Source organism: Trichormus sp. NMC-1, from assembly GCF_001858025.1.
Taxonomy (GTDB): Bacteria; Cyanobacteriota; Cyanobacteriia; order Cyanobacteriales; family Nostocaceae; genus Anabaena.
Map to the genome: position 1 here is coordinate 1383151 of NZ_LZQD01000001.1, position 115343 is coordinate 1498493.

At 38.8% G+C, this 115343-nt stretch carries 86 protein-coding genes, 1 tRNA gene and 2 pseudogenes (1 of these 89 running past the window's edge); 45 read left to right on the top strand and 44 right to left on the bottom strand.

Annotation, left to right across the window (positions count from 1 at the left end; translation table 11 throughout):
- Window positions 1-57: 57 nt before the first annotated feature.
- On the top strand, window positions 58-1659 hold the full coding sequence (locus A9Y75_RS06160) for an alkaline phosphatase D family protein (protein WP_071188630.1): 1602 nt from the start codon (window positions 58-60) through the stop codon (window positions 1657-1659).
- Between the two features lie 378 nt (window positions 1660-2037).
- Here the strand turns inward: A9Y75_RS06160 and A9Y75_RS06165 are convergent, their stop codons facing one another.
- Window positions 2038-3570, bottom strand: a complete 1533-nt coding sequence (locus A9Y75_RS06165; protein ID WP_071188631.1) for a SagB/ThcOx family dehydrogenase — start codon at window positions 3568-3570, stop codon at window positions 2038-2040.
- 165 nt (window positions 3571-3735) lie between these two features.
- Here A9Y75_RS06165 and A9Y75_RS06170 point away from each other — a divergent pair, with 165 nt between their 5' ends.
- From A9Y75_RS06170 to A9Y75_RS06180, 3 genes are all read left to right on the top strand, one after another.
- Window positions 3736-4572: an alpha/beta hydrolase gene (locus tag A9Y75_RS06170; RefSeq protein ID WP_071188632.1), complete on the top strand. Its 837-nt coding sequence runs from the start codon at window positions 3736-3738 to the stop codon at window positions 4570-4572.
- 65 nt (window positions 4573-4637) lie between these two features.
- Window positions 4638-6347, top strand: coding sequence for a serine/threonine-protein kinase (locus tag A9Y75_RS06175; RefSeq protein WP_071188633.1), 1710 nt, complete (start codon window positions 4638-4640; stop codon window positions 6345-6347).
- A 381-nt stretch (window positions 6348-6728) separates the two neighbouring features.
- Window positions 6729-6986 (top strand): hypothetical protein, encoded by a 258-nt coding sequence (locus A9Y75_RS06180; RefSeq protein ID WP_071188634.1) that lies wholly within the window; start codon window positions 6729-6731, stop codon window positions 6984-6986.
- A gap of 19 nt (window positions 6987-7005) precedes the next feature.
- On the opposite strand, the gene A9Y75_RS06185 is transcribed toward A9Y75_RS06180, so the two are convergent.
- Entirely contained in the window at window positions 7006-7794 is a 789-nt protein-coding gene (locus A9Y75_RS06185) for an ABC-2 family transporter protein (protein WP_071188843.1), read from the bottom strand.
- 715 nt (window positions 7795-8509) lie between these two features.
- Between A9Y75_RS06185 and A9Y75_RS06190 the strand changes: the two genes are divergently transcribed.
- From A9Y75_RS06190 to A9Y75_RS06215, 6 genes are all read left to right on the top strand, one after another.
- A complete protein-coding gene (locus A9Y75_RS06190) occupies window positions 8510-9010 on the top strand; it encodes a DUF2231 domain-containing protein (RefSeq protein ID WP_071188635.1) in 501 nt (166 codons plus the stop codon).
- On the top strand, window positions 9007-9615 hold the full coding sequence (locus A9Y75_RS06195) for a DUF2231 domain-containing protein (RefSeq protein WP_071188636.1): 609 nt from the start codon (window positions 9007-9009) through the stop codon (window positions 9613-9615). Before A9Y75_RS06190 ends, A9Y75_RS06195 begins: the two co-directional genes overlap by 4 nt.
- A 144-nt stretch (window positions 9616-9759) precedes the next feature.
- Complete coding sequence (locus A9Y75_RS06200) at window positions 9760-10686, top strand: cytochrome c oxidase subunit II (RefSeq protein ID WP_071188637.1); 927 nt, start codon at window positions 9760-9762, stop codon at window positions 10684-10686.
- 191 nt (window positions 10687-10877) lie between these two features.
- Window positions 10878-12554 carry a cytochrome c oxidase subunit I gene (gene ctaD, locus A9Y75_RS06205; RefSeq protein ID WP_071188638.1) on the top strand — a complete coding sequence of 559 codons (1677 nt, stop codon included), beginning with the start codon at window positions 10878-10880 and terminating at the stop codon, window positions 12552-12554.
- Between the two features lie 213 nt (window positions 12555-12767).
- Window positions 12768-13370 (top strand): heme-copper oxidase subunit III, encoded by a 603-nt coding sequence (locus A9Y75_RS06210; RefSeq protein ID WP_071188639.1) that lies wholly within the window; start codon window positions 12768-12770, stop codon window positions 13368-13370.
- A gap of 141 nt (window positions 13371-13511) precedes the next feature.
- Window positions 13512-14696, top strand: a complete 1185-nt coding sequence (locus A9Y75_RS06215; protein WP_071188640.1) for a DNA cytosine methyltransferase — start codon at window positions 13512-13514, stop codon at window positions 14694-14696.
- Between the two features lie 3 nt (window positions 14697-14699).
- Here A9Y75_RS06215 and A9Y75_RS29395 read toward each other — a convergent pair whose 3' ends face one another.
- The 5 genes from A9Y75_RS29395 to A9Y75_RS06240 form a co-directional block, all read right to left on the bottom strand.
- On the bottom strand, window positions 14700-15083 hold the full coding sequence (locus A9Y75_RS29395) for a hypothetical protein (protein ID WP_236721338.1): 384 nt from the start codon (window positions 15081-15083) through the stop codon (window positions 14700-14702).
- Between the two features lie 389 nt (window positions 15084-15472).
- A complete protein-coding gene (locus A9Y75_RS06225) occupies window positions 15473-16438 on the bottom strand; it encodes a transposase (RefSeq protein WP_083389514.1) in 966 nt (321 codons plus the stop codon).
- 273 nt (window positions 16439-16711) lie between these two features.
- Entirely contained in the window at window positions 16712-16933 is a 222-nt protein-coding gene (locus A9Y75_RS06230; RefSeq protein WP_071188641.1) for a hypothetical protein, read from the bottom strand.
- A gap of 344 nt (window positions 16934-17277) precedes the next feature.
- Window positions 17278-17670: an MAPEG family protein gene (locus A9Y75_RS27335; protein WP_071188642.1), complete on the bottom strand. Its 393-nt coding sequence runs from the start codon at window positions 17668-17670 to the stop codon at window positions 17278-17280.
- A 185-nt stretch (window positions 17671-17855) separates the two neighbouring features.
- Window positions 17856-17927: transfer RNA gene (locus tag A9Y75_RS06240), tRNA-Gly, on the bottom strand.
- A 375-nt stretch (window positions 17928-18302) separates the two neighbouring features.
- On the opposite strand from A9Y75_RS06240, the gene A9Y75_RS06245 reads away from it, so the two are divergent.
- The 4 genes from A9Y75_RS06245 to A9Y75_RS06255 all read left to right on the top strand — a co-directional run bounded on the left by A9Y75_RS06245 (window position 18303) and on the right by A9Y75_RS06255 (window position 23871).
- The gene (locus tag A9Y75_RS06245; protein WP_071188643.1) at window positions 18303-19178 is read left to right on the top strand and encodes an Npun_R2479 family HD domain-containing metalloprotein; all 876 of its coding nucleotides are present in this window, start codon (window positions 18303-18305) and stop codon (window positions 19176-19178) included.
- Entirely contained in the window at window positions 19159-19302 is a 144-nt protein-coding gene (locus tag A9Y75_RS28310) for a hypothetical protein (protein WP_177176120.1), read from the top strand. The genes A9Y75_RS06245 and A9Y75_RS28310 overlap by 20 nt, the downstream gene beginning before the upstream one ends.
- A 276-nt stretch (window positions 19303-19578) precedes the next feature.
- A complete protein-coding gene (locus tag A9Y75_RS06250; protein ID WP_071188644.1) occupies window positions 19579-20694 on the top strand; it encodes an ABC transporter permease in 1116 nt (371 codons plus the stop codon).
- Window positions 20695-20865: 171 nt separating this feature from the next.
- A complete protein-coding gene (locus A9Y75_RS06255) occupies window positions 20866-23871 on the top strand; it encodes a type ISP restriction/modification enzyme (protein WP_071188645.1) in 3006 nt (1001 codons plus the stop codon).
- A gap of 482 nt (window positions 23872-24353) precedes the next feature.
- Here the strand turns inward: A9Y75_RS06255 and A9Y75_RS06260 are convergent, their stop codons facing one another.
- From A9Y75_RS06260 to A9Y75_RS06280, 5 genes are all read right to left on the bottom strand, one after another.
- Window positions 24354-25379 carry an ABC transporter permease gene (locus tag A9Y75_RS06260; RefSeq protein ID WP_071188646.1) on the bottom strand — a complete coding sequence of 342 codons (1026 nt, stop codon included), beginning with the start codon at window positions 25377-25379 and terminating at the stop codon, window positions 24354-24356.
- Between the two features lie 1145 nt (window positions 25380-26524).
- A complete protein-coding gene (locus tag A9Y75_RS06265; RefSeq protein WP_236721339.1) occupies window positions 26525-28138 on the bottom strand; it encodes an ABC transporter substrate-binding protein in 1614 nt (537 codons plus the stop codon).
- A 132-nt stretch (window positions 28139-28270) separates the two neighbouring features.
- On the bottom strand, window positions 28271-28840 hold the full coding sequence (locus A9Y75_RS06270) for a Uma2 family endonuclease (RefSeq protein WP_071188648.1): 570 nt from the start codon (window positions 28838-28840) through the stop codon (window positions 28271-28273).
- A gap of 55 nt (window positions 28841-28895) precedes the next feature.
- Window positions 28896-29150 (bottom strand): type II toxin-antitoxin system Phd/YefM family antitoxin, encoded by a 255-nt coding sequence (locus tag A9Y75_RS06275; RefSeq protein ID WP_071188649.1) that lies wholly within the window; start codon window positions 29148-29150, stop codon window positions 28896-28898.
- A gap of 137 nt (window positions 29151-29287) precedes the next feature.
- Window positions 29288-30130 carry a hypothetical protein gene (locus A9Y75_RS06280; protein ID WP_071188650.1) on the bottom strand — a complete coding sequence of 281 codons (843 nt, stop codon included), beginning with the start codon at window positions 30128-30130 and terminating at the stop codon, window positions 29288-29290.
- 747 nt (window positions 30131-30877) lie between these two features.
- Between A9Y75_RS06280 and psbB the strand changes: the two genes are divergently transcribed.
- From psbB to A9Y75_RS06295, 4 genes are all read left to right on the top strand, one after another.
- The gene (psbB, locus tag A9Y75_RS06285) at window positions 30878-32407 is read left to right on the top strand and encodes a photosystem II chlorophyll-binding protein CP47 (protein WP_071188651.1); all 1530 of its coding nucleotides are present in this window, start codon (window positions 30878-30880) and stop codon (window positions 32405-32407) included.
- Window positions 32408-32509: 102 nt separating this feature from the next.
- The gene (locus A9Y75_RS26235) at window positions 32510-32614 is read left to right on the top strand and encodes a photosystem II reaction center protein T (protein ID WP_083389497.1); all 105 of its coding nucleotides are present in this window, start codon (window positions 32510-32512) and stop codon (window positions 32612-32614) included.
- A 398-nt stretch (window positions 32615-33012) separates the two neighbouring features.
- Window positions 33013-34059 (top strand): 30S ribosomal protein S1, encoded by a 1047-nt coding sequence (locus A9Y75_RS06290; RefSeq protein ID WP_071188652.1) that lies wholly within the window; start codon window positions 33013-33015, stop codon window positions 34057-34059.
- 183 nt (window positions 34060-34242) lie between these two features.
- Window positions 34243-34977 carry an HAD family hydrolase gene (locus A9Y75_RS06295; RefSeq protein ID WP_071188653.1) on the top strand — a complete coding sequence of 245 codons (735 nt, stop codon included), beginning with the start codon at window positions 34243-34245 and terminating at the stop codon, window positions 34975-34977.
- A gap of 250 nt (window positions 34978-35227) precedes the next feature.
- Here the strand turns inward: A9Y75_RS06295 and A9Y75_RS06300 are convergent, their stop codons facing one another.
- Both A9Y75_RS06300 and A9Y75_RS06305 read right to left on the bottom strand, forming a co-directional pair.
- Window positions 35228-37246 (bottom strand): WD40 repeat domain-containing protein, encoded by a 2019-nt coding sequence (locus A9Y75_RS06300; protein ID WP_236721340.1) that lies wholly within the window; start codon window positions 37244-37246, stop codon window positions 35228-35230.
- A gap of 218 nt (window positions 37247-37464) precedes the next feature.
- The gene (locus tag A9Y75_RS06305) at window positions 37465-38481 is read right to left on the bottom strand and encodes a TOBE-like domain-containing protein (protein ID WP_071188845.1); all 1017 of its coding nucleotides are present in this window, start codon (window positions 38479-38481) and stop codon (window positions 37465-37467) included.
- A gap of 366 nt (window positions 38482-38847) precedes the next feature.
- Here A9Y75_RS06305 and chlP point away from each other — a divergent pair, with 366 nt between their 5' ends.
- Window positions 38848-40068: a geranylgeranyl reductase gene (gene chlP / locus A9Y75_RS06310; protein ID WP_343232362.1), complete on the top strand. Its 1221-nt coding sequence runs from the start codon at window positions 38848-38850 to the stop codon at window positions 40066-40068.
- A 124-nt stretch (window positions 40069-40192) separates the two neighbouring features.
- On the opposite strand, the gene A9Y75_RS06315 is transcribed toward chlP, so the two are convergent.
- Window positions 40193-40936 (bottom strand): response regulator transcription factor, encoded by a 744-nt coding sequence (locus tag A9Y75_RS06315; RefSeq protein ID WP_071188655.1) that lies wholly within the window; start codon window positions 40934-40936, stop codon window positions 40193-40195.
- A 154-nt stretch (window positions 40937-41090) separates the two neighbouring features.
- On the opposite strand from A9Y75_RS06315, the gene A9Y75_RS06320 reads away from it, so the two are divergent.
- Together A9Y75_RS06320 and hetI are read left to right on the top strand one after the other, a co-directional pair.
- The gene (locus A9Y75_RS06320; RefSeq protein ID WP_177176121.1) at window positions 41091-42176 is read left to right on the top strand and encodes an alpha/beta fold hydrolase; all 1086 of its coding nucleotides are present in this window, start codon (window positions 41091-41093) and stop codon (window positions 42174-42176) included.
- Window positions 42177-42388: 212 nt separating this feature from the next.
- Window positions 42389-43111, top strand: a complete 723-nt coding sequence (hetI, locus tag A9Y75_RS06325; protein ID WP_071188657.1) for a 4'-phosphopantetheinyl transferase HetI — start codon at window positions 42389-42391, stop codon at window positions 43109-43111.
- A 270-nt stretch (window positions 43112-43381) separates the two neighbouring features.
- Here hetI and A9Y75_RS06330 read toward each other — a convergent pair whose 3' ends face one another.
- From A9Y75_RS06330 to A9Y75_RS06360, 7 genes are all read right to left on the bottom strand, one after another.
- Window positions 43382-44173, bottom strand: coding sequence for an SDR family oxidoreductase (locus A9Y75_RS06330; RefSeq protein WP_071188658.1), 792 nt, complete (start codon window positions 44171-44173; stop codon window positions 43382-43384).
- Window positions 44174-44251: 78 nt separating this feature from the next.
- Window positions 44252-45769 carry a thioester reductase domain-containing protein gene (locus A9Y75_RS06335; RefSeq protein ID WP_071188659.1) on the bottom strand — a complete coding sequence of 506 codons (1518 nt, stop codon included), beginning with the start codon at window positions 45767-45769 and terminating at the stop codon, window positions 44252-44254.
- A 2-nt stretch (window positions 45770-45771) separates the two neighbouring features.
- Window positions 45772-47442: a PfaD family polyunsaturated fatty acid/polyketide biosynthesis protein gene (locus A9Y75_RS06340; RefSeq protein ID WP_071188660.1), complete on the bottom strand. Its 1671-nt coding sequence runs from the start codon at window positions 47440-47442 to the stop codon at window positions 45772-45774.
- A 122-nt stretch (window positions 47443-47564) separates the two neighbouring features.
- Window positions 47565-50909, bottom strand: a complete 3345-nt coding sequence (locus A9Y75_RS06345) for a type I polyketide synthase (protein ID WP_071188661.1) — start codon at window positions 50907-50909, stop codon at window positions 47565-47567.
- Window positions 50909-52267 carry a polyketide synthase gene (locus tag A9Y75_RS06350; protein ID WP_071188662.1) on the bottom strand — a complete coding sequence of 453 codons (1359 nt, stop codon included), beginning with the start codon at window positions 52265-52267 and terminating at the stop codon, window positions 50909-50911. Before A9Y75_RS06350 ends, A9Y75_RS06345 begins: the two co-directional genes overlap by 1 nt.
- A 318-nt stretch (window positions 52268-52585) precedes the next feature.
- On the bottom strand, window positions 52586-54316 hold the full coding sequence (locus A9Y75_RS06355) for an SDR family NAD(P)-dependent oxidoreductase (RefSeq protein ID WP_071188663.1): 1731 nt from the start codon (window positions 54314-54316) through the stop codon (window positions 52586-52588).
- 121 nt (window positions 54317-54437) lie between these two features.
- Entirely contained in the window at window positions 54438-59792 is a 5355-nt protein-coding gene (locus A9Y75_RS06360) for a type I polyketide synthase (protein WP_236721341.1), read from the bottom strand.
- Window positions 59793-61812: 2020 nt separating this feature from the next.
- Here A9Y75_RS06360 and A9Y75_RS06370 point away from each other — a divergent pair.
- The 6 genes from A9Y75_RS06370 to A9Y75_RS06395 all read left to right on the top strand — a co-directional run bounded on the left by A9Y75_RS06370 (window position 61813) and on the right by A9Y75_RS06395 (window position 68932).
- Window positions 61813-63021, top strand: a complete 1209-nt coding sequence (locus tag A9Y75_RS06370; RefSeq protein ID WP_071188664.1) for an ABC exporter membrane fusion protein — start codon at window positions 61813-61815, stop codon at window positions 63019-63021.
- 58 nt (window positions 63022-63079) lie between these two features.
- Window positions 63080-64258 (top strand): ABC transporter permease DevC, encoded by a 1179-nt coding sequence (gene devC / locus A9Y75_RS06375; protein ID WP_071188665.1) that lies wholly within the window; start codon window positions 63080-63082, stop codon window positions 64256-64258.
- Between the two features lie 253 nt (window positions 64259-64511).
- Window positions 64512-65516 (top strand): NAD-dependent epimerase/dehydratase family protein, encoded by a 1005-nt coding sequence (locus A9Y75_RS06380; RefSeq protein ID WP_071188666.1) that lies wholly within the window; start codon window positions 64512-64514, stop codon window positions 65514-65516.
- Between the two features lie 265 nt (window positions 65517-65781).
- Window positions 65782-66249 carry a DUF2141 domain-containing protein gene (locus A9Y75_RS06385; protein ID WP_071188667.1) on the top strand — a complete coding sequence of 156 codons (468 nt, stop codon included), beginning with the start codon at window positions 65782-65784 and terminating at the stop codon, window positions 66247-66249.
- Window positions 66250-66334: 85 nt separating this feature from the next.
- On the top strand, window positions 66335-67594 hold the full coding sequence (locus A9Y75_RS06390; protein ID WP_071188668.1) for a glycosyltransferase family 2 protein: 1260 nt from the start codon (window positions 66335-66337) through the stop codon (window positions 67592-67594).
- A gap of 69 nt (window positions 67595-67663) precedes the next feature.
- Entirely contained in the window at window positions 67664-68932 is a 1269-nt protein-coding gene (locus tag A9Y75_RS06395; RefSeq protein WP_071188847.1) for a glycosyltransferase, read from the top strand.
- An 838-nt stretch (window positions 68933-69770) separates the two neighbouring features.
- On the opposite strand, the gene A9Y75_RS06400 is transcribed toward A9Y75_RS06395, so the two are convergent.
- From A9Y75_RS06400 to A9Y75_RS06410, 3 genes are all read right to left on the bottom strand, one after another.
- Complete coding sequence (locus tag A9Y75_RS06400) at window positions 69771-71312, bottom strand: GMC family oxidoreductase (RefSeq protein ID WP_071188669.1); 1542 nt, start codon at window positions 71310-71312, stop codon at window positions 69771-69773.
- Between the two features lie 275 nt (window positions 71313-71587).
- A complete protein-coding gene (locus tag A9Y75_RS06405) occupies window positions 71588-72421 on the bottom strand; it encodes an SDR family NAD(P)-dependent oxidoreductase (protein ID WP_071188670.1) in 834 nt (277 codons plus the stop codon).
- Between the two features lie 437 nt (window positions 72422-72858).
- Entirely contained in the window at window positions 72859-74082 is a 1224-nt protein-coding gene (locus A9Y75_RS06410; protein WP_083389499.1) for a tetratricopeptide repeat protein, read from the bottom strand.
- Between the two features lie 513 nt (window positions 74083-74595).
- Here A9Y75_RS06410 and A9Y75_RS06415 point away from each other — a divergent pair.
- Window positions 74596-75375, top strand: a complete 780-nt coding sequence (locus A9Y75_RS06415; protein ID WP_071188672.1) for a phosphate ABC transporter ATP-binding protein — start codon at window positions 74596-74598, stop codon at window positions 75373-75375.
- Between the two features lie 342 nt (window positions 75376-75717).
- On the opposite strand, the gene A9Y75_RS06420 is transcribed toward A9Y75_RS06415, so the two are convergent.
- Window positions 75718-76443, bottom strand: coding sequence for a cytochrome b/b6 domain-containing protein (locus tag A9Y75_RS06420; RefSeq protein WP_071188673.1), 726 nt, complete (start codon window positions 76441-76443; stop codon window positions 75718-75720).
- A 526-nt stretch (window positions 76444-76969) separates the two neighbouring features.
- Here A9Y75_RS06420 and A9Y75_RS06425 point away from each other — a divergent pair.
- Window positions 76970-77806, top strand: coding sequence for a sulfite exporter TauE/SafE family protein (locus A9Y75_RS06425; RefSeq protein ID WP_071188674.1), 837 nt, complete (start codon window positions 76970-76972; stop codon window positions 77804-77806).
- A 2-nt stretch (window positions 77807-77808) separates the two neighbouring features.
- Window positions 77809-78366, top strand: coding sequence for a DUF1634 domain-containing protein (locus A9Y75_RS06430; RefSeq protein WP_071188675.1), 558 nt, complete (start codon window positions 77809-77811; stop codon window positions 78364-78366).
- A 257-nt stretch (window positions 78367-78623) separates the two neighbouring features.
- Here the strand turns inward: A9Y75_RS06430 and A9Y75_RS06435 are convergent, their stop codons facing one another.
- On the bottom strand, window positions 78624-79172 hold the full coding sequence (locus tag A9Y75_RS06435) for an NUDIX hydrolase (protein ID WP_071188676.1): 549 nt from the start codon (window positions 79170-79172) through the stop codon (window positions 78624-78626).
- A gap of 74 nt (window positions 79173-79246) precedes the next feature.
- Complete coding sequence (gene folK / locus A9Y75_RS06440) at window positions 79247-79732, bottom strand: 2-amino-4-hydroxy-6-hydroxymethyldihydropteridine diphosphokinase (protein ID WP_269086275.1); 486 nt, start codon at window positions 79730-79732, stop codon at window positions 79247-79249.
- Window positions 79733-80144: 412 nt separating this feature from the next.
- Between folK and A9Y75_RS06450 the strand changes: the two genes are divergently transcribed.
- Entirely contained in the window at window positions 80145-82448 is a 2304-nt protein-coding gene (locus A9Y75_RS06450) for a penicillin-binding protein 1A (RefSeq protein WP_071188679.1), read from the top strand.
- A gap of 231 nt (window positions 82449-82679) precedes the next feature.
- Here the strand turns inward: A9Y75_RS06450 and A9Y75_RS06455 are convergent, their stop codons facing one another.
- A complete protein-coding gene (locus tag A9Y75_RS06455; RefSeq protein ID WP_071188848.1) occupies window positions 82680-84812 on the bottom strand; it encodes a cation:proton antiporter in 2133 nt (710 codons plus the stop codon).
- Between the two features lie 180 nt (window positions 84813-84992).
- A pseudogene (locus A9Y75_RS29400) lies at window positions 84993-85247 on the bottom strand (RNA-guided endonuclease TnpB family protein); the annotation flags it as partial.
- 227 nt (window positions 85248-85474) lie between these two features.
- Here A9Y75_RS29400 and A9Y75_RS06460 point away from each other — a divergent pair.
- On the top strand, window positions 85475-85669 hold the full coding sequence (locus A9Y75_RS06460) for a hypothetical protein (protein WP_071188680.1): 195 nt from the start codon (window positions 85475-85477) through the stop codon (window positions 85667-85669).
- 121 nt (window positions 85670-85790) lie between these two features.
- On the opposite strand, the gene A9Y75_RS06465 is transcribed toward A9Y75_RS06460, so the two are convergent.
- The 6 genes and pseudogenes from A9Y75_RS06465 to A9Y75_RS06490 all read right to left on the bottom strand — a co-directional run bounded on the left by A9Y75_RS06465 (window position 85791) and on the right by A9Y75_RS06490 (window position 93565).
- Entirely contained in the window at window positions 85791-86213 is a 423-nt protein-coding gene (locus A9Y75_RS06465; RefSeq protein WP_071188681.1) for a TerB family tellurite resistance protein, read from the bottom strand.
- Between the two features lie 57 nt (window positions 86214-86270).
- A complete protein-coding gene (locus A9Y75_RS06470; RefSeq protein ID WP_071188682.1) occupies window positions 86271-87620 on the bottom strand; it encodes a 16S rRNA (cytosine(967)-C(5))-methyltransferase in 1350 nt (449 codons plus the stop codon).
- A gap of 1358 nt (window positions 87621-88978) precedes the next feature.
- On the bottom strand, window positions 88979-89704 hold the full coding sequence (locus tag A9Y75_RS30050) for a DnaJ domain-containing protein (protein ID WP_343232371.1): 726 nt from the start codon (window positions 89702-89704) through the stop codon (window positions 88979-88981).
- Window positions 89693-89743 (bottom strand): annotated as a pseudogene (locus A9Y75_RS30365) (hypothetical protein); the annotation flags it as partial. The pseudogene A9Y75_RS30365 and the gene A9Y75_RS30050, both read right to left, overlap by 12 nt.
- Window positions 89744-89976: 233 nt before the next feature.
- Window positions 89977-91422 (bottom strand): glycoside hydrolase 100 family protein, encoded by a 1446-nt coding sequence (locus tag A9Y75_RS06485; RefSeq protein WP_071188684.1) that lies wholly within the window; start codon window positions 91420-91422, stop codon window positions 89977-89979.
- A gap of 427 nt (window positions 91423-91849) precedes the next feature.
- Window positions 91850-93565: a DnaJ domain-containing protein gene (locus tag A9Y75_RS06490; protein ID WP_071188685.1), complete on the bottom strand. Its 1716-nt coding sequence runs from the start codon at window positions 93563-93565 to the stop codon at window positions 91850-91852.
- 256 nt (window positions 93566-93821) lie between these two features.
- Here A9Y75_RS06490 and A9Y75_RS29005 point away from each other — a divergent pair, with 256 nt between their 5' ends.
- Window positions 93822-94229 (top strand): type II toxin-antitoxin system VapC family toxin, encoded by a 408-nt coding sequence (locus tag A9Y75_RS29005; RefSeq protein ID WP_201788386.1) that lies wholly within the window; start codon window positions 93822-93824, stop codon window positions 94227-94229.
- A 203-nt stretch (window positions 94230-94432) separates the two neighbouring features.
- Here A9Y75_RS29005 and A9Y75_RS06500 read toward each other — a convergent pair whose 3' ends face one another.
- The gene (locus A9Y75_RS06500; protein ID WP_071188686.1) at window positions 94433-94849 is read right to left on the bottom strand and encodes a hypothetical protein; all 417 of its coding nucleotides are present in this window, start codon (window positions 94847-94849) and stop codon (window positions 94433-94435) included.
- Window positions 94850-95113: 264 nt separating this feature from the next.
- Here A9Y75_RS06500 and A9Y75_RS06505 point away from each other — a divergent pair, with 264 nt between their 5' ends.
- A complete protein-coding gene (locus tag A9Y75_RS06505; RefSeq protein ID WP_071188687.1) occupies window positions 95114-96307 on the top strand; it encodes a Coenzyme F420 hydrogenase/dehydrogenase, beta subunit C-terminal domain in 1194 nt (397 codons plus the stop codon).
- Between the two features lie 54 nt (window positions 96308-96361).
- On the opposite strand, the gene A9Y75_RS06510 is transcribed toward A9Y75_RS06505, so the two are convergent.
- Entirely contained in the window at window positions 96362-96739 is a 378-nt protein-coding gene (locus A9Y75_RS06510) for a GxxExxY protein (protein WP_071188688.1), read from the bottom strand.
- 37 nt (window positions 96740-96776) lie between these two features.
- Window positions 96777-98009: a methionine gamma-lyase family protein gene (locus tag A9Y75_RS06515; protein ID WP_071188689.1), complete on the bottom strand. Its 1233-nt coding sequence runs from the start codon at window positions 98007-98009 to the stop codon at window positions 96777-96779.
- 88 nt (window positions 98010-98097) lie between these two features.
- Here A9Y75_RS06515 and A9Y75_RS06520 point away from each other — a divergent pair, with 88 nt between their 5' ends.
- The 3 genes from A9Y75_RS06520 to A9Y75_RS06530 all read left to right on the top strand — a co-directional run bounded on the left by A9Y75_RS06520 (window position 98098) and on the right by A9Y75_RS06530 (window position 101544).
- Window positions 98098-98913: an acyl-CoA desaturase gene (locus A9Y75_RS06520; RefSeq protein WP_071188690.1), complete on the top strand. Its 816-nt coding sequence runs from the start codon at window positions 98098-98100 to the stop codon at window positions 98911-98913.
- Between the two features lie 272 nt (window positions 98914-99185).
- Window positions 99186-100241: a fatty acid desaturase gene (locus tag A9Y75_RS06525; protein ID WP_071188691.1), complete on the top strand. Its 1056-nt coding sequence runs from the start codon at window positions 99186-99188 to the stop codon at window positions 100239-100241.
- Between the two features lie 235 nt (window positions 100242-100476).
- Window positions 100477-101544, top strand: a complete 1068-nt coding sequence (locus A9Y75_RS06530; RefSeq protein ID WP_071188692.1) for a fatty acid desaturase — start codon at window positions 100477-100479, stop codon at window positions 101542-101544.
- Between the two features lie 234 nt (window positions 101545-101778).
- On the opposite strand, the gene A9Y75_RS06535 is transcribed toward A9Y75_RS06530, so the two are convergent.
- The 3 genes from A9Y75_RS06535 to A9Y75_RS06545 form a co-directional block, all read right to left on the bottom strand.
- Entirely contained in the window at window positions 101779-102909 is a 1131-nt protein-coding gene (locus tag A9Y75_RS06535; RefSeq protein WP_071188693.1) for a CO2 hydration protein, read from the bottom strand.
- Window positions 102910-103010: 101 nt separating this feature from the next.
- Window positions 103011-104510 (bottom strand): NADH-quinone oxidoreductase subunit M, encoded by a 1500-nt coding sequence (locus A9Y75_RS06540; protein WP_071188694.1) that lies wholly within the window; start codon window positions 104508-104510, stop codon window positions 103011-103013.
- 102 nt (window positions 104511-104612) lie between these two features.
- Complete coding sequence (locus A9Y75_RS06545; protein WP_071188695.1) at window positions 104613-106469, bottom strand: NAD(P)H-quinone oxidoreductase subunit F; 1857 nt, start codon at window positions 106467-106469, stop codon at window positions 104613-104615.
- 658 nt (window positions 106470-107127) lie between these two features.
- Between A9Y75_RS06545 and A9Y75_RS06550 the strand changes: the two genes are divergently transcribed.
- The 8 genes from A9Y75_RS06550 to A9Y75_RS06585 all read left to right on the top strand — a co-directional run bounded on the left by A9Y75_RS06550 (window position 107128) and on the right by A9Y75_RS06585 (window position 114799).
- A complete protein-coding gene (locus A9Y75_RS06550; RefSeq protein WP_015209255.1) occupies window positions 107128-107436 on the top strand; it encodes a carbon dioxide-concentrating mechanism protein CcmK in 309 nt (102 codons plus the stop codon).
- 114 nt (window positions 107437-107550) lie between these two features.
- The gene (locus tag A9Y75_RS06555) at window positions 107551-107895 is read left to right on the top strand and encodes a carbon dioxide-concentrating mechanism protein CcmK (protein ID WP_016950894.1); all 345 of its coding nucleotides are present in this window, start codon (window positions 107551-107553) and stop codon (window positions 107893-107895) included.
- A 6-nt stretch (window positions 107896-107901) separates the two neighbouring features.
- Entirely contained in the window at window positions 107902-108204 is a 303-nt protein-coding gene (locus A9Y75_RS06560; RefSeq protein ID WP_071188696.1) for a EutN/CcmL family microcompartment protein, read from the top strand.
- Between the two features lie 125 nt (window positions 108205-108329).
- Window positions 108330-109991 carry a ribulose bisphosphate carboxylase small subunit gene (locus tag A9Y75_RS06565; RefSeq protein ID WP_071188697.1) on the top strand — a complete coding sequence of 554 codons (1662 nt, stop codon included), beginning with the start codon at window positions 108330-108332 and terminating at the stop codon, window positions 109989-109991.
- A 251-nt stretch (window positions 109992-110242) separates the two neighbouring features.
- Window positions 110243-111007, top strand: a complete 765-nt coding sequence (locus A9Y75_RS06570; protein ID WP_071188698.1) for a transferase — start codon at window positions 110243-110245, stop codon at window positions 111005-111007.
- Window positions 111008-111059: 52 nt separating this feature from the next.
- The gene (locus A9Y75_RS06575; RefSeq protein WP_071188699.1) at window positions 111060-111854 is read left to right on the top strand and encodes a BMC domain-containing protein; all 795 of its coding nucleotides are present in this window, start codon (window positions 111060-111062) and stop codon (window positions 111852-111854) included.
- 245 nt (window positions 111855-112099) lie between these two features.
- Window positions 112100-113023, top strand: a complete 924-nt coding sequence (locus tag A9Y75_RS06580) for a LysR family transcriptional regulator (protein WP_071188700.1) — start codon at window positions 112100-112102, stop codon at window positions 113021-113023.
- A 147-nt stretch (window positions 113024-113170) separates the two neighbouring features.
- Entirely contained in the window at window positions 113171-114799 is a 1629-nt protein-coding gene (locus A9Y75_RS06585; RefSeq protein ID WP_071188701.1) for a mucoidy inhibitor MuiA family protein, read from the top strand.
- 110 nt (window positions 114800-114909) lie between these two features.
- Here the strand turns inward: A9Y75_RS06585 and A9Y75_RS06590 are convergent, their stop codons facing one another.
- Both A9Y75_RS06590 and A9Y75_RS06595 read right to left on the bottom strand, forming a co-directional pair.
- Complete coding sequence (locus tag A9Y75_RS06590; protein ID WP_071188702.1) at window positions 114910-115179, bottom strand: DUF3226 domain-containing protein; 270 nt, start codon at window positions 115177-115179, stop codon at window positions 114910-114912.
- Window positions 115172-115343, bottom strand: partial view of an AAA family ATPase gene (locus tag A9Y75_RS06595; protein WP_071188703.1) — the end only. 917 nt of this gene lie beyond the right edge of the window; the window shows 172 of its 1089 coding nt (coding positions 918-1089); its start codon lies off the right edge, out of view; its stop codon occupies window positions 115172-115174. Before A9Y75_RS06595 ends, A9Y75_RS06590 begins: the two co-directional genes overlap by 8 nt.

Here is a 115343-nt window from a genome sequence, read left to right on the forward strand (position 1 = left end):
AAGCGTTCATAAATAAATCATTTAGGATTGCTATATCAATAACTAAGGAGTCAATTTATGAAATTAGATATGTCATCAAAACTGAAACGCAGACACTTTTTAATACAAGCTGCCATGAGTAGCGGTAGCATCATCGGGGCAAATCTGTGGTCACAATCAGGTTTAGCGCAGACACCTGCATTTATCACATTAGATAAAAATCGCCCAGCTATTCCCTACGGTGTGGCTAGTGGCGATATTAACAGCAATAGCGGGGTGATTTGGAGTCGGAGCGATAGACCTGCACGAATGATTGTAGAATATGCTACTGATGATAATTTTCGCAATCCTCGCCGAATCATTGGACAAGTCGCTGCGGCAAATACTGATTTTACCGCACGGACATATCTAAATAATTTACCATCAGGTCAAGATATATTTTACCGTGTCACGTTCCAAGATGTAGGGGATGAAAACATCTACAGCGCTCCTGTTATCGGACATTTAAAAACTGCGCCCCAAGGACGAGGACAGGATATCTATTTTGCTTGGTCTGGAGATACCGCAGGTCAAGGTTGGGGAATTAATCCAGAATGGGGTGGTATGAAAATTTACGAATCGATTCGTCAGCTAAACCCTGACTTTTTTATTCATTCTGGGGACACTATTTATGCGGATAATCCTATTCAAGCCGAGGTAAAACTAGATGATGGTAGTATCTGGAAAAACATCACTACAGAAGAAAAGTCAAAAGTAGCAGAAACCCTCAAAGAATTTCGAGGTAATTTTACTTACAATTTACTAGATGAAAACATCCTTCGTTTCAATTCTCAAGTTCCTCAATTGGTGCAATGGGATGATCATGAAGTCAGAAATAATTGGTATCCTGGACAGATATTAGATGATAGTCGCTACACAGTTAAGGATGTTTCTCTATTAGCATCACGGGCAAAACAAGCATTTTTAGAATATAATCCTATCCGCTTTGATGCTAAAGACCCGGAACGCATTTATCGTGCTTTCAATTATGGGCAATTGCTAGAAATTTTTATGCTGGATAAACGCAGCTATCGGGGAAAAAATTCTCCAAATAACCAAACAGTAATGAGTACAGAAACAGCATTTCTTGGTAGTTCTCAATTACGTTGGTTAAAGAGCAAATTAAAGAACTCAAAATCCACTTGGAAAGTAATTGCTAGTGATATGCCGATTGGGTTAGTAGTACGCGATGGTCAAACCAACTTTGAAAATGCTGCTAATGGTGATGGAAAAGCATTGGGAAGAGAATTAGAATTAGCAGATTTATTCCGCTTTATTAAAGACAACAATATCCAAAATGTTGTTTGGTTAACTGCTGATGTGCATTATGCTGCATCCCACTATTATGATCCTAATAAAGCCCAATTTACAGACTTTAAACCTTTCTGGGAATTTGTCGCCGGACCACTCAATTCTGGAACATTTGGCCCGGCTCAACTTGATAATACCTTTGGTCCACAAGTAAAGTTTCAAAGTATCCCAGCAGATATGAAACAAAATCAACCACCAAGTGCAGGTTTGCAATTTTTTGGGACTGTAAAAATTGACGGAAAAACTGAAGTTTTAACTGTGACGTTGCATAATTTGGCAGGTGAAAAGCTCTATAGTGTAGATTTACAGCCAGAGGTTTATACAAATTAAATGTGAGCTAACTTCTGGAAAGGAACGGGTTTATAGAGGTTCTCGGTTGAGTGAGGTACAAAAACCCCACCCCCAACCCCCTCCCCGCAAGCGATGAGGGGGCTATGATGTGCCTTATATAATTGGAAACCTCCCCTACCTCTCCCTACCCCTCTCCTGAAAGGAGAGGGAACACCATTCCTCTCCCGCCAGTTGCTACAACGGGGGGAACTTGGGGGGTGGAGAGGGAAAAGGAATAACTCTTAATACTGGAGAGGCTTTGACTCCCCCTTCCCTAGTAGGGAAGGGGGTTGGGGGGTTAGGTTTATATTATATTTTTTAACGCCCACTTACTGACACAGAAAATATCTGTATTTTCCTGATCTGGAGCGGTTTGTTTTATCTTGGTCTACCCAAAGTTGTGATATAGAGAACAGCTTCATCAGCAGGAATACCCAAAACATCATTGACTTGATCATCAAAGAAGCCACCAATACCGCTAACACCTAAATTCAAGCGAATCGCAGCTAAATTGATCTTTTGTCCGAGATGTCCAGCATCCATGTGTAAATAACGATAAACACGATCGCCATATTGAGCGATCGCAGATTTCAGGTCAGCAGTATGAAATATTACTACTGCGGCATCCCGTCCTAAGTCCTGACCTAAACACAGAAAATGTAGCTCACGTCGGAAATTTTTAAAGCGAATTTGTCTTAATTCTTGGGCTTTAGGTGCATAATAGTAACAACCTGAATCTAGTCCGTTGACACCAGAAACGGCAATAAATGTTTCAATTAAATTCAGGTCAAAGTAATCTGGATAAGTATCTAAACTTTGGTCAATGTAATTTTGTGGTTGGTAAGTAAAATCGAGTAAAGCTTTGAGTTCATTTAAATTTAAATCATCACCACTATAAGCGCGGGTAGAACGTCGATTATAGATAGTATTCTCTAATTCTGAAAGATTTTTACCCCAATAAATGGAAGTAGTAACAGTGGAAACTTTGTCACAAAAAGGAAAATTATATTTATCCTCTAAAGAGCTTTCTTGTTGTACCGTTGGCAAATTTTGCTTACCAGTTGTACCAGCTTGAATTTGGGTATGTAAATGAAAATATTTCAGCAGTTCTCCATCGGGAATTGAGGGATAATTGGTTTCAGTTGTAGAAGGTAACGCAGTTTGTCCCAAAGGTAAATTTTGTTGAATATCTAACAAATCTGCCAACGCTAATACAGCAGTAGCACCTTCTTGTTGAGGATCAATATATAATAAATCATTGACTGCCTCATCTATAAAGCCACCGATTAAATGGGGGCGATAATCAGTAATAGCAGCAGCTAACTCGATGTTACCTAAAAGATGTCCTGTATCTAGAAAAATTCGCCGATAAGCTCTATCTTCATAACGCCATGCTGAACGATAAAAAACAGAAGTAGTAATCAGTGCAAGTTGGGTATTTTCTAAAGTAGGATGCCAAAAACAAGCTGCTTGTAAAGCTTGCCAAACATCATTTTCCCAATAATGCTTGAGAGAATGAGTCCGACATTGATAGTTATAAAGTCCCGGTGGCAGTAAAGGCGTACCACGGGAAACTACATATAGTTCAGCCGGATACAAACCGCCTGCACTAGGTGCAGATCGCAAATATACAGCACTACCCATAGAAGGCATTTTTGCCGTTAGTCCGTAGCTGCGAAACAGTAGTTGTGAAAGTCTCTGCCACCATTGAGAATCTGGATCATTGGCAAATGTATCTGGTTTTTCTTGTAGATAGGGTTTAAGGTCAATATCAGAGCCAATTTTGTACTCTTTGAAGGGTACTGGCTGTTTAGCCCAGTCTAACCTCTGACCTTTAGAGGCTAGAGTCTCCGGGTTGTATTTAGTACGTTCGTGGTAATGTTGGGCAATGGATTGGTGTATTTCTGGCATAGTATTTTTAATATTCTCGGTTAGTCCTATTATTGATCTTGACATTCATTAGCTCTATTATTTCGTGTTAATGAGTACAATCATCAAAATTAAAAATTAAAACCTAAAAATTAACTTTTTTGATCCGCTTTCCAGTTACCTGTCCGGGAGAAGATTGTCCAAATGATGCCTGTACGTCAAACTCTATCAACGTCTGATATTCAACTTTCTTACCTAGAGTGGAATCAAGGCCAAGAACCATTACTGTTGTTACATGGTATGGCTGATAATGCTTTGGTTTGGTCTAGTTTGGGTGATTATTTGGCAGCAGATTACCATATAGTTGCCCCAGATATGCGGGGTCATGGTGAGAGTAGTAAGCCAGAGAGGGATTATACTTTTGAGAGTGCGATCGCAGATTTGGAAGCATTAATGGATAAACTGGGATGGTCTGCTGCTCATATCGTCAGTCATTCTTGGACAGGTAAATTAGCTGCTATTTGGGCTAGACAAAACCCAGCACGCTTACGGAGTATCACTCTAGTAGACCCTATTTTTATCTGGAAAATGCCCAGTTTCCTAAAAATCACATTTCCTCTCTTGTACCGCGTCTTACCTTTCCTCAAAAGCATGGGGCCATTTGCTAGTTACGAAGAAGCCGAACAACAAATCAGACAACTCAGTCAATATCAAAATTGGAGTTCTTTGCAACAGCAAGTTTTTCAAGCCGGAATTGAACAAAAACCCGATAGTAGTTGGGGTAGCAAATTTACAATTGCAGCCCGTGATGGGATTTTTGACGCAGTAATGGACGTACCAGGATTTATTAATCCAATTGAAACTCCTGCTCTCTTTATACAACCAGAAAAAGGTGTAAACCGCCAAGATTGGCAAATTCAACCTTACAAAACTAACTTAAAAAAGTTACAACTCTGTCAAGTTCCTGGAAATCATTGGCCATTTTTAAGTAACCCAGAAGAATTTAATCAGACAGTCGCCACTTTTTTAGCGGCACAAACATGAGATATTGTACTAATCATCAGTTCCCAATCTTTTTTCAATTTTTAATTCTTAATTTTTAATTGTTTATGAGTCTTTGCATTAATCCAGTTTGTTCTCAACCCAACCACCCAGATAATGACGAAAACCGCTTTTGTCAAAGTTGTGGTTCTCAATTAGAATTGTTAGGACGTTATCGAGTATTGCGGTTATTGAGTGACAAAACTGGATTTAGTAAAGTCTATGAAGCTTATCAACAAGACACACCAAAAATCCTTAAAGTCCTCAAACAAGAATTAGCTAAAGATACCAAAGCCGTTTCACTATTTCAACAAGAAGTCAATGTCCTAGAGCAATTAAATCATCCTGGTATTCCCACAGCCGAGGGTTACTTTCCATATCAAACCAGAAATGCTGTGGTGTTGCATTGTATGGTGATGGAAAAAATTGAAGGACCAAACTTAGAACAGTGGTTAAAGCAACAACAAAACCGTCCCATTTCCGAAGCCCAAGCTATAGTTTGGTTAAAACAATTATTAGAAATATTAGCTTTAGTTCATAATAAACAATATCTACATAGAGATATTAAACCATCAAATATCATGATTCGCCCCGACGGGCAATTAGTATTAATTGACTTTGGTACAGCCAGAGAAATTACGAGAACTTATTTGGCTAATGGTGGGGGAATGACAGCAATTACATCATCAGGTTATAGCCCTCCAGAACAAATGCAAGGACAAGCCATACCCCAATCAGATTTTTTTGCTTTAGGACGGACTTTCGTATTTTTATTAACGGGATGTCAACCTGTACAATTATATAATCCCCACCTGGATGTTTTAGAATGGCGAAATCATGCAACTCATGTTTCACAACTGCTATTAGATTTTATTGATTGGTTGATGTTAACAGCAGTAAATCAACGTCCTAGCAATGCTGAAAAAATTTTACAAAGACTAGGAGAAATTGAATTTTTACTTGCAGATAATACCTCGGCAACTATTAATATTGGCGGTGGTTTAAAAACTGCAATAGTTAATAAAACAACTACTAATCACACCGTTGTTCCACCACAAAAGCAGCCAGAAAAATTACCATTATTAGCATGGTTAGCCGCTTTAATAGTTTCCTTATTATTACTTTGGTCTGTAGCATTAGCCAACCGCAATCATAAATTCACCGTTCTTCCTCCTGATTATGGACAAGCACCCGTCAAAAAAGGCAAAGTTGATTATTTCCCCTACGAAGAAGGCAAAGATAGTCAAGGGAGAGTAGCAGAATTTAATATTGCAGTTTTATCAGTAGAATATAAATGGCAATTAGGTAGCACCTACCAAATTAAATATAACGATCAAATTATTACCCTTGACTCGTTAAAATCTAACTTGGAACAAGAAGGTATTCAGCGAATCATGGAAAATCCCAGCGAGATTATTTCTGTGGGAACAGCTTCTTGTGAAGGGGATATTGCAGCGGAACAAAGTCGGGCTTTAGAACGTTCTAAGCAAATCCAACTCTTAGTAAAAAAGATATTTAGCAATATACCCACAGTTACAGGTTATCGCTTATTAAATCTGGGACAATTCCAAAGAAAAGATTGTCAAGCTAGTCAAGATTCAACAGCTTATCAACGCAGTATTATTATAATTGGTGTGAAAAAACAAGCTGAAGGTGTAATCTTAGATGAAGCTTTACGAGATAGATTAGAGAAAAAGCCTTTTGCTGATTTTAAATTAGAAGATTATTCTTTAGGTTCGGTAGAAAAATTTAAAACTATACCCAGTAATTTGTCATAGAGATTCTCCCAAAAACAATGTAGAGCCGAGAATTCCTACCCAGGTCACGTCTCTACAAGGTTACTAGATAACGTATATTTAATTTTTGGAGATTTGTAATAGTTAAGTTCCCAATGCCATGTATTATTTAAAATTTTTATTTATCAATATATCAATTTGCTGTACTCAACAAGTTACAATTATGATGTCAGCCAGAAATTCCCAAACGAATACAGGCTTATGCCACATTAGCAGAGGAAAAATATCATCTCCTCATAATGGTATAAATCTCGAAAATTGCCGATTTAGAGCAGTTAAAGACAATTTAAAGGAGAATTTATGCGGAGAACATCAACTTATCTAAGTTTCTAAGTTAGATAAATTATCAGGTGGAGGATAATAGTGTTAGAAAAATCTTTCTTTTATCAAGAAATTCTGCATAAGGGCAGAGAAGAAGGACGGTTGCAAGAACGGCTTTCAAGTATTGAATTAGCTTTAGATGTAAAATTTGGTATGGAAGGCTTGAAACTAATGGACGCAATATCACCAATTTCTGATTTAGAACGATTAAGGACTATTCAGAAGTATGTCTTAACTGTAAATAATCTCGCTCAACTACGGGAATTTATACAGAATATTCACGCTTCTGAACTACATTAAACATTAAATTATAAATTATTCAAGCTCCCATTCCTGAATACCGCTTTAAGCCTGCACGCCATAACAAACGATTTGCACCCAAAAATACCAGTAACCAACCCACAATTGATAAAAATCCTCTTGTTAAATCCACAGGTAGCCCTACCAAAATACTTGCAGGAAAATTAATCAAATAGGGAAAAGGTGTAAACATGACCACGTTACGCACCGCTTCTGGAAAAACATCTAAAGGTGCAATCATACCGGATAAAAACAGAAAAAAGAAAAACCAAACATTTTCTATAGCTGTCGCTCTTTCTGTCCAAAAAGCGAACATTGCAAAGGTGTATTGAATTAAAAATCGTAAGCTGAAAGCTAAAATCGCAGCCAATACAAAAAGCAATAAATTAGCCAAACTGGGCATCCAAAAAGCTTGGGGATATAATAAAAAGAATAATCCTATTAATATAAATACAAAAGGCATTCTGGCAAATCTTTCAGCAACATGAGTAAACAGGTGATGAAATCCTGGATCTAATGGTTGCAATAATCGCGGTGAAAGTTTACCTTCCACTACTTCTTTTTCAAAATCATAAATAACCCAAACGACTGTAATTTGTCTGATTAGAAAAACTGCGAAAAAATAACGAGCAAATTCTACAGCAGTGAAACCAAATTTTCCTCCTTGGGCTGCTTGTATCCATACACCCATGAGAATAATTGGTAAAGAACCAGACAGAACCCATAATATTAGTTCTGAGCGATACTCTAGCATATAAGCATAGTAAACGGAAAGTAAAGTTAGGGCTTTTTTAATCGTCTGTTTCAGAATAGATAGTTGGTAAGAACTCATCACTATAATCTCAGAGTAAACTCATCTCATTTGGTATAACATATATTTGACAGAACAGGTAAAATAAGCATAGACAAATGGGTATAAAAATAAATTATCTCAGGATAGATATTATATTGAATTAAGCCTACTTACTTAGGTGCTGAATATTCCTAGGAAGAAAAAATAACTATTCCCACGATATCCAATTTACAATAATTATTAACTAAACCAAATCACCCAAATAGACAGTTTTTATCTGTAACAATAATAATCTAAATTTCTGTCATTTCCATCACAAAGTAATAATTCTTATATGTACACCACTAGACATCAAAATTTATGCCTTTTATTTCATAATATTTAAAGAAAGCAAAGGTAGCTAGATTAGCATATTTCCTTTTTTGCTCTCTACTAATTCTAAAAGTTAAACTTTTAGGTTTTTGACAATTTACAAAAATTTACCTAACCTAAAAAATAGGTTTAGTAAATAAAAGCCCTAACAGCGATTTAGTTTAGCTACATCGAAAATTGCTGTTGCAGACTGTTGTTATGAGCAAATAAATTGATCGCAAATCCTCAATATTCAGCCGTCAAATTATTTATGCCTAATGGCAGGGTCATTTAAAAGCTTTCATCAATTGCCATGAGCAGAGATTTAGCAACTATTGAAGTTTGGTACAGGAGTAGTACATAAGTCTAGGAGAATTTCATGTTAGAGTCTTTAACGTCGTTGAACGACCATAATTTACCTTATCCAGATACACTTCATCCCATCGTCGTTCACTTCGTAATTGCGATGGTGCTATTTTCTTTTTTCTGTGATTTAATTGGATATTTAGCTGGAAAACCTCGCTTATTTGAAGTGAGTTGGTGGAATATGTGTGTAGCGACAATTGCTATTTTTGTCGCCATTATTTTTGGTCAATTTGAAGCTGGTTTAGCCAAACCTTACAACCTAGTTAAATCAGTATTAAATTACCACACCCTCATCGGTTGGTCACTTTCGGGAATTATCGCCTCAATTACAGCTTGGCGCTATGTACTCCGCACCCGGAACCCGCAAAAACTACCAATTCACTATCTAGCTGCTGGGCTACTTTTAACCATCATCGTTGGAGTACAAGTATATCTCGGTGATCAACTTGTGTGGGTTTATGGACTACACACCGTACCAGTTTTGGAAGCGGTAAAGGATGGAATATTACCATGAACTCAGAATTAATTGATCAAATCAGCGCTCAAATGGGTGCAAATGGATTGCCTTATAGCATTCCCATTCACCCCAACTTAGTACATCTCACACTAGGTTTATTCATCATTGCTATTATCTTCGATATCGTTGGTGTACTCTTCCCATTAGATCAATGGGCTTTCAAATATTTGGCAATTTCTGTAGAACGCGCTCAATTATTTGAAGTTGGTTGGTACAACATGGTAGCTTCTGCTGTCATCACCTTTTTCACAGTAGCTGCGGGTTTTTATGAAATGTTCTTAGCAACCCCATCTGCTGATATTAAAAGTGCTTGGGGTATGCAAGCAATGGCAACCATGATGTGGCATGGTGTGGGCGGTGTTGCACTACTAGCTTTGATTATTGGCATGACATTTTGGAGAGGATGGCAACGCTACATTTCCTGCAAAGACTCAGATATACAAGTGCGCTGGAGTTATCTGTTAGTAGGAATTTCCATCATGTTTGTGATGTATTTACACGGTACTTTAGGAGCGCAATTAGCCGCTGATTTTGGCGTTCACAACACCGCAGACAACTTGTTGAGAATGGGACAAGACATTAACAAGGTACTGGGAAATTAATTCGTAATAATGCCTACGGCAGGCTACGCCAACGTAATTCGTAATTCGTAATTAATAGATTTCTGTTGCCAATTACCAATTACCAATTACCAATGACCAATGACCAATGACCAATGACTAATGACTAATGACTAATGAGTAACCATGAAAATTCGGCACATTTTAAATATATTAACCTTGATGTCTGGGATAGTTGCCGTCACTTTGATCAGTATCGGTGTTGGCAAACAGGCTTATTCTTGGCTTCCCCCTCAAGCTTCGGCTGAATCTCATCTTATTGATGATTTGTTTAGCTTTTTGGTGACATTGGGTGCTTTCATCTTTTTAGGTGTTACAAGCACTGTTTTGTATTCAATTACCTTCCACCGTGCTAAACAACACGATTTGAGCGATGGTCCACATATTGAAGGTAACGTCACATTAGAAGTTGTGTGGACAGCAATCCCGATCATGTTAGTGCTGTGGATTGCAAGTTACAGCTACCAAGTTTACGAACAAATGGCGATTCAAGGGCCAGCCCAACTGGTACACCTACATAATCCCATTAGTATGCAATCAGCTTTTGCAGCAGATCAAGAAACACCAGAAGAAGTGGTGGGTGAATCTGTAGAAAAAATTGACGTACTAGCCAAACAATGGGCGTGGGTGTTCCATTATCCTGAGAAGAATGTTACCAGTACAGAATTGCATTTACCAAGCGATCGCAGAATCCGTTTAGCATTGCAATCAGAAGACGTGCTACATGGCTTCTACATACCCGCTTTTCGCCTCAAACAAGACATCGTTCCTGGTCATACAATCGACTTTGAATTTACACCAATTCGCCCTGGTAAATATAGCCTCAACGATTCCCAATACAGCGGTACATACTTTGCAACCATGCAAGCCAACGTGATTATTGAATCTCCAGAAAAGTATCACGAATGGTTAACAAAAGCTGCAAGCCACATCCCCACCCCAGCAAAAAATCAAGCTGCCAGCGAATACGCCCAAACCAGCAGCCAAAGCATAAAAACTGGTTGGGAAACCGTCAAACCTGCTGCACCTCCAGTAGTCAACTTTTCTGGCTAACTAACTTTTATCAGCATCATGATTTACAGGATTTAAGGATTTACAGAATTTAATTTAATTTAATTTAATTTAATTTAATTATTTTCTGTGGATTTTTTAAATCTTGTTAATCCTTTAATCCTGAGCAAAAAGTGATTCTGACTGACATTTAATCCACAATCCAAAATCCAAAATTCACAATCTGAAATCGAATGACAAACATTCCTATTCACATCGCAGGTGAATCACATCACCACGAACCACCAAACAACTGGAAAACATACTTCACCTTTAGCACAGACCACAAAGTCATAGGTATTCAATACCTCGTCACCTCATTTTTCTTCTTCCTCATTGGCGGTATTTTCGCCATGATCTTGCGGGGAGAACTAGTCACCCCCGAATCTGATTTAATCGATCGCACCGTTTATAACGGAATGTTCACCATGCATGGAACCGTCATGCTGTTCCTGTGGACATTTCCCTCCCTTGTTGGTTTAGCTAACTACCTCGTACCCTTGATGATTGGGGCGCGAGATATGGCATTTCCCCGCCTGAACGCCGTCGCCTTTTGGATGGTTCCAGTCGTGGGCATTCTCCTCATGTCCAGCTTCTTCGTTCCCGGTGGCCCCGCCCAATCTGGTTGGTGGGCATATCCCCCCGTCAGTACCCAAAACCCCACAGGTAACTTGATTAATGGTCAAGTTCTGTGGTTATTAGCGGTAGCTATTTCCGGTGTTTCCTCCATCATGGGCGCGGTAAACTTTGTCACCACCATTGTCAAAATGCGCGCCCCTGGTATGGGTTTCTTCAGAATGCCCTTATTTGTGTGGGCAGTATTTAGCGCCCAAATCATCCAATTATTTGGACTTCCTGCCTTAACTGCTGGTGCGGTAATGTTGCTGTTTGACTTAACAGTTGGTACTGCCTTTTTTGACCCCAGCAAAGGTGGAAACCCAGTCATGTTTCAGCACTATTTCTGGTTTTACTCCCACCCAGCAGTTTATGTAATCATTTTGCCCATCTTCGGCATTTTCTCAGAAATCTTCCCCGTTTATTCTCGCAAGCCATTATTTGGCTACAAAGTCGTCGCTATTTCCTCCATGTTAATCGCCGTAGTTAGCGGTATCGTCTGGGTACACCATATGTACGTCAGCGGTACACCTGGGTGGATGCGGTTGATTTTCATGTTGACAACCATGTTTGTATCCATTCCTACAGGGATTAAAGTATTTGCTTGGGTAGCAACAATTTGGGGTGGAAAAATCCGATTAACTACACCAATGCTATTCGCTTTAGGTGGTTTGCTGATGTTTGTTTTTGCTGGTATTACAGGAATCATGCTTTCTTCTGTACCAGTAGACGTTCACGTTAACAACACTTACTTTGTCGTTGGTCACTTCCATTATGTTCTTTACGGAACAGTGACGATGGGTTTGTATGCAGCCATTTATCACTGGTTCCCCAAAATGACCGGTCGAATGTATTCCGAAGGTTGGGGACAAATTCACTTTTGGTTAACATTCATCGGTACTAACCTCAACTTTTTACCCATGCACCCATTAGGTTTGCAAGGGATGGTACGCCGAGTTGCTTCCTATGCACCAGAGTATCAATTCTGGAATATTATCGCTAGTCTAGGTGCATTCTTATTAGGAATGTCAACCTTACCCTTCATTTTCAATATGTTGATTTCTTGGATGCAAGGTGAAAAAGCACCTAATAATCCTTGGAGGGCAATTGGTTTAGAATGGATGATTTCTTCACCTCCTCCTGTAGAAAACTTTGAAGAAATTCCCATCATTATTAGCGCACCTTATGGCTACGGAAAATCCGAACCATTAACAGCTAACCTGGAACACCACACCACATTAATCAACCCAGAATAATGCAGAGAAAAAGAAGGACGTAGAAAACCTCTGCGTCCCCTCTGCGTAGAAGGTGACAGGGAACAGGTGACAGGTGACAGTGCTAAAAGCCTTTTATTATCTAAGTTTCAGCAATGGCTTACGCCGTGTGTTAGCACTACAGTTGATGTCCTAACGCCTTATCTGTTGCTTGCTATACCTCTGCATTGACAACTCAAAAGGAGAATTTACCCAATGGATAGTTCTATCAATCCCGAAGAATTGCATCATGTCAGCCATGAACATGAACATGACGAAGAAGGCAATAAAATGTTTGGTTTTATTGTATTTCTGTTATCAGAAAGTGTCATCTTTTTAAGTTTCTTCGCTGGCTATATTATCTACAAAAGCACAACAGTTAACTGGCTTCCTCCTGGTGTTTCAGGACTGGAAATTAAAGAACCTGCCATTAACACAGTAATTCTTGTTGCTAGTAGCTTTGTGATTTATCTAGCAGAAAGAGAATTACAACGCCAAAATTTACAAGGTTTTCGCCTGTTTCTATTTGCAACAATGCTCATGGGTAGCTACTTTTTATATGGGCAAGCTGTGGAATGGAGTCAATTGAAATTTGGCTTTACTTCCGGTACTTTTGGCGGGATGTTTTACCTGTTAACTGGATTTCACGGTTTGCACGTTTTCACCGGGATTTTGTTGCAGTTGATGATTTTGATTCGTTCTTTCATTCCCGGTAATTACGATACTGGACACTTTGGTGTTAATTCAACTTCGTTGTTTTGGCACTTTGTTGATGTTATCTGGATTGTTTTGTTTCTACTTATCTACGTTTGGCAGTAGGGAAAGAATAGTTAGTAGGGTGGGCAATGCCCACCTAATTATTTTAAATAATTGTAATAAATTATATTTATCATTTGCTAAAAATAGAATTTTTAATGTATCATAACATATGGAAATTTTGAACAAAGTTCAATAAAAATAATGATAAATAATCAACTTATTTCTATTTCTCTTTTCACCGGTGCTTTTGGCTTAGACTTAGGTTTAGAACAAGCTGGATTTCATACAGTAAGTGTAGTAGAGAAAGACCGAGATGCCACAAAAACAATTGCTCTCAATAGACCTGAACTCCAAGAAAGTGCTATTCCCAGAGAATTAGAAAAAGTCAGTTCCCAAGAGTTACTTGAGGAAGGAGGAAGAGTTTTAAATTTAGGTCGCGCTTTACGCGTTGGTGAGGTAGATTTAGTAACTGGTGGTCCCCCTTGTCAACCATTTAGCACCGCAGGAAAACGCGGTTCAGTTCTAGACCCTCGAGGTAGTTTATTTATGGACTTTATCCGCATTGTTAAAGAAATACAACCCCGCTTTTTCTTGATGGAAAATGTCAGAGGTTTACTTTCTGCTTCTCTTCGTCATAGGCCAATTAATCAAAGAGGAAAAGATTATCCACCTTTAGAACTTGATGAAATGAATGGTGCTGCTTTGAAGGTAGTTTTAGCAGAAATGAAGGATTTAGGCTATAACGTAGTTTACAACCTTTTAGAAGCAGCAGATTATGGTGTTCCCCAAAATAGATTGCGCGTAGTTTTTATTGGTTCTAGAGATGGTGAAACTGCTACATTTCCTCTAGCTAAATATAGCAAAGATGGTATATATAATAAAAATCTACCGAAGTGGAGGACTTTAAAAGATGCGTTAACAGATTTTGTTGATATAAAACCAGAATTTATTGCTTACTCCGAAAATCGTCTGAAGTTTTTAAGATTATTACAAGCAGGACAAAATTGGAGAAATTTACCAGAAGAATTGCAAAGAGAAGCAATGGGAGGTGCTTATAATTCTGGTGGGGGAAAAGTTGGTTTTTACAGAAGATTATCTTGGGATAAACCTTCACCGACTATCACAACCTGTCCCCATCAAAAAGCTACAGATATGTGTCATCCTGTCGAACTGCGTCCTTTAACTGTGCGCGAGTCTGCAAAAATTCAAACTTTTCCTGATGATTGGATTTTTTATGGCTCGGTAACTTCTAAATACAAACAAATTGGTAATGCAGTACCAGTTTTACTTGCTAAAGAACTTGGTGATTATCTGTTTAATTTAATGCAGGAAAATCAACCAAAAGGAAAAGCAGTAGCTGAACAACTCTCTTTATTTTCTCTATAGAATTTACTTTGCTGCTAACTCTGCAAAAGCTTGATCAATTCTCTGTAACATATTTTTCACATGGTTCTCAATTAGCTCATATTCAAGATGAATCATATCCCAAAACTCCTTACCAGCTATGCGAGGAATTTTATAATCGTTAAATGTCCATCCACCTAAATTAAAAGCGGCTATAAATAAGGGATAATCATGAATTCCTAATTCTTTTTTAGCTCTATTTGTCTGTGAACCTGTCAAAGTACCTTTTAAAGTTTTTAACTGTGCAAATTTAATTTTTTCATCTGTTAGTATAACAATATCTATTCCCTTGATTTTAATTCCAAACTCAAATTCAGGTACAATTACATAAGGGCTAATATCAGCTATTTCTTCCCAAAGTTGCCCCATTTTTGTGCTAAGGCTTCTTGTAACTGAGTTACTAGTTACTAGCAATTTTGCTCCACAGAGTTCAAAGAGATTTTGGGGGTTAGGATGATGCTAAAGTATTGCACTTTTCTTTTCAAAATCTGCTTTTAACCAGGTAATAAATTCATCTGCAAATTTATCTGTTTTATTGCTGATTAACTTGGATTGATTCTCTAATTCTAGAATCGAGTAATTATCATTGTCTTTTTGAATTTGATAATCAAAATATCCTGATGCTATTGAGTAAATAATTTTTCCGTATTTGTATGCTATGTGCAAATCTTCATCGGTTATATGAGTAACATCAATTAATGACGCATGATGTAAGATTATAGGACTTACGCATTGACAAAAAATATCATCTATGTAGTCTAGATAATGGCATCCTTGCGAAGGTTGGCAAAAATATGCTCACGGACAACAGAAGTAAACAGATTCCTTTGTACTTCATACCAATTGCTAATTATATTTTCAGAGCGCATAAACTCCAATTTCACAAAAGCTTGAAGTGAACAAAATATATGAGTTTTGATTGCACAGGTATCTCTAACCATGAACCGACAAATTCCACATACTTGTTTTATGGCTCGATGAAATGTTTCAATACCCCAATGGGTATCATGAATTGTGATAAAGGTACTTCTGGTTATGTCTTTGATTTTCTCCTCATCTAGTAGATATAAAATATAATGTCTAGAGTCTTCCTTTTTAAAGTCTTTCCTAAACAATTTTATAAATCCAAATTCTTTCAGATGAGTCCTTAATCCTTCTTGGGGAATAGCCAGAGTGCTTACTTGACAATACTTGTGTGGCTCATTTGAAACAGTTCTATTTTTTTCAATTCCGAATAGGAAACCCAATTTCTGGTTTTTTAGAAATTTCAAGTTTTCTACTCCAGAATACCAACTATCTCCTGTTACCATTCTGGGTTTGACTCCCCAGCTTATTATTTCAATTACCATTTCTCTAAAATAATCGTTTTTTGTTTTTCCCTCCTTTTTATCATATATTCTATAATTTATTGGTACTGAATTACCATTAATATCACTGTAATATAGACTAATTAAATTTAAGCCAATAATAGTTTTATGGGCTTTCCCTGACCAAAAATAACTGATTAATTCCGCATTTTTAGGGTCGCTGTAAATCTTTTCTATGACTGTATCGTCTACACTTAATATCCCTCCTTCCAGATTGATAATTTTCTCTATTATGCTGAATAAATCTTTGGGTTCGTATCTCTCTCTCAATAAAAAGCGGTTTACACTATCATGTGAAACATCTCCCAATATCTCCGCTAACCTACTGCACCCTCCATACTTTGGCTCTGACAGCAAAAATAAGGTGTAGATGTCTAGATTGCATTGTGCTGTCGAGGGTTTAGTAATTTCTCTCATTCTCTCATACCCATTACTCGACGACTCTTATTTATCAATGCACTATTTTGTTATTCTGTCAATGCGTAAGTCCTAGATTAGTTCTTTCCGTTCTTGTATAGAAAGTGGTATGAGAGTTTTAGCCTCTAACTTGGTAGACATAAAAAAATTATAATAACCTGTTCGAGGCGCATTTAGCAAATATTTTGTTTATGCGACATTTATTGTCTATGACTACACATTAGGCTTAACATCACGAGGTGGTATTTCATCTGCTGTTAAAGTCACCACTTTACCATCTCGCAAAATACTAATTGATTCTCCTAACCTGCGATGTCTTTCTATTGCATTGGCTATTGCAAATTTCACACCAGCATCTATTTTTTGATGTAACTCTGTAGCGGGAACTTGAGATTTATTATCTTGCTGTAATTTGATTCCAGATTCCGTATTCATAAATTATCATTTCCTTATTTACACCCGATTCAGCAACTAATTGAGGTTCATTCCCAGAATTATTATATATTATCCAAGTATCACACAAAGGTAAATAAAGGTCAGTTAGGTTTCTACGTCCACGTTCATAGCGTCTGCGGATGATATCTTCTGGAATATTATGACCTCCACTTGCTACCCGTCTGCTTACCCTAGATATTGCTAATTCTGGAGTTTCTAACCAAAAGTATATTAAGTTGATTATATAACCTTGATTTTTATATTCTCTAAATATATGCTTGATGCTTTGGCTTTTGGATTTTAATAAGAAGTGTGATCATTTAAAAAAGATCACACTCCCTAAATTACGCCTTCATCAAAGATAAAATAATCCCAACTAATGAACCTAAAATTAGTCCTATACTGCTTAAAGAACTGATAGCAAAACCTATCACGCGCTTTTCTGCTGCTTGATAATATCCCCAAGCATAAGCAATACGTCCTATTATCCAAGTTGTACCGAGAACAGAACCCCAAATAGGACTAACGTAAACAGAAAACAACCATAAAGCAGGTAAAAATAAAACAAGTTGTTCTAAGGTATTTTGCTGAACCCTTAGCACTCTTTCAAAATCAAGATTTCCTGTGGTTTGTGGTACGGGAACTTGATATTTTGCTCTAGCTCTACCAACGTTAATTGTGACAACAAAGTAAAGTATGAGCGCGGATACGGTAACTAAACTAGGAAAAGGAGACATACATCAAAATTCGAGTACATAGGCTGATAATGACACATTTAACTTCATTATTTACTTGCCATTACCAGAAATTTTGTCATAACTTAGAGTTGGAGATGGTTTGTAATTGCTGATCAAAAGTGCTTCTCTATCGCAATCACCAGACTGGAAAATACTTAAAATCTGATTCAGATACAAACCTTGAAAGCGGGCGATGGGACTCGAACCCACGACATTCTGCATGGGAAGCAGACATTCTACCACTGAATTACACCCGCAGATGAGAATTACATTAATAAACTCTAAAGAATATCATATCATAATTGAGCAATATATGAAGAAGCAGTTTAATTTATTTATATATTCATCCTGCCAAAGGATAGATGAGGAAAAATTGATAAGTATAATGTACACTTAATCCAATGGGAGTCTAAAGCACCAACGTCTCTAACTATACTCACTTCTTGATTCCATGCTCTTCATCAACTGTCAAAGCTTTGCCCTGCTGATGAAGCGATCGCTTATTTTAGCGATAACACCCCGGTTTGGCTGGCACCAGCACCTTTATCCATAGCAAAATCGAGGACTTTCGATTGACCGAAATTTCCGCAGGTGAACTCGATTATACAAAATATATACCCTGAGTATCAAGTATGTTCAATACAACTGAAATTATCATTAATGCTTTTGTAAATCAAATTCGAGAGGGCTATCAACGCACCTACGGTAACTTAAAAACTGATTATCAAGACATCATTGCTTGGGCTGGTAACATGGCTTTGGAAAACATTGCCAACAGCGATGCCCTATATCATAATGTTGAACACTCAGTTCTCGTTACCCTTGTCGGACAAGAAATGTTGCGTGGTAAACACATTCGAGAAGGTGGTGTTTCCAGCGAAGACTGGTTACACTTTATTATCTCCTTATTGTGTCACGATATCGGCTATGTCAAAGGAGTTTGCCGCGAAGACAGAGAATCAGAATCCCTATATGCTACAGGGCAAAATGGTAACATGATTGCCCTACCTCACGGCGCTTCTGATGCTAGTCTCACACCATATCATGTAGATCGAGCCAAACTATTTATTGGTGAACGATTTGGTGGACACACTTTAATAGACGCTGAAGTCATTAAGGTAAATATTGAATTAACTCGGTTCCCTGTACCGACAGCAGAAGATCATCAAGATACCAACCACTTTGCCGGTTTAGTACGTGCTGCTGATTTAATCGGGCAATTAAGTGATCCGCGTTACTTGAGAAAAATCACTAGTTTATTCTACGAATTTGAAGAAACTGGGATGAATAAAATTTTAGGTTATCAAAATCCTGGGGATTTACGCAAAAATTATGCCAAATTTTACTGGAATGGTGTCTATCCATATATCAAAGATGGACTGCGATATCTATCTCTAACACAGCAGGGAAAACAAATCATCGCAAATCTTTATTCCAATGTATTTGTAGTTGAACATGAAAAGCAAAATGAAGATTTACTGTATTTAGTTGAGAAATTACACGCTTAAATACAGCAGAATTCAGGAGTCAGGAGTCAGGAGTCAGGAGGAGGCAGTGCGGTGGACGGGTTCCCCGACTTGTAGCAACTGCCGTCAACTGCCGTTCAGGAGTAAAACTGGCGAATGTGTCTAGGTTTCAATTTTGATTCTGTACCTCATTGATCTGCAATCTGCTGTATAACAGTTTGCATTTGATTCTCAGAGGATGTTTGAAAAGTATTTTTGGTAACATCAAAAACCCAGAAAACTAACCCTCCATCTCTAGGATAAAATTGGAGTTTCAAAGCCTCTTTCCTTGCAGGAGAGAGGTAAATGTGTATTTCCTACAAACGAGAACCGCCATAAAAAAATGTTAAATTAATTTTGCACAGATCCTTAATACATCACCCTTAATTTGTGAAGAAAAACTATGAATTGGTGGCAGAGACTGAAAAAAAATCCCTTGGCGCGATTTGGGGCAATCTTACTGTTATTTTTCTATTTATCAGTAATCACAGCTGATTTCATCGCACCGTACAACCCTTATAATTCTCAGCCAAATGGTTCACTACTACCACCAACTCGCATTTATTGGGTTTCTCAGTCAGGTAAATTTATTGGACCCCATATATATCCGACAACTCAAGGAGATACAAATTTAGAAACAGGGGAAAGAAAACTAATTGTTGATTTCAAAAAGCCTTCTCCTCTAAGTTTATTTGTTGCCGGATCCGAATATCGATTATTCCAGATGAGTTTGCCCCTACCACCCAAGTGGGATGAAGTCACTATTATCCCCGGTATACGCCTAAATCTACATTTGTTTGGCTCAACTGGTGAAGCAAAATGGAATATTTTGGGTACTGATGAACAAGGACGAGATCAATTTAGCCGTCTGCTATATGGTGGTCGTATTAGTTTATTTATCGGGATTTTTGGCATTATTATTACCTATCCCCTTGGTTTGCTAATAGGTGGTATTTCCGGCTATTTTGGTGGTGTGATTGATAGTGTGATTATGCGCTTGGCAGAAGTGTTGATGACTTTCCCTAGCATTTATTTATTAGTAGCATTATCAGGAGTTTTAAGCCCACAATTAACTAGTACACAGCGCTTTTTACTAATAGTTGTAATTACTTCTGTTATTAGTTGGGCAGGTTTAGCCAGGGTAATTCGCGGGCAGGTACTCTCAATCAAAGAAAGAGAATTTGTACAAGCGGCACAAGCTATGGGTGGTAAACCAATTTATATTATTCTCCGCCATGTTTTGCCGCAAACTGCTAGTTATGTAGTTATATCTGCAACGCTGTCAATTCCTAGTTTTATTGGTGCAGAAGCAGTATTGAGTTTAATTGGTTTAGGAATTCAACAACCAGATCCTTCTTGGGGAAATATGCTTTCTCTTGCTAGTAATGCTTCTATTTTAGTATTACAACCTTGGCTAATTTTACCACCTGCAATCCTGATTATTCTTACTGTTTTGGCATTTAACTTATTAGGTGATGGGTTGAGAGATGCCCTTGATCCTCGCAGTTTACAAAGGTAATTAAATATGTAATTATCAAAATGTCTGAATCACTTATGAACAACAAGATCCCCGACTTCTTGAAGAAGTCGGGGATCTGAACTCTAACAATATTCACAACAATTTAAAATGTAGGTTGGGTTAAGGGACAGCACAACCAAACAAAAGGTTTTTACAATAAATTTTTTAATTATGTCGAGACTCCTTGTTACCCAATATCAAGCGGAAGTAGAAAAAATTATTCAATATGGTGGTTCAAGGAAAGAAACATCTATCCGTGTCGCTTTTCAAAACCTGTTAAATGAATATTGCAAACCCAGAGATTTTTTACTAATTCCTGAATTAGATTATAAGTTACCAAATGGTAAACTTGTTTATCCAGATGGCACAATTAAAGATGCTTTACGATTAGATTGGGGTTACTGGGAAAGTAAAGATCAATATGATAAATTAGACGAAGAAATAGAAAAGAAATTAAATAAAGGTTATCCCGATAGTAATATTTTATTTGAAGATTCCCAAACTGCGGTTTTAATTCAATCTGGACAAGAAACCCAGCGGGTATCTATGCGCGACGCTGACGCAGTAGATGGAATTATTACCAGTTTTATTAATTATGTTCGTCCTGAAGTTAGAGATTTTCGGGAAGCGATAGAAATCTTTAAACAAGATTTACCTACTATTTTAAATTCTCTCAGAGATTTGATTGATAGTCAAGGAGTAAATAACAAATCTTTTCAAATTGCGCGAGATAAGTTTTGGGGAATTTGCAAAGAATCAATTAACCCAGAAATCAGTTTATTTGATATTCGGGAAATGATGATTCAGCACATTTTAACAGAGGATATTTTTATCAATATTTTTAGTGAATCACAATTTCATCAAGAAAATAATGTAGCGAGAGAATTACAAGAAATAATTTCTACCTTTTTTACTGGAAGTGTCAAGCGCAATACTCTAGGAAGTATTGAAAGATATTATGCAGTTATTAGACGGACTGCGGCAAATATTTATAATCATCAAGAAAAACAGAAGTTTCTCAAAGCGTTGTATGAGAATTTCTACAAAGCATATAATCCTAAAGCTGCGGATAGATTAGGAATTGTTTATACTCCTAATGAAATTGTCCGGTTTATGATTGAAAGTGTGGATTTTTTAGTACATAAACATTTTGGTAAATTGTTAGCAGATAAAGATGTCGAAATTTTAGATCCTGCGACGGGAACAGGGACTTTTATTACTGAATTAATTGATTATTTACCGCAACATAGTTTGGAACATAAATATAAACATGAAATTCATTGTAATGAAGTGGCAATTTTGCCTTATTACATTGCAAATTTGAATATTGAATTTACCTATAAGCAGAAAATGGGTGTATATGAGGAGTTTGAAAATATTTGTTTTGTGGATACTTTAGATAATACATCTTTTGCGGGTAAGCAAATGGATTTGTTTGCTATGAGTGTGGAGAATACCGCAAGAATCAAAAGACAGAATGATAGAACTATTTCTGTGATTATTGGTAATCCTCCTTATAATGCAAAACAGGAAAACTTCAATGATAATAATGCTAATCGTTATTACACAGCCATAGATAAGTTAATTAAGGAAAGTTATATTAAATATAGTAAAGCACAGAATAATATTGTTGTTTATGATATGTATACTCGGTTTATTAGATGGGCTTCTGATAGACTAGGTAAAAATGGGATTATTGCATTTATCACTAATTCATCGTTTATTGATGGTAGAACTTTTGACGGTTTTAGAAAAGCTGTAAGTGATGACTTTAGTTATATTTACATTATAGATTTACATGGTGATGTTAGGAAGAATCCCAAACTTTCAGGAACAACACATAATGTTTTTGGTATTCAAACTGGTGTCGCTATTATGTTTTTAGTTAAGAAACAGAATAGTGATTTTAATAATTGTCAAATATTCCATATTCGTCGTCCAGATTTTGATACAGCAAGTGAGAAATTAAGGTTTTTATCTCAAACTAAATTTAATCACATTCCTTTTGAACATATTACACCAGATGAAAAACACAATTGGATAAATCAATCTGATAATGATTTTGAAACTCTTTTACCTGTGGTTGATAAAGATGTGAAAGCAGGTAAAGGAGAAGAAGCAATATTTAAGTTATTCACAAATGGTTTAGAAACGGGAAAAGATGAATGGCTTTATGATTTCTCAAAACGAAATTTAATAGAGAAAATTAGATTTTTTATCTTCAAATATAATGAGAGTGTAGAAAAAAATAATCAAAGCATAGAAATTAAGTGGAATAGAGATTTAAAAAATTTATTTGAACGTAAAATTAGAATTCAGTTTTTAGAAGAAAATATCCTTTTCTCTCATTTTAGACCTTTTACGAATAAATTTTATTATGCTGACAGTGATTTAAACTATCTTTTAACTAGAAATCATTATGAGTTGTTTGGAAATAATCTACACAATAACAATTATGTAATAGCACTTTCAGGAACTTCATTTAATCAACCTTTTCACTGTTTAGCAATTAAAAATTTGACTGAAAGACATTTTGTGGAAAAATCTCAATGTCTCCCCTTTTACCGTTACGACAAAGAAGGAAAACGCATTGATAACATAACCGACTGGGGATTAAAACAAATTCAAACCCATTACCAAGATACAACAATTACCAAAATAGACATCTTTCATTATACCTACGCAGTCTTACATAATCCAGCTTATCGCACCAAATACGAACTCAACCTCAAACGCGAATTTCCTCGTTTACCATATTATGAGAACTTCCAAAAATGGGTTAACTGGGGTAAACAACTCATGGAATTACATATTAATTATGAAACAATAACACCCTATAAATTAACCCGTCTTGATATTCCTTTAAAAGATCATCAAAAAACACCAAAACCCAAACTTAAAGCCGATAAAACCAAAAATAGTATTATCTTAGATGATGTCACCACATTAGAAAATATTCCTAACATAGCTTGGGAATATATGCTAGGTAATCGTTGCGCGTTAGAATGGATATTAGATCAATATAAAGAAAAGAAACCAAAAGATCCAACCATTGCAGAAAAATTCAATACATATCGTTTTGCAGATTATAAAGAACAGGTAATAGATTTATTAATGAGAGTCTGTACCGTGAGTGTAGAAACAATGAATATTATTAGAGAAATGATAATAACGTAGGTTGGGTTAAGCGACAGCGCAACCCAACACCCAACAAAATATTTACAGCGGATTTGTTTGTTATCAGGTACATCATAGCCCCCTCATTGCTTGCGGGGAGGGGGTTGGGGGTGGGGTTCTTGTACCTCATAACACCGGGAAGTGCTGCAATAATATAATGAATATTATTAGAGAAATGATAATAACGTAGGTTGGGTTAAGCGACAGCGCAACCCAACACCCAACAAAATATTTACAGCGGATTTGTTTGTTATCAGGTACATCATAGCCCCCTCATTGCTTGCGGGGAGGGGGTTGGGGGTGGGGTTCTTGTACCTCATAACACCGGGAAGTGCTGCAATAATATAATGAATATTATTAGCGAAATGGCTGTCTGAATCAAAAAATTTTATCTCTTAATCCTGTAAATCCTTAAATCCTCCAAATCCTGATTCTGACAAAAAATAATGTTGGGTTTCCTTGCGTCAACCCAATTTACGTAACTAATATCTAATTCTTGGATCTACATAAGCATTGAGAATATCAATCAAAATACTTGCACTCACAACAATTCCTCCAAAAAATACTAACACTCCCTGAACTGTGGGATAATCTCGGTCAGAAATCGCTTGATATAATCTATTTGCTAACCCCGGCCAAGAAAATGTCACTTCTGTTAAAATCGCTCCACCTAATAAGGATGCAAATGTTAATCCTAATACCGTAATTACAGGAATTAAGGCATTTTTCAAGGCATGGGAGACTAAAATCTTATTTTCAGAAATTCCTCGCGCCCTAGCCGCTTCTACATAATCAGCTTTTAAAGTTTGTTTTAAGTTGACTCTAACAATGCGTTCAAAAATTCCACTCAGCAAAATTCCTAAAGTCAAACTTGGTAAAGCTAGATGATGTAAAGATATGAAAAATTGACTGAAATTACCACTCAATAAACTATCAATTGTATATAAACCCGTGATAGTTGCAGGTGCGGGAAGATTGGGGGGAAAACGGTTAGAATTGGGAAACCAACCCAGTTGAACTGAGAAAACTAACTGTAACAACATTCCCGCCCAAAACATTGGTAAAGCATAAGTGATGATACCAAACAAACGCCCACCAATATCAAAATAAGTCCCCGGACGAGAAGCGGAAATAGTACCTACTAAAACGCCAACAATTAGCGCTACAGCCATACTAGCAAAAGCTAACTCTACAGTTGCTGGAAAATATTGTCCAATTATTTCGCCAACATTCTGTCCTCGACTGGTTAAAGAAGTTCCTAAATCAAAACGGAGTAAATTGCCTAAATAATTGAGATATTGTAACCAAATAGGTAAATCTAAACCGAGTTGTTTTCTTAATTCTTCTTTAGCACTTTCTGGCGCACGTCCACCCAAAATTGCATCTGCTGGATCTCCTGGGGTTGCTCTTAGTAAAAGAAAAACAATGGTGATAATGGTTAATAGTTGCAGTGGCGCAAATAGCAACCGGGAAACAATGTAATACTGTAATGCTTTAGAACGAGACATATTTATTTTTATTAATTCAAAATTAAAACATCAACTCGTTCCTTGTCTCTGACAAGGAATGCAGCTTTGAGGCTCTGCCTCATAAATTTAACCTCGTTTTTTGTCTCTGACAAGGAATGTAGTCTTGAGGTTCTGCTTGATAAATTAGCATGAGGCAGAGCCTCTAAATGGCATTCCCAGCCGGAGTCTGGGAACGAGAAAAACGAGAAATGGAAAAAAAACTCGTTCCTTGTCTCTGACAAGGAATGCAGCTTTGAGGCTCTGCCTCATAAATTTAACCTCGTTTTTTGTCTCTGACAAGGAATGTAGTCTTGAGGTTCTGCTTGATAAATTAGCATGAGGCAGAGCCTCTAAATGGCATTCCCAGCCGGAGTCTGGGAACGAGAAAAACGAGAAATGGAAAAAAAACTCGTTCCTTGTCTCTGACAAGGAATGCAGCTTTGAGGCTCTGCCTCATAAATTTAACCTCGTTTTTTGTCTCTGACAAGGAATGTAGTCTTGAGGTTCTGCTTGATAAATTAGCATGAGGCAGAGCCTCTAAATGGCATTCCCAGCCGGAGTCTGGGAACGAGAAAAACGAGAAATGGAAAAAAAACTCGTTCCTTGTCTCTGACAAGGAATGCAGCTTTGAGGCTCTGCCTCATAAATTTAACCTCGTTTTTTGTCTCTGACAAGGAATGTAGTCTTGAGGTTCTGCTTGATAAATTAGCATGAGGCAGAGCCTCTAAATGGCATTCCCAGCCGGAGTCTGGGAACGAGAAAAACGAGAAATGGAAAAAAAACTCGTTCCTTGTCTCTGACAAGGAATGCAGCTTTGAGGCTCTGCCTCATAAATTTAACCTCGTTTTTTGTCTCTGACAAGGAATGTAGTCTTGAGGTTCTGCTTGATAAATTAGCATGAGGCAGAGCCTCTAAATGGCATTCCCAGCCGGAGTCTGGGAACGAGAAAAACGAGAAATGGAAAAAAAACTCGTTCCTTGTCTCTGACAAGGAATGCAGCTTTGAGGCTCTGCCTCATAAATTTAACCTCGTTTTTTGTCTCTGACAAGGAATGTAGTCTTGAGGTTCTGCTTGATAAATTAACATGAGGCAGAGCCTCTAAATGGCATTCCCAGACGGAGTCTGGGAACGAGAATGACTAATGACTACTTTTTAATTGTTTTATAAATTAGGTTTTGGGTAGGATCAATTTTGACATTAGTTACAGCTTTTTGGGCAAATACATAATCTTTGTTTTGCCATAAAGGAATGTAAGGAACATCAGTAAGTACTTGTGTTTGAATGTCAGCAAATATTTTCTGACGCGCTTCTGGATTTTGTTCTTTACGTTGTTGATCAATTAGTTTATTGACAGCTTCGTTATAGTAAAAAGAACCTTGGGTTTGACTGCCTCCATTTTCGCATCCTTTGGCATCTGAACCTTTCTCACAAGCCAAAAATGGCTGCACGTAATTATCTGGATCTAAAAAATCTGGATACCAATCAAGTAAAGCTGCTGGATATAAACCTTTGCTAATTTCTTTAAAAAAGGTAGCACCTTCTACGGTTTTAACTTCTAGTTGTAATATCCCATCCATTTTAGTATCAGCCAAAGATTTTAGTGTCTGCGCTGCTAAACTGCGAGTAGGTGAACTTGCTGGATACCAAACTTGCACTTTAGCGGGATTTTCTTTAGAAAAACCAGCAGCAGTTAAGGTTTTTTTGGCTAGTTCAAAGTTAGCATCACCATATTTATCTTTAAATAATGGTTGGGAAACATTGAATGTGGTGGGAATCATGCTGTAAAGTGGTTCAGCTTGACTAAATAATACTCGCTCATTTAATAATGGACGATCAATTAATGATGCGATCGCACTTCTTACCTCTACTTTATCCAAAGGTTTCTGATTGCGATTCAACACCATATAACTAACTACACTACCTTGAGCGGTAATAGCTTGCCAATCTCCTTTTTTTGCACCTTCCTCTAAACTGCGAATTTGGTCTGGTTGCAAAGATAAGTAAGCTACATCTACAGCACCAGTTCGGAAAGCATTAAACAAATTAACTGGACTAGTCTGAATTTGAACATTAATACCCTTATTGGCTGGTTTTTCACCCCAATATTGCTCAAATACATCAAATCGCAGCGAATCAGTACCATACTGAGCTAACTTATAAGCACCAGTGCCAACAAAGATATTCGGCTTAAATTTCCCAGTCCCGATTTCATAAGCTTTGGGGGAAACTGCACACACCCCAGAAAAGGCTAATAGAGAGGGAAACGCCGCAAAGGGCTTTTTGAGCTTAATTGTTAATTCATAGTCCCCTGTGGCTTTCACAGCAGCGACTGTATCGGAAAGCAAGAAAGATGGTTTACCTTTATTTTCGATAAAACGCTGGATACTAAATTCCATTGCTTTAGCGTTGAAAGGAGTCTGATCATGAAACACCACTCCTTGACGGATAGGTATGGTGTAAGTTAAACCATCTGCACTAACTTTAGGTAATGCTGTGGCTAGTTGGGGCTTAATTTCTGTGCTACCTGGTTCATAGGTGTACAAGCGATCGCTCATATTGAATACTAAACCCAATGATGCCAATTCATACGCATCAGCCGGATCAAGAGTTCTAGGCTTTGACGTTGTACCTATGGTAATCCGTCCATCACCAGCAGGAGTATTGACAACACCAGTTGTTGTGGTAGTTGTCTGTGTGCGAGGGGTGCAACTAACAGCCAACAATAAACATAGAGAGAACAAAGACAGGAATTTTGCCATCCTACCCCACTGTCTCATAGACAACGAGAACCAAGTTATTACCATTAATTTTTTTAAATCAGCAGTTAATTATTCTAGGATATATGTTTAGCTAATTACATCTTGTCAGATTGTCTTCACAAGAATAGCATCTTATCTTTGTAAAACTTGAGCAGCCGTCAACTTGAGATCAGGAAAGAGCGGAGAAACGATTAAGCTATCATTTTCATATACCTGCTGTTCATAAAAACCCTCCACCCATTCCAATACTGTCACCTTTTGGTCAATGGGATCAACAATCCAATATTCGGCAATACCCCGCGCCGCATACTCAGATCTCTTGTAGCGATAATCACGACTAGCCTGATTAGGACTCACCACTTCAACTACCAGTAAGGGTGGTGGCATATCCATATATACCAGTGAACGAGTAGCTCCTGCCATAGCGATCGCTAACTCTTCAGAAAAGACTACCAGATCAGGTACACGCACACCCACTCTTCTACTATTCACAGCCACCTCGGCCTTCATCCGCAATCTAGAGGAAGGAATTCCACAGCTTAAAAAATAGGCAACCAAAAACATTGCGATCCTTTGATTTATATCACTTTCTGAAGGCATGGGAATTAATTCTCCATTTTCCAATTCATATAAACTATCCGTACCATCGTCATAGTTGAGAAATTCCTCAAAGGTCATCTTTTTAGCAATTACTACTGTCATTGCCTTTTCTCCCGTGGGTTAGCTTACCTTAATTATCGCTTAGTTTTTTGATCTCTCATTCTTCAATTAAGACTCTTTCAATAACTTTACCGTCTTTTGCTGATTGAATTGAGGTAAGAAGATGCTCTGTATTAACTGGATTTGAAAGTAAATATAATGTTTCTTGCCATGATAAAAATTCGTCTAGAGAAATCAAAATAGCTTTGTTGCCTTTGTTATTACAAATAATAGTCGGTTGTACATCTGCAATAATACGATCTATCAAAGCATCTAAATCATGACTTGCCTGTTGAGTATTCATTGCATCCATTTCATCCTCCTTTATGTGTTAAATAATTAGTTAAATTCTAGCCTAGAAATTTTAGGATTAAAGTAAAAGTAAGGAAGAGATAATGTTAGGGTTTGTATCTTTTCCTTACCTACAAAATAGGCGATCTCACTAAATCTTCACCCCTCTACACTTGGAAAGCCTTCCGTAGGTTGCCAGAGTAGTTTTTTTATTTGCTCCTTTTTAAGGTGTGCATTAAATGCTTTAATAGTCAGAGCTGCCAAAAAAGTCATTTTTGCTGGTCTAAAAATATGTTCCTCTTCACAAATCAACTTATGTAAAACAAAGGTTGGGCTTTGTGGTTCAGGACTACATTCATTTTTCCAGATACTTTCAAGCTCACCAAAGAATTCCTCTCCATCATCCATAGCTGTATCTAAAATTAAAAGTGCGGCGAAACCTATCGCTGCACTTTTTCTACCTAATTTTTGAGCGGCTTCAAATGCTGGTAATATAACAGATACATATTTTTCACCATGTAAGGCTATATTTCTTTCTGTATATTTTCTTGTGGCAAGCGTGAATTTATGCCTATTTTCTTCTTCTGTTTCTATCCATGCTTTATGTTGTTTAGCTATCGCTGCAAATAATGGAGCTTTTGGAAGTCCTTTAAGACTCATTAAATCGGTTACACTTCTAGGCTTACCAATATCAATTGTTCCAAAAGCAGAATCATCTTCAATTCCCTGTATAACAATAGTTTTAAAAGACTTACCACTATTTACACATGCAGTCAAACGATGCTGTCCATCTAGTAAACGCCCAGTTTCTGAAAATGCAATACTTTCCCCATTTAACATCCATTCACCACGTTTAATGCTATCGGTTAACATTTTTATGTGATCTTTTTTTAGTGGGCGATTACCGTCATTATTATTGTTAAGAATAGTTTCTGCTAATTCTGGCGTTATTTCAGCAACTCCAGCAACAATATTGCACTCAATAAATTCAATTCTGTCCATTTAAACCTGCCATAAAAAGTAAAAAAGGTTAATAATATCCAGACAATATCAAGAAAAATTTTGCATATCGTCAATATCGAGTATTATACAGAATTTTCGGGATATACACTTAGCTTTGTAACCAATTACAGGCTTTTTTGTCTATATACTCCCAAATAGCCAGAACTTCCATGCGTAAACTTAGTCTAAAATAAAACCTGTAATTTATCTACAAGCGATCGCGAAGCGCTGCTGCAAGCAGTTCGCCGAGTAAAACCCCAATTTGGTTTTATGCTGGGTATTGTGGGCTTAAAAAACTTCAGCTTTCCAGATAGATATGCTGATAATCAGCAGTAGCTTGGGGTTTGGTAGCCATATTTGAGCCACAAGTTAGGTAATCGCATCTATTTACACGCTTGCAAAGCGTTCCATCAAAAGTTACAATTTTTTAAACATTCTCATTTTTGCTTGGCAATTGCGTAAACGCTCAAACAGAAACTTCCTGAAAGTTCACAAGCCCCACCCAAAAGTCCCATAAGCTTTTGGCTGCTGAAAAAACCTCAGCAGTTATACGGGCGTTTTGCCACTCTCAAGGATAAAGCTTTTGTAGCTGAAAAGCATTGCTAAACCACAGGCTAATCTGTGGTAAAACTCAAGACTGGCAATAACAAAAAACTCAGAGAGTTCCCCAAGAAACAACCATCGTTTCTGAGAACCTCAGTAAGAAAATTGCTTTGTAAACTAACTAATCTAGGAGGATTGTAGTCGATGGGACTACCCTGGTACCGAGTACATACAGTTGTTCTGAACGATCCAGGTCGGCTGATTTCTGTACACTTAATGCACACAGCCCTAGTCGCTGGCTGGGCTGGCTCAATGGCGCTGTACGAACTGGCTACTTACAACCCCAGTGATCCAGTTCTCAACCCCATGTGGCGGCAAGGGATGTTCGTTCTCCCCTTCATGTCACGGTTAGGTGTCACCCAATCTTGGGGCGGTTGGAGCGTTACCGGCGCTCAAGCAACTGACCCTGGTTTCTGGTCATTTGAAGGCGTGGCAGCGGCTCACATCGTTCTTTCCGGTTTATTATTCCTAGCAGCCGTTTGGCACTGGGTTTACTGGGACTTGGAACTCTTTAGAGATCCTCGCACCGGCGAACCTGCACTAGACTTGCCAAAAATGTTTGGCATTCACCTGTTCTTATCTGGTTTACTTTGTTTTGGTTTTGGTGCTTTCCACCTCACTGGACTATTTGGCCCCGGTATGTGGGTTTCTGATGCCTTTGGTGTAACTGGTAGCATCCAAGCCGTAGCACCAGAATGGGGTCCAGCCGGGTTTAACCCCTATAACCCCGGTGGCGTTGTGGCTCACCACATTGCAGCTGGTGTTGTTGGCATTATTGCTGGTTTATTCCACCTCACAGTTAGACCCCCTGAAAGGCTCTACAAAGCCCTACGGATGGGGAACATTGAAACAGTACTTTCCAGCAGTATCGCAGCGGTTTTCTTTGCCGCTTTCGTAGTAGCTGGTACTATGTGGTACGGTAACGCTACCACCCCTATCGAACTGTTTGGCCCTACCCGCTACCAGTGGGATCAAGGCTACTTCCGTCAAGAAATTGAGCGCCGTGTACAAACTAGTGTTGGACAAGGTGCAAGCCTTACAGAAGCTTGGGCGCAAATCCCCGAAAAACTGGCTTTCTACGATTACGTAGGTAATAGCCCCGCCAAAGGTGGACTGTTCCGTACAGGGCCAATGGTTAAGGGTGATGGCATTGCTCAATCTTGGCAAGGTCACGCGGTATTCAAAGATTCTGAAGGTCGGGAACTGACAGTACGTCGTCTACCTAACTTCTTTGAAACCTTCCCAGTAATTCTGACTGATGCTGATGGTGTTATCCGCGCTGATATCCCCTTCCGTCGGGCAGAATCCAAGTACAGCTTTGAGCAAACAGGTGTTACTGTTAGCTTCTACGGTGGCGATCTTAATGGCAAAACCTTTACAGATCCGGCTGATGTGAAGAAGTATGCCCGTAAGGCTCAAGGTGGCGAAATATTTGAATTTGACCGGGAAACCTTGAACTCAGATGGCGTATTCCGCACATCTCCCAGAGGTTGGTTTACCTTTGGTCACGCTGTATTTGCGCTGCTGTTCTTCTTTGGACACCTGTGGCACGGTTCTCGGACAATCTACCGAGACGTATTCGCTGGTGTGGAAGCAGATCTAGAAGAGCAAGTAGAATGGGGTCTGTTCCAGAAAGTGGGTGACAAATCAACCCGCCGGAAAGAAGCTCTCTAATTTTGGGGAACTGGGAATTGGGAACTGGGCGATATTACCCAACACCTAATCCCAGTCCTTGGTACACTAATATTACTGGCTGGATAAACAGGAACTCGTAATATGGAAAGTGTTGCATACATCTTGGTTTTGACTTTGGCAATAGGCGTTCTCTTTTTTGCGATCGCATTCCGCGAACCCCCCCGGTTTGAGAGAAAAGATAAGTAGATTCCTATTTTCAGGCTTGTAAAGCAATCTCAAGATTATCCGTTGCCGCCGATTTAGGTAGCAACGGATAATTTTGCGAGTATCTTTTGCTAAACTTATGAGGCAACAATCGCCAACTACTGAAAAACTTTTTGATATGTGATATAATTTCCTATCTGGGAGTTGATATGTGTGAACCTAGCTCTTCTGCGCTAGGATAAACAAAGGTGTAAGTGTAAACTTCTTTAAAAAAAGCCCTTACCCGTTGTGGGACAGACAATGGATGCTTGTGGAGGGTAAAGTCATTAGACTCCCCGTGAAGCAAGAATCTGCCTTTCTTGATTAAAAGCAGACTGTCGAATACACATTGTTAATTGTGGCAAAAACTTGACGGAGAACAGAACCAGGAACAAATCAGCATGGTCAATCAGAACTTAACCGCTACAGAAATTGGATTCACTCACGAAGATTTCGCTGCTCTACTCGATAAGTACGATTATCACTTTAGCCCTGGTGATGTTGTGCCAGGTACAGTTTTCAGTATAGAGCCGCGCGGCGCTCTGATTGACATCGGTGCTAAAACAGCAGCATACATACCTATACAGGAAATGTCTATTAACCGGGTGGATAGCCCGGAAGAAGTCTTACAATCAAACGAAACACGGGAATTTTTCATCCTCACTGATGAAAACGAAGATGGTCAGTTAACCCTTTCCATTCGTCGTATTGAATACATGAGGGCATGGGAAAGAGTACGGCAGTTACAAGCAGAAGATGCTACTGTCCGTTCTGGTGTGTTTGCCACTAACCGTGGGGGAGCATTGGTACGAATTGAGGGACTGCGCGGCTTTATCCCCGGCTCCCACATTAGTACCCGCAAACCTAAAGAAGAATTGGTAGGCGAAGAACTACCGTTGAAATTCCTAGAAGTAGACGAAGAACGTAATCGCTTAGTTCTATCCCATCGTCGGGCGCTAGTTGAGCGCAAGATGAACCGCCTGGAAGTTGGTGAAGTAGTAATTGGTACTGTTCGCGGTATTAAGCCCTACGGTGCATTCATCGACATTGGTGGTGTTAGCGGACTACTCCACATTTCTGAAATTTCCCACGAGCATATTGACACACCTCACAGCGTCTTCAATGTCAATGATGAAGTGAAAGTGATGATCATTGACTTGGATGCAGAAAGAGGACGGATTTCTCTGTCTACCAAACAGTTGGAACCTGAACCCGGTGACATGATTAAGAACCGTGATTTGGTCTATGATAAGGCCGAAGAAATGGCAGCTAAGTATCGGGAACAGATGTTAGCTAAACAGCAAGGTATCACTACTGCACCAGTGGAAGCAGTGGAAGCTGTAGAAGCTGTGGAAGCTGTAGAAGCTGTAGAAGCTGTGGAAGCTGAAGTAGAAATCCCACCAGCAACTGAAGCTGTTGAAGAGATCCCAGCAGCTATTCAAGAGTAATACATTGTTAGTTGCAATTACTTGTAACTAAGACTATGACAGCATTTAAAGAGGGATTTTCCCTCTTTTTTTGTGCTAATAATAAGTTGCCAGGTACTTAATGACATAAACTGGTAAAACCTAGACACAAATAGACTTTCAATCCTGTTAAAAGTTAAAAATTCCCTGCTATAACTGACTAATATGGTTACTATCAAATGTAGAGAAATCACGTTTTCTGATATTCAGGCAATTTTATTTGATAAAAATGGTACTTTAGAAGACTCAGAAGCTTATTTGCGATCGCTCGGACAAAAAGGCGCACGCATGATAGACGCGCAAATTCCCGGAATTGGGGAACCTTTATTAATGGCTTTTGGTATTAATAGCGATAAATTAGATCCCGCTGGTTTAATAGCAGTAGCCAGTCGCCGAGAAACCGAAGTCGCCGCCGCTGCATATATTGCCGAAACTGGTCGAGGATGGTTTGAGTCTTTAAAAATCGCCCGTCAAGCTTTGGAAGAAGCTGAACAATATATTGATAGAACTCCTTCACCGCTGTTTGTGGGTAGCTTGGAGGTGCTGAAGTCTCTATCAGCAGCAGGTTTAAAACTTGGCATCCTCTCAGCCGCCACAACTCAAGATGTGTCGAAATTTGTCACCCATCACCAATTAGGCAATTATCTTCAACTCGAAATGGGAGTTGATGAAGGACCAAGTAAACCAGATCCAGTACTATTTTTGCAAGCTTGCCAAGTTTTGGGAGTAGACCCAGGTAAAACACTGATGGTAGGTGATTCCGTCGGTGATATGCAAATGGCACGGAATGCTCAAGCCGCAGGTTGTATTGGTATTACCTGGATTGATAATTCAAGTAACGTTAAAGGCGCGGATGTAGTAATTAACCAGCTTGATGAAATTCAGGTTATGCAATTTTGATTTGGCGGAATCTGCTCGTTACACATAGGCTCCAAATCAAAATTCCAACTTAATTACAGCAGAATTCAGGAATCAGTAGAGACGTTTCGCCGAAACGTCTGTACTTTGTGTCTAGGTTTCAATTGTCAATTTCCCACAGGAGTTGACAATATCAGGACTTACGCAAAACCGAACGGAAGTAGCGGTAATTCATGAATTACCACTACGCAATAATCAGGTTTTCAGTCACATTTTGCGTAAGTCCTAAATATTAATCATGTTTCCAAATTTTAATAGTGTGATCAGCACTACCACTAATTATCGTTTTTCCATCAGGACTGAACGCTACACAATAAACAGTTAATGAATGTTCTGAAAGAGTATTGATCAATTCTTTTGTCTCTAGATGCCAAAGCTTAATTGTTTTATCATTACTGCAACTGGCTAAAGTCTTACCATCAGGACTAAAAGCAACACTATTTACACAATTGGTATGGCCATAAAATGTGTGAATGAGTTCTCCTGTCGCTAGATCCCAAAGTTTGATTGTATTATGATCACTACCAGTGGCAAAAATTTTACCATCAGGGCTAATCGCTATAGTATTAATAGACTCTGAATTATCAGTAATGCTAATATCTACAACGCCTGTTTTGACATTCCAGATCTTGATACTTTGATCACAACCACAGCTAATGAGATTTTCGCCATCAATACTGAAGACAATCGAGTTAATAGAATTTTTATGTGCCGTGAGAGTATAAATTAACTTTTCATCGCTTAAGTCCCATATCTTAACTGTTGTATCTAAACTTGCAGTGGCATAAGTTTTACCATCAGGACTAAAAGCAATTGCAGTTACACTACCTGAATGCTCAATGAATGTTTTACCTTTCAGAGAATGCCATAGTTTAAATGTTTTGTCATAGCTACCACTCGCCATAGTCTTTCCATCACTAGAAAAATTAACTGAGCGAACATAGTTTGAATGCCCAGTTAAGGTATGAATTATTTCACCAGTTTCTAGATTCCAAACCTTAATTTTGTGATCAGCACTGCCACTAGCAAAAGTTTTACCATCAGGGTTGATAGCAACAGAAAAAATTTGATCTGAATGCCCATCAAGTGTATTAACACAGCGCCAAAATTTTGGTCTTTCTTTTTGAGAATTGGCTGATACTTTCAATTCATTATTATAAATATTCCTATATGTTTGCCTAATTAATTTTAGCTTTTCTATCATTTTATCAGTCCATATTGAAGGAAAATCAGAACTTAAGTTAAATAACTGAGGTTCATAATTAGGGTTGATATTTAGGTAGTACCAATCTGCTAAAAATGCGGCTAATAGCTTGTGCAGAATCACAATAGTCTGCCTAATTGCTCGCCAACTCTTAGTTTCATCATTTCCTGCTTCTTCGAGTTCTCTTTTGAGTTCTTCCCAGTTCAACGGTTCAAAAGATAAAGATACTGGTTCTTGAAGTCCCCAAAATCTGACATTAAAATAAATTTCATGGTCTGTAATATCAGTGTAAATAATTGCTGTTGGTACAGCCGATAAAATCGTTTCCAACTGCTTGACTTCAGCATCGAAAACTGAACGCTCAAAATATTTACCATAAAATTCTACAGGGCAGAAATCACTACCAAGGGGATAATACTTCTCTAAAAATAGTTTTAATTGATTGCGGATTTCTTTTTTGAGACTATCACGGAATGATATGGGAAAGTCATCGCTAATATCTGGTGGAGGCACTAACATTAATAAGCGTGGTTTCTTTTGTTCATCTACAAATATTCTTTGCGCTTCATCACGACTTAATACACCTGGCCACTTCTGCTGGTCGAAAATTCCCTGAATTTCTTGTTGTTTAAGTGCGATTTCACTCGCAGTTGTCTTTCGGCTCAAGTCTAGATATAAGATGCTTAACTTACTTCTATCTTCTATTTCTTCTTGCTTAATTTGCTGCAATCTTTCGTTTTTTCCATCTTGATATACTGTAATTTGTAAATCTGTCTCAATAGGTTTTTGTTGAATTTGCAAGAATTCTTTTTTTCTGGCTTCTCGACGATTGTAATAATCTATTTCGGCCTGAAGCACGCGTTGATCTTGTCTAACTTCCTGAATTTTGGCAGGTAAATTAATGATATTTGCCTGAACAAACGTTTGGTTAATAAATGCTGAGATAATGCGGTTCGTGGTATGAGTAACAAAATCGACAGCAGCACCCACAGTATCAAATGCCATAGAATCTTTAAGCTGACTATTTACTATTTTTGTCAACTTCATTATGTCAACTTTATTGGTTTATGTTATCAGTGTATAGATTATGGCATTGGTATTAAATCTGTTTAATTACCCAAGAGCAAATATTCTACCCCAACAAATAAGCTCTTAAGGTGATAGTTTATTTCTTGGAGTAGATAGGGAGAATAGAGCAGATAGGGAAAACATTTCTCGCCAATGTCACCTCAAACCTGCTCCTACAAAGGTTTTTGAAGTTTTTTTTAAATCGAATAATAAAGCGGGAAAGATTTAGCATCTTTAGGTTTAACGTACACACGCTCTTGTGGTTCTAACTTTAATTCATCAAAGCGATCACGTGTTAAATGTGCTGTCACCATTTGTCCATCATCTAACGCTAATTCTATTTGAATTTCCCAACCCAAATGAATCACACGGTTAACTTTAGCAGGTGCAGTTGTACCGTTAGCCACCCTTTCCACAATCACATCTTGCGGACGTAAAAATACTTCTGGGTTGACCGAATCGAAACCGCTGCTTTGGAAAATCTTGGAAGAACTCGGTAATACGTTTACAGGACCGATAAAACTCATCACAAACGCTGATGCAGGATGGTCGTAAATTTGGGCTGGAGTCCCTACCTGTTCAACTTTTCCTTTGTTCATCACCACAATTTCATCTGCCACTTCCATTGCTTCTTCTTGGTCGTGGGTAACAAAAACTGTGGTAACATGAACCTCATCATGGAGACGACGTAACCAAGCGCGTAAATCTTTACGAACTTTGGCATCTAATGCGCCAAATGGTTCATCTAGTAACAATACGTTAGGTTCTACAGCCAATGCTCTGGCTAAGGCTACCCTTTGTCTTTGACCACCAGAAAGTTGAGAGGGATAGCGATCGCCTAATCCACTCAATTGTACCAATTCTAATAACTGCTCTACTCTTCCCTTAATCTTCTTTGGCGGTGCTTTGCGAATTTCTAAGCCAAAAGCGATATTTTGTCGCACAGTCAAATGCTTAAATAGAGCATAGTGCTGAAATACAAAGCCAATATTTCGTTCTTGCACACTTTGATATGTTGCATCCTTCCCAGTCAGTAATATTTTGCCACTATCAGGCATTTCTAACCCGGATATTAATCGCAGCAGGGTAGATTTACCAGACCCAGATGGACCTAGTAACGCAACCAGTGAACCACTATTAATTTCCAGACTCACCTGATCAACCGCTTGGAAACTGCCAAATTGCTTAGAGACATTCTCAACTACTATGCCCACTGGTTCCACACCTCTGTAATTAATCTACGGCTTGCAGCTAGGATTACCGTGTTTTTATTTATATCATAAAACATTGGCTTTTGGATTAATTGAATGACATAAAATTACCAACTACAACCACCACAATCGAGAAAACTACAATCAGCACCGCTACAATGTTTTTCCATCTGACTGACTTAGAAGTTCTATAGTTACCATTGACTAATATCTACCAATAAAGCTACATCACCTGTTTAAAATCGCAGTTTTCATGTCGAAATATTAAGGAATATTGCATTTTTCTCAAAACCTGAAGGGAAAGCGGCAAATCAACCAAAAGACCGTGATACGATGCTTTCGGTAAATGTGAAGATTGGGAGAAAACCTTTGACACTACGGGTTGCAGTTGTTGGTTCAGGCCCAGCTGGTTCATCTGCCGCTGAGACATTGGCAAAAGCTGGAATTGAAACTTACCTAATTGAGCGCAAGCTCGATAACGCCAAGCCATGTGGGGGAGCTATTCCCCTATGTATGGTGAGTGAATTTGACCTACCACCAGAGATCATCGACCGTCGAGTGCGGAAGATGAAAATGATATCACCATCGAATCGTGAAGTTGATATCAATCTGATAAATGAAGATGAATATATAGGAATGTGCCGTCGGGAAGTGATGGATGGGTTCCTGCGCGACCGGGCAGCCAAATTAGGCGCAATTTTAATTAATGCCACAGTTCATAAACTTGATATACCCACAAATAACACTGACCCCTATACCATTCATTATGTTGATCATACAGAAGGTGGAGCGCAGGGGATTGCCAAAACTTTAAAAGTGGATTTAGTGATCGGGGCTGATGGCGCGAATTCCCGCATTGCTAAAGAAATGGATGCTGGGGATTACAATTATGCGATCGCTTTCCAAGAACGCATTCGTCTACCCCAAGACAAAATGGACTACTACAACGACCTCGCCGAAATGTATGTTGGCGATGACGTTTCTACCGACTTCTACGCTTGGGTATTCCCCAAATATGACCACGTAGCAGTAGGTACTGGCACAATGCACGTCAACAAAGCCAGTATCAAAAACCTGCAAGCTGGTATCCGCGCCCGTGCTTCTGAGAAATTAGCCGGCGGTAAAATCATCAAAGTAGAAGCGCATCCCATCCCCGAACATCCCCGTCCTCGTCGCGTTGTTGGACGCATAGCTTTGGTAGGAGATGCGGCTGGTTATGTTACCAAATCCTCTGGTGAAGGTATCTATTTTGCCGCTAAATCTGGGCGGATGTGTGCTGAAACCATCGTCGAAGCTTCCAACGGTGGTGCGCGGATTCCTACAGAACGAGACCTCAAGATTTACCTGAAGCGTTGGGATCAGAAATACGGACTCACCTACAAAGTTCTGGACATTCTCCAAAGTGTGTTCTATCGTTCCGACGCTACTCGTGAAGCATTTGTAGAAATGTGTGGTGACATGGATGTACAGAAACTAACATTCGATAGTTATTTGTATAAAACCGTGGTTCCAGCTAACCCCATTACTCAACTGAAAATTACTGCCAAAACTATTGGTAGCTTAATTCGGGGTAATGCTCTAGCTCCCTAACCGTCACTCCACGAATGAATTTAATTTTGTTCAACTACTTACTACTGTAATTAAATTGGCACTCCCTGAATTACTTCAGAATGGAGTGCCAATTTATTAGATCACAGCACTATGTAGCGTTAGTTTACTCAACCACTGCTGCGGCAGCCCCCTCAACCGAGGGAGGTACACTGGGTAACTCTAAACAGTATCCCGCGCCATATACTGTCTTGATATAGCGGGGATGACGAGGATCTGGTTCGAGCTTAGTCCTTAAGTGGCGAATATGCACCCGAATTGTTTCGATGTCATCATCAGGATCGTAACCCCAAACTTCTCGCAGGATTTCACTGGGAGAAACTGTCTGACCATGACGCTGAAGCAAGCAGTGAAGTAGCTCAAATTCCAAGTGCGTCAGTTTCACAGTTTCATTGAACCAGATCGCCTCAAACCTTTCTGGAACTAAAGTAAGAAGTCCGTAACTAAGAATCTCACTGTGCTTTGCCGCTTGGGGAATGCGGTCAGTACGCCGCAACAAAGCTCGTACTCGTGCCAGCATTTCTTCAACTTCAAAAGGCTTAGTCAAGTAGTCATCTGCACCTGCATTGAAACCTTCAACCTTATATTGAGTTTGGCTCAAAGCCGTCAGCATTAAGACTGGAATCTCAGCAGTGCGGTCATCCCGACGTAGGCGTTGGCAAATGGTAAATCCATCTACTCTGGGTAACATGAGATCAAGCATGATCAAGTCTGGTTGTAGCTGGAGGGCCAGCGCCTGACCTTTAATGCCGTCTTCAGCTTGACTAACATCGTAGCCAGCCATTTCCAAGTTGACAGCAACGAGTTCTGAAATCGCTGGGTCATCGTCTATGACAAGAATCCTCGGCATTCTTAAAAAATTATGACTACTTATTTAAGGATAAATAAGAACCTTTGAGATATTCAAAGATTGTTATTACGATTATCAAAAAGATTTAAAATCTAACATAAATATTAAGATTAAAAGGCTTTGAGATCAAGATCAATTTACACGAAATTTTGAGATGATGTGTTACTCTACCTACAATCCGCCTTATTTTCTACAAAATGGTGTGGCAATGACTGCTTACACTGCTTTGTGGGGAGGCCGTCATTGGGAAAGTACAACTGTACATCCAGAGCCACTTTATCAGAAAGTCATCTTTTCAGGTGGGCAAGGTGTGCCAATTTTTGGTTGGGTCGCTATCCCCCCCAATGCCCACAGCACAATTATTGGTACTTATGGGATTACCGGAGAGTTAAATCAACAATGGTTTTTGCGGCTATTAGGGCGTAAGGCATACGCGCAAGGATACGCTGTGGTGTTATTTGATTGGCGAGCGCATGGTAAAACCGCAGAATTATCCCCGACTTTAACTTCCGATGGTTTGTATGAGGGTGAAGATTTTGTTCACATTGCGGCGGCCGCTGCGGCTATGGGCTGCCCAAAAAAGTTTTGGTTTACGGGGTATTCTTTAGGGGGACAATTGGCGCTGTGGGCGCTGAAAGCGGCTGTAGATTTGACGAGAGCAGAGGATTTAGGAATTAAAGAGAGTGACATTGCTGGAGGGGCGGTGATTTGTCCAAGTTTGGATTCATTGCGATCGCTCACGTATTTAGTTACTACTCCCTTTGGAAAATACGTAGAACCACGCATTGCCAGGGAATTAAAAAAACTGGCATGGAAAATACACGCTGCTCACCCTGGTAGTTTGGAAGCAGAAGCAATTGAACGAGCTAACAGCATTTGGGGATTTGACGAAGAACTAGTAATTGAACGTTTGGGTTTTGCGTCTGTAGAAGACTATTATGAAGCCAGCAGTGCTTTATATCTATTACCTCAGTTATCAAAACCAACCTTGATTCTTTATGCTGCTGATGACCCATTATTTCATCCCGACATTATTCCCGATTTAAAAGCTGCTAGTTCCAAAAATTCAGCTATAGATTTGTTACTCACCTCTTACGGAGGTCATGTTGGTTATATGAGTAGCAAAAAATGCCAGCGCCAAGCACAAGATCCTGACCCCTGGTGGGCTTGGAATCGCATTTTACAGTGGATAGAAGCAAAGCGTAATGATGAAGTTGATAAAGTGGCTATGGTGAGATAGATTAATTTTTGCAACTTCTCTATTTTTTGCTATAGGAATAATATTTGATTTTGGAAATATTATGTTTGCTGGGCAATGCCCTACGAGACTTAATATTTTTCAAATATCATTTATGATTTCAATATTTCACTACAAAAAGAGGGATTTAGAGACTTTGCAGCAAACATCTCTAAATTGATAAAAGAGAGATTTGAGCTTTTCTTTAATTACTTGTGACTGTGTTTAATAATAACTGGCTACCTGCACCAACAAATTTAACTTTGTCATCGGATCATGTACATATCTGGAAAATAAATCTAAATCAGTCAGAATCACAACTGCAATCTTCCAGAAAAACCCTATCAAGTGATGAAATTGCTCGTGCTGAAAGGTTTTATTTCCCAGAACATCGCCAGCGTTTCATTGCTGGACGGAGTAGTTTACGCTTTATTTTAGGGCGTTATTTGGGTGTTGAGCCTTCACAAGTAGAATTTGAATATCAAACACGGGGAAAACCTTTATTAGCGGCTAAATTTGCCGATAGCAACCTGTTTTTTAACTTGTCTCACTCTCAAGATTTAGCTCTGTGTGGGGTAAGTTGCACGCGGACAATAGGCGTGGATTTGGAATATATTCGCCCGATGTCGGATTTAGAAAATCTTGCTAAACGCTTCTTTTTACCCAGAGAATATGAGGTAGTCAAATCCCTTGCTTTAGATCAACAGCAACAGGTATTTTTCCGTTACTGGACTTGCAAAGAAGCTTATTTAAAAGCAACCGGTGATGGTTTAGTTCAGTTAGAGCAAATTGAGATATTTTTAACATCAACCGAACCTGCAAAATTGCTTGTATCTGGAAATTGGAGTTTGAGAGAATTAGCACTAGCAAATAATTTCGCTGCTGCTGTTGTGGTTGCAGGTACTATTGGGGATTTGTATAGTTGGGAGATGATTTAGTTCACATCTTACACCTTCCCAATCAGGGTTGGTGGGCATTGCCCTTTAACACGAAATAATCAAGTTTTTAGACTTTAATTAACATATAGCAATAACATATAGCAATTCCCATTCAAGTGAGGTACAAGCAGTAAAAATTAAACGCAGATAATTTTGTACTTCATTAGACTAGGAAACGCTATAAAACTGAGCAAAAAAATAAGTCCGTGTGGACGAACTGTAGGGATTTAGAAACTTTAGTAATTTAGAAACCATTGATAATTACCAAAACTATTTATCTTCTTGCATAGTTCTCACCATTTGCGTCACCAACTTTCTCGGAAAAAATCTGACACTTTTAGCCAGTATTTTATTTAAAAGTCCGGGAATGACTATCGTCTTACCTCGCATTAAAGCATCATAACCAAGCTGGGCAACAGTTTGAGCATCCATCATTTTCTGACCCTTAACCAGCTTAGAATCTGCCATTCCTGTTCTTTCATGAAATGCAGATACTGTTGAACCTGGACAAAGAACTGTCACCGTCACACCAGTTCCTTCCAATTCATTAGCTATAGCTTCAGAAAACGATAAAACATAAGCTTTAGTTGCAAAATAAACCGCCATTAAAGGTCCAGGTTGAAAAGCAGCAGCGGAAGAAACGTTTAATATTTTGCCCTTACCTTCTTTAACCATCTCTTTGAGAAATAACTTAGTTAAATGGGTAAGACAAACTAAATTTACTTGCAACATTTCTAATTCAATACTCAGACTTGTTTCATTGAATAAGCCATAAGTACCAAATCCAGCATTATTGACTAGGACATTAACTTTGATCTCAGCTTGTTGCAACTCAGTAAAAATTTCTTCAGGTGATGTTGATATAGATAAATCTTTAACGATAATCTTAGGAAAAACTTTGAATTTTTGTTGAAATTCAACATCTATTTCTGCAAGTTTTGATCTATTTCTATCTACCAAAACAAGATTGTAATTTTTGGAGGCAAAAATACAGGCTAATTCGTAACCAATTCCACTAGCTGCCCCAGTAATCAGAGCAGTTTGTTTGTCTTGTATATTCATGTCAAAAATTTTGTGAAATTAGCCGGAAATACTGGCATTTCAGTAGGGTGAGCAATGCCCACCCTATTTACTTAATAACTAAGCAAGACTCAAGAAACCAGTTTGAACTAAATAAGAAGTGTAAGTCATCAATAATTGAGAGTCGAGTGGTGGACAAGTAATCGCAGTACCAGCTAGTGCGTCTAGAGTTTCTTGACAACTAATAATTGGTCTTCTGGCTTGCAAATACAAATCGGGAATAGTCAATTGTTCATCAGACCAACGCTCTAATAAAAATGGTCGCAGAGTGTATAAAGGATTATCAGGAGAAGTGACATTATTAATTAACTCTGCTTGCCACTGTTCATAGGGAACCATCTTAATTGAAAAACCAAATGAGCGTACCCAATCCACCAAAGATGCTAAAGATGCAGGTTGAGGATGTTGTAAGTGAAAAGCCTTACCAATGGATTTTTGTTGACGTGATAAATAAACAATAGCTTTGCTGACATAATCAACAGGAGACATATCCAACATATAATCTACATCAGGGAAAGATCCCATTTGTAGACAGCCTTTAATCATCAAATTGATAAAGTCATGGGTATTACAAATACCAGTTGTGCTATCTCCAGAAATCAAAGGTGGTCTGTAGATAGTGATAGGAAGTCCCCGACTACCAGCAATTTTTACTAACTTTTCTGACACCCATTTAGTTTGTGAGTAGCCGAGAAAAATACCTTGCCAATCATTAAAATCTTGTTGTTCTCTAACTACTTTTCCAGCATAAGCAGTTGATTCAAAAACAGCCACACTAGAAACGTAATGAACAGGCTTTACTTTGGTTTTACAAGCCAAGCGTAAAACTTCCTGAGTTCCCAAAACGTTAGCAGTTTTTAAAGCTGAATATGGATAAACATAATTCAGCAAAGCCCCACTATGATAAATAGTATCAATATTAGCTGCAAGGGTTTGGAACTGTTCTGAATCAATACCTAAAAGTGGCTGTGCTAAATCACCAACAATTGGGATAATTCGGGAGCTATAACTATCATCCCAAAGTCCATATTGTTGAAGATTATTTTCTAATTTGCTTTTACCTTCTACAACATCAGTTGCACGAACTAAGCAATACATATTTGCTTGAGTTTCTTGCAATAGTCCTTTGATGATAAAAGCACCTAAATAGCCTGTACCCCCAGTCAAAAAGATATTTTTGGGGTCGCTAATAGATACCGGAGAATTACCCACCGGTTGGATAGTGGGGTCAAGGACAACTTCAGCAGCTAAATCGAGAAAAGGAGGAGCAATATTTACAGCAGCAACGGTTTTACCTTCAGAATCTTTAATCTGAGATGTATTCGGTACTTCTTCAGATAAACGCTGGGAAAGTGAAGCAATAGTTGGATAATGCCAAAGTAGAACAGGAGAAGGTTTAAATCCTAGTAATTGTTCTAATTTGCTGATAATAATCATGGCTTGGGCAGAATCCAAACCATAATTTTCTAAATTTTCGTCAACATCAATTTCATCAGTTGAAGTTGAAATTACTTCAGCTAAATTAGTCACCAAGAATTTTTGAATATCTTCAGCAGAATAAGACGGTTTTAAATTCATTTTCACATCTCCAATATAGACCGAACTGGGTGATATTGACCGTAGTAATTGGGTATTTGCAATCCCTGAATTTTTAAATTTTGGACGCGGTGTAGAAAAGCTGTTCCTTTCATAATTTGATTAGCGATATCGACTACATGACGATTATTTGGTTCAGTTAAATATGAACCTCGCACCCAGTCATTAAAGCCACCCATAGCTGGACCGCACCAAATTTGATAATCTACTTCTCGACCTTTTTCACCAGAACTAGACCAACGAGAAGATAATCCTAAATACCAGCGAAAAATTAAAGCCATTTTGAGTTTAGGATTATTAACAGCTTTACCTAATTTTTCAGGATTTTTTTGGGATAAATAAGCAGCAGTTCCTTCCCAAACTTCAGCGAGACTTTTGCGGAAGATTTGTTTTTCTAGTTTCTCTCTCTCTGCTAATGGAATATCTTCAATTGAGTCATAACTGCGATATAGTTCATATAATTTCTGCGCTCGCATGGGAAACATTGTTCCCCGTTTGAGAACTTGCAATTTGACTCCCATTTCAAACATATCTGCGGCTGGAGCCATAATCATATCCGCCATTTCTGCTTGAGCTAATAACTTTTTGGTATGTTCAGAAGCTCCAGATTCAAGACAAGATTGATTAATTGAACCAGTCATTACATAAGCAGCACCCATCATAAATCCAGCTAAGGCTGATTCTGGTGTACCAATTCCTCCAGCTACTCCCACTCTAATGGGTGTTGTGTAATGATATTGTGCTTGAATTTCATCCCGTAAACTAATAATTGAAGGTAGCAAACAAACTAAAGGACGATTATCTGTATGGCCACCAGAATCAGCTTCGACGGTAATATCATCAGCCATAGGAACTTGGCTGGCTAAAGTTGCTTGTAACTCAGTTATTAGTCCTTGCTGAATTAATTCTTTGAGAATTCTCGCAGGTGCTGGTTGCATAAATTTAGTTGCAACTTCGCGGCGAGAAATTTTAGCAATGACTTTATTTTTGATTTCAACTTGATTAGCACTATTTAAACTTAGCCCAGATACACGATAATAGACGATGTTAGGAGTTAAGTCTAAAAATGCTGAAGCTTCTACAGTTCTTACTTCATAATTGAGGTATAAATCTACAGCACGACGTTCAATAGTAGGTTCATTAGGACTGTGAATTAAATTAAAAGCATAAGGTTTATCAGGTAAGGCTTGTTGAATGCGGTTAATGGCTGCTTCTAAACGGTCTGGTGTTAAACCACCTGCACCAAAAGAACTTAAGATGTTCTCTTTTCCTAGTGCAATTACCATTTCTTCGGAAGCAATACCACCTGCCATTGCACCAGTCACATAGGCATATTTCACACCATAAGTAGTGAGAAAATTGGGGTCGCCAAATTGTTGTAGGTGAATGGGTGGAACTGAGATTAAAAGTTCTGCTTGTCCTATGGAACCATTATCAGCTGGTGCTAAATACCCATCGTTAGTAACACCAATTTTGCCACCAACTCTAATAATATAACAAGGTTTATCTGATGCCAGCAATTTATCTTTGATGGCGCTTTGCTCAAAGGAGATACAATCTAAGGAACCTTTCCAAATTTGTTTTTGATTTTGAGACCAAGAAAAAAAACTTAGACCATTATTATGTTGATTTCGTACCGTCTCTACAGTTGTCACGGCAGTTATTCCTCAAGTTTTAAGCAATGGATTTGAGATGAAGAATTTAGATCACGCTCAAGACGTAGAAACACAGAGTAAGCAGTTTGATATTTCTACGTCTCGGTATGATAGATATTTGATTAAGTTTCTTCGTTGAGCAAGTTTTGAGCGCAGGTTAATTGCAGTTGAATTATTTCGCTCATTTGCTTACTGAAGTCTTGTCTGGCTTCTAAAAAGCTGGTGTGGGCTTTAGTCAATTTGGAATTATTGATACTCAGTTTTTGATACTGATGAGTTTTAAAATCATTCATGCTGATTGTCGGTTCGGAGTCGTGAATGAGTTGAGTAGTTGACTGTAAAGTGGCGGTTAACTCAGAAGATTGTACTTCTTCTCTAGGTTCAAAACAGTTATCAATGATAGTTTTCATGATAATGTTTTCTGGCTGAGAATTAGTTGGTGTTATCGGCTGTGGGTAAATGTCACTGGGGCTAATTTGATTATTACCCTGGAGAGAATTAATGATTTTATACTCTCGGTAATTAGAAAGATTTGGCTGCTGCTTTTGAGAATTGCTATGGGAGAAAAGTTTGCGGTTTTCGTCACTCAATATGGCAGTAGTCATAGAATTACCACCTAGGGTAATTTTTTTCAGAGTTGCTTTATTTTGATTGCCAGTTTTTGAGGAGAAGTTGTAGAGTAGATTTAAGTTCAAATCTACTCGATGACTGAGCAATTTTGCTAGTCCTTTGACAAGTGATGTATGGTCATCCATACCGCGACGATTTAAGGATACGGTGATGTGTTCTTGGTTGCCAAGAATTTTATCTATCCAGCGAGAACATACACCACCAGCACCTGCTTCAATAAAGATTCTAGCTCCATCTGCGTAGACACGATTAACTAAGCGGGGAAAATCGAGTTGTTGCGATAATCCTTTAGCAATGTTATGAGCAATTACTTGACTATCCAGTGTAGTTGGTTGATACTCGGCAGCGGAATAAAAGGTAATACCGGGAATTGTTTGCGCTGGTAAGGTGTAGAGTTTTTCCAATTCTTGCGCTTCTGATTGCATTGTTTGACAATGAATCACATGATCAAAAGGTGCTGGAAAAGCGTTACAACCAAGCTTTTTAATTACTCTTTCACAAGCAGCAGGTTCACCAGCAATTAATACTTCTTCTGGTGTATTAATCTGAGTTAGGTAGACGCGATTTTCATCTTTTAAACATTCTCTAACCTGGGTAGGACTGGCTATGAGAACGTAATTACTCCAGAAATTATTATCAGAAGTTGAGGATGCTTTTGGTAGTCCCCAATACTCACGCACAGCATTTTTGGGGCCAGATAATCTATCACCAAATAAAGCTGAGGAATTAAAGGTGTGACTGACTTCATAAAAATTGCTCCACACCCCTTGAGCAACCATCATACTTGTTTCACCTAAACTATAGCCAAAGATATATTTAGGTTTAACTTGAAAATCTTGGCTGATAATTGTTGTGATCATTCTGGTAAAAAGCACTTCGGCTTCAAACATAGCCAGAGAATCATCAAGCAATTTCTTTTCTAGAGTTTCTAGTTGTCGTGTTGACAATTTGCTCAAGCTTCTGGGAAAAACAAGTAGTTCCACATCAGCAGCACGTTTGTAAAGACTTTTGATGATTAAGTCATCGAAAGATTTGGGGAAAAGACGGAATAAAGTCCGCCCCATGCCCACATAGGAATTAACTGCGGCAGGATAAATATAGGCAACTTCTCCATTTTTACCAAGTGGTTTTGGTGTAAAATAACTACCAAGAGGAGTTTGCCAATCTGTACCTTTTTCAAAGGCAAGATTTACACCTTTACGCGCTGAGTTAATTTCTTTGAGTAATTCTTTGTGGTTGCGTCCAGTAATAGATAAGGCATATTTAGCATTTGTATGCTGCTGAAATTTAACAAAAGTCTGACTCGCAGTAGCTTGAAGATGATCAGCATTTTCAATGTTTTGTTGCAAATTATCTAAACCTGCAAACAAAGTGGCATAATCATTAGCAGCGATAGGAAAAAGATAAAAAGGTCGTGACTCTAAATAGCGGCTGACACGTTCTTCTTGATGAGTATCTTCTGATAAAATGACATGAGCAAAAGAGCCATCACAGCCGATACTATTAATAGCGGAAATTCTACATCTACCTTCTTTTGGTGAAAACCAAGGTCTTGATTCGGTAGCAACGTAAAAGGGACTACCTTCCCATACTTGCGGTGTTTTGACACCAGACCAATTGGGGGTTCCGGGAATATATCTATGGTAGAGACTGAGGGCAGTTTTAATTAAGCTGGCTATTCCCGAAGCGACAAAGGTGTTACCGATATTGGCTTTGACGCTACCAATGGCACAGTGTAAACCGTTACCCACGGGAGGATAAGCTTGAAGGATGCCGTTAATTTCAGCTTCGTCTTCTGCGGGAATTCCAGTACCGCAGACTTCCAGGTAATTTACCTCTATAGGTTGAATTCCTGCTTGTTGAAAAGCTTGTTTGCAGACTTGGCTAATAGTCGCTTCGTCTACAGCCATTGAGGGAGATTGTCCGATGCTGATACCGTCAATGACTGCATAGATGCGATCGCTATTTTCTAAAGCTGTATCATGACGTTTGAGGACAACTGCACCGGCACCTTCTCCCACAGTCCAACCGTCGGCGTTTTGATCAAAACTTAAGGTATTGATACCTGTATTTACTTTTCCGAATTGACTGCGGAGTAAGACATTTTCCACACCACCGGCTAAGTCAACAGCACCAACAACAACTGCGTCTACTTCATTTGTAGCTAATAGCATTTGTGCGATTTCTAAAGCTTTAAATGCCGCAGTTTCTACAGCACTAAGAGTGAATGAGGGACCAGAGAAATTCCACAACGAAGAAATGCGACTAGCCATAATATTGCCGACATAGCTGAGATATTCACCCAAATCAACTTGGTGGTGAATACTGTTTTTAACTATGGTTTCTAGTTGGGCAATTTTCTCTGGAGGTAAGGCGATTTCCGCAGCATTTAAACCGTCTTTAACTTGCCAAGGTGAATTCCAACGTTGTTGTAGTTGGTGTACAGATAATTCTGTGTCCGCAGCGATAATTACCGCTACATTACCACCTTGGGCTATTTTTGCATCTTGGAGAGCGCGATCGCACACTTTCAATAATAAAAGTTGTTGCGGGTTGAGTTTTTCAACTTCGTTAGGGGGAATTTTGTAAGCTAAAGTATCAACTTCAAAATCTTTAATATATGCACCTTGGGGAGCTTTTCCGGCTTTCAACCCGTACTCTTGCAGTAATGTTTCCTGCTCATCAATACCATGCCATCGTTTTTCTGGCAGGAGAATAAAATGCTGTTTTCCATCATAAATGCTGCTTTCAAAAGCATTTAATTCATGACATTCACCGAAAAAGGCATCCATGCCGACAATTGCCATTTTTGCAGTCATATTTTCTTGAAGACTCATTAGCTGACTTCCCCCTGTTCAAGAATTAAATGAGAGTTATTTCCACCAAAACCAAATGCACTTAAAGCTACGTACTTATTTCCTTTACTCGGCCAAGGTGTGGCAGTTCTAATAATGTTTTGAGGCGAAATCACATTATTTTCAGAACCCACAGGTTCACTGACATTTATAGTTGCGGGAATAACACCATGAGACATACTTAAAATCGTCTTTGTTATCCCCACCATGCCAGCAGCAACGAGTAAATGACCGACGTTATTTTTAGTTGAACCCACTAAAGGTGTTGCTTGGTATTGACCAAAAAAACCTTCAACTGAGTTGCATTCGGTGGTATCTCCCAACAGAGTGCCGGTAGCGTGACACTCTAAATAATCAATTGCTTGGGGGTTAAGTTTAGCCTCAGCATAAGCTCTTTGATATGCAGTGGTTTGTCCTTGAGCATTAGGACTGAGGAGATGCTTACCTTTACCATCATTAGATAGACCATTACCGCAAATTGTGGCGAGAATTTTGTCTCCATCTCTGACAGCATCACTGTAGCGTTTGAGCATTACCATTCCTATGCCTTCGGAGGTAATTAACCCGCGTGATGCTTTATCTAGAGGACGGCTAATACCGTTTTCTGGATATCCTTGAATCCCAGAAAATAACATTCTCACAAACAACGGATCTGAACAACTAATAGCACCAGCTAACATCAAATCAGCCTTGCCAGATTGCAGATAATAGGATGCTAATTTAATGGCATAAAATGATGATGAACAGGCAGCATCTATACAGCAATGAGTTCCAGAAAGAGAAAATGCACGGGAAATTATAGCAGCAGGTAAGCCGCTCACCATCGCATTATATGGAGATGCTTTTGTAGCAGTGAATGAACCACCTAAATGGAAGTCTTTTTCCTGTAAAAGTTCACCAATTGCAGGTTCAATAGTTTGCTGATAAATAGGAGCAAATAATTGATTAGATGCTTTGGTTGGGAAAGCGAGAGTTCCTAAAATTACGCCACATTTTGAAAGAGCAGATTGATTTCCCCAATAACCACTGTGGATAATTGCCTGTTTAGCAGCATACAGTGACCATTTAAAACTATTATCCAGACTTTGAACAAATGTCGCCGGTAAATTATACTCACTAGCATCAAAGTTGAAATTGCGGATAAATCCACCTTTTTGAAAGTAAATTTTTTCCGGTTTCCCCTTATTAGCATCGTAGAATATGGCGGGGTCTACTCCCAATTCGGCAACACTTACAGATGAAGTTGAGTCTTTTTCTGCGCTGAGATTCTGCCAAAACTCTTCAGGATTATTAGCATCTGGAAACAGGCAAGATAACCCGATAATCGCTATTTTCTCCACTGTTGAAATCCTCGTTGGGGCATAAGACGTTAAGGAAATAAAAATTTCCTAAGTTTTTCAGGATTTACGCTATTCCCCCAATCGGCAAGGATTAACAACTTTCGCTGTTATTATGTAATACCGTTTCTTTGTGAAACTGCACTAAACTCTCTCACTTAATCTTCTTTCATTTCTTCTCTTTGCGTCCCAATACTTGTCGGTTAAGCTAAAAACATTAAATCAGATAGGTTGGGTTTCAGGTAGGTTGGGTTGACGTTCTTGTTACCCAACATTTACGGACTTTTTTTAGATTGCGCTGTCGCTTAACCCAACCTACTATTACTTACGATTAAGCATTTTCATAGGCCAAATAACTGCTTTTGCTCCGAGAATACGTGAATATATTTTGCCTTCACGATTATGGATTAAGAAATTAGCATTTATGCCAGTATCGGTTTTGCTAATAATTTCGCAAGACACATAAAAAGGTACATTGAATGGAACATCTACAAATTGTTCACAGTATGTTAATTGTCCTGGTAAACAAACTTCTTGATGAAAATGATTTAACCATAGCCATAGAGTTTGAGTACTCAAATCAATTATGTAGGGATTGTGCCATTTAACGGGGAATTGTCCTTGTTGTTTGGCGGTAATTTCTTGCCAACAGCATTCGGCTGTAAGTTTTTCTGGGCTAATATTTAAGACTTTAGTAATTTCCTGGAATGCTGGGCCATGAAATAAGGACAAATCTCCATTTTGATAAAAACCTTTACCTGTGGTGGTGACAATGTTATCTTCTCGAAGATCCACTGATTCATAAATAGGAGCATCTGGAAGTTCTCGCACTATTTTGATAATAGAACTAAAATGATAATGAGTTCTTCCTTCTGGAGTTTTACTCAATATCTTGGTTTTAAATTCAACAAACTTACCATCGCTTTTAGAAACTTCTTCTATTTCTAGAAAATGTTCATGAGCTAAGGTTGAGTTAAAAGTAATTCCTTTCAAAACTCTGAATTCTTGACAACTGAAATATCTATAACCTGGATAAATTTCTTCACAACCATTTACCATCCAAGATTTAGCACAGGTAGCTGGTAATACTGGAGAGCCAGCAATTGTATGATCATACAAAAATGGATTTTCTGCTAATGTCATCCGTCGCCGAATGCGATAGCTTCGTAGTTGTGAATCTAAAGGCATTGCGGGTGGAATCATCGTGCTACCAATGACAATTTGTGTATTATCTTGATAAGCGGGGTGCAGTTCATTAACTAACATTTGTGTACCTACTTCTAGAGGAATAATACTAATTCCTCTTTCTGCAAATGCTTTTTTCAGTTGTGGTGTCACCATACCACTATCCCAACCACCCCAATTAATTGCCACTACATGACATTGAGGATGAGATTGTTTGATGAGGTGGGCTGATTTGTTGAGAATTTCGTTAGCAATGGCATAATCACTTTGACCAATATTCCCATAAAAACCAGTTACAGAAGAAAATAAAACTAAATGCTGTAATTGCTGGATATTAACGCAAGCGAGTAGATTTTCTAAACCCTGAACTTTAGCGGTGTAAACTTTTTCAAAATCTTCTTGTGTTTTCTTTTCAATTAACTTATCAGCCAAATTACCAGCACCGTGAATAATGCCTGTGATTTGACCAAATTTTTGAGCTACAACGCTGAGTTTGGCTTTCAAAGTTACGGTATCTGTAACATCAACACTGATATATTCTGCCTTTGCACCTGCTGCTTCAATAGCTGCCAAGGTTTTATTAATTTCTCGGCTAGAATTAATCTCATTAAATATTTTTTGTACCATCATGGGTGTTGGTTTCTCACCTTGAGAAATCAGATTTTCCATGATGCGTTTTTTCAAAGCTGAATCTTCTAAACAATCACGAGTATATTCTGGTTCGGTGGTGATTTCAGAACGACCAAGCAGAATAAATTTACAAGGTTGGTTTTGTGCTAATTTAATTGTGCATTGAGCAGTGATTCCTTTGGCTCCACCACTGACGACGAAGACAGATGATGGATTAATTTGCAGTGTTGCTGTCATATTTCAACTTTATAATTGATTTGTGTTGATGAATAAATTTATGAATGTCTCACGCAAAGGCGCAAAGACGCAAAGGGGAAGAGGGGAGTTTTTGTGAGGTGGGCATTGCCCACCCTACTGGTTATTCGGGTTTAGCTATGAGGGTGACTCTTCCTTGTGAGCTATAGCCAACTTCACCTATATATCTGTTGGAATCATGCAGTTCGGCAACTATATATTCTGCTGATTGGTGAGGATCTAAGGAAGGGCTTAAATCAATTGCTCTTAAGAATACTTTCGGCCATTCCCATCTCAAACTTTTGGTTAATCCAAATAATCCTGCGCCGATAACTCCAAAGTTTTCTTTGTGTTCTAACCCCAATGTGCCGTCAAGATGGGCTACTGTACAGAAGCTTACTCTTCCTTCTAAATCAGCGGCTGTGTTCAAGGTTGGTTTGAGATGTTTGGCTATCAAGAACACTTGTTTGACTATGGCTTTTTCTGTTTCTAGATAGGAAATTTTACCTGTGTTTTCTGTGTTGAATTGAGGATGAAGATGAATGAATGCCCCAATTTTTCCATGTTGAGTAGTTATGCTTTGTAATAGTAGTTGCAGATGTTGTTCACTCATATTTGCCATGATGACGCGGCTAACACCTAGGGGTAAAGGCAATTGTTGAGGAACTAATGTTTGGGGGAAACTCAGAACTACTACTTTCCAACCTTGTTCAACTAGTGCGTGAGCTAGTTTGGTGGTGGTGAGGGAACCATCATCAGTAATTAAACCGATGTGTCCCTCTGGTAATTTGCATTCCCAAAAATCAGGTCGTGGTAGGCTTTTTAGTTTTACTGGACGACGGGGAAGATTTGGGTCTACTGTTGGTGGTGGGGTTAAATTCACTACCACTTTTGGGAGGCTAAGAGGGCGGGGAGACCCCGCCCCTACCGGGTCAGAATCAGGCTTTTTTTTTTCACCTCCCACCAGCTTTTGGAGGTAGTCTACTATTTGTCCAATTGTTCGCAGGTCGCCTAATTCTTCTATATTTGGTTTGGGTAAGTTGGGGTACGTTTCTTGCATTGCGCCCAATATTTCTACCCGTTTGATGGAGTCAATTCCTAAATCGGCCTCCATGTCCATGTCTAGTTCCAACATCTCGACTGGGTAGCCTGTTTTTTCACTGGTGATGTTTAACAGGGTTTGTCCTAAATCAGCGTATTCGTCGCTTTCTTCTGGTGACTGGGAAGGGAGTAATTCTTCCCTTGCTTCCTCTACTTTCTTCTCTGTCACCTGTATAACTTGTTCTGTTACTTGTAACTTGTCACCTGTCACCTGTATTTCTTCTGTTAACCTGTCACCTGTCACCTGTTTTTGCAGATACTCGACAACTTGACCAATGGTGCGTTTTTCTGCTAGTTCTTCTAAGTTTGGTTTGGGTAAGTTGGGGTATAGTTCTTGCAATCCTCCCAGAATTTCTACCCGTTTGATGGAATCAATTCCTAGGTCGGCTTCCATGTCCATGTCGAGTTCTAACATTTCGATGGGATAGCCGGTTTTCTCGCTGGTTATGGCTAGGAGGTTTTGACCTATGTCATCAATATTAATGTTGGTGGTTGCTGGTTCGGGAATAGAAGCTACAGGTGTTACTGGCTGAGGTTGAGTTTCTACAACTGGGGTAGGTTCTGCAATTTTAGGAAGGGAAATTGCTTCTATTACAGGTTCCGCTTTTTCAACTACTGGCTCTATTACCGGTTGGGTTTCGACAATTTTGGCGGTAGGAGGAACAACTGTTTCTGTTACAGCTGCTTCTGTCATTAACTCCCGTAAACTGTTGGTGTGTGTTTCTGTTAGTTGGGGGGGAATTAGGGGTTGAGTTGTTTCTGTACCGGCAATTAGTTGAGAATATTCTTGTTGAATGAGTTGGAAAAAGTTTTTGGTGTATTCTACTTGTTCCCGCAGATATTGTTCATGAATGCGAAGGGTTTCACTTTGTTGGTTGTGAAACTGCATCATGCTGCGCTCAAAACTTTCCATAACAACTTGTTTGAGTTGGGCGGTTTCTGAAGATTTACTATTGATAAATAGGGCGTTCTGTTGTTGCATCAGTTGGAAGAACGTTTTGGCGTATTCCATTTGATGATTCAGATATGTCCCGTGAATTTGTAAGTTATCACTTTGGTTGTGTTGAAACTGGTTCAGGAGGTTTTCTAAACTTTCTAGAACCTGTTGGAAGTTGATATTTTTATCTGGTGTCTCCATTTTCCCTCCTGGACGCTCTGCAACTGCTTGACGTGCTGTAGGTAATAATTCTGGGATTGCTTGATTTAAACGGGGTGCAGGAGTCATCTGAGGCTGTTGTGGGGTGCTAATTACAGGCGTTTTTTTGTGTCCGTTACCGTTGTGACCGTTGGTAGAAGGAGTATTGGACTCTTCTGTAGGGGCGTATTGCAATACGCCCCTACTCAATTCCTGAACTCCTTTGACTTTGAAACCATCCTGTAAGGCTTCGGTGAAGGCGTTTTTGGTTTTTTCGGAAACGTAGTTAACACCGTTTAATTTGACGCTTAAGGTCTTTTTGGTGGAAGTTGGGGGGATAACTGGAGCTAGTTGATAGGGGTCGAGATTACCCAAAGCCATACCAATTACGCGCAGTTGAATTGCGGCTTCTCTGAGAGTGCGATCGCTATTCTTTTGAGTACTAGGATTGAGTGATACGGTAAGATGAGGGCGATCGCCTAAGATATCTTTGACTAGGTTGGTGAGAATCCGTTTGGGTCCAAATTCTACGAAGCAATAACCACCAGCAGCGTAGATGTTTTCAATCTCTTGCTTAAACATCACTGAACTGGAAAGATGTCCTTCTAGAACTCTTTGGATTCCTGATGGTTCTTGGGGATATTGTTTGCCGGTAACGTTGCTGAAAACGGGAACTTTGGGATTTTGGAAATCGACAGACTTGGTAGCGATCGCAAATGATTTTTGAGCAAATGCAATCAAAGGTGTGTGGAACGCAGCGGAAACTGGTAACAACACCGCCCCATAGCCCAATTCTTGGAACTTTTGCTGAATTTTCTTAATTTCCGCTGTTGGTCCCGCGAGGACAACTTGCGTGGGAGAATTAAAATTAGCGATCGCAACTTGGGGAAAATGCCTCAGCACCGCTTCCACTTTTGTGATATCTTCCTTCACCGCTAACATACTACCCGCATCATGATCTGGGTCTTTCGGTGCAGCCATCGCTTGACCTCTAGACTTAACTAAGAACAAATAATCCTCTTCAGTCAGCACTCCAGCAGCCCACAAAGCCGTCAATTCACCAAAACTATGTCCAGCGGTAAAATCTGATTTAAACCCAGCTTCTTGGAAGATAGAATACAGCCCCGCACTAAAAACCCCAATTGCAGGTTGAGCATATTCAGTTCTTTGTAAAGCTGCAATTTGAGCAGTTTTTTCCTCTTCTTCAAAAGTCGGATGTGGGAACACAATTTCCGAAATTGGCTGCAAATTATCCTTAATTAACAACCCATCCATTTGTCCATACAGACGACGCAAAGCTGGGAAATTCATCACCGCTTCTCTACCCATTTCTAGGTATTGAGAACCTTGTCCAGAGAATAAAGCCACAACTTTTCCGCCTAATTCTATCCCTGAAGAACGGTAATAAATACCTTGAGGATGTTCCCAAGAAACCGCTGACGGCTTATTTTTTAGTAAATCAATACTAACTTTCAGCAACTTACAAGCTTCTTGGATATTCTCAGCGACAAACCCAATTCTTGCCGCAGTTTGGGGAATAGTTAAAGCTTGAGACTCTTGGATTAATTGCGAGTAATGTCTTTCTCCCTCGTTAGATTGCAAATTATTCAAAGTTGCTTCTAACTTAGTAATCAATTCTGCAGGATTAGAACCAAATAATAACACTTCACTCGGTGCATTATGTAAACGATAAGCTTGCTTTTGTTCCGCTTCGTATTCTTCCAAAACAACGTGATAATTAGTGCCACCAAAACCAAAGGAACTCACTCCAGCACGTCTTGGTGCTTCTCCTTCTGCCTTGATCCAAGGTCTAGTTTCAGTGTTTAAGTAAAAGGACGAATTTTGAATATCGAGTTTAGGATTTGGCTCAGTAATATTGATAGTTGGGGGCAAAATTTTATGATGTAAAGCCAAAGCAGTTTTGATTAAACTTGCTGCACCTGCTGCGGCTTTTGTATGTCCAATTTGCGATTTTACACTACCCAAAGCAATATGCTGTTTTTTGTTGTCATATTGAGTAAAGTAATCTCGCAAAGACCCAAATTCAGTAGGATCTCCAGCCATTGTTCCTGTACCATGTGCTTCCATTAAACCCACAGTCGCAGGAGAAAAACCAGCATCATTGTAAGCACGTTCTAAGGCTTTAACTTGTCCTTCTTTACGGGGAGCATAAATACTCTTGTAGCGTCCGTCGCTAGAAGTGCCAATACCTTTAATAACTGCATAGATTTTATCACCGTCTTTTTCTGCATCTTCAAGACGTTTTAACACAATCATGCCGATACCTTCACCTAACATCATGCCGTCAGATTTAGCATCGAAAGGTTTGACGTTTTCGCTAGGAGTAACAGCAGGAGTTTTGCTAAAAGAAATGTAAGCCATGATGGAGTTGTCGGTATCTACACCACCAGTCAGCATCATATCGCTACGATATTCAATTAGCTCGCTGATTGCCATTTTTAAAGCTCCGAAGGAACTCGCACAAGCAGCATCAACTACGCAATTTGTACCGCCAAAGTTGAGACGATTAGCAATTCTTCCCGCTACCACATTTGCTAACATTCCAGGGAAAGCATTTTCATCCCATTTAATATAAGCAGTTTTAATTTTATCGACGATTACTTTAGTATCATCGTCAGATAAACCACTGCTTTTCAGGACTTTTTCCCAAATCGGATATTCTAACCTTGCAGATAAAGGTATACCTAATTGTTTGGCTTGCGCTACACCTAAGATTACTCCCACATTCTCGCGGTTAAATTCACGAGATTCACTATAACCAGCATCTTCCATTGCTTCTTTCGCAACTACTAAACTTAATAGTTGTGATACATCAGTAACTTCTAAAATGCTGGGAGGAATACCAAATTCCATCGGATTAAAATCTACTTCGGGGATAAATCCACCGCGTTTACAATAGGTTTTATCTTCTGGGGTTCTGGGGTTAGGATCGTAATAATCTTTGACACTCCAATGTGTTTCTGGAACATCAGTAATACAGTCAGTTTTATTAACAATATTGCGCCAATATTCCCGTAAGTTTCTGGCTTTTGGTAATAAAGATGCCATTCCCACAATTGCAATTGGATTTTGTTGCAGTTGTCTGTTAACTTTATTAGTGGATACTGATGTTTCTGATTTCATTTGTTTTTCCTCTATAAACCTAATCAAATCCTTTTCACAACTGTTAATCTGAGCTTCTAACTCCGACAAGGCAGTATTAATTGAAGAAGCAGATATCATGGCATAGACTAATTTTGAGTACTGTGGATTGTTTAGCTACAGTAATTTCTGTTGCTTACAAATAATGAAGCTATTTCTTCTTACCAGCAGTTAGCTATCCTATCTGCGTAAGGAATAAGGGTGGTTTTTCAATCAACATGACATGGTAAATATTGCCTTAATTCCGTATCTAAATAATTGGCATCTTCGGTGTTTTAAGGCAAGTTGGGAACAATGTAGTCCTGAAAAAATACTGTGCAAGTTTTTCTTCCCTTTTGTACTTTTGTCATAGATGTTATGAATAAAATTTACGGTATACGAGAAAAGCAGAGGTTAACCGTAAAATTTACTAACTACGACACAAAGAATTCTTGATATTGTGGCAAATTGTAAAATATTCTAGGTGTGCTTTAGGTAATAATTTGGTGAATTGCATCCCCGATGAATAGTAAATATTTCGGCGATTTTATCCCACTGGAACCAGAAAAACTGAGGAGGAGTGATGAACATAGAAATTTGTTTTTCTCTCGCACCATTTAGATGATCTAGCTTGACTACAGAAATGCTTTTAGTGTTAATTCTAACGTTCTGTATTTTCATAAATACCATAGCTAGTTTCACCGTCTGGGATAATATATTTTATGCTATTCGACCAATTAAAGCTGCCAAAATTGTTACAAAAAGAGCAACACCTTTAATCAAAATTCATTCAACAGGAAAAAATACTTAAAGTTATTACATCTGATAATAACGTGGCTAGGTTATAGTACTTTTTCCTTTTTTGTTTCAATCAATTACCTGAATTTTTTGCAACTTTTACGCCTTGAATTAATACAAAGACTAGCACAGCTTAGAGAAATTGAATAGTTCACTGAAAGTAAGTTTAGAAATAAATATTTCATAACTCATATCGCTTTTCAAGATCAAATTAATAGGAACGTATAATCTTTAACTAAAATTGACTAGATACTGGTTTAAGTGATGGCGGGTAAAATGGCAACTTTGTCTTTATCAATCAAGCTTTGCACCTTTGTTGTCTACTAAGTCACAAATCAATAAATACACATATATTTTCTTTGAACATAAATGTGGTTTTTTCAGAAAAGCATCATAATTCCATCTCCTTTTTTGATGAATTTATAAGATAACTTGGCTTCCCAAACAAAATAGTTATTTATAAAGCAAATATTAATTTATAGAATGTTGTTGGCTAAACATTATCAGCATTAGTTGTGATGAAACCTGTACATTTACCACCCAATAATGACTGTTTGATAAGAAAAATACAGATTTAATAGCTGATTTATGAGTTTGTAAGATAATAGCGAATAGAAAATAGCTGCTTTCATCTATGTTGATCATCACAACTATTGTTGTTGTCTCTAGAGAAAATTACCTGATTTATTTTGTTGACAAATAGGAATTATTTTGGCAAACTTAAATATAAGTTAATCGAGTTTTGACCGTTCAGTACCATCACCGCTTCGTTACATCTTGAGATGAAAATTTTATTTGGTACTATGGTATTTTTGGCTACTTTACAAAATGCCCATTAAGGATAAAACTGAGGATACTTGGAAGTAATATTACTGTTGATTCCGTCCCTAATCTTGTTATCTATATCGGCAACAAAGCCTAACAAAAATTCATCCAAAACTAATTAAGCTAATAGCTGTTACCAAATTTGTGAGATCCAGAAATAAAGAATTAACTGCAAATAAGTAGGTATGCAAAAAAAAGTAACAAAGTCTTAAATTTGCTCGTAGTGAGGGCTTTAGCCCTACTTTGTTCGCGTAGCGTCTCGTTAGCGAAGCTTCGACCACAGGAGATAAATAGGTCTTTAGACCTCACTACAAACCTTTAATTATTTACGTTACTCTACTTAGAAAAAGATGGACATAGATAAATTTGTCCCTCAGCAGACTAGTAAACGCTATATCCACTGACTAAAACTACAAATATGGGGGATAAGTTATTTTAGATAATCTGCGGATATAACTATTACGACTATCCCTGAACAGAAAATAATTGGAATAAAAATATGGCAGTAAACAAAGAGCGCCAGTTATTAAAAAAAGCTGCGATGAAGTGGAAAATTATTTTAGCAGCTTCTCTTACTTTAGCTACTGGGTTAATATCTTTCTACAGTTTTTCTCAGTTGAAGCTAAAACCTACTTCTCCGGTTCCATCTTCTTCAGTAAATTCCCTCAACTCAACTCCAATAAAAGTTTCTGTAACTGCTTTGGGACGCTTGCAACCACAAGGAAAAATTACTTATTTATCTGCTCCTAATTCTATCAACGGTGTGCGTGTAGAAAAACTGTTGGTGACTGAAGGAGATGAGGTGAAAACTGGGCAAGTATTGGCTTATTTAGAAGATTATGCTCGTTCTAAAGCAGCTATTAAGCAAGCCTTTGATAAATTACTAGTTGCTAAATCTAAACTAGCCCAGGTAAAAGCTGGGGCTAAACCTGGAGATATCAACGCTCAAAAAGCTACAATTACTCGTTTGAATTCACAATTAACAGGTGATATTGCCTCTCAAGTTGCAACAATTAACCGTATCCAAGCCGAAGTAGATAATGCTCAAAAAGAGAGCAATCGCTATCAGCAATTATACAAAGATGGGGCAATTTCTGCTTCTATAACTGATACTAAAGCTTTGCAACTCAAAACTACTCAAGAACAGTTAACCGAAGCTAAAGCCTCTCTTGCACGTACTCAAAACACCTTAAAAGATCAGATCAAAGAAGCAAAAGCGAAACTCAATAGCATTAGCGAAGTTCGTAACGTAGATGTTCAGTTAGCAGAAAGTGAAGTTAAGAGTGCTGAAACTGCTATCCAACAAGCCAAAGCCGATCACGATTTAACTTACATCAAAGCTCCCATAGATGCCAGAATTTTGAAAATTCATGCTAAAAATGGCGAAGTAATTGCTAATTCTGGCTTTGCTGAACTTGGTAAAACATCAGAAATGAATGTGGTTGCTGAAGTTTATCAAACCGATATTCAAAAAGTGCGTGTTGGTCAAAAAGCTACTATCACCAGTGCTGCTTTTCCTGACCAATTACAGGGAACTGTCAAGGAAATTGGTTGGCAAGTTGAGAAACAAAGCATCTTTAGTATTAACCCAAATTCAGATACTGACCGGCGCATCATCGAGGTAAAAATAGCCATTGATAATCCTGCTGATAATCAAAAGGTAGCTCGATTAACCAATTTGCAAGTGGATGTTTCTATTCAAATTTAGTCGTTAGTCATTGGTTATCTATCAACCGACAACTAACAAATAACAAATAGCAAAATATATGAATATCAAAATTCCTTTAGCATGGCTACAGCTTGCCCAGCAAAAAGTGCGTTTTGTGGTAGCTGTAGCTGGGATTGCATTTATTGTGCTGCTGATGTTTATTCAACTTGGTTTCCAAGATGCACTTTATTCTAGTGCTACCGCAGTTCATCAAAATCTCAAGGGGGATTTATTTTTAGTCAGTTCTCAATATAAATCCTTGACTTCTAATCAAAGTTTTTCTCGGACTCGTTTATATCAAACATTAGGCTTTGATGGTGTCGAGTCGGTTAGTCCCATGTATTTGCAATTTGCTAAATTAAAAAATCCTGCTACTGGTGAAAAATATTCAATATATGTAATTGGTTTTGATCCAGGAAAACCAGTCATAAATATTCCCGAACTGGAACAGAATTTAGATAAACTCAAAATTCCTGATATCATGTTTTTTGACAGAGATTCCCGACCAGAATTTGGTCCTATAGCAGCAAAATTTGAGCGAGGAGATACTGATCAAACAGTTGAAATATTTCCTTTTGATGCCGTCAAAGGTTATCGAGTCAGAGTAGGTGGTTTATTCAGTTTAGGTCCTTCCTTTGGTGTAGATGGAAATTTAATTGTTAGTGACTCAACTTTCTTAAGAATAAATCCCAATTCTCGTCCTGTAGAAAAGATAGATATCGGAATTATCAAACTTAAATCTGGTGTTAATCCCAATCAAGTTTTGAAAAATTTGCAAGCAACTTTACCTAATGATGTGCAGATTTTTACTCGTCAAGGCTTTATTGATTTTGAAAAAAAATATTGGGCTGTAAGAACTCCTATTGGTTTCATACTGAACCTGATGCTAACAATGGCTTCTGTTGTTGGTGTAGTGATCGTTTATCAAATTCTTTACAGCAATATTGCCACTCAATTTATTGCCTACGCAACTTTAAAAGCTATTGGTTATGCAAATGGTTATTTACTGAATGTGGTTTTTCAACAGGCGTTAATTTTGGCTATCTTAGCTTATATACCAGGCTTTATTATTTCCTTGGCTTTATATGATTTTGCTATGAAATCCACAAATTTACCCATCATCATGACTCTGAACAATGCCTTAATTGTTTTAACATCTATAGTTTTGATCTGCATCACTTCTGGAGCCTTGGCTATTAATAAACTTCGCTCCGCAGATCCTGCTGATATTTTCTAGTTAATCTACTAGTAGTCTGTTAAGAACTAATTGACGGGTAAATAAATTGTTCAATTTTTCCTTCTTCCTTCTTCCTTTGCTTCGCAACGCTAACGCGAACGCGCTCTTTGCGTCTATACCTACGGTACGCTACGCGAACGCGGTTTGTTTCTTTATCCGTCAAAATTGATTTGACAGACTACTAGTTAATCTAGATTAAATTCCGCAATTCCAGTTCAAATCAGTCCACCTATTTACCTTTCAATACTTCACCATGAACTTCAACAACAAAACTATTCTCATCACCGGAATTGACGAATTTATCGGCTTGCGTGCAGCTGAGTTAGCTCTAGCTCAAGGGATGAAAGTAAGAGGATTACAAAGTTCTTCCGAGCAGGATAAGAACCTCCAAAATTTGGGAGTTGAGATTATTGTTGGTAACATCACCGATGCCCAAATAGCTCAAAAAGCTTGTCAAGGAGTAGACATTGTTTTACATACCAATCAACTAGCTGAAGAAGCTGGAGAACTCAAACATTTTCGGGAAATAAATGTTAATGGTACTTTGAATATAGCCAAGGCTGCAAAGCAAGCTGGAGTGAGAACATTTGTACATCTTTCTACTGTTCTAGTTTATGGCTTCAATTATGCGAACAATGTCACAGAAATAGGGACACTTTCTAGTGAAAATAATCCCTACTGTCAGACAAAAATTGAAGCAGAAGCGGAAATTTTACAACTTAATTCTCCATCAGATTTCGGTGTCATTGTTATCCGTGCTGGAGATGTTTATGGCCCAGGTAGTATGCCTTGGATAGTACGGCCAGTCATGATGATGCGACAAAAATTATTTGCCTATGCAAATGATGGTCAAGGTGTGATGAATCATTTGTATGTTGATAACTTAATTGATGCCATCTTTTTAGCTATAGAAAAAGAAACCTACGGGGAAATTTTTAATATCACAGATGGTGAGGAAACTTCCTGGAAAGAGTATTTTATTCACTTAGCTGCCATGGAAGATTTACCTGCACCTATGTCTCTTCCTAAAGAAGAAATGAAATTATTTCTCCGTGTTCGTCATCAAGGACAAAAGCTATTTCGTAAAAAAGCCGATATTCTCCCTGAGTCTGTCGATTTTATGAGTCGTCCTTATGCTTATTCTATTGCTAAAGCTACAAGCATCTTAAATTATAAGCCCAAAGTTGACCTCGAAGAAGGAATGAAGCGTACTCATCAATGGTTGCAAAAAACTGATATCCAAAAATTGATGAAATAGTTGATGAAATAGTTTAATTGATTGGGTAATTGCATATGTATAGATATCACGCCAAAGTGCTTTGAAAAAAATCACTCCTATGGCTGGTCACGGTAATGTAAATGGGATTTTATTATTAAGACTGGCTATAGTCGGGCAGTTTTATCAAATCCCTGAATACTTATTTGTTGTACAGCTTTTTTGATGGCTGTAAAAATGCTGTGATCAACTAAATTGGCAAAAACCAAATCTACAATTTTACCCGATTACTCTGGTATCAATTAATATGTTGAAAATCTCTCGTCTTTATTATCTGTTGCTGGCGACTTTATTAAGTCTAAGTTGCTCTAAAACAGTTCATGCAGAACCAACCACAACCCTGACTGTAATAGTTAATGGGGTACGTCACAAAACAGGTGAAATTTGCTTCAGAGTTTATGATTCTGAAAAAGGATTTCCGATGAATAATTCTAGTGAAGTTCAAAATGGCTGCACTAAGATTAATGGTAGCTCTGTTAAAAAAGTATTTTCTGGTTTAAAACCTGGGACTTATGCAGTTGCAGTAGTTGATGATCAAAATGGAGATCGCAAACTAAATAAGGACTTTTTTGGTATTCCTAAAGAAGGATTTGGAATTTCCAAAAACCCAACTGTTTCCGTTCAAACAGGTTCACCAAAATTCCGGAATTCTAGTTTTAAAATGACTAAGAATACCACAATCAATATATCTATGAAATATTCTCTTGATCCCTAATTAAGTACCTGTAAAAGGGAATGGGGAACAGGTAATTCTCCCCATCTCCCCATCTACCCTAATTCTGCCGGAGACTATAGATTTTATGCAAGATGTCATGACATTCCTGTCTAAGTCTTTGATAAGTTGGCTGGTTATTCAGGTATGTTTTACGCTAGTATTTTTATGGTATTTGCGCTCATACAAACAACCTTTATTATCAGATGACCAATTACCAAAAACGGCAGTAATTCTTTGTTTACGAGGTGCGGACCCATTTTTACCTAACTGTGTGCGATCGCTCTTAACACAAAATTACCCACAGTACGATTTAAAGCTGATCATTGATAGTGCAGAAGATCCAGCTTTTAAAATTGCCCAAGAAGCGATCGCAGAAATCGGTGCAACTAATTTCCAAATTAGCACTTTAAGAACCGTCCGCCACAATTGTAGTCTCAAATGCAGTTCTTTGGTGCAAGCTGTTTCAGATTTAGATGATTCTTACAAAGTAGTTGCTCTAGTAGATGCAGATACAATTGTTCATCCTAATTGGTTACGAGAATTAGTTAGTCCTCTCACGAATGACAAAGTGGGATTAACAACAGGAAACCGTTGGTATGTACCCACCGGTAAGTATTGGGGGTCTTTGGTACGCTATGCCGGCAATGTCTCTACTGTCGTCCAAATGTTCGTGTTTCAAGTTCCTTGGGGTGGGAGTTTAGCAATTAAAACAGAAGTCCTACACCAAACAGAATTACTTGAAAAGTGGGGAGAAGCTTTTGGTGATGATATGCTGATGCATAAAGTCATCAAAAAACACGGATTAAAAATTAAATTCGTTCCTTCTTTATTAATGGTTAATCGGGAAGAATGCGATTTAATTACTTTATTTGCATCTCTAAAACGTTTAATACTTTGCTCCCGACTTTATCACCCAAATTGGTTAGCTTTAGTGAGTGATGCTGTTTCTAGTATTCTCTTCCCGACTGTAGCCATTATATTAGCTCTAGGATTGTTGTTAGCAAGTGAATGGGAAGGAGCAGCCTTCTTATTACAATCCTATAGCATCTACACAATGGGATTACTCTTATTGATGCTAGTGATGGAATTAGGAGTACAAGAATTAATCCGCTCTCAAGGTCAAGCAATTGCTAAAATTTCACTGACTACAATCATAAAAATGTTAATTGCTATTCCTCTAACACAGTGGATTTATGGATTAGCAATGCTATCTTCTCTATGGATGTCAACAGTTACATGGCGCGGACTTACTTATAAAATTCAGGGTCCCTGGAATATTCGTTTAGTTGAATATCATCCTTATGAATGGTTAGATCAACCAATTGATGGCAAACATTCTCTGTAATCTCATGCTTTTATTTGGTTGACTAAAAAATCCCCAAGCCAACATTTTTATGAACTATTTCCTTTGATTATGAAAAAACAACCTCTTCGCATAGCATTATTTACAGGATTATTTGCTCCATTTTTAACCGGAGTTTCAGTTGCAGTACATCAGCGAGTTCGGTGGTTGCTTGAGCAAGGACATGAAGTTTTTCTCATTCACCCAGAAATCAATAATCTGTATCCCAAAGCAGTTGGTAATCGTCCCATGCCGGGATTAGATGAACTACAATCTTTCCCCAACTTTTCATCATTTGCTTTCCCCACAAAACCACTTATTTTCTACAAATCTCTACCCCAACCATTGCACTATCGCCATTGGAATGATACTAAATTAATGGAAAAATTCCAACCTGATATCATCGTAGTTGAAGAAGCAGCGCAGATGAGAGGGTTGTACTCATTTTTCTTACAAGGTTATGGTCGCCCTGTAGGAGTTAAATACGCCAAAAAAACTAAAACCCCGATTATCTCCATCTTTCATACGGATATTGTTGCCTATATTAGATATTACTTAGGTGATATATTTTTCAACTTAGTCAGTCCCATTGTTCCACTTTTAGTTAAGCAATTTAGCGAGTCTTATAATCTCAATTTATTTTCTTCGAGAGAACAACTAGCTAAATATCAAAAGCTAAAATGCCAAACAGGTGAATACCTTCCTTATCAAGGAATTAATTGTGAAAAGTTCCACCCTCGGAACATCAGTTATGATCCAATTCCTACAGATAAGCGCCCAACAATTCTGTTTGTGGGACGCATTACCGCCGAAAAAAATGTCACTCAACTTTTAGATGCATATCCGTTAATTGCTGCTAAAATTCCTGATGTTCATTTGGTTATCATTGGTAGCGGTCCTTTAGATGCAGAAATTCGTCGTCGCGCTCAAAATTACCAATCTGGTGTTACTATTTGGGGTGAGTCTCACGGCACACAACTTTTGGGATGGTTCGCTAGAGCAGATGTTTTTATTAACCCTTCAGTAACCGAGAACTTCTGCACTACAAACAACGAAGCTTTAGCTTCTGGAACTCCTGTTGTTGCGGCTATTGCTCCCTCAACGGCTGAACAGGTAATACCCGGTTACAATGGCTTTCTAGCTCAACCTAATAACCCCAAAGATTTTGCCCAAAAAATAATTACAATTCTAGAAAATCCTGACCTCAAAGCACAATTATCTCAGCAAGCTAGACCCTCCATATTAGAATTTGATTGGTCAGTATGTACTCAAAAGTTTGAAGATAAGCTGTATGAGTTAGTTGAAATACCCGAAAAAGTGCAATTGTCTAATCATTCTTAATTAGCACTGTTGCACAAATGACGCGAAAGCCTTAATTTACTGTAGGGGTAATTGATACATTGCCCCTAATTTCCTACTTAATACGTAAGCCATATTAATTAAGCTAATGTGCCTTTAATTTGCATAATTCGTAACGTGGGCAAGACGATTTGATACAGTGTAAATTATGATCTGCTTACTAATGTATTTAGAAAAAAATAGCCAATTTGGCTACATATTCTCGATTGGTTCTGGTAGAGTATTGTAGTAAATGACCTGTGGACTTTTAGGATTTAAGTTCGAGATACTTATCAACTTTGCCATAGTATTTTCAGTAGGAAAATTACCTACTTCAGCTGATAATGCTACTGGTATTGTCCTCAACTGTGCCTAAAAATCTATAGACCTCATAAGTAATCACTTATGGGGTCTTTCTTTATCTCACAATATAAAAATTGAGTAAATACTAGACACAATTACGTTAATTATGTCTGCTTTCTAGGCTGATTAAATCCAGGAGAGCTTTCTTAAATAATAGATAATTGGTAAAAATTATTCCCTAGCACCTGTTTTATTTTCTCTCTTTTCCTAAATAGCAAATTACATAATTTTTATCAACTATCTACCATAATAAATCAAGATACTCCAGAGATTTAAATTACCTTTTGCCAGACATAACTGCTGAATTTATGTCTTAAGATTTCCGTTTATAGACTTGATTTTTTATATTTTGTGAGTAAAAATACAAATAAGTCTAACATCTTGTAGGCTCTCTTGGTGACAACTTAACCTTATCCAATTTCCATAGTCCGCACCTGCGGACTTTATTTATTTGTACTCAAAGTTGAGCAATAGATTTTTACTTGATCCGAGTTAGTAAATGGTCTCCAACTCGCAGGGCATTTGCCATAATAGTTAGTGATGGGTTCAAAGCATTACTAGAAGGGAAAAAACTACCATCAACGATGTAAAGATTATCGATATCATGAGTACGACAATTAATATCTAATACTGAAGTTTTTGGGTCCTCTCCAAAACGACAAGTGCCACATTGATGTGCAACTTCTCTCATGCCCATATTTTGGGGAATATGTAAAGACAATTGTTTTTTTATTTGAAATTGTGTAATTGATTTTAATACTTCAGTCCAGCGGTTGAGTAAATGATTAAACGCTATCTGGTTATTTTTTGTATATTCAATATAAATTTTATTGTTATTAATACTAATTCTATTATTAGCTTTAGGTAAATCTTCTGTAATCATCAACCAAGAAATAGAATGATTAGCTATCGATTCAGCAAGAAATTGAGGCATTAAAGGCGGACCATAAGCAGTTATTTTATCTTTATTGACATTACCAAGTAATTGCACGCTACCCATTGGATAAGTAAAATCTTTGTCTCCCCAATAAAAATCATTGACTGCTAAAGTTTTGGGAAAAATTGTCGGATTTAACTTAGTACTCAACGTCATAACCACCCCAAAGTTATGTGCCATGTAATTTCGACCCACCAAATCAGAACTATTAGCTAATCCCTTGGGGTGTTGGTCATTGGCAGATTTAAGTAACAATGCTGCGGAATTAATTGCACCACAACCAACAATCACAATATCTCCAGAAAACATCTGAAGCTGTCCTGCTATTTCTGCTTCTACACCAGTCACTTCTCGACCAGATGCATTAGTATGTAAACAGACTACTTTTGCATCAGTTATTAATGTGAGATTTTCATCTGCTATTGCTGGACGTATACAGTTAATATCTGCATCAGCTTTAGCATCAACTAAACATGGAAAGCCATCACAAGTATTACAACGAATACAATTATTTAAATGACTATTAACCTTATTTAATTTAATAGCAAGTGGTAAATAAAAGGGATGTAAACCTTGATCTTTTAAAGCATAATTTATTTCTTGAATGTAAGGTTCATGACTGACTGGAGGAAAAGGATAATCTGAATCGGTATGTGGTTCTGTAGGATCAAGACCTCTCTGACCATGTACTTCATAGAGTTTTTCGGCTTGGTCATAATATGGTAAAAAATCTCGATATTTTAATGGCCATTCAGGAGAAATACCATCTTGATGAATGACTGTTTCAAAATCACGTTCACGAAATCTAAACAGCGCACCACCATAAAATTTAGTATTACCACCTACATAATAATGAGTTAATGGATTGATAATTTTACCATCTTTTTCATACCACACTTCTGAAGTCCGATAGCGTTCTTTTTGCGAGACTTCACGAGTATCCCAATTAGCTTTTTCTTTGGGAACAAAATTTCCCCGTTCTAAAACTAAAATTTTCTTGCCGCTGTTTGCTAGTTGATATGCTAAAGTACCACCACCAGCACCTGTACCAATAATGATAAAGTCGTAATGACAATGAGTCATTTTTTTCTCCGTGGTAATTAATTAAAACTTGAAAATGAGTAATATCAATTTTCTTTAACGCTGCATACAGCACTTCCCGATGTTATAAGGTACAAGAACCCCACCCCCAACCCCCTCCCCGCAAGCGATGAGGGGGCTAAGATGTACCTCATAAGAGCGGAAACCGCTGTAAAATCATGAAATCCATTGATTTATCTGTGTTTATCTGCAATTATCATCGATCAATTATTGTTTATTTATTATTCAATGTAGCTTCATCTTCAGAAATATATAACTTAAAGTTTTGGTTGTGAAAGTTCACTCATTTGATTTTCAGCGCAGGTTTGGTTGAGTTTATTGATACCAATCCACCGAAAAATTACATCACCAAATTTTGGAAACAGTTGTATATTAGAAAATAAAAGTTTTGTTAAAATTCCATCTAGCATGACTTCTGGTTGATTGTGCTGAATGGCTTTTATGACGGCAATTGCTACTTCTGTAGGTTCAGAAACACGCGCTAAAAGAGGTGCAGATAGTCCAAAAGCATGAAACATTCCTGCATTGGTATATCCTGGACAGACAACTGATATCCCTATATTACTATCAGCTAATTCTTGCCTGACTGCATCAGTCCACATAATTAAACCAGCTTTACTAGCTGAATAAATGCTGTTATAAGGCGCTCCTTTTTTACCAGAACCGGAGGCAATATTCACAATATGACCACTATTTTGAGCTATCATTTTCGGCAATATTAGCCGAGTTAATTCCATGCCTGTAATCAGATTAGTCGTTAATATAGACTGAATATCTTCTAAGGTATAATTCTGGAAAGATCGATATTTTTCTATGGCAGCATTATTAATTAAAATATCAATTGTGTCTGTGATTTCATTAATCTGCTCTAATAAAATAGCTAGTTCTGTAACTTTGCTAATATCAAAACAAAAGCTAATACATTTATTACCTGTTTTCTCTATTTCCGCACATAGTTGTTCAAGCTTTTCTGGTGAACGAGATACTGCTAATACAGTTGCTTTTTCTTGGGCTAAAGCACGAGCAATATATACTCCTATTCCTCCTGTAGCTCCAGTTAAAAGCACTGTTTTACCTGCAATAGATTTCATAATTAACTGTAATTAATAGCTATGGTTTTATGGGGCTTTAATTCTTGTTTTCTCTCCTCTTTGGAGAAGGTTAGGAAGAGGTTGTTGCAGTTGCTGGTTATCTCAATATATAAGTTTAATCAAGTCATTCTACTTGTATTGAATTGAAGCAATACTTAATTCACTTAATTTGATAAAGTCGTGATTGATGCATTTCAAAGCTTAGGTTTCAATTTAGCTTATTGGTAAATATGATTTTAGTAAATTTGATACTTTTTGGAAAAATATCCAATCTAGATAAAAGCTGATATAACAAAATATCCGACTGCTTAAATAATATCAAGTCCGGCTAATTGCTTATCAAAAAAATCGACCCGTCTCCGTGCGGTTCCCTCATGATAAGTATTCAACCGGACAAGATAGAAGTTGGGTATCTGATACTTTTGAGTTTTTAGTAATTAAAAGTTGGTTTTTGATAAGGTATCAATTTTCTGAGTAAAGTATGTTTCTTCATGTTTAAGTTGTTGTGCTATTTCTAGTCCCTTTTGAAAAGCTGTTAATGCTTTTGAATACTCTTGGCGTTCTGAATACAATTGTCCAATTTGATCATAAGCTTGCATCAATCCATAAAAGTTAGTAGCTAGTTTTTCTGTCTCCAGAAGAATCTGGCTGACTTGTAAAGCTTCATCTATTTGTTTTTGTGAACGATAAAGCGTGATTAGTTTTTGCAAAGCTTCACTAGCATTAACATACTGCTGTAATTGCCAAGCAATTGTATAAGCTTCCTGATAGTTATTAAAAGCTTCTTGCCGTAAATTTGGATTTTCCCGTGAGAGATATTCGTAATTTGAAGCGATCGCTATCTTTAAACCTGGAACTTGGGTAAGATTATTGTCATTAGTGTAAATATCTACTAACTTACTCAGGATATTTATCCCTGGTTGATGCTGTTTAGTCTTTTCGTAAATGTAAGCTAGTTTTTGCAAATATGCTACTTCATTCAGCCTATCATTCTTGTTAGCAGATAAGTTTAACAATTCTTGGTATGTAGTTGCGGCTGGGGAATAATCAAACCAACTCAGATGGATTTCCCCAATTGTATTTAAGGTTTGTAGTTCCGCAATTGTATCATTTTGCTGTCGCACTAATGTTAAAATTTGCTGGTAGACTCCTATAGCCAAATTGGGAACACGAATTTTTTGATATGCATCACCTAGCGATCGCCATAATTCTAAATCATTGCTTTTCTGGGTGAGCATTTGCTTTTCAATTCCTTGCAAACGCTGAGTAATATATTTTACCTGGTCTCCCTCGTTTTCATTCCACGCGATCGCACCGACTCGTGATAATGCTTCTACCTCAGCTAATGAACCTAAAAAACGCCGCAAACGTAGTTCTCGGTTCCAAATCTCAAACGCCTTTTCCTTATCCCCTTCTTGCAGCGTCACCACAGCTTGTTGATTTAACTCATCTAGGGAAATCTCCAACTTTTGCTTTTCTTCCAGAGTTAAGGGTTGTTTATCCAGCCCACCTCGGATCAGCGGATCAGGTGTGGTAATCTCTAATGGACTAGGAGGAAATTTATCCAGTTGCTCTGGCTTTCTACTCTCTGCCACCGCTAAAGGACTACATAGATGCCAGAACATAACAGTAGTAACTATAAAACTTAAACGTTGTCGCATAACCAATTCACCTGTCTTTATGAACATTCTCTGGAAAATAGGACATTACCAATTCTTTTGACGCATACCTGATTGATAATTATCCCCATCCCCCAGTACACTTTTTCATGCTATAGGAATCCGGTTTGATTCCTGTTCGCGGTAGCGTGCCGTAGGCATATTTACTCGTAGAGGCAGGGAACTCTTAACAGGGAACTCTTAACAGAAAAGAAGGAATATCAGGTGTACTGAGTTTGTAAGCGCAAAGCGCAGGCTGCGCCAACAAAAATCAAATATTATTCCTATATGATTATTCATGCTCCTAGAAAAAGTACTATAGTAACAATTAGCAATTAAAATTTTGTCAAAGTTAAAATTACGGTAACATACTTCCGTAAACATCTATTAACTAGGTATTTGCTGCTTATCAATTTAATTTATTCATTGCTCTCTCTACCAAGCAAAATAGTGAAACGGCAAAGTTGATTTTCACTATATCACTCAGTCAATATTGGTTTCATAGGGTTTGTCAGCATGAGTAAAATAATTCCTGCCATCACAGTTAAAAATTTCAGTTTTTATTACGACACCAAAAAAATTATTGAAAACGTGTCGATGGATATTCCCCAAAATAAAATTACCGCAATCATCGGACCCAGCGGTTGTGGCAAATCTACTTTTTTGAAATCTCTAAATCGCATGAGTGAATTAGAAGGAGAAGTGCGCGTTGACGGAAAAGTAGAATTCTTTGGACAAAATATTTATGCCCGTCGTGTCAACTTAACTCGGCTACGTCGTCAAATTAGTACAATTTATGCCAAACCAAATCTTTTTCCCATGAGCATTTATGATAATGTTGCCTATGGAATAAAATTGATAGGATGGCATCCAAAAGCAGAATTAGATGAGATTGTTGAATTAGCACTAAAATCCGCCAATCTCTGGGAAGAAGTAAAAAATAAACTGTATAAATCTGCTTTAGAAATATCTTATGGACAACAACAGAGATTGTGTATTGCCCGTGCTTTAGCAGTCAAACCTCAAGTTCTGATGATGGATGAACTTTGTGCTGGACTTGATCCCAAGTCTACGATGCAAATCGAAGAATTAATTGAGTGTTTGCGTTCTGAATTGACAATTGTTTTTATCTCTCACAATATCCAGCAAGTTTCTCGATTATCAGATTTTACAGCTTTATTTCACTACAACGAAAATGGCATTGGCGAACTGCTAGAATGCGCCCCTACTAAGAAACTTCTGCCCCACACCATTGATTACCGCATTCGTGATTATGCCTCAGGGCGTATGCGTTGATATTATCCTACCCAAAGCTACTGTTGTACCATCTTCCAGATAAGTAAAAGTCCTGACAAAACCGCTTTCAATTTGTCCAAAGAGTATGTGTCTGATTTGGCAATAGAGATCACCGTGTAAAATGCTGACGAGAAGCTGACGAGAATTTTTGGTAGCTGACTGGCTAAGACCCGTGTACAATAACATTATCTTCTATCTTACTGCTTGTCGATCTACTAACCGTAGTATACATAATATCAGCTTCTAAATTCCTGCACCATCTAGAAACTCGGCAAGCTGGGAAAGTTTCTCTCCCAGACGCTGCGCCAACAGTGGAGATTGAGCCTGATGGATTTTATGGACTTATTCACCACCAGAAAAAAACAGTGGTAAAACAAATGCTGCCATAATTCCCCCCAATACAATCACTTCGATCATTTTCAATAATGAATTACTCGCTCTAAACTGATTAATTTCTCCCTGAAAATTATTGGGAAAATTACTCAACCAACCACGCAAATGACTATACCAGTTAACAGGACTATCTTCTGGGCGGAATTTCCATGACAATATCGATAATAATAATGGCACACCACCAACTTTAGCCGACATCAAAACATGAACTGCTACACAACAAATCATAATCATCCAAGCTATGAGGTGAGCATAATACCAAATATGATCAAGTTCTCCTGTAGGTAGCCATTCTTCCTTCATCATTCTGCCAGATATTACCGCTAAAACAGCAGCAATTAACATTTCAGTATTTACTAAACGTTGCAGACTTATCCACCAAATTGGTGTACCAAATTGAGTTAGTTTTTGGATAGAGTCTGGTTGTATTAAGCGTCTTTTTCCAGCATGAAAGCTATAAAAAGCAAAAAACGGCAGTAAAATTAAGAAAAATAGCCCTAATGTCCCGTGAATATCCTGTATGGGATTGATTTTGGGAATTGGGATTTGGCCAAATCTTTTATCAAAAGTATTGTAAACAAGGAATCCGCTAATAATTGCGCCAATTGCTAAAATCCCGCTGACACCATGCAGGATTCGCAATATCAAGGGTTGATAGGGTGCTGAACGATTCATAAGCTAATTGGTGAGTTTTCTAATAGGCTCATTTTGACATAGATATTATCTACTACATCAGATCCCCAGTGATATTCTCGCCGGCTGGATGGTTGCATTAGCTTGGTCGATTGGGGTAAGTATAAGTATAAATGCCTTGGCAATTCCATTTATATTTAGTTGTCTTACCATCACTGCGGAATAACAAATTCAACATTCAAACAGCAAATTACATCAGTTTTTAAGTGATTTTTAATAGTTTCTTAACTTCAGCCAAGGTTAAGGTCAAAATTAACAAAGCTTCTGAGATGAGTGCTTCTTAGTTAATTTGCAATTGTTGCTTTATTTCCGCCGCACTTTACTAGTTAATGTAGAGAAAAATTAAGTTTTTTTTACTAATAATATTTAGCCTGCACAAGTCGGGCAAGTAATGAATAATTATCTTAGTTATTTATTTTCCAAAATTAAAGCTGCTACTTCATCTGTAAATTAGACAAGAATTCCTGGGTCTTATAAAGATAAGTTGTAAAAAAAAGAGGGATATAATTTGAACATACTTGAATTTTCTCTATTAGTGTGGCTTGGATCATTTAGTGCTGGTTTAGTCGGAGCCTTAACTGGTTTAGGCGGCGGAGTTGTTATAGTTCCGTTATTAACTTCCGTCTTTGGAGTTGATATACGTTACGCTGTCGGTGCTTCATTAGTATCTGTTATTGCTACATCCTTGGGTGCAGCATCTACGTATATCAGAAAAGGCTACACCAACCTGCGCTTAGGAATGTTTTTAGAAGTAGCTACAACAATTGGCGCGATAGTCGGCGCTTTAATTGCCACTTTTATTACAGTAAAAATGCTGACGATTGTGTTGGCAGTCGTGCTAATTTATTCAGCCTATTTATCGCAACGACCTAGACCAGAACATTTTGAAAGTGAGGCAGTAGAACCATTAGCAGAATATCTCCACCTTAATGGTACTTATCCAACCCCGGATGGACTCATGCCTTACCAGGTACATTCTTTACCTGCTGGGTTTAGCATCATGTTAGTAGCTGGAGTGCTTTCTGGTTTATTGGGGATTGGTTCAGGGGGATTTAAAGTATTAGCCATGGATCAAGCCATGCGTCTACCTTTTAAAGTTTCCACCACTACTAGTAATTTTATGATTGGCGTTACAGCCGCAGCATCTGCGGGGGTTTACTTAACAAGAGGTTACATAGATCCTGGTTTGTCTATGCCAGTCATGTTGGGGGTGCTACCTGGTGCTTTTTTGGGAGCCAGAATTTTAATCGGCGCTAAAACACAAGTTTTAAGAATTATCTTCAGTTTTGTACTGCTGGTAATGGCTTTGAAGATGGTCTACAACAGTCTAATAGGGGGACTGTAATTATGTATAAAATTAATTCTGGTTTTCGGTGGACGACGACAGCAGAGACAGAACGAGAAATTTTTGCCCTAGCTTTAGCTCCAGAAGATATAGATTCTGATCTTCAACAGTTAGAAGAACATCGCCTCAATAATGTGGGGCAGTTCAATCATAACTGTGAGATGGACAGTAATAAAAAACTTACAAAAACCCAAAGTGAACAAGAATTAGAATATTTATTGAGTAATTTGCTGAAATATGGTGTTCTAATTGCTAGTGCTGTGGTTTTATTTGGGGGTATATTATATTTGCTTCATCACGGTTATGAACCTGCTGAATATCAGTTTTTTCGAGGTACACCATCTGAGTTTCACTCCCCAGGAGGTATAGTTACTGCGGTTTTATCAGGTAGTCGGCGGGGAATTATTCAATTGGGACTTTTACTATTAATCGCTACCCCAATTTTGCGCGTGATTGTTTCTTTATTGAGTTTTCTAATCAGGCGAGAATTTATCTATGTCATTATCACCTCTATAGTTTTGGCTAGTCTAACTTATAGTCTAGTAGGGGCTTATTATTAATAAGTAGATCAACTTAATTAAACATAAAACCCATATTCCGCACTTCATTGATCGCAGTTTTTGAAGGTGATACTTTACAGGATATGTGGGATCAAAGACAGATGGTGCAACAGATTCAACCGATGTACCATATCTCGCTGCCTGGTTTGAGTCGATGGCGTATATTTGGACGTTATCGACTCAAGTCGTTGGACAAAATTATCTCATACTCAGCACCAGAGGCTTTGCTAATTGCCCACGTTTGCAGCATATTGCTATCAAATTAAAAACGAACGAGCTAGGAAAAAACTAGCAATAGATTTAGCATCTACAGGTTCTCCGTCACGAATGGCTGTTTCTAGTTCTTCGGGAGTTAACAAAACTGTTTCAATATCTTCGTCTTCGTCTTGTTGTGGAGGTATCTCCAGCTTTTGCAAATCTCGCGCCAAAAAAGCAAAGATAATCTCATCGGAATAACCAGGAGCCAGAAAAAACTCTCCTAACTTATCCCACTTATGAGCGCGGTAGCCTGTTTCTTCCTCAATTTCCCTTTGTATAGTTTCTAAGGGATCTTCATTCGGTTCCAGAGTTCCTGCGGGAAATTCTAACAACCTGCCTTGTATGGCAAAACGATACTGGCGGACAAGCACCAGTTTACCCTCTGGGGTGACGGGAATAGCAAGAGCGCCACCTGGATGACGAATACACTCCCACTCGCCTTCGGATTTATTAGGTAAACGCAAGCGATTGACTTCAAAATTAAACTTGCGTCCTTTGTGGAACAAGCGTTGTTTTAGCAGTTGTGGTAATTCTCTACCTAGTGGCATAGTAAAATTATATGGTCTGCGAATACACAGAATATATACTGTAGCTTTTTTGTGTAATCAGTATTTTTCTGTTTTTAAAGATGGTGATTCTTATTGCTCTTCACTAAATGTACATCACAAGTGTCTACGTCTTGGAGAAGATCCTGAATTACCCGTTGGGAAACTGGTTCTATCCAATCAGGGGCAATTTCAGCCAGTGGGACTAAGACAAAAGCTCGTTCGTACATCCGGGGATGAGGAATCTGGAGATTTGGCTGATTTACGATTAAGTCATCGTATAACAATAAATCTAAATCTAAGGTACGCGCTCCCCAGCGTTCTTGACGCACGCGCCCAAACTTGTCTTCAATAGCTAACAAAGTCTCTAACAACGCTTGGGGGACTAGTTGTACTTTTAATCTGGCGCAGCCATTCAAGTAATCAGGTTGAGGTGGACCGATGGCTTTAGTTTTATACCAACTAGATTTGGCTTCCAGGATAATACCTGGGGTTTGGGCTAAAGTCGCTAGGGATGCTTCTAAAATTTCTTGGGTATCACCCATGTTACTGCCCAGAGCAATGGCTACGCTGGCAGTAGGACTAGCACTTTCCTTAGAGAAGCTAGACGATTGCGTCGATGTTTTATATAGAGTTGCGCTCTCTATGTCGCCAGAAATCGGCGTTTGTTTATTGGTTGCAGGTGTTGCCAATGGTCTTGATATTCCCCAAAATTATTTAATAATTGGAAAAAACTACTTGAACTAACAGGCTGTGAAAAAACCAGAAGTCAGTAGTGAATTAAGTTGATTATTTATGGGATATTATACTAGCACTAAGGTTTGAGGTTAACGCCAAATCAGGTCATGATATTTATGTGGCAACGACTTTGAGCAACAGTCAACAAATACAAGTAACTGTGACGGGGAGAAACTGCTATTGCCGCTTGGGAATCATCACAAAAAAGAGGAGTCCAGACATGACATACCACAGACCATGTTGGTGAAGGCAAAGCAGTTACTGAGCCAGATGACGAACATATCATCTGGGATAGTTGCCAGGATTGGTAAGAGCGATAAACCCTTTTATCGTCAGATTTGGTTTTGGACAGGTTTGGGTTTAGGTGGCGGAATTATTGCTTTTAGTTACGGTATAGGGACTATAGATCGCTCTTTACCAGATAAAGCTGAACTAAACGCGGCAGTGCGAGAGCAGACACTGACTATTAAAGCTGCGGATGGTACTGTTCTCCAACAGCAAGGAGAAGCGGCGAAGGAACAGCTAAAGCTAGAACAAATACCAGATAACTTAAAGAAAGCTTTTATCGCTTCAGAAGACCGAAGATTTGCACAGCACAACGGGGTAGATACTCAAGGTATTATCAGAGCAGTTGTCAATAATTTGCGATCGCAAAATGTGGTGGAAGGTGGTAGTACTATCACTCAACAGGTAGCAAGAATTCTCTTCCTCACCCAAGAACGGACTCTCTGGCGCAAACTCAAGGAAGTCCGTTTAGCTCAAAAAATGGAGCAAGAATTAACCAAAGACCAGATTTTAGAACGTTACCTAAATCTGGTTTATTTGGGTTCTGGAGCCTACGGTGTCGGAGATGCGGCCTGGGTATATTTTAGTAAATCGGTAGATCAACTCACTTTGTCAGAAATGGCAACCATCGCCGGACTAGCACCTGCTCCCAACATCTACGCCCCAGATAAGAATCCCAAAACGGCAATAGAACGCCGAAATTTGGTTTTGCAGCGGATGCAGGAAGATAGCGTAATTACACCAGAACAAAGACAAGCAGCAATTCAAGAACAACTGACTGTTAACAGTAGTTTACCCAAACGGTTGCAAGTCGATTTCCCTTACTTTACTAGCTACGTTCAGCAGGAAATGCCCAAATATGTTTCTGCCGATGTATTAGCAGGAGGAGGGTTAGTAGTAGAAACAACCTTAAACCCAAATTGGCAAAAAGCAGCCGAAGAGGCAGTAGCCAAAACCTTAAAAAATCAAGGTAGATGGGAGAATTTTAAAGAAGCAGCTTTAGTAGCCATCGATCCCCGTAATGGTGAAATCCAAGCAATGGTGGGGGGTAAAGACTTTACTAAAAACCAGTTTAATCGAGTGACTCAAGCACAACGGCAACCAGGCTCGACATTTAAGGGTTTTGTCTATGCTACTGCGATCGCTACAGGTAAGAGTCCCTATGACGGCTACGTAGATAAACCGTTGGTAGTAGATGGTTATGAGCCAAAAAACTACAGCGAAAAATTCTATGGCTCAATGAACATCAGAGATGCCCTGACTCGCTCTATCAACACAATTGCCGTCAGGGTTTTAATCGATATAGGATTTGAGCCAACGATTAAACTTGCCCATGATATGGGAATTAAATCAGAACTTAAGCCAACTTATTCTTTGGCTCTCGGTTCAAATGAAGTAAATCTCCTGGAATTAACTAGTGCTTACGGTTCTTTTGCCAACCAAGGATTACATACAGAAGTTCATGGTATTCGCCGGATACTAAACCGTCAAGGTCAGGTAATTTGGTCTGCTGATTTCCCATCTAAACAGGTCTTGGATGCTGAAAGTAGCGCCATTATGACCTGGATGCTACGCAATGTAGTCTCACAGGGAACTGGTGCCGCAGCCCAATTAAATGATAGACAAGTTGCTGGAAAAACAGGTACTTCCGATGAATCCCGTGATTTATGGTTTATTGGTTATATTCCTCAAGTCGTAGCTGGGGTTTGGCTTGGTAACGATGATAACCGCCCTACCTATGGGAGCAGTAGCAGCGCCGCTTATACCTGGCATGAATTTATGGAAAAAGCGGTGGCGGGTATGGCTGTAGAGAAGTTTCCTGCACGCCCTAAATTGGAAAATCGCAAAGGGACAATTAAAGCCCAGCCGATCAAACCGAAAAAAATTGTCAATTTCTCTGTTTCTAATAACGATGAAAAATTAGATGAGGATAATAGCAGCAATTCTAATTCATCAAGCAGACGCAGACGCAGAAGACGAGATACTCAAGTAGAAGATCAAGAATCGAACTATACCCCAAGACGCAGAAGACGTTACCAACAACAACAAGATACCACTCCTAGAAGAAGACGACGCGATCGCTCTGAAGAATCAAGCAATAATTCTGCTTCAAAATCATCTCCTCGTTCACGTCGGCGCAACAGAAGCGGAAATAATGGTGCTGCTAATTCTTCACCTCCTGTAAATAATGGTTCTTCTTCGTCTGTGCCTTCCTGGCGGGAGAGACTTAAACCAGGTGCTTCATCTTCTGAGTGACCTTTTTTTAATTGGAGCGTTCGCGCAGCGTCTCGTAGAGAAGCGACTTGACATATGAGTTGTGGATTTTATCTCTTGTAGGGTGCGTCAGATGGCAAAATTTTGTTAATTGTGGGCAAATTATCGGCTCTGACTCACCCCACGAATATGCCGGAAATAACTAATTTCGTGCATCAGTTCAGACAAACATTTCTGCAAAATATTCAATCCACTGCCGAAAGAAATATATTATTACGAGAATGACTGAGGTTCTCCCAGCATCACAATCGAACATTTCAAATTGTTAATCACCTGGGTTGTCACTTCACTAACCGCTAAACCCCCAGCGGTGCGATAGCGGACAGAACGCAAAACTACTAAATCAAATGCTTGAGCTTGCTCAATAATCACTTTGGCAATATCATCACCCTCAATTGTTTGGATATTTGTATTTACTTGTAACTTGCTTTGATTAGCAATATCCGACAATTGAGATGTAAAATGTGTGACTTGATGAGCAGGTGTGCGGCGTTGGCTTGGCCCGCCGTAGGCATCGCTTACGTGCAGAAGCACAACTTCTGCTTGATTAGCATCAGCTACAATTTGGGCAAACCTCACCGTACCGATTGTTACCCTCGTTAAGTCACCAACAGGGACAAGAATGCGCTTAATTTCTGTAGGACTTTTTAACAGGCGTGTGACTGCGACCGGACAGTGAGAAGACCAGAGGACTTTATCAATGAGACTACCAAATAAACGGGCGCGTAAATTCCTAATATTTCCCCAACCCATCACCACTAAACTAGCATTTTGTTCCCGACTGGCGTGACTAATTCCCAAAGCCACATCATCATCAATCCGAATTTTAGGTGATGCTTTTACGTCAAATTCTTGACTGATTTCTAAAGCCAACCTCAATCTTTCCTGACTTTTTTCTAGTGCCGTTACTAATGTAGGATCATCCATATTCACATGGGCTTTAGTAATAGCTAATGGCATAATCTGTCCAGATTCATGCCGGGCCAGCAGTGCTGCCATTTCCAGTAAATAGCGTTGCGTCAGCGGGTTATAAATGGGAACTACAACAATAAATGGTGGGTAATCTTGCTGCAAACGGTCGTCTGCTTCCTCTGGTGGCTCTATCTGTTTCTGAGATTCCCACCACACCGATAGACTGTCTGTTTTCCAATCCGTGGCCGGAACTATTTGTAAAGACCTCGCAACCCTAGCTGTAATTATTGGACCGATAATCGCAGTAACCAACATCAGGACAATAACACTGTTTAAGACACCCTCACTAATTAGTCTTTCACCAGCAGGATTTACGGATTGATAGGCAACTAATGTTGCTGCTAGTGTGGCTGCTACCTGCGGTAGAGATAATGACCACATTGTCAGCATCTCTGAATTGTTATAGCGATAAAATATTTTGGCTAGAAATGCCGCAACAAATTTACTGCCAATCAGCGCCACTACAATTGTTGCAGTCAGACCAATTGAACTAAGAGTTTTGATAAATGCAGGTATATCAATTAATAATCCCATGTCTACAAAGAAACAAGGGATAAAAAGAACACTACCAACAAACTCTACTTTTTCTTTAACGGGACTATTTCCCAAAACGCCGTTGACTGCTAAACCTGCGAGGAACGCACCGACAATTTTTTCTACTCCAATTACCTGCGCTCCTACAGATGCCAAAAATAATGCCAGCAAGATAAACAAAAATTGATTACTTTCCTCCTCCCCAGTGCGGCGGAAGAACTCTTTCCCGACCTTATTAAACCCAAATAATATTACAACTGAATAAATGGCTAGTCCACCCAATAAAGTGAATAATTTAAAAGCTGTGAAATCTCCTCCATGAATACCCACACAAATTGCCAGAACTAACAAAGCACCTGTATCAGTGAAAATCGTCGCCCCGATTGTTACAGTTACTGCTTCATTGCCTATGACTCCTAAACGACTGATAATTGGATATGCCAAGAGTGTATGGGAAGCAAGTAAAGAACCAATTAGAACAGAAGAATTCCAGCTAAAATTGAATAAACGTCCAGTAAGAATCCCAGCAATTAAAGGTACTAAAAATGTCAGAGTACCAAATCCCATTGAGCGATTTTTGGTTTGGCGAAACTGTTCAATATCAATCTCTAAACCCGCTACAAACATCAAATAAACTTTACCAATATCTGAAAGCAGTTTTATAGTTTCAGAGTCAGATTTGAGGAGATGGAGTCCATTTTGACCCAGTAATACACCTGCTAGTAGTAAACCCACCAATCCAGGTAATTTTAATCTCTCAAATAGCGGCGGAACAATAAAAATAGCTGTGAGGAGAATTGTAAAAGAAATGATTGGTTCGTTGAGAAAATTTACTGGCATTTTTAATAAAAAAGTGGTGATATGAGGTAAATTTTGCAAAAGCAAACACAGCATATAGCTTGCTATCTTCCTAACTTCTCTATCTCCAGGTGTAATTGTTTTCTGTCGAAGATCATATCCTAACAGCACGAGTAAGTTAATAAGTTAATAAGGCTATGTTTTGCGCTTCTCTAGCCGATACACTGGCAAGTTTTCATAGGCGATTAAATCGTTAGATTTCACAAGGTGACGCGCTATTCTCTTAGCGTGTTCGATACACTGCCTAGTTATTCTTAAGTGCTTTCTGGAAAATCTAGCCTTTTTCTTTCTTATAGATTAGACGTTGAGCGTGTTTTACAGAGGATTCGCTTTTTCTCAAAACTTTGGATTTGGTTCTGGATGACCATTTGAGTCAGTGTAACAACTTTCAATTTCCACGTCTAAACCAACTTCATTTTTCTTATAATCTCTTATTATTAACTATTTTTCGCATCACAGCGTCGGCTATAAGGATAACTTCTTATTAAGGACAAGCTAAAACGCAAACTGGACATTTTTTATCTCTGCTTAATATCTTTTTTATGCCTCAGAGATCAAGTATTTCAAACTAGAGGGGGATGTAAGTGATAAGCTCGTTTTATACTTTGTTAAGAAGTGGTACCTCAAAGTAGGAGAATATACTCGTGCATTTATTACTTCAATCAGCAGCGCCTGCGGCCGCAAGCCCACATTTCCCCTTGGCTTTTACTTTGGTGTATGTAGTTGGTTTTATTGCTGCTGTCACCATTGGCTCAATTGCTTGGTACAACTCAAAACGTCCCGCAGGTTGGGAAAGCAAAGATCGTCCTGACTTTGTACCCAAGATTGATAAAGAGTAAGGTTTAGTAATTGGGAATCGAGGATGGGAAATTCGATTTTGGATTGCTGATTTTGGATTGTATTTAAGGGACTCCAATCTAAAATCTAAAATCTAAAATTTTCTTCCCCATTCCCCATTACTTAATTTTGAACATCAACCCAACGACGGTAAAGCTTTTGAATTTGCTTAAGCAAAGCAATATGAGCCGATTGGCTTGACTCATTAGACTTGCTTAACTCCTCTAAAGTTGTTAGCAGTCTGGCTTCTTCAATTCCTACTTCACCGTCACTATAAATTAAGCCACTGATGGCTTCAATTAAATTTTCGCAATCTTCCAAACTAGGGCGATCGCCTAGATACTCTTTGACCCATTTATAACACTCTTTTGGCTGTACCGGAACTAATTCATACAGCCACGGTTTAATTTCAGGATCATTAGCCAAGCCTTTAGCCTGGGCTATTTCCCGTAAATATTGCCTTTCTTCGGGCTGGATTCTGCCATCAATCCAAGCGGCTCCAATCAGGATTTTAACTAAGTTTTTTACATGAGAATGAGTAACCATTGCTGCCTCCTCTGGTAGATTGCGGCTTCAATCAAATCGTACAATCGTTAGCAGTAATCACTCGGAATTATTGGTTTTTCTTAAGCGCACCATGAAAAAGCCATCCATATTCTGTTGATGAGGCCAGACTTTCAAACAGCCTGAAGGCGTACTATAGGCAGAGTATGGTGATTCCTGCCTAGGAGGCTCAATTTGCCAATCAGGAGAATCAGCTAAAAACCTGGAAATTACTTCTTCATTCTCGGCTGGATGCAATGTACAAGTTGCATAAACCAGCAATCCACCTAATTTGACAAAATTAGATGTATGTGATAAGAGACTAAACTGGAGTTGAGAGAGTTCCCTGACAGATTCTGGTGTCTGTCGCCAACGCGCATCAGCATGACGGTGCATAGTTCCCAAACCAGAGCAGGGGGCATCTAGTAATAGACGGTCAGCAGTTTGGTAAAATTGCGGTAAATTACGGCTGTCACCAGTGCAGATTTCAATAGATTGTAAATTCAGACGTTGAGCATTTTCTTTGAGTTTACGTAACCGAGAAGCGGTTTTGTCACAAGCCCAAACCTTACCCCTATCTCCCATTAACTCAGCAATATGAGTTGTTTTACCCCCTGGTGCGGCACAAACATCAATCACCACATCACCAGGTTTTGGGTCAAGCAAATGACCAACTAATTGAGCGCTGCTATCTTGGACAGTCCACCAACCTTCACGGAAACCAGGTAAATTTTGAATTGCGCCGGCATTACCAATTAATCTTAAAGCTTGAGGTAAATGGGAAATGCGACTTACCAAAACACCAACAGAATTAAATGCTGATTCTACTTCCTCTAAGGAACTGCGAAGAATATTTACCCGCAAATCAATAGTTGGCGTTTGATTCATCCATTCACAGAGTTTTTCTGTTTCCTCAAAACCCAATTGTTCTAACCACACCTCAATTATCCAGTCAGGAAAACTATATAAAATACCCAACCGTTGCACCGGATTTTCTGTTAATTTCAAAGGGTCTGGTGATGTTTCTGCAAGACGTAAATACTGACGTAACAACCCATTGACAAAACCTGTAAGTCCAGAAAAAGCATTTTCTTTTGCTAGTTCAACTGTAGTATTCACAGCCGCAGAAACGGGTATTCTTTGTTGATAACGTAGTTGATAAAAACCCAGATGTAAGATAGTACGGAGGTCTGGTGGTTGCTGCTGGGCTTTTTTGGTAGCAATTTGGTCAATGATAGTATCTAGGGTGCGTTGTCTTCTCACACTGCCATAGACTAATTCTGTCATCAGGCGACGGTCATGATCAGGTAACTTAAACTTTTGTAGCACTCGGTCTAAAGCAACATCAGCATAAGCTCCTTTGTGTACTTCTTTAAGAGCAATAAAAGCTAATTGACGGGGATTTGTCATGGGAAATTTAAAAGCGGAATTGTGTGAAAATTTAGAATAAGTATTTATTTAGGGGTTAATTAATACCATTTCTATAGCATTCCTGGCGGTTGTGAATACCTTATAGGTTGGCTTATTATGTGGTAATTAACATAAAACACTCACTGATAAATCTTAAACCGCGTTGTCACCAAATATCCAATATCTAATATCTAATATCTCATATCTCATATCTCATATAGCTGCACAACAGCTTACATCATAGTCCCCTCATCGCTTGCTCTTAGGGGGTTGGGGGTGGGGTTCTTGTATCTCACTCAACCGAGAACCGCTATATCTAAGTAGGTAAACAGAATTAAATGTAAGATAAAATTTTTATCGTAGTGAGCGATTTATCGCTCTCTTGCTAGGTTTGATAGGGCTAAAGCCTTACTACTAACTTTTCTTTTATTCAGTCTTACTACTTAATATGTGTTCAGGATTTATTTAAGTAAGTCAGCACAATAAAAGCGAACTCTGTCAAGAAAGGGAAACAAGACTAACTCACATTTTGCACCAATAAATTTTGATGTAATTTAAGAACTCAATATTAAGATAAAACTCTTAATTTAGGCAGGGTTAGCGCATCTCAAATCCTATTGACAAGGGAATCTAGTTGATATGTGGGAGGATGATCAAGTGGCACAACTCAAGGTAAGTTAATAGATAACCCATCTAGCTGCTGTATCTAAGTAATGTCAACAGGATTTAAGAAGAAGTGCAAAACCAGAAAATCTGTTACACCCAGTGTAGACAGTAAAGAGATTACAAGTAACTTTTTTACTACATTATTATCTGCACTAGCTGTAGATGGGAAAATAGTTATAGTGCTTACTAAAATTAGTAGTGTAGCTAGGCTCACTGATACTAGTCTCTTAGTATTTTGGAGTATTTGCTGCATCTAAATTCCTTCATGTATCAAAAATTGACAGTCTCTATTTAAGACACATTCAGTCTAAGCGATATTATCCTCTACCGGTAATGTTGTAATTACTTAATTATTTCTTAATAAATTTAAATTTTCTGTAATTTCCAGGCAAAAATCTAAGTAGCGATTATAAAGACTTTGCGAGAAAAAAACCTCTTATTCAACTCAAACCGTCAACTTCACAACCCCTAACGGTAAGGTAATAAAAGCCATATTTAGTAAAAATAAACAAAATAGATGACATCCATAGAATCCCACAAAAAAGCCAAAGCCCTCAAACCCGGAAGCGTGCGCCCCGCCAAAGAACTTTGTAGCGAATGCGGAATACTGATGAAGGTATATATATTCTACAGTAATAACCATTTAAAAATAGAGCTTATAGTAGCAAAATCCCTAAATTTTCACTGGTTAATCAATTATGTGTCTTTAATTGCTGCTGAAACTTTTGATATGCCTCATTAATTGCTTGCATGGCAGTTTTAGCACTTACAGAACTGTTAATATCAGGATGATATAATCTGGCTAATCTCAGATAGGCAAGTTTTACGTCTTGAGGATGAGTTTTGGGTTCTACGCCTAAAATTTCCCACCATTCCCCTGTTAAGGATAAATTATCACTGCTTTGAACTTGTCGCCAAATTTTGATAGTTCCACCTTTTCCGCCACTAATCAACATTTTACCATCAGCGCTAAAAGCTAGGGGACTAAACCCAGAAAGAGTTTCTAATAATTCCCCAGTTTCGATATTCCAAAGATTGATAATTCCATCTTGACTACTACTAGCAATAATTTTACCATCTGGGTGAATGGCAATAGCAGAAATAGCCGTTGAGTGTCCTTTGAGAGTGTGACGTAATTCCCCAGTCTGGAGTTTCCATAATTTAATTTTATTATCTGAACTTCCACTAATCAGAGTTTGATTATCGGGAGTAATTGCTAGTGTGTTTACTGTTGCTAAATGCTGATTAATAATATAACAGTTTTCCCCAGTTTGTAAATTCCAAATTCTGATAGTTTTATCAACACTACCACTAACAAGAGTTGTAGAATCAGGACTAATAGCAACAGCTAAAACTGCATCCGTATGTCCATTTAAAGTGCGTTTAATTGTTCCCCTGTAGCTTTCCCAAATTCTGATAGTTTTATCCGTACTAGCACTAACAACAATATTACCATTCTATGAATGATCAATACATGGTTTCTGTGTTAGCAGCATCCATAGCAAACTATTCTCCTCTACTGTAATTCCCCTGTCAACAGGATTTGAGACGCGCTAACCCTGTTAATTTAGGCATCAAAGCTCATAAAAATAATACTTAAATTTTGTTATTTATCCTCCTATAATTCAAGATTAATTAGGGGTTGAGCATTGCGCTTTCCCCCTAATATTGGTAATGTTCAAGATGTCAGTTAAGGCATATAAGGATCTATACTGTTGAGTTCAAACTCACAGGCTCTAGAAACTACTTCTAGGGGTAATTTATCAAAACTGACTAAGGGTAAAGAAGAAGGATTACTTGTCAATTCCTGCGCTAATAAAAAACCGGCAATTGTCCAAGTCTGATATTTTCTGGCTTGTTTACCAATTAGTCTCCCCTTTTTGCCATCATAATATTCTGGCCATTCATCTTCACTTAGTCTGGCTTTAGCAATTTCAATAGCTTTTTCTGCTAAATGTGGTTTTTTGGTTTTTACCGCTGCTGCTGCTAACATCCACATTAAAACAGGCCAACTTCCGGCATTATGATATGACCAAGGTATGTTTTTTGGATCACATCCTGTTACTACTCTATATTCTTCACCTTGTAAAGCCGGGTAACAGATTTTCATAGGCATATCTGCTACTAAATCTTCCCATCTTTTTTCGATGAGATTCATAATTGCTTGAGATTGTTCTTCAGTAGCCAAATCGGAAATAATCGCCATTAAATTTCCGAGAGTGAAGAACCGAGTATCCATCTGTGATGGTCCAACATTTCCAGCAAAATAACCACCTTTTTTGGGTAGCCATTTATCTAATTCGTAGTAAGGTAGGGAATCTGCATAAATATTAAAAAGATTGACGGCCGCTTTACCATATTCTTCACCTTTAAAGCGATAAATTGCATTCAGACGATTAATATCTATCCAATAATGCTGACGAATATGACCACACAATAGAGGTAATCGATTATCAATGGCTTCAATTATATCTTGATTGCCTTTACAAATTAGAAGTTCCCTGGCTGCACGTAAAGCCGCAAAAAATAGAACTTGAATTTCTAGAGGATGTCCATAAATGCCCATGCGTCTATCTATCATACACGCGCCATCAGGAACTAATAGCGTTGGGTACATATCAAAACGATTAGCCAAACAGATATCCATAATTAACCTAATTCCGGTTTGGAATTCAGGTTGATAAGCAAGGGAAGAATCGTTAGTAGCGACTACATAAGCACGCAATAAAATTAGCCACCATAAACAAGAATCAACAGGTGTGACTCTTGCAATAGCGTGTTCACCAAAATCAGCTTCTAAAAATTCTTCCCCGTTGGCAGAAACTACTTTGAAACTAGCTGGAATTAATCCTCTACCAGGTTTATAGGCATCTAATGCCTTTTCTTTAGGCTGTAACTTTAATGTTTCTTCTAGGAAATTTTTGACAATATCTGTTCTGCCTTTAATCAAAAAAATTAAAGCGGAAGAAACAAAATCACGGACGAAGCATTGGTCATAATTTAGTGCTTCTACGGATGAATCATAAGCCGCTACAGTACCTACGGGAAGACCTTTATAGTAGAGAATTGAATTCTCTAATGCTTGCCATGCTTCATTCTCTATATTTTTACTTGTGTCTAATTTGTTTAGTTGCATTACCAGACTAACTCCATTTACATAGTAGATTTGTTGGGAGTAGATGCACCTTTAATTATTCTTTATGCCATTTTCATCATAACTTTGAAATAGCAAATATCAATGCAGTCAAAATCCTAAAATTCAAGCGATATAAAGCCATGACTGCGTAATCTTCAGCAGCTTTTTCAATGACTTAAAATACACACCCTTGTATGTATAATATCCTAGGTATAGTATATATGCTTAATCAGGAATTGGCTATGGAGATGAAAAAATATATTATTCCCCTACAAACTAACAATTTATAACGTTTTTTACGAATATGCAATATAAACGGTTAAACAAATTGGGGGATTAATACTGATGAAGGTATATATATTCTACAGTAATAACCATTTAAAAATAGAGCTTATAGTAGCAAAATCCCTAAATTTTCACTGGTTAATCAATTATGTGTCTTTAATTGCTGCTGAAACTTTTGATATGCCTCATTAATTGCTTGCATGGCAGTTTTAGCACTTACAGAACTGTTAATATCAGGATGATATAATCTGGCTAATCTCAGATAGGCAAGTTTTACGTCTTGAGGATGAGTTTTGGGTTCTACGCCTAAAATTTCCCACCATTCCCCTGTTAAGGATAAATTATCACTGCTTTGAACTTGTCGCCAAATTTTGATAGTTCCACCTTTTCCGCCACTAATCAACATTTTACCATCAGCGCTAAAAGCTAGGGGACTAAACCCAGAAAGAGTTTCTAATAATTCCCCAGTTTCGATATTCCAAAGATTGATAATTCCATCTTGACTACTACTAGCAATAATTTTACCATCTGGGTGAATAGCAATAGCAGAAATAGCCGTTGAGTGTCCTTTGAGAGTGTGACGTAATTCCCCAGTCTGGAGTTTCCATAATTTAATTTTATTATCTGAACTTCCACTAATCAGAGTTTGATTATCGGGAGTAATTGCTAGTGTGTTTACTGTTGCTAAATGCTGATTAATAATATAACAGTTTTCCCCAGTTTGTAAATTCCAAATTCTGATAGTTTTATCAACACTACCACTAACAAGAGTTGTAGAATCAGGACTAATAGCAACAGCTAAAACTGCATCCGTATGTCCATTTAAAGTGCGTTTAATTGTTCCCCTGTAGCTTTCCCAAATTCTGATAGTTTTATCCGTACTAGCACTAACAACAATATTACCATTAGGACTGTAAACAAGTGCATTGACAAACCCATTATGACTATAGGGAGAACTTAAATAAGAGAATGTGCGGTTATATTTTTTTGTTTCTAATTCCCAACTACTAATTTTCCGATCTACACTACCACTAATTATCTGTTTTCCGTCGGGACTAACAGCGACAGATAAAACAGCTTCAGCTTGTCCAGAAAAAGTATAAAGGCATTTTCCTGTTTGCAAATTCCATAAATTAACTTGTCTGTCATTGCTACCACTAACTAACGTTTTGTTATCAGGATGAATAGCTACAGCATTAACTGTGGCTGTGTGTCCCTTCAGAGTTTTTACACATTGCCAAATTCCTGTTATTTGAGGTATTATGTTTAATATTTTTGGTTCAAACTTTGGAGGCTCAATATTTATTTTATCCTTTAATTCTTTTAACTCCTCCGCAACTTCTAAAGCTGTGAATTTGGCATTAAGATCATCACCAGATAACTCTAGTAATGCTTCAAAATAATAATCATTTTGTAAAACTTTTGTTTCCATGCGTTCAAAAAGCTGCACAGGAGTTTCTTTAAATTCAGAATCATCTAATAATTTAGCCACACCATAAGCAGCAAGTCCTAAAACCGCACCAATTCCCGCCATTGGTACTGTACCAATACCAAAAGCTAAACCAATTTTAGGCGCAACAAATCCTATTCCACCAACAACACTGGAAACGCCAACACCACCAACAGCACCTATTCCCATTGCACCATAAGCTGCTGTATCTCCTTCCGTGATTCCTTGAAAAGCGCCATAAGCAGCAGCACCAATAACAGCACCCGCAGCGGTTACAGAAGCAGCACCTATTCCCACACCACCAAAGCTTCCAGCTATTCCAATTCCGCCGATTGTGGAGGAGATACCCGCACCTGTTAATGTTCCGGTGGTGATGAATGCTGCACCTGTTTGGGATGTTGGTTTCATGGGATTTTTCGGTTAATGAACCAAATATTGATTTTGTTTCGCGCAATCTCTCTTAGAGATCCCGCAGGGTAGATACAAAGAAGCAAAGAGGCAAAGGAAGAAAGAGATGTATTTAGACAATAATCCGTGCATGGAGAATATTATTATGTTACTATTATAAATAGAGTATTTGAGGATTTTTATGTAAAATTATTTTTTAGTGAAAAATTACTAACTCTCAAGTTTTAATTTGAAAATGGAGGTCAAGTAAAATATTATGAGTAAAACATTAACAATTCAGTTATCAGATGAGCTAGAAGAAAAGTTATTAATTCAATCTAAAAAGCTCAATTTATCTTTAGAGGAATTAATTTTACAATCACTAGCTAAATCAATAAAATTGATAGATAGCTATGAAGATGATCCTATTTTACCTTTATTGGGTACATTAAGATTTGAAAATTCTGATGTTGGGGAGAATCATGATCATTATCTCACGGAAAATTTACAACAGGAGTTAAAAATTGATATAGCAGCTTGGGATTTACTGAAAACAAGGGAGGATAAAACTTGGTCGTTGGTAGATAGTACATCTTTTATAGTTATGAAAAAGTTTGATATTCAAGAAGCATTAACTACAGATCATCATTTTGAACAAGCTGGTTATATTCGGTTATTGAAATAATATAAATTTGAATGAAAATTGATATTTATTTATTCTGTTTTAACAGACTTTTGCTATGAGACTGAGAATTAATTCTCAGGCGGTTTTGTGGGATAATGGAAGATGTATATTAAAAGCAAAATACCCTCGATAAATTAACCGAAGGTTTATTAATTTAATTCGCGTTTTCCAAAATTGTACGAACTACAGCAAATAAGAAAGTGCTAATTTGCATTTTGACTTTGATTATCGCTGAAATGATGCCACAACTGATATGCACCATATCCACCTGCCGCTGCTACTGCTACAGGAACTAAAACTGGTGATGAGACAGCAGTTCCAGCAGCCACCCCTAACCCAGCTAAAGCCGTTGTTATTTCCCCAATAGTAGCAGCCCCGGTTGCAGCTAAAGTTGCTAAAGTTGCTGTATCTCCAGTAGCCATAAGTGTTACTGCGCTACCAGAAACTACACCAGCTGCAAATGGAACGATATTACCGCAGTCTGAGGTACATTCGATTTTTACTACATTATTATCTGCACTAGCTGTAGATGGGAAAATAGTTATAGTGCTTACTAAAATTAGTAGTGTAGCTAGGCTCACTGATACTAGTCTCTTAGTATTTTGGAGTATTTGCTGCATCTAAATTCCTTCATGTATCAAAAATTGACAGTCTCTATTTAAGACACATTCAGTCTAAGCGATATTATCCTCTACCGGTAATGTTGTAATTACTTAATTATTTCTTAATAAATTTAAATTTTCTGTAATTTCCAGGCAAAAATCTAAGTAGCGATTATAAAGACTTTGCGAGAAAAAAACCTCTTATTCAACTCAAACCGTCAACTTCACAACCCCTAACGGTAAGGTAATAAAAGCCATATTTAGTAAAAATAAACAAAATAGATGACATCCATAGAATCCCACAAAAAAGCCAAAGCCCTCAAACCCGGAAGCGTGCGCCCCGCCAAAGAACTTTGTAGCGAATGCGGACTATGCGACACCTACTATATCCACTACGTCAAAGAAGCGTGCGCCTTCATTACCCAAAGAATAGACGAACTAGAAACCACTACCCATAACCGCCCCCGTAACCTCGAAGACGAAAACGAACTTTACTTTGGAGTTCATCAAGAAATGATTTCCGCCAGAAAACAAGAACCTATAGAAGGCGCACAATGGACAGGAATAGTTAGCAGTATAGCTATAGAAATGCTTAATCGCGGCTTAGTTGAAGGCGTAGTCTGCGTGCAAAACACCAAAGAAGACCGCTTTCAACCTATGCCCATTATCGCCCGCACACCCGAAGAAATACTAGCAGCAAAAGTAAATAAACCTACCCTATCCCCCAACCTATCCGTATTAGAACAGATAGAAAAATCAGGAATGAAACGGTTATTAGTCATCGGTGTAGGTTGTCAAATCCAAGCATTACGCGCCGTAGAGAAAAAACTCGGACTAGAAAAACTCTATGTACTCGGAACACCATGCGTAGATAACGTTACCCGCGCCGGACTGCAAAAATTCCTAGAAACCACCAGCAGATCCCCCGAAACAGTTGTCAGTTACGAATTTATGCAAGACTTCCGGGTACATTTTAAACACGAAGACGGTTCAGAAGAAACAGTACCCTTCTTTGGCTTAAAAACCAACGTCCTCAAAGACATCTTTGCCCCATCTTGTATGAGTTGCTTCGATTACGTCAACTCCCTAGCGGATATCGTCGTTGGGTATATGGGCGCACCCTACCAATGGCAATGGATAGTAGTTAGAAACGATACAGGCAAAGAAATGTTAGAACTCGTCAAAGACCAACTGCACACCCAGCCAGTTATGTCCCAAGGAAACCGCAAACCCGCCGTACAGCAAAGCATCCCAGCTTACGATCAAGCAGTTACCTTACCCATGTGGGCGGCGAAATTAATGGGAGTCGTGATAGATAAAATCGGACCCAAAGGACTGGAATACGCGAGATTTTCCATAGATTCCCACTTTGCGAGAAATTACTTATATGTGAAGCGGAATCATCCTGAGAAGTTAGCAGCGCACGTACCGGAGTTTGCAAAGCAGATAGTGGGACAGTATAAGTTACCGGAATAAAGTCTCACGCAAAGGCGCAAAGACGCAAAGGTAAGAAGCGTCTTTGTCCTGATTTTATAAGTTGTTGGCAATGCGGGAGATTCCATCCTTGATGAGGAATGATCCAAAGTTGATGAGTAAACCAAGGCGTTTATCAGCAAGACGAAGGTAAGTTAGTAGTTGCTTTTTATGCACTGGGTGAACGGTTTCTACAGACTTAAGTTCGATAATGACTTTGTTTTCAACTATTAAATCAGCCCGAAAACCTACCTCCAGATGAACATCTTCATAAACTACAGGTATGGGTTGCTCCGCTTTCACCTGCAATCCTCGCTTCCGTAACTCATATTCTAAAACAGACTGATAAACAGATTCCAACAAACCTGGTCCCAACTTCGTATGAATTTTATACGCAGCATCAACAACCTCCCTTGCAATCTCATTCTCATTCATCTTCTTACCTTTGCGCCTTTGCGCCTTTGCGTGAGGATTATTCTATATTTATCACCGCCTCAATAGCCGCTTGTAAAGCAATAGATACATGAGTCCAATGAGTCCCTCCTTGGCAATAAACCACATAAGGTTCTCTCAATGGACCATCTGCCGATAACTCCAAGGTACTCCCTTCTATAAATGTCCCCCCAGCCATGACTACTTGGCTTTCGTAGCCGGGCATATCATCGGGTATGGGGTCGAGATAAGAACCTATGGGTGAAGACTGTTGAATGGCTTTACAGAAGGCGATTAGCTTTTTAGCAGAACCCAATTTAATCGCTTGGATCACATCCCCTCTCGGTGCTAAGGGTGCAGGGTTAACCGGATATCCGAGTTTGTCAAATACATAACCTGTGAGGTAAGTACCTTTCATGGCTTCACCTACCATCTGCGGTGCTAAAAATAATCCTTGGAATAAAAGGCGATTTTGGTCAAAGGTAGCACCCCCAGCACTACCAATACCAGGTGCTGTGAGGCGACAAGCAGCCGCTTCTACTAAGTCAGCCCGACCGGCTATGTAACCACCGGCACTAACTATTGTCCCCCCAGGATTTTTAATCAGTGACCCTGCCATTAAGTCAGCACCTACGGCTGTGGGTTCTTGGGTTTCTATGAATTCGCCGTAGCAGTTGTCTACAAAGCAAATGGTGTTGGGATTTTGCTGTTTGACTATGTGGACAATTTTTTCAATGTCCCCAATCGACAAGCTCGGCCGCCAAGAATAACCGCAGGAACGCTGAATTAACACTAACCTAGTATTATCAGTAATGCTAGTGTTTAATGTTTGCCAATCTACTGTTCCTTGAGAACTTAACTCCAATTGTCGATAATTTATGCCAAAATCAATAAGGGAACCTTGGCCTTGTCCTCGCAAGCCAATCACCTCTTCTAGCGTATCGTAGGGAGAACCAACCACTGCTAACATCTCATCCCCAGGACGGAGTACACCAAACAGCGCACAGGCGATCGCATGAGTTCCCGAAACAAACTGCACTCGCACCACCGCAGCCTCGGCAGCCATCACTTCGGCAAATACTTTATCTAAGGTTTCTCTTCCTAAATCATCGTGTCCGTAGCCACTTACGCCTGCGAAATGGTGTGCGCCTACTCGGTGATGACGAAAGGCATCTAATACTCGTTTAAGATTATGCTTGACCTGAGCGTCAATACCAGAAAAAATCTCTAATAGTGCCTGTTCTGCTTGCCGCAGCTGTTGTAAGCTGTTCATCGTTTCTTCATCCAAAAAATTAAAATATACATATGCGGATTTTAGGATCGCGCAGATTAGGCTGAACAATTTCTATTCAGGTTACTGCATGACAATTGCTACTTCTAAACCTCAAGTTAACTGGGTTAACACCCTATTTTTCGTTGCACTGCACGTCGGCGCTCTGTTCGTTTTGGTTCCTAGTAACTTTAGCTGGAACGCCGTTGGTGTGGCATTATTACTCTACTGGGTGACTGGTGGTTTAGGCATTACCCTGGGATATCACCGTCTTGTGACCCACCGCAGTTTTCAAACTCCCAAATGGTTAGAGTATGTCCTAGTTATTTTTGGGACATTCTCCTGTGAGGGAGGACCGATTGAGTGGGTAGGTACACACCGTATCCATCACTTGCACTCGGATACAGACAAAGATCCCCATGATTCAAATAAAGGTTTCTGGTGGAGCCACATGGGCTGGATGATTCATTTCGCTCCGGCTCACGATCAAGTTCCCCGTTTCACTAAAGACATTATCGATGACCCAGTTTATCAGTTTTTACAGAAAAATTTCATTTTCTTACAAATTGGTTTGGGTTTAGCACTATTTTTCTTAGGCGGCTGGTCTTTTGTGGTTTGGGGAATTTTCTTTCGGATTATCTGGGTTTATCACTGTACCTGGTTGGTTAACAGTGCTACCCATAAATTTGGCTATCGCAGTCATGAATCTGGTGATAGATCCACTAACTGCTGGTGGGTAGCTCTACTAGTATTTGGTGAAGGTTGGCACAATAACCACCACGCCTTTCAATACTCAGCCCGTCATGGCTTAGAATGGTGGGAAATTGATATGACTTGGATGACAATTCAATTACTGCAATTACTGGGCCTAGCTACAAATGTAAAGCTGGCAGACAGACAGCAGTAACCCCATACTATTAAATAGTCACATAGTCAATAGTCATACGGTCAATTATTTATTGACTGGCGATTATTGACTGTTGACTTGTGGAGATTAATTTATTTTCTCTAGTGACTACAAAATTTTTTTCTCATTTCGGAAATTTTTAGCAAATTTTTTTTGTCCGTGCGTTACGGTAACTTAGCTTGCTATAATCCGAAGAATTAATGTTACAAAACTTTGCGACTAGTTACTTTTTAGTGACTGTGTAGGGGGATTTTGTTCTTTTTCAGGTATTCATGACTACAACAATTAACAGCCAAATCAATAACGTCTCTACAGACTTTGGTAATTCCCAACTGAAACTGAAAGATATTATCAAGAGTCTGCCAAAAGAATGTTTTCAGAAAAATCGTCGCAAAGCTTGGACACAAGCCATACTTAGCCTTTTCATGGCTGGCTTAGGCTACTTCTTTCTAGCAATTTCTCCTTGGTTCCTCTTACCTCTAGCCTGGATTTTTACAGGAACTGCTTTAACAGGTTTTTTTGTAATTGGACATGACTGTGGTCATCGTTCATTTGCTAAACGTCGTTGGGTAAATGACTTAGTGGGGCATTTCTTTATGATGCCTTTAATTTATCCATTCCATAGTTGGCGCATTAAACATAATTATCATCATAAACATACAAACAAGCTGGATGAAGATAATGCTTGGCATCCTATCAGACCTGAAGTTTTTGAAAGTTGGGATAAAACTAGACAGTCTGCGTTTGTATTGTTTATGGAGAAACGCCTTTGGTGGGTAGGTTCTATTGGACATTGGGCAGTTGTACATTTTGATGCCCGAAAATTCCAACCAAAAGACCAATCTAGCGTCAAGCTTTCTGTAACTGTGGTTTTGCTATTTGCCGCTATTGTTTTCCCCACACTCATTGCGACAACTGGTATTTGGGGATTTATCAAATTCTGGTTTATACCCTGGATGGTTTACCACTTCTGGATGAGTACATTCACAATCGTTCACCATACTGCTTCGGACGTTCCCTTCACAACAGCTAATAAGTGGAATGAAGCTTTAGCGCAACTATCTGGAACAATTCACTGCGATTATCCTCGGTGGGTAGAAATTCTGTGCCACGATATCAACGTTCACGTTCCCCATCATATTTCTACTGCTATTCCTTCTTATAATTTGCGCTTGGCTTACAGCAGCATTAAAGAAAATTGGAGTAGCTATCTACATGATGAGTGTGAGTTTTCTTGGTCTTTAATGAAGAAAATTACTGACGAATGTCAACTCTACACAAATGAAGTTGGCTATAAGACTTTCGCTGAACATTACGCAGAGCAGTAAATTCAGGGTGCAGGATGAAAGTATGAATGTCTGCCGAAATTTTTAGCATCTTGACTTTTATCCTTGTTTAATTAGTACTGGCAATTATCTATACCGAAATATTGCTAGGATATTTACTAATTTTTTCCTTGATTGAGCTTTGTGAGTTGTCACAGATTTTCCTAACTGTGCATTGCAGAGGTGAGATTACTTACCTCTAAAATAACTTCTAATTTACAACCGATAATCAAATCCAGTGCAACTAGATACAATCAATTTCAACCAATCAAATAGTTCTGAATCCTCTCAGGAAACAACTAAGTTACCCTTTACTCTTCAGGATTTAAAAGCTGCAATTCCTGCTGAGTGTTTTCAGCCTAGTGTGATCAAATCACTCTATTATTTTTTTCGTGACATCTTGATTATTGGTCTGCTTTATGCGGTTGCTAATTATCTAGATTCTTGGTATTTTTGGCCAATTTTCTGGGTCATGCAAGGAACCATGTTTTGGGCTTTGTTTGTAGTTGGTCATGACTGCGGACACCAATCTTTTTCTAAGCATAAATGGTTGAATGATTTAGTTGGTCATCTTTCCCATACTCCCATTTTAGTTCCTTATCATGGTTGGCGAATTAGCCACAGAACTCACCACAAAAATACTGGTAGTTTGGAGAATGATGAAAGCTGGTATCCTATATCTGAATCAGAATACAATGCGATGCCTTTATTACAAAAAATAGGGCGTTTTTATGTATTCTTGTTGGCTTATCCAGTGTATTTGTTTAAGCGTTCTCCCGGTAAAGAAGGCTCTCACTTTTCACCGAGTAGCCCGCTTTTCAAGCCTTCGGAAAAATGGGATATCATTACTAGCACCACACTCTGGATTGGCTTTGTAGGTTTGTTAGGTTTCCTCACTTACCAATGGGGTTGGATGTGGTTGTTAAAATACTATGCAGGTCCATACATTGGGTTTATCATTTGGTTGGATTTGGTGACATTTTTACACCACACTGAGCCGGGAATTCCCTGGTATCGTGGGGAAGAATGGACTTTCCTAAAAGGTGCAATTTCTAGTGTTGATAGAGATTACGGTTTTATCAATCATATCCATCACGATATCGGTACTCATGTTGCTCACCATATCTTCCTGAATATGCCTCACTACAATTTGCTAAAGGCAACTGCGGCGATTAAGCCTATTATGGGTGAGTATTTCCACGAATCTAAAGAGCCTGTTTGGAAGTCTTTATGGCGTTCAGCTGTCAGCTGTCATTTTGTCCCAGATACGGGAAGCAAGGTTTATTACACTTCACATAATAAGTAAATTGTCCTGCAATTGCTCCGCAGACTAAAATTGTGGGGCTATATAAACAGAGTCCGCGCAGGCGGACTTTTTTTGTGGCAAATCGTCTACTTTACAGCGATTTTCAGCTAAATGAACCACATCTTTATATCTCACGCAAAGGCGCAAAGGCGCAAAGGAAGAAAGAAATACAGATATCAGCGTGTGGTCTAAATACATGAAAACTACTTTAAATGTTGAAATCTGGGAATTCTTTTATTTATTCACTACCAATAGCTGAGAATTTTTTAATCTATCTAACCACTTTTCTAAATAAACTCTGTTTGCTTTTTCTTCTTCTAAATCTTGAGTATCTAGCGGATAAGGTAACAATCCTAAAATCGCTGCTGTAGTTACGCAAAACATCGACTTTTGAAAACTCATACAAATTTGTACCCGCAAATCATCTTCACCCCGACGACTGCGACGATAAATATTATGTAAATATTCTGGCAAATAATGGCGCATATCCTGCATTAACAAAGTGGGAGGAATACCTGCACCACCAATAGGTAAAGGATCTGCGTATAATGCACCATACTCAAATCGAGATTGATCTGGTGGAATTTGATATGCTTGGGCATTGTAGGACACTACACCCATGAAAGGAGTTCCTCGGAAAAAAATAGCTTCTACATAAGGTATTGCTGTATCGGCAAGAAAAGTTAAGCCAGCTGATTTAGGAATAATGTCATAGACTTGATCCTTTATTTTGACAGCATAAGTAATTGGTTTAAATGCATCTGCTACCAAAGCTGTTTTAATGTGATCTACAACTTGGGGAATTGATGTAATTTCGCCTTGATCGTAACGATCTGATAAGCTCAGAAACATATCTGCCATCACTCGCCAAAATTGACCCAAACCAGTGTAATAAGCAGAGACGCGCAACTGTTCTATTAAAAAGTCTGGAAACAGTTGATTAAGTCCCTGCATTAAGGGATCATTTTTCAATTTAGCAGTAATCACAGCTTTGGCTAATTCTTGAAATTCTTTTGTATCTAAATATGCATCTAGTCCACCGCCACCATGCCACATCATGGTTTTCATGCAATATTCAGCATATTCAAAGTTAATTCTGTCATGCCACCAGTGATGAAGTAATTTTGAGAAAGAAACCTCGCCATTAAAGTATTTAAAAAAGGGAAAAATTACTAAGAACTGATTTTCAGCTATGTATATGAGGTTTTGGGAATAAGCATCTAAAACTACACCATAGCTTTTGAGAATTCCCACTACTTCTAAAACATTTTCTGGAGTATCTTTAAGTAATGCTTCTCCAGTTTCTAAACGTTTAACATATTCTGATAAAAGGTGATTGACAGGTTTTTTTTTAACATTAAGCATTACTCTTTCTCCAGACAATTAAAAATAAATAAGGTTGAGGGATAGGAAATCACAGATGAGGTTGTAGTAGAGGTTCAGCATGACTACAAACCTCACACTTTTTAAGTTTTCCCTGGTTTATCTACTGACACAGTTGCAACTAGGTTTGGTGTGTTTACCATTGCTGTGATTGTAGGTTCAGTCCAATGCACTAACCAAGAGGGTTGGATACCGAAAATGACGATTAATAGAGCTAGGATAAGTGCAGGAATGCGATCGCTCCAATATACTCTGGGTAAGTTGCTCACTTGTGCAGATAAGCGTCCAAAAAAAGCACGGTTGAGGAGAATTAAGAAGTAAACCGCAGTTAAACCTGTACCTAGCATTGATATCAATGTTTGGATGGGGAAAACGGCTAAACTACCCCGGAAAATGATGAATTCGGAAATAAAACCCACCATTCCTGGTATACCAGCGCTGGCCATAACTCCTAAAACCATCAAAGTACCAATCACAGGCATTCCCCGTTCTGGGTTTAGCAGCCCGCGAAGCACATCTAAATCACGGCTACCTGCTTTTTTATATACAACTCCCACCAGCAGAAACATCAGGGCGGAAATTAAGCCGTGACTAACCATTTGCATGACAGCACCTAATACACTTACAGGTGTGGCGGCGGCGGCGGCTAACAAAATGTAGCCCATATGTCCGATAGAACTATAAGCTACCATTTTTTTCATATCTGTTTGCGCGATCGCACAAGATGCACCAAACAGCACACTAATCACTGCCCATGTTGCCAACCAAGGGGCTAGATATGCCCAAGCTTCAGGTAACAAGTTCATCCCAAACCGCAATAAACCGTAAGTTCCTAATTTCAACAATACTCCAGCTAACAGGACAGAAATTGGTGTGGAAGCTTCGACGTGGGCATCTGGTAACCAAGTATGAAAGGGAACAAGGGGGATTTTAATGCCAAAACCCACCAAAATTCCTACTAGTAGCAACAGTTGTGTGGCCAAAGGTAGATTTTGGGCGTTCAAAGTTGCTAGTCCAAAACTCGGAGAACCACTCAGCCAAACCATTCCCAAGAAACTGGCTAAAATCAAGATGGCGGAAACAGCAGTATAAATCAGAAATTTAGTCGCTGCATAACCGCGTCTTTCACCACCCCAAATTGCAATTAGCAGATAGAGGGGAATCAGTTCCAATTCGTAAAATATGAAAAATAACAATAAATCCTGTGATAAAAAGGCTCCAATTACCCCAACACTTAACAGTAGGATTAAGGAATAATAAAATCTAGGACGTTGAAGAGATTCATCGCTGCTATAGATGGCAATGCAGGTTAAAAGTCCATTTAATAATAGCAATGGCAATGATAAACCATCTATTCCTAAATTATAGTTTAAACCTAAAGCATCTACCCAAGGAAGTGACTCAGCAAACTGTTGTCCAACTTCCCCAGGATTAAACTGAATCGCTAGAAAAATTGTCCATAAGAAAGAGATCACGGCACAGCCTAAAGCCAAGCTGCGGGAAAGTTTCCCACTCATAGTAGCAGGATAAAAAGCTATTAATGTTGCACCCAGCAACGGCAGAAAAATCAACGTACTTAGCATAAGCAAGTGTTAGGAAGATGGGGAGGTGGGAAGATGGGGAGGTGGGAAGAGAGGGAGAGGAGGAAAATTATAATTACCTCCAACAAGACTGCCTCCAGCCTCCTAAAAAGGTAATTTATCGAATAAACCTAATGACAAACTGATGACAAAGCCCAGGAAGCTAATTACTACCAAGATGGTCAACATATAGCCTTGAGATTGACCAGAAATGCTGTACTTTAAACTTTGTCCGCTAAAAATTGCCGCAAAGCCCACTAAGTTTACCAGACCATCTACTAAATAGCGATCGCTCCACGCAGAAATCCTGGATAATAAACCTACTGCACTGACAATGGTGAGGCGATAAACTCGGTCAATGTAAAAGTCATAACCTAATAAGTCTTGGATAAATCTCCAAGCCAGAATTCTTGATCTTGACCAAGCTTTGTGCAGATAAATTGTCGAACCAATACCCACACCCAAGAAGGTAGAAGCTAGTAAAGACAATAATATATACCAATCAATACTTTCCCAGCTAGGTAGTAAATACCATTGCTGTAGCATCAGAGGTAATAGTAGTGTCAATATAGTCAATGTCACCATAGGGAAGGCCATTTGCCAACCAACTTCTGGGGCGCGGCGGGTTTTCGGCTGTGGTGTTCCCCAAAAGACTAAGCGAAAGATTCTAGTTAAATTCAATGCTGTCAAGCCATTGACTAACACTAAAACCACAATTACCCAAGGGCTAACTTTCACTAAGCCATCAGCCCATCCTAACATTGCCCAAAAGCTTCCCAGTGGTAGCAGTGTCACCATTCCTGCTGAACCGACAACAAAGGCAGTGGTAGTAGCTGGCATTCGTGACCACAGACCCCCCATTTCTGTCAAGTCTTGACTTTGGGTGGTATATATGATCGAACCAGAACTCATAAATAATAATGCTTTAGCGATCGCATGGGTTAACAGTAACATGAGAGCCACGCCCCCTTGTTCTAAGCCCACAGCTAAAAACACCAATCCCATATAGGCACTGGTTGAGTGAGATAAAGCCCGTTTAATATCAATTTGGGCAATCGATACCAATGTTGCACCCAGCGCTGTCACCGTACCCATAACTACCAAGGCATTCAGTGCCACTGGCGATAGTGCTAACAATGGTTGAATCTTGTATAACACATAAGCCCCACCACCTACCACTAATGAGTTACGCATTACCGACGCTGGGTTAGGTCCTTCCATGGCCTCATCTAACCACAGGTGCAGGGGAAATTGAGCGCATTTACCCGCAGGCCCTGCTATCAAAGCCACACCTAACAAAGTTGATGTTAATGGATTTAACTCAGCCGTTTGCGCCCACTCATACAAATCGGAAAAGTTTAAACTACCTGCTAAGGTGGAAAGTGTGACCACAGCCATTAGCAGTAATAAATCTCCCACCCGCTTTGTTAAAAAAGCATCTCGCGCTGCTGTGACTACCAATGGTTGAGCATACCAAAATCCCACCAGTAAGTAAGTGGAAAGGGTCAGGACTTCTAGTAGGGCATAACTAAGGAACAAAGAATCGCTAATCGCTAAACCACTCAGTGCGGCTTCAAAAAATCCTAGCAGACCAAAAAAGCGTGCTAACGACCAGTCTTTTTCCATGTAACCCAGGGCATAAATTTGGGCTAACAGACTTAATCCTGTAATTAAAACTATTGCCCCTATACTGACTGGTGAGAGTTCCAACGCAAATGATAAATTGAAATCCGCAGCTTGAAACCAATTAACTACCAAGATTACTGGATCTCTCTCCCATATACCGTTAAATACAAATAAGCTATGGAAAAAAGCCAAAATCGTCGTCAACAAGTTGAAGTAAGCCGCAGGTCTTGGTCCTGTACGTTGAATTATTCCCATTCCCCACGGCAAGGTTAAAATTGCACCTAATAAGCTATAAAAAGGCACAAACCAACTTGTAAAATAGAGAAACTCATTCATTTAGATTTTCCTTGACCACTCAACCTTTAGTTTTTTAAACAGCCTTAAAACCATCATTCGCTTAAAAAAAATTAATTTTGGTAAAATCAAGTTTTTCTTAACTATTTTTCCCATAAACTTAAATGAGCATTTTTACTTTAGCCTCCGTTATTAAATGACAATTAAATATAAGTTTGCATATTTAAATGCATTTATATGTCTACAGAAATTATCTGGTTGTAAATTTGTATTTATACTCTGAACAAAGAAGTTTATAGGATATATTAAAAAAAATTATATATCTTTTAATTAATCTATGTACAGATAGCAAAACATGAAAAAAGACCGAGACAGTATATTATACAGCCTCTGGATGCCCCTGATCCAATAGGATTAGTGCTGGTTATGAATGTTATTTTCTAAATGTAATAAAGAAATTATAAAGCATAAGCGTCCCCTCTAGGAATCCGTGAACTTTAATCTTCTGAGGGAGGCTATTAAGTTTTGTTAAGTTTTCTAAAAGTTTTTTATTACAAACTATTATAGTAATTTATGTTGCCAGGGATGCCAAGGTTTCCTATGCTTAATTTTAGAAGTGTTTTCTTCTCTCAAGATGAGCATCCCCGTCAAAAATTTCAACCCGTAGTACAGATCGAATTAAATTTTTAGGAGTTCTGCGATGCCAATTGCAGTTGGAATGATTGAAACGAAAGGCTTTCCGGCAGTAGTAGAAGCTGCTGATGCGATGGTGAAAGCAGCCCGTGTAACTCTGGTAGGATATGAAAAGATCGGTAGCGCTCGTGTTACCGTGATTGTTCGGGGAGATGTATCTGAAGTGCAAGCTTCAGTAGCGGCTGGTGTTGAAGCAGCTAGAAGAGTCAACGGTGGTGAAGTGTTATCCACACACATCATTGCCCGTCCCCACGAAAACCTAGAATATGTCTTACCGATTCGGTATACAGAAGCAGTAGAACAGTTCCGGACTTAAAAACTGTTTAAACAAAGTGATTAACGGGGTTGCTTGCTTGAGTGGAAATTTTTGCCAGGTCTGAACAAGACCAGCGTGGCGCAAGCCATAAACTTAATTTAAGGACGAAAACTAATGTCAATTGCAGTGGGAATGGTTGAAACGCTGGGCTTTCCAGCAGTAGTAGAAGCTGCTGATGCGATGGTGAAAGCCGCTCGCGTTACCTTGGTAGGATACGAAAAAATCGGTAGCGGTAGAGTGACAGTCATCGTTCGGGGCGACGTTTCCGAAGTACAAGCTTCAGTAGCAGCAGGAATTGAAAATGTTAAGCGAGTTAATGGTGGACAAGTGCTGTCTACTCATATCATTGCTCGTCCTCATGAAAACTTGGAATACGTCCTACCAATTCGTTATACCGAAGATGTAGAACAATTCCGGGAAGGTGTAAACGCAATTCGTCCTTTCGGTAGAAGACCGTAATTTATAATGCAAATTGCCAAAGTTCGTGGCACAGTAGTCAGCACGCAAAAAGATCCAAGTCTTAGAGGTGTCAAACTACTGCTGTTGCAATTAGTAGATGAAGACGGAAACCTCCTGCCAGAATACGAGGTAGCAGCCGATAGTGTAGGCGCAGGAGTGGAAGAGTGGGTACTGGTCAGTCGTAACGGTGCCGCTCGTCAAGTTCTAGGCAATGAACAACGTCCGTTAGATGCAGCAGTAGTGGCGATAATAGACACCATTCATGTTGAAGATCGCCTCATCTACAGCAAAAAAGAACAATATAGATAGTCACCCCTGAAGGGGAATTCAAAATTCAAAATTCAAAATTGATTCACTTTTTTGAACGCTGAATTTTGAATGGGAGCGTAGCGACCGGCTACTAACAAAAAGCTTAATTCAGGAGGAATGTCTCAATGGTAGTCCGCAGCACGGCGGCCCCCCCAACCCCGTGGTCAAGGAGTTTAGCTGAACCCAAAATCCATGAAACTGCATTTGTACACTCTTCTGCCAACATTATTGGGGATGTGTTGATAGGTGCAAATGTCATCATTGCTCCAGGGATTTCCATCAGAGCCGATGAAGGGACACCTTTTTATATTGGTGAAAACACTAATATTCAAGATGGTGTCGTCATTCATGGTTTGGAGCAAGGTCGAGTAATTGGTGATGATCAACAAGAATACTCGGTCTGGGTTGGTGAAGATGCTTCTATTACCCACATGGCTCTAATTCATGGGCCAGCTTATGTAGGGGATCACTCCTTTATTGGCTTTCGCTCTACGGTATTTAATGCCAAGGTGGGTGCAGGTTGCATTGTGATGATGCACGCTTTAATTCAAGATGTAGAAATCCCCCCAGGTAAATATGTCCCTTCGGGAGCGATAATTACTACCCAGCAGCAAGCTGACCGATTACCAGATGTACAAGCTCAAGATCAGCAGTTTGCTCATCATGTAGTCGGTATTAATCAGGCATTGCGGGCTGGTTATCGCTGTGCTGCGGATAGCAAGTGTATTGCACCCATTCGGGATGAACTTAATCTTTCTGGGGCTAAATCTTATACAAGTATTGTTGTTGAAGAATTGGAAAGGAGTAGTGAAGTGGCGAGCAATAGCTTGGGTGCAGAAACGGTAGATCAGTTGCGTTATCTACTACAACAAGGGTATAAAATCGGTTCAGAACACGTTGATCAAAGACGGTTCCGCACAGGTTCATGGCAAAGCTGTCAGCCCATTGAAACCAGGTCTTTAGAAGCAGCGATCGCAGCTTTAGAAAGTTGTCTAGTAGACCACAGTGGCGAGTATGTCCGTCTGTTCGGGATTGACAATGGTAGACGGAGAGTATTAGAAACCATCATCCAACGTCCAGATGGTGTAGTTGCGACTACATCCACCTTTAAGCCATCTGCGGCTCCCAGCAATGGCAGCTACAACGGCAATGGTAATGGTAATGGCACCAGTAGCAGTAAACTCAGCGCCGAAACAGTAGACCAGATCCGTCAACTTTTAGCAGGCGGTTACAAAATCGGTACAGAACACGTAGATGAGCGCCGGTTCCGCACAGGTTCTTGGAACAGTTGTAAGCCCATAGAAACAACTTCTGCCAAAGAAGTGGTTTCCGCCTTAGAAGAGTGTATAGACAGCCATCAAGGCGAGTATGTGCGGTTGATTGGGATTGACCCCAAAGCCAAACGCCGGGTACTAGAAAGCATTATCCAACGTCCAAATGGTCAAGTAGCCTCATCTGGTAGCACCAAATCATTTGCAAGTGCATCTTCTGGATCTGCAACTGCAACTGCAACAGTTACCAGCACTCGGTTGAGCGTAGAAGTAATAGATCAACTGCGGCAATTATTGGCTGGTGGATTTAAAATTAGCCTAGAACACGTAGACCAACGCCGTTTCCGTACAGGTACTTGGGCTAGTTGCGGTCAAATTCAGGCTCAATCTGAACGAGATGCGATCGCAGCTTTGGAAGCACATCTCTCTGAATATCCAGGAGAATATGTGCGCTTAATTGGTATTGATGCCACAGCCAAGCGCCGGGTATTGGAAGCAATTATCCAACGTCCATAATAATTAGGGAACAGGTAACAGGTAACACAATTTTGGATTTTAGATTTTAGATTTTAGATTGACCCCAGCAGTCAAGTCGGGGGCTTCTCTACGAGACACTATCGCGTTCAGACCTGTTTGGATTTTGAATCTTCAATCCAAAATTCAAAATTTAAAATCTAAAATTCGGTGATTGTTAATTTTCTCCCCACCTCCCTACTTCATAATTATTCTCAATACTCATTTTTCCGGCTTCCAAGGTGACAAATACCATGTCTGTGCCGCTGCTACGCCTGGGCAACAGTTTTGATTCTCACATTAGTGGTGAGGTGAATATTCATCCCAGTGCGGTATTAGCACCAGGGGTAATCATTCAAGCAGCTGCCAACAGCAAAATTATTATCGGACCTGGTGTCTGTATTGGCATGGGGTCAATTCTCCAAGTCAATGAAGGTATTCTAGAAATAGAAGCAGGAGTGAACCTGGGAGCCGGTTTTTTGATGGTTGGGGAAGGTAAAATTGGCACTAATGCTTGTATTGGTGCAGCAACAACAGTATTCAACTGTTCTGTCGCATCGGGAGAAGTAGTTCCACCCGGTTCTCTTTTGGGAGACAATAGTCGTCAAGTTGGCAAAACCCAACAACTCGAACCTTCCACCAATAATTCCACTTCCACAAAAGTTCCACAGGAAAAGCCAGAAGAATCGGTAATTTCTTCAACTCATTTCTCAGCTTCAGCCTTTGTGGAGTTCCAACACCAGCCTAATTCCGTTTCTGGGCCTTCTCCGACTCCTAAAAGCCAATCTCCCCCAGTGGAGGAACAGGCTCAGGTTGCTGCCTCTGACCAACAGGAATCTACTCACCCAGAATCTACCGAAATTAGTAATCCAGAATCAGCACCCAACCCAGATGAAACTAAAGCCCATAATACTTTTGGGACTCAGATTTACGGACAAGGTAGCATTAATCGGCTTTTGATCACATTGTTTCCCCATAGGCAATCCTTGAACGACAAACACTCTGACAATTCCTTGTAGTAAGTGTTAATTGTTAAGTGGAGAGTTTTGTGAGTATCCTGGAGAATTCATGATGGAAACATCTAATCAACGGTCTCTTACCACTATCCAGCCAGTACGTCGCCGTCATCGAGACAACTTCAAGGATACTGCCTTGGGTTTAGTATCTACTCTTAGCTTTCCAGCCATAGTTGGAACAGCTGACATGATGTTGAAATCGGCTGGAGTCCATTTAGTGGGTTATGAAAAAATTGGTAGTGGTCACTGTACAGCAATTATCCGAGGTGGTATTGCTGATGTGCGCTTGGCTGTAGAAGCTGGTGTACAAACTGCTGAACAATTTGGTCAGTTGGTTTCTAGTTTGGTAATTCCCAGACCTTATCCCAACTTAGATATTGTGCTGCCTATTACTAACCGCATCAGTAAATTAATGGAGGAAGGCAGTTACAGCCGATTGAGTAATCAAGCAATTGGTTTGGTAGAAACGCGGGGTTTTCCAGCAATGGTGGGCGCTTGTGATGCCATGCTCAAATCGGCTGATGTCCATTTGGCAGCTTATGAAAAAATTGGTGCGGGTTTGTGTACAGCCATTATTCGTGGTTCTGTAGCTAATGTTGCCGTAGCCGTAGAAGCAGGAATGTTTGAAGCAGAACGCATCGGAGAATTGAGTGCGGTGATGGTGATTCCTCGTCCATTGGATGAAATGGAGCTAACCTTACCGGTGGCTAGTTGTTGGATAGAAGAACGTGAACCATTAAATATACCTTTAAATATCAGGGATAAAATTGTGGACGCGGAAGCTGTGGAGTTGCCAGATTTAGCTAAATTGCCTATGAAAATTAAGGAAGAACTATGGAACGATGAATGATGAATTCTAAATAACATATTATTCAATATTCAGCATTCATCTTGAGTTGGAAGGCATTTTTTGTCTTGCTTGTTTTTTGATGATAACTTCTTAACTCCATAAGTCCAATACCGCACTTCTGATAGCGAGCATAGATTATTATCTATATTAAACCTCATAACTTTGTATGAGTAACATTACAACAAGGGGTAGTGTTCAGTGATACTAGATTTATATCTACGAATTGCTATTAGAGGAGAATCACCTTGAACCAAGCGACGTTGCACCAGTTGAAGGTGTTCGAGGCGGCGGCACGGCACGGCAGCTTTACTCGTGCTGCTGAGGAATTATTTCTCACCCAACCTACCGTATCAATGCAAATCAAGCAACTAACAAAATCGGTAGGATTGCCATTATTTGAGCAGGTGGGAAAACGTTTATTTTTGACGGAAGCTGGACGAGAACTCTTTACTACTTGTCGTCAGATTTTTGAGACTATAGCTCAATTTGAAATGACGGTGGCAGATTTGAAGGGTCTAAAACAAGGGCAATTGCGGTTAGCAGTGATTACAACAGCAAAATACATTATCCCGCGTTTGTTGGGTCCATTTTGCCAACTTTATCCTGGAATTGATATCTCCCTACAAGTCACTAATCATGAACGGATTTTGGAACGCATGGTTGGTAACATGGATGACTTGTATATTATGAGCCAGGTTCCAGAGCATTTAGATGTCCATGTCGAGGCATTTTTAGAAAATCCTTTGGTAGTTTTTGCACCTGTGAATCATCCTTTGGCACAGGAAAAAAATATCCCCATAGAAAAATTGGTAGATCAACCATTTATCATGCGCGAACCTGGTTCAGGTACACGCCGTGCGGTGCAATCTCTCTTTGAGGAACATGGGATAAAGGTGAAGGTGAAACTGGAATTGGGGAGTAATGAGGCGATTAAACAAGCAATAGCCGGGGGTTTAGGAATTTCGGTATTATCTCGTCATACTTTATTAACAGATAGTTCTGAGTTCAGCATTTTGGATGTGCAGCATTTTCCCATGAAGCGCACTTGGTATATGGTTTACCCATCTGGTAAACAGTTATCGATTGTGGCTCGTACTTATTATGAGTATCTACTAGAGGCGGCTAAGAAGATTGTGGAGCAAGAAGTGATTACTTCAGTTCCAGAATAAACTTTACATTCAAAACCGGAAATCCCTTGACGCTGAAACCGGAAACCATTGACAATTAACCAACAGAACCAGTGAACAATCAACAGGTGACAGTGATAACTGGTAACTGGGTAACTGATAACTGATCGACATGGGAAAAAACTGGCAATGGTGAACCCGGAAATATTATCTTGGCGCAAAACAGTAGAAAGCCAAATTGTTGCTGTCACTGTCTATGGTGACAAAGCTTTAGTGACAAGACGAGGTGTTATCTCCTTAACGGGAGAAGAACGCGAGTTGTTAATTACACCATTGCCTGTCGCTCTAGAAACTGAGTCTGTGAGGGTAAGCGGTACTGGTACGGTAGGGGTGCGGTTGGTGGGAGTGAGCAGCGATCGCATTTATACTACCGAACCTGTGGCTGAAAGAGTGGCGCAGTTAACGAAACAAATTCAGCAACTGGAAGCAGAAAAACGCCATTTACAAGCTCAAATAGATGCCTTGGCATTACAATCTCATTTTATTACAGGCTTGGGTGAAAAGACAGAAGAACCCTTTGCTCAAAGCCTGTCACGGAAAAATCTCAGTTTGAGTGAAACCTTGGATTTTCTCAACTTTATTGGTAGTCAGTATAGCGAATATGCGATCGCTTCCGGGGAGTGCAAAACCCAACAGCAAGAATTAGAAAAGCAATTACAACCACTCCGCACCGCATTGCAAAAAATCCAAACACCACACCCTAAAGAAAGCTTGAGTGTGATTGTCGGTGTGGAAGTTGCGGGGGAAGGTGAGTTTGAGCTAGAGATGTCTTATTTGGTGAATCGAGCTAACTGGAAGCCGCTTTATGACTTGCGGGTTGATAGTAGCAGCAATATCTTATATCTGAGCTACCTAGCAGAAGTTACCCAAACTACAGGTGAAGATTGGCTTGGTGTAGCGCTGACTTTTTCTACCGCTAAACCGGGATTAGGTACAATCCCACCTAAGCTGAAGCCTTGGTATATTGATACACCACGTACACGGGCAGATGATTCTCTGACTATGCAGCGTTCAATGTCTCCTCCACCTGCTATGGCTGTGCTGATGCCTCCTCCTAATAATGCGCCAAAGGCTGCAAAAAAGGAAGAAGAGGAAAATTTCATCAGTGCTGAAACAGTCGTAACGGAAGTATCTAAACAAGGCAGCGTAGTTACTTTTAAACTAAATAGTGGTGGTAATATTCCTAGTGATGGCGCACCTCATAAAACCACAATTTTTCAAGATGATTATCCTTGTAAATTAAATTATGTAGGAATGCCACGTTTAGTTAGTTTTGCTTATTTACAAGCTAATGTGAAAAATAGTTCTGATGGTGCAACTTTATTACCAGGGAAAGCAAACATTTTTCGGGACAGTATCTTTGTCGGTGCAACTCAATTAGAACATATTGCTCCAGGACAGGAATTTAAAATTAATTTGGGTATAGATGAAGGTTTAAAAATTGAACGCGATTTAGTTGAACGTCAGGTAGATAAGAAACTGATGAGTAGTCAACGCCGAATTACCTATGCTTATCGGGTGGTAATTACTAATTTGTTAAATCAAGAAGCAAGTTTGAAATTAACTGAACAATTACCAGTTAGTCGTAATGAGCAAATTAAGGTGCGTCTGGCTCGTTCTCAGCCACAAATTCAATTAAGTGAAATCGGAATTTTGGAGTGGGATATTGTGTTGGCAGCGCAGGAACAACAAGAGGTATATTATCAGTTCACTGTTGAGCATCCACCGGAGTTGACGGTGTTGGGGTTGGATATTTGAATTGGGGATGATCACACTACTAAGAGAATTAACAACAATAATGCTTTCTTGTTCAGTGGAATTAACAAAACATCTGTAAAAATTTCTTCAAATCATTCAAGGTAGGATGTTCAAAGTTCCAAATCGACATCATCAATATCAATAACAATACCTACCCTTTCAATCTCACCCTTCTCTATATCTGCTTTTAAGGAATTGAGAGCAGCTATTAGTTTTTTAGAATTTAATCCCTCCATTGATTTATAATCATCCTCTGAAATAATAATCGGAGGTGTCGGTTCTATAGATTCAACTTCTATATTGCAATTGAGGTGACGAATAATTGCCTGTAGGAAAAATTGATCATTTTTACTTTCTACAATCAAAATATTACTACTCACCTCTCACCTCCTTATTGTGACTTATTCCATACTCTAAAGTATCTAAATCTCGCTTTATAGCAAATATTTTGCCTGTTTTTAGATGTTTTGTTAGCTCAAAATGAGCAGCTATATTTTGATACTCAGAGCCAGCTTTTATGAAAGCTTCTATCATTTCTAAGCTA

Coding starts and splice junctions, on each gene's coding strand:
- A9Y75_RS06160 (WP_071188630.1), top strand. CDS start 58: ATGAAATTAGATATGTCATCAAAACTGAAACGCAGACACTTTTTAATA.
- A9Y75_RS06165 (WP_071188631.1), bottom strand. CDS start 3,570: ATGCCAGAAATACACCAATCCATTGCCCAACATTACCACGAACGTACT.
- A9Y75_RS06170 (WP_071188632.1), top strand. CDS start 3,736: ATGCCTGTACGTCAAACTCTATCAACGTCTGATATTCAACTTTCTTAC.
- A9Y75_RS06175 (WP_071188633.1), top strand. CDS start 4,638: ATGAGTCTTTGCATTAATCCAGTTTGTTCTCAACCCAACCACCCAGAT.
- A9Y75_RS06190 (WP_071188635.1), top strand. CDS start 8,510: ATGTTAGAGTCTTTAACGTCGTTGAACGACCATAATTTACCTTATCCA.
- A9Y75_RS06195 (WP_071188636.1), top strand. CDS start 9,007: ATGAACTCAGAATTAATTGATCAAATCAGCGCTCAAATGGGTGCAAAT.
- A9Y75_RS06200 (WP_071188637.1), top strand. CDS start 9,760: ATGAAAATTCGGCACATTTTAAATATATTAACCTTGATGTCTGGGATA.
- ctaD (WP_071188638.1), top strand. CDS start 10,878: ATGACAAACATTCCTATTCACATCGCAGGTGAATCACATCACCACGAA.
- A9Y75_RS06210 (WP_071188639.1), top strand. CDS start 12,768: ATGGATAGTTCTATCAATCCCGAAGAATTGCATCATGTCAGCCATGAA.
- A9Y75_RS06215 (WP_071188640.1), top strand. CDS start 13,512: ATGATAAATAATCAACTTATTTCTATTTCTCTTTTCACCGGTGCTTTT.
- A9Y75_RS29395 (WP_236721338.1), bottom strand. CDS start 15,083: ATGGGGCAACTTTGGGAAGAAATAGCTGATATTAGCCCTTATGTAATT.
- A9Y75_RS06230 (WP_071188641.1), bottom strand. CDS start 16,933: ATGAATACGGAATCTGGAATCAAATTACAGCAAGATAATAAATCTCAA.
- A9Y75_RS27335 (WP_071188642.1), bottom strand. CDS start 17,670: ATGTCTCCTTTTCCTAGTTTAGTTACCGTATCCGCGCTCATACTTTAC.
- A9Y75_RS06245 (WP_071188643.1), top strand. CDS start 18,303: ATGTTCAATACAACTGAAATTATCATTAATGCTTTTGTAAATCAAATT.
- A9Y75_RS06250 (WP_071188644.1), top strand. CDS start 19,579: ATGAATTGGTGGCAGAGACTGAAAAAAAATCCCTTGGCGCGATTTGGG.
- A9Y75_RS06255 (WP_071188645.1), top strand. CDS start 20,866: ATGTCGAGACTCCTTGTTACCCAATATCAAGCGGAAGTAGAAAAAATT.
- A9Y75_RS06260 (WP_071188646.1), bottom strand. CDS start 25,379: ATGTCTCGTTCTAAAGCATTACAGTATTACATTGTTTCCCGGTTGCTA.
- A9Y75_RS06265 (WP_236721339.1), bottom strand. CDS start 28,138: ATGGCAAAATTCCTGTCTTTGTTCTCTCTATGTTTATTGTTGGCTGTT.
- A9Y75_RS06270 (WP_071188648.1), bottom strand. CDS start 28,840: ATGACAGTAGTAATTGCTAAAAAGATGACCTTTGAGGAATTTCTCAAC.
- A9Y75_RS06275 (WP_071188649.1), bottom strand. CDS start 29,150: ATGGATGCAATGAATACTCAACAGGCAAGTCATGATTTAGATGCTTTG.
- A9Y75_RS06280 (WP_071188650.1), bottom strand. CDS start 30,130: ATGGACAGAATTGAATTTATTGAGTGCAATATTGTTGCTGGAGTTGCT.
- psbB (WP_071188651.1), top strand. CDS start 30,878: ATGGGACTACCCTGGTACCGAGTACATACAGTTGTTCTGAACGATCCA.
- A9Y75_RS26235 (WP_083389497.1), top strand. CDS start 32,510: ATGGAAAGTGTTGCATACATCTTGGTTTTGACTTTGGCAATAGGCGTT.
- A9Y75_RS06290 (WP_071188652.1), top strand. CDS start 33,013: ATGGTCAATCAGAACTTAACCGCTACAGAAATTGGATTCACTCACGAA.
- A9Y75_RS06295 (WP_071188653.1), top strand. CDS start 34,243: ATGGTTACTATCAAATGTAGAGAAATCACGTTTTCTGATATTCAGGCA.
- A9Y75_RS06300 (WP_236721340.1), bottom strand. CDS start 37,246: ATGAAGTTGACAAAAATAGTAAATAGTCAGCTTAAAGATTCTATGGCA.
- A9Y75_RS06315 (WP_071188655.1), bottom strand. CDS start 40,936: ATGCCGAGGATTCTTGTCATAGACGATGACCCAGCGATTTCAGAACTC.
- A9Y75_RS06320 (WP_177176121.1), top strand. CDS start 41,091: ATGATGTGTTACTCTACCTACAATCCGCCTTATTTTCTACAAAATGGT.
- A9Y75_RS06330 (WP_071188658.1), bottom strand. CDS start 44,173: ATGAATATACAAGACAAACAAACTGCTCTGATTACTGGGGCAGCTAGT.
- A9Y75_RS06335 (WP_071188659.1), bottom strand. CDS start 45,769: ATGAATTTAAAACCGTCTTATTCTGCTGAAGATATTCAAAAATTCTTG.
- A9Y75_RS06345 (WP_071188661.1), bottom strand. CDS start 50,909: ATGAGTCTTCAAGAAAATATGACTGCAAAAATGGCAATTGTCGGCATG.
- A9Y75_RS06355 (WP_071188663.1), bottom strand. CDS start 54,316: ATGACAGCAACACTGCAAATTAATCCATCATCTGTCTTCGTCGTCAGT.
- A9Y75_RS06360 (WP_236721341.1), bottom strand. CDS start 59,792: ATGATATCTGCTTCTTCAATTAATACTGCCTTGTCGGAGTTAGAAGCT.
- A9Y75_RS06370 (WP_071188664.1), top strand. CDS start 61,813: ATGGCAGTAAACAAAGAGCGCCAGTTATTAAAAAAAGCTGCGATGAAG.
- devC (WP_071188665.1), top strand. CDS start 63,080: ATGAATATCAAAATTCCTTTAGCATGGCTACAGCTTGCCCAGCAAAAA.
- A9Y75_RS06380 (WP_071188666.1), top strand. CDS start 64,512: ATGAACTTCAACAACAAAACTATTCTCATCACCGGAATTGACGAATTT.
- A9Y75_RS06385 (WP_071188667.1), top strand. CDS start 65,782: ATGTTGAAAATCTCTCGTCTTTATTATCTGTTGCTGGCGACTTTATTA.
- A9Y75_RS06390 (WP_071188668.1), top strand. CDS start 66,335: ATGCAAGATGTCATGACATTCCTGTCTAAGTCTTTGATAAGTTGGCTG.
- A9Y75_RS06395 (WP_071188847.1), top strand. CDS start 67,664: ATGAAAAAACAACCTCTTCGCATAGCATTATTTACAGGATTATTTGCT.
- A9Y75_RS06400 (WP_071188669.1), bottom strand. CDS start 71,312: ATGACTCATTGTCATTACGACTTTATCATTATTGGTACAGGTGCTGGT.
- A9Y75_RS06405 (WP_071188670.1), bottom strand. CDS start 72,421: ATGAAATCTATTGCAGGTAAAACAGTGCTTTTAACTGGAGCTACAGGA.
- A9Y75_RS06410 (WP_083389499.1), bottom strand. CDS start 74,082: ATGCGACAACGTTTAAGTTTTATAGTTACTACTGTTATGTTCTGGCAT.
- A9Y75_RS06415 (WP_071188672.1), top strand. CDS start 74,596: ATGAGTAAAATAATTCCTGCCATCACAGTTAAAAATTTCAGTTTTTAT.
- A9Y75_RS06420 (WP_071188673.1), bottom strand. CDS start 76,443: ATGAATCGTTCAGCACCCTATCAACCCTTGATATTGCGAATCCTGCAT.
- A9Y75_RS06430 (WP_071188675.1), top strand. CDS start 77,809: ATGTATAAAATTAATTCTGGTTTTCGGTGGACGACGACAGCAGAGACA.
- A9Y75_RS06435 (WP_071188676.1), bottom strand. CDS start 79,172: ATGCCACTAGGTAGAGAATTACCACAACTGCTAAAACAACGCTTGTTC.
- A9Y75_RS06450 (WP_071188679.1), top strand. CDS start 80,145: ATGTTGGTGAAGGCAAAGCAGTTACTGAGCCAGATGACGAACATATCA.
- A9Y75_RS06455 (WP_071188848.1), bottom strand. CDS start 84,812: ATGCCAGTAAATTTTCTCAACGAACCAATCATTTCTTTTACAATTCTC.
- A9Y75_RS06465 (WP_071188681.1), bottom strand. CDS start 86,213: ATGGTTACTCATTCTCATGTAAAAAACTTAGTTAAAATCCTGATTGGA.
- A9Y75_RS06470 (WP_071188682.1), bottom strand. CDS start 87,620: ATGACAAATCCCCGTCAATTAGCTTTTATTGCTCTTAAAGAAGTACAC.
- A9Y75_RS06485 (WP_071188684.1), bottom strand. CDS start 91,422: ATGCAACTAAACAAATTAGACACAAGTAAAAATATAGAGAATGAAGCA.
- A9Y75_RS06490 (WP_071188685.1), bottom strand. CDS start 93,565: ATGAAACCAACATCCCAAACAGGTGCAGCATTCATCACCACCGGAACA.
- A9Y75_RS29005 (WP_201788386.1), top strand. CDS start 93,822: ATGAGTAAAACATTAACAATTCAGTTATCAGATGAGCTAGAAGAAAAG.
- A9Y75_RS06500 (WP_071188686.1), bottom strand. CDS start 94,849: ATGCAGCAAATACTCCAAAATACTAAGAGACTAGTATCAGTGAGCCTA.
- A9Y75_RS06505 (WP_071188687.1), top strand. CDS start 95,114: ATGACATCCATAGAATCCCACAAAAAAGCCAAAGCCCTCAAACCCGGA.
- A9Y75_RS06510 (WP_071188688.1), bottom strand. CDS start 96,739: ATGAATGAGAATGAGATTGCAAGGGAGGTTGTTGATGCTGCGTATAAA.
- A9Y75_RS06515 (WP_071188689.1), bottom strand. CDS start 98,009: ATGAACAGCTTACAACAGCTGCGGCAAGCAGAACAGGCACTATTAGAG.
- A9Y75_RS06520 (WP_071188690.1), top strand. CDS start 98,098: ATGACAATTGCTACTTCTAAACCTCAAGTTAACTGGGTTAACACCCTA.
- A9Y75_RS06525 (WP_071188691.1), top strand. CDS start 99,186: ATGACTACAACAATTAACAGCCAAATCAATAACGTCTCTACAGACTTT.
- A9Y75_RS06535 (WP_071188693.1), bottom strand. CDS start 102,909: ATGCTTAATGTTAAAAAAAAACCTGTCAATCACCTTTTATCAGAATAT.
- A9Y75_RS06540 (WP_071188694.1), bottom strand. CDS start 104,510: ATGCTAAGTACGTTGATTTTTCTGCCGTTGCTGGGTGCAACATTAATA.
- A9Y75_RS06545 (WP_071188695.1), bottom strand. CDS start 106,469: ATGAATGAGTTTCTCTATTTTACAAGTTGGTTTGTGCCTTTTTATAGC.
- A9Y75_RS06550 (WP_015209255.1), top strand. CDS start 107,128: ATGCCAATTGCAGTTGGAATGATTGAAACGAAAGGCTTTCCGGCAGTA.
- A9Y75_RS06555 (WP_016950894.1), top strand. CDS start 107,551: ATGTCAATTGCAGTGGGAATGGTTGAAACGCTGGGCTTTCCAGCAGTA.
- A9Y75_RS06560 (WP_071188696.1), top strand. CDS start 107,902: ATGCAAATTGCCAAAGTTCGTGGCACAGTAGTCAGCACGCAAAAAGAT.
- A9Y75_RS06565 (WP_071188697.1), top strand. CDS start 108,330: ATGGTAGTCCGCAGCACGGCGGCCCCCCCAACCCCGTGGTCAAGGAGT.
- A9Y75_RS06570 (WP_071188698.1), top strand. CDS start 110,243: ATGTCTGTGCCGCTGCTACGCCTGGGCAACAGTTTTGATTCTCACATT.
- A9Y75_RS06575 (WP_071188699.1), top strand. CDS start 111,060: ATGGAAACATCTAATCAACGGTCTCTTACCACTATCCAGCCAGTACGT.
- A9Y75_RS06585 (WP_071188701.1), top strand. CDS start 113,171: ATGGTGAACCCGGAAATATTATCTTGGCGCAAAACAGTAGAAAGCCAA.